Origin of the sequence: Streptomyces sp. APSN-46.1, from assembly GCF_022815725.1 — a bacterium.
Lineage (GTDB): Bacteria > Actinomycetota > Actinomycetes > Streptomycetales > Streptomycetaceae > Streptomyces.
This window is the reverse complement of record NZ_JALGRF010000008.1, coordinates 170,775-253,383: the sequence shown is the minus strand read 5'-3', so window position 1 is coordinate 253,383 and position 82,609 is coordinate 170,775. Positions and strand designations below refer to the sequence as shown.

Sequence of the window (82,609 nt, the reverse complement as noted above, 5' to 3'; positions counted from 1 at the left end):
TCCGGGCTTTCGTTCTGTTCTTGCGTTTCCGACTCTATCAGAGTCAGTCCCGCTCGCTTTCCAGGTTCTTCGCTTTCGCGCTTTCCCTTTCCGGCGATTCCAACCCTACCAGACCATTTCCGCGCCGTTTCCGGACTTGGATTTGAATTCGGTGGCCGTTGGAGGGCCTTTCCCTTTCGGGTGGATCAGACTTTATCAGGTCTCCCTGAGTGCTGATTCCCACCCTCCCCCGACTTCGTCCGGGCACACGTGTGTGCCGGGGTGCCGTGCGAGGTGGAGACGTAAACGTACTGGAGCGGAGCCCCCGGATGCAAATCCGGTTGCTCCGCTCCAGGAAGGTCGCTACGGCGAGGCTCAGACCTCGACGACGACCGGGAGGATCATCGGGCGGCGGCGGTAGCTGTCCGACACCCACTTGCCCATGGTCCGGCGGATGAGCTGCTGGATCTGGTGCGGCTCCGCGACGCCGTCGGCGGCGGCGCGGGCGATGGCTTCCTCGATCTTCGCGACCACCGGGCCGAAGGCCGAGTCCTCGATGCCGGAGCCGCGGGCCTGGATGTTCGGGCCGCTGACGACCTTGCCCGTGGTGCTGTCGACCACCACGTAGACCGAGATGATGCCCTCCTCACCGAGGATCCGGCGGTCCTTGAGGTGGACCTCCGTGACATCGCCGACCGAGAGGCCGTCCACGTACACGTAGCCTGCCTGGACCTTGCCGGAGATCCGGGCCTTGCCGTCGATCAGGTCGACGACCACGCCGTCCTCGGCGATGACGATGCGGTCCTTCGGGACGCCCGTCATGGCACCGAGCTCGGCGTTGGCGCGCAGGTGGCGCCATTCGCCGTGGACCGGCATGAGGTTCCGCGGCTTGCAGATGTTGTAAAAGTACAGCAGCTCGCCGGCGGAGGCGTGGCCGGAAACGTGCACCTTGGCGTTGCCCTTGTGCACGACGTTGGCGCCCCAGCGGGTCAGGCCGTTGATCACGCGGTAGACCGCGTTCTCGTTGCCCGGGATCAGGGACGACGCCAGGATCACGGTGTCGCCCGGGACGATCCGGATCTGGTGGTCGCGGTTGGCCATGCGGGACAGGGCTGCCATCGGCTCGCCCTGCGAACCCGTACACACCAGGACGACCTCGTGGGCCGGCAGGTCGTCGAGGGTCTTCACGTCCACGACGAGACCGGCGGGGACCCTCAGGTAGCCCAGATCACGGGCGATGCCCATGTTGCGGACCATCGAGCGGCCGACGAAGGCGACCCGGCGGCCGTATTCGTGGGCGGCGTCGAGGATCTGCTGGATGCGGTGCACGTGGCTGGCGAAGCTGGCCACGATGATCCGGCTGTGGGCGTTCGCGAAGACCGTGCGGAGCACGTTGGAGATCTCGCGCTCGGGCGGGACGAAGCCCGGGACCTCGGCGTTCGTCGAGTCGGAGAGAAGGAGGTCGATGCCCTCTTCGCTCAGACGCGCGAAGGCGTGCAGGTCGGTGAGGCGGTTGTCCAGCGGGAGCTGGTCCATCTTGAAGTCGCCGGTGGCCACGACCAGGCCGGCGGGGGTCCGGATGGCCACGGCCAGGGCATCCGGGATGGAGTGGTTGACGGCGATGAACTCGCAGTCGAAGGGACCGAGGTTCTCGCGCTCCCCCTCCTTCACCTCAAGGGTGTAGGGGCGGATGCGGTGCTCCTGGAGCTTCGCCTCGATGAGGGCCAGCGTCAGCTTGGAGCCGATCAGCGGGATGTCCGGCTTCTCCCGGAGGAGGAAGGGGACGGCGCCGATGTGGTCCTCGTGGCCGTGGGTGAGGACGATGCCCTCGATGTCGTCGAGCCGGTCCCTGATGGACGTGAAGTCCGGAAGGATCAGATCGATGCCCGGCTGCTCTTCCTCGGGGAAGAGAACGCCGCAGTCGACGATCAGCAGGCGACCGTCGAACTCGAAGACGGTCATGTTGCGGCCGATCTCGCCGAGGCCACCCAGGGGGGTGACGCGCAGGCCGCCCTTGGGCAGCTTCGGCGGCGGGCCGAGCTCAGGATGCGGATGGCTCAAAAGTGTCTCCTCACCACACGCGCCACGTACCCCTTAGGCACGTGGCGCGCATGTCATTCGTGCACTTGCTGTTATCTGTTTTGTTCTGTTTGTAACGCTTAGTGGTTGTGCTTATTCAGTTGTGAAGTCTGTTGTCAGAGCTGTACCCCGCCGGCGGCAAGATCGATCTTGAGCTGTGCCGCCTCTTCGGCGGTCAGCTCGACCAGCGGCAGCCGCAGCGGGCCGGCGGGCAGACCCTGCATGTTCAGCGCGCCCTTGGTGGTGATCACACCCTGGGTGCGGAACATTCCGGTGAAGACGGGGAGCAGCTTCTGGTGGATCTCGGTGGCCTTCTGGACGTCGCCGCCCAGGTGGGCCTCCAGCATGGCGCGCAGCTCGGGGCTGACCACGTGGCCGACCACGGACACGAAGCCGACCGCGCCGACCGAGAGGAGCGGCAGGTTCAACATGTCGTCGCCGGAGTACCAGGCCAGACCGCTCTGGGCGATGGCCCAGCTGGCGCGGCCGAGGTCGCCCTTGGCGTCCTTGTTGGCCACGATACGGGGGTGCTCGGCCAGGCGGACGAGGGTTTCGGTGTTGATCGGGACACCACTGCGGCCGGGGATGTCGTAGAGCATGACCGGCAGCTCGGTGGCGTCGGCGATCGCGGTGAAGTGCCGGTAGAGGCCTTCCTGCGGGGGCTTGCTGTAGTACGGGGTCACCGCGAGCAGGCCGTGGGCGCCGACGCGCTCGGCCTGGCGGGCGAGCTCGAGGGTGTGCCGGGTGTCGTTGGTGCCGATGCCGGCGACGACGTGGGCGCGGTCACCGACCGCTTCGAGTACGGCTCGTACGAGGTCGTTTTTCTCCGCGTCGGTGGTGGTCGGCGACTCACCGGTGGTGCCGTTGATGATCAGGCCGTCGTTGCCTGCGTCCACCAAGTGGACGGCGAGCCGCTGCGCGCCGTCGAGGTCGAGTGCGCCATCCGCCGCAAAGGGCGTGATCATGGCGGTGAGGACCCGCCCGAAGGGGGTCTGCGGAGTCGAGATCGGAGCCATGGGTAACACGCTACTCGCTGCCACGCTCGCGGTGCCCCCTCGGGGGACGTCAACAGGGCCACCTCACCAGCGGCGGCGAGGTGAGTGCGGGATCCCGGCACTGCCTGCTCGGGGGTTCAGGCAGTGCCGGGTCCGTTTGATCAGCCTAGATGAACTTTACGAAACGCCGCAATACGGACACTTGGGACTTGGCTCCGCACGTCTGTACGCCACGGGTGGAACAGCCCTTACGGGGCAACCCGCCCGTTGCCGTTGAAGGCGGCGTACGTGAGCGGCATGAGCCGTGCCCAGTGCTGCTCCATCTTCTCGCCGACCATCTCGATCTCCCGCTGCGGGAAGGACGGGACCGCCGCCAGCTCGTGCTGGGTGCGCAGACCGAGGAAGTGCATCAGCGAGCGCGCGTTGCAGGTGGCGTACATCGAGGAGAAAAGACCGACCGGCAGGACCGAACGGGCAACCTCGCGAGCCACGCCCGCCGCCAGCATCTCCTGGTAGGCCTCGTAAGCCTGGCGGTAGGAGTCCTCCATGACGCGGCCCGTCAGTTCCTGCTGCGCCTGGGTGCCCTCGACGAAGACGTACTTGCCCGGGCGGCCCTCCTGGACGAGCTTGCGCTCGGCGTCCGGGACGTAGAAGACCGGTTCGAGCTCCCTGTAGCGGCCGGACTCCTCGTTGTAGGACCAGCCGACACGGTGCCGCATGAACTCGCGGAACACGAAGATCGGGGCGCTGATGAAGAAGGTCATCGAGTTGTGCTCGAAGGGGCTGCCGTGGCGGTCCCGCATCAGGAAGTTGATGAGGCCCTTGGAGCGCTCCGGGTCCTTCTGGAGCTCCTCCAGGGACTGCTCACCCGCCGTGGAGACCCGGGCGGCCCACAGCACGTCCGAGTCGGCGGCGGAGTGCTTCACCAGCTCCACCGTCACATCACTGCGGAAGCTGGGTTTCAGGTCTGAAGCGGCGGTCTCGCTCACCGGGGGTCCTTCCGAACATGCGCGGGCTGGGCGCGCCCACTCTACGTCGCCTCGCGACGGCGCCCGCGCAAGCCCCGCTCGACGGCCCGTCACCCGGACAGCTGACACGCCGCCATGAATTTTGGTTGATGCCCGGAAACCCGGCACCGATTGGGCCCGCCGATCGTCCTACGTCATAGAACGCCAGCCATGCAGCCGTCGCCCCCCAGGGGCCCGATCGTGAGGAGAGTCGCTCCCATGCTCAGTCGGCGCGAACCCGTCCCGTTCGCCTTCGTCGCCGAGGCCGACCGATTCCGCAGCAACGTCACTCCGCCGCCGCGCGAGAGTCTGAGCAAGAGCCAGCTGGCCGCCCGTAGTCTGGTGGGGCTGACCGTGGTGGCCGGGCTCGTCGGCTCGTTGCTCTTCGGAATGCCCGCACTTCAGCCCGGCAGCGCGCCGCAGAAGTCCGAGGCCTCCCAGGGGCGGTAGCCTCACGGCACAGCCCAACCGAACGTGCATGTGAGTGAGGTCCAGCCGTGCCCCTGCCCTTCCTGACGGCCGACGGCGTATTCGAAGCGCATGAAGACGATGCCCTCGCCCACGTCGACCACAACCGCTGGCGCCGGCCCTACCGGCCCGGGCCCTGGCGGGTGGCCGCCGCGGCGCTGCTGCTCCTACTGGCCGCCTTCATGCTGATCTCCACGATGATCATCGCCTTCGCGGGCACCTGGACCTGGGCCGTCGTCTGCCTGATCGCCGCGCTGGCCGTGATCGGGTCGGCGCTGCGGATCCTGCTCGCGGGCATCTGGGTGAGCCCGGCGGGGCTGCGCCAGGTGGCGTTCCTCAGGACCCGCTCCCTCTCCTGGAGCGAGATCGACGGGATCCGTACGGTGCAGCAGCCGGTGCGCTGGCTCGGACTGCCCCGGACGGTGCAGGGGCAGGCCCTGACGGTGGCCGGGCGCGGCGGCGCGGAGCTGCCGGTGCTGCTGACCGACCACAACGCCGACTTCCTGTCGCGGACGGAGGCGTTCGACCGGGCCGCGTTCGCGGTCGAGGCCTGGGCCGACGAGTACCGGCCCGTGCCCGCGTAACCGAGCCGGGCGGGTGGGGCCCGTACAGGACCTGATCAGGCCTGTACGGGCCCTTCCGCTTCTTCCACGGGTGCGGCGGGGGCGGCGCCGTGCAGGGCGATCGCCCGCTGCATGGCCTTGCGCGCCCGCGGGGTGTCGCGGGCGTCGTGGTAGGCGACGGCGAGGCGGAACCAGGTACGCCAGTCCCCCGGCGCGTCCTCGGTCTCGGCCTTGCGGCGCGCGAAGACCTCGTCGGCGGAGTCCCGCAGGATCCGGCCGTACTGGTCCCGCTCCAGCTCGTCCACGGGGAGTCCGCCCTCGGCCTCCAGCTCGGTCGCGAGCTGGTTGGCCTTGGTGACGAACCGCGTGTTCTTCCAGAGGAACCACACGCCGATGGCCGGCAGGATCAGCACCGCCACCCCGAAGGTGACGGTGAGCCAGGTTCCCTGGCGGATCAGCATCAGGCCCCGGCTGCCGACCAGGACGAAGTAGACGGCCAGAACGGCTGCCGTGACGGTGTACGTGATCTTCGCGCGCATGGGTACTACTGCCTGCTCATCAGCCGAGGTCGAGGAAGTGTTCCAGGCCGAACGTGAGGCCCGGGGTCTGCGTCACGCGGCGCGCGCCGAGCAGGATGCCCGGCATGAAGCTGCTGTGGTGCAGGGAGTCGTGACGGATGGTGAGGGTCTCGCCCTCGCCGCCGAGCAGCACCTCCTGGTGGGCCAGCAGGCCGCGCAGGCGGATGGCGTGCACCGGGACGCCCTCGATGTTCGCGCCGCGGGCGCCGTCGAGGGCGGTGACGGTGGCGTCGGGCTGCGGGGCGCAGCCGGCCTCGGCGCGGGCGGCCGCGATGAGCTGCGCCGTGCGGGTGGCGGTGCCGGAGGGCGCGTCCACCTTGTTGGGGTGGTGGAGCTCGACGACCTCGACGGATTCGAAGTAGCGGGCGGCCTGAGCGGCGAACTTCATGGTGAGGACGGCGCCGATGGAGAAGTTCGGGGCGATGAGCACACCGGTCTCCGGGGAGCCGGCCAGCCAGCCGTTCAGCTGCGCGAGGCGGTCCTCGGTCCAGCCGGTGGTGCCGACCACTCCGTGGATGCCGTGGCGGATGAGGAAGTCCAGGTTCCCCATCACCGAGGCCGGTGTGGTCAGCTCGACCGCGACCTGGGCGCCGGCCTCGGCCAGCGTCTCCAGCTTGTCGCCGCGGCCGAGTGCGGCCACCAGCTCCATGTCGTCGGCGGCCTCGACGGCCTTGACCGCCTCGGCGCCGATCCGGCCCTTGGCCCCGAGGACCGCCACGCGCAGCTTGCTCATTCTGCTTCCTCACTTACGTACGGAACTAGGCGACCGCTTCGTCGAGACGGGCGGCCTGCTTTTCCTTCAACGGACCGATCACCGCGAGGGACGGCCGCTGGGCCAGGACGTCCCGGGCGACCGCGCGGACGTCGTCCGGGGTCACGGCGGCGATCTGGGCCAGCATGTCGTCGACCGACATCTGGTCGCCCCAGCACAGCTCACTCTTGCCGATGCGGTTCATGATCGCACCGGTGTCCTCCAGGCCCAGGACGGTGCCGCCGGAGAGCTGTCCGACGGCCCGCCTGATCTCCTCGTCGGTGAGCCCGTCGGAGGCGACCTTGTCGAGCTCTTCGCGGCAGATCCGCAGCACGTCGTGGACCTGGCTGGGCCGGCAGCCCGCGTAGACGCCGAAGAGGCCGGTGTCGGCGAAGCCGGAGGTGTACGAGTACACGCTGTAGGCCAGGCCGCGCTTCTCCCGGACCTCCTGGAAGAGCCGGGAGGACATACCCCCGCCGAGGGCGGTGTTCAGCACGCCCAGGGCCCAGCGGCGCTCGTCGGTGCGGGCCAGGCCCGGCATGCCGAGGACCACGTGGGCCTGCTCGGTCTTGCGGTTGACCAGTTCGACGCGGCCGGAGGTGCGGATGCGCTTGGCGCCGCCGCGCGGGCCGACCGGCTCGGCGTCGGCGCGGGTCAGCGCTCCGGCCCTGTCGAAGGCGGCGCGGACCTGGCGTACGACCTTGTTGTGATCGACGTTCCCGGCGGCGGCCACGACCAGGTGGGTGGGGTCGTAGTGCTTCTTGTAGAAGCGGCGGATCCGGTCGGCGGTGAGCGCGTTGATCGTGTCGACGGTGCCGAGCACGGGGCGGCCCAGCGGGGTGTCCCCGTACATGGTCTGCGCGAACAGGTCGTGGACCACGTCGCCCGGGTCGTCCTCGGTCATCGCGATCTCTTCGAGGATCACGCCGCGCTCGGCGTCGACGTCCTCCTCGCGGATCAGCGAGCCGGTGAGCATGTCGCAGACCACGTCGATGGCCAGCGGCAGATCGGTGTCGAGCACCCGCGCGTAGTAGCAGGTGTACTCCTTCGCCGTGAAGGCGTTCATCTCGCCGCCGACCGCGTCGATCGCGGAGGAGATGTCGAGGGCACTGCGCTTCTCGGTGCCCTTGAAGAGGAGGTGCTCCAGGTAGTGCGTGGCGCCGTTCAGCGTGGGCGTCTCGTCGCGGGAGCCCACGTGGGCCCAGATGCCGAACGTGGCGGAGCGGACGGAGGGCAGCGTCTCGGTGACGATGCGCAGTCCGCCGGGGAGGACCGTGCGCCGGACGGTGCCGATGCCGTTCTGCCCCTTGAGGAGTGTTTGGGTACGGGCGACGGCCCGCCCCTCCGAAGAGGGGCGGGCCGTCACACGGGAACTACGCGACGTCACTTGTCGGAGTCGTCCTTGTCAGTCTCAGCGTCGGCGGTCTCGCCCTCGATCACGGGGATCAGGGAGAGCTTGCCGCGGGAGTCGATCTCGGCGATCTCGACCTGCACCTTGGTGCCGACCGCGACGACGTCCTCGACGTTCTCCACACGCTTGCCGCCGGCGAGCTTGCGGATCTGCGAGATGTGCAGCAGACCGTCCTTGCCGGGCATGAGGGAGACGAAGGCACCGAAGGTGGTGGTCTTGACGACCGTACCCAGGTAGCGCTCGCCGACCTCCGGCATGGTCGGGTTGGCGATCGCGTTGATCGTGGCGCGGGCGGCCTCGGCGGCCGGGCCGTCGGAGGCACCGATGTAGATGGTGCCGTCGTCCTCGATCGTGATCTCGGCGCCGGTGTCCTCCTGGATCTGGTTGATCATCTTGCCCTTGGGGCCGATGACCTCACCGATCTTGTCCACCGGGATCTTGACGGTGATGATCCGCGGGGCGAACGGGGACATCGCGTCCGGCGTGTCGATCGCTTCCATCATCACGTCGAGGATGTGGAGGCGGGCGTCGCGGGCCTGCTTGAGGGCGGCGGCCAGAACCGAGGCCGGGATGCCGTCGAGCTTGGTGTCCAGCTGGAGCGCGGTGACGAACTCCTTGGTGCCGGCGACCTTGAAGTCCATGTCGCCGAAGGCGTCCTCCGCACCGAGGATGTCGGTGAGGGCGACGTAGTGCGTCTTGCCGTCGATCTCCTGCGAGATCAGACCCATGGCGATACCGGCGACGGGGGCCTTGAGGGGCACACCGGCGTTCAGCAGCGACATGGTGGAGGCGCAGACCGAGCCCATGGACGTCGAACCGTTGGAGCCGAGGGCCTCGGACACCTGGCGGATCGCGTACGGGAACTCCTCGCGGCTCGGGAGGACCGGCAGGATCGCGCGCTCGGCGAGCGCGCCGTGGCCGATCTCGCGGCGCTTGGGCGAGCCCACGCGGCCGGTCTCACCGACGGAGTACGGCGGGAAGTTGTAGTTGTGCATGTAGCGCTTGCGGGTCACCGGGGAGAGGGTGTCCAGCATCTGCTCCATGCGGAGCATGTTCAGGGTGGTGACGCCCAGGATCTGGGTCTCGCCACGCTCGAACAGCGCGGAGCCGTGCACGCGCGGGATGGCCTCGACCTCGGCGGCGAGGGTACGGATGTCCGTGATCCCGCGGCCGTCGATGCGGACCTTGTCCTTGATGACGCGCTCGCGCACCAGGGCCTTGGTCAGGCTGCGGTACGCGGCGGAGATCTCCTTCTCGCGGCCTTCGAAGGCCGGGAGGAGCTTCTCGGCGGCGATCTCCTTGACGCGGTCCAGCTCGCTCTCGCGGTCCTGCTTGCCCGCGATGGTCAGCGCCTGGGAGAGGTCGCCCTTGACGGCGGCCGCGAGGGCCTCGTACACGTCGTCCTGGTAGTCCAGGAAGACCGGGAACTCGCCCTCGGGCTTGGCGGCCTTGGCGGCCAGGTCGGCCTGGGCCTTGCAGAGGGCCTTGATGAACGGCTTGGCGGCCTCGAGGCCCGCGGCGACGATCTCCTCGGTCGGAGCCTCGGCGCCGTCCTTGACGAGGGCGATGGTCTTGTCGGTGGCCTCGGCCTCGACCATCATGATCGCGACGTCGCCGTCCTCCAGGACGCGGCCCGCGACGACCATGTCGAAGACGGCGTCCTCGAGCTCGGTGTGCGTCGGGAAGGCGACCCACTGGCCGCGGATCAGCGCGACGCGGACGCCGCCGATCGGGCCGGAGAAGGGCAGACCGGCCAGCTGGGTGGACGCGGACGCGGCGTTGATCGCGATGACGTCGTACAGGTGGTCGGGGTTGAGCGCCATGATCGTGGCGACGACCTGGATCTCGTTGCGCAGGCCCTTCTTGAAGGACGGGCGCAGCGGGCGGTCGATCAGGCGGCAGGTGAGGATCGCGTCCTCGGAGGGGCGGCCCTCGCGGCGGAAGAAGGAGCCGGGGATCTTGCCGGCCGCGTACTGGCGCTCCTCGACGTCCACCGTCAGGGGGAAGAAGTCGAGCTGGTCCTTGGGCTTCTTCGACGCGGTGGTGGCGGAAAGCACCATCGTGTCGTCGTCCAGGTAGGCAACGGCGGAGCCGGCGGCCTGGCGGGCCAGACGGCCCGTCTCGAAGCGGATGGTGCGGGTGCCGAAGGAACCGTTGTCAATGACGGCCTCGGCGTAGTGGGTCTCGTTCTCCACTAGCGTTTTCTCCATATTCGTCGTCTCCGTCCGCCACCCGTGTGGTGGAGGACGGTGTTGGAGAAGCGCTCCTGGCGTGCGTGGCCGGTCTTCGATCGAAGCACCCGGTTCGGGGCCCGCAGGGGAGCCTTCCGGATGCCACTACCGAGGACCGGCGGCGTAGGGAGGGCGCTCCTCCTCTTCGGTTGTGCGCTGTACTCAGACTACAAAGCGTCCGGTACGTCGCGCACGTACAGCAAAGGGAGCGGCCCCCTCAGAGTGGGGTCCGCTCCCTTCACAGCGTCTTTACTTGGCGCCGGCCGCACCGCGGCGGATGCCGAGGCGCTCGACCAGCGTACGGAAGCGCTGGATGTCCTTCTTGGCCAGGTACTGCAGCAGACGGCGACGCTGGCCGACCAGGATCAGCAGACCACGACGGGAGTGGTGGTCGTGCTTGTGGGTCTTGAGGTGCTCGGTCAGGTCCGAGATGCGCTTCGAGAGCATCGCGACCTGGACCTCGGGGGAGCCGGTGTCGCCCTCCTTGGCACCAAACTCTGCGATGATCTGCTTCTTCGTAGCGGCGTCGAGCGGCACGCGTACTCCTCGTTTAGGTCTTCGTAGCCACCGAGTGCCCCAGGTCGAATTCTCTGAGGATCTTCCGTAACTCGGGAGGCGGGGTCCGCTGGGCGCAGTCCACAGACTCTTGTCGAAGAATCCGGGGACGCGTACACAAACGGCCGTCGCACAGCGTACCAGGCCGCCGGGCCCCGACGTCTCAGCTGGTGAGAGAGCGGGCCCTGGAGTAGACGTCGAGCACGGCCAGGGCCAGCGGGACCAGGCTGAGCAGTACCGCCGCCTCGGTGAGGTCGAGCAGCCGTCCCCAGAAGGGTGACAGGCCCTTGCGGGGGATGACAAGCGCAATTCCGGTGAGGAGCGCCGCGCCGGCGGCGACGGCGGCCGACAGCCAGAGCGTACGGAGGTCCAGGCCGCCGCGGTCGTGGTAGCGGACGAGCTCGAGGACCAGGCCGGCCGGCGGGCGCAGGGCCAGGCCCAGGATCAGCAGCCCGGTGGCGGCGAGACCCGCGACCAGCGTGCACACGACCTGCGAGGTGTAGCGGAAGAGCCGGGCGCGCAGCAGCATGGCCAGGCCGGTGGCGAGGGCGAGCAGCCGGCCCCAGGTGTTGTCGGAGAACCCGAGGACGGCGGCGGAGCCGACGGCGACCGCGGCGCAGCCGCCGACCAGGCCGAGCAGCATCTCGTGGCCGCGGCGGGCCTGGGCGGCGATGGCCTCGGCGTCGAGGGAGGCGGCCGGGTCGCGCTGGTCGGAGCCGGCGGCGGCGTCACCGTACGGCTCGGTCTCGTAGCGGTCCGGGGTCTCGTAATCCTCCGCGGAGCTCTGCGGGGCCGCGTAGCCGATGGGCAGCCGGGCGAAGCGGGCCGAGAGGCCGGGGAGGAAGGCGACGAGTCCGATGGCGACGGGCGCGCAGACGGCGGCGGTGGCGGTCGCGGAGGCTCCGGCGGCGATGGCCGTGAAGGTGGCGAGGGTGCCGGTGGCGCCGAGGAAGGTGGTGGCGACGAAGGGGGCGTCGCCGCTGGGGGTGAGGGCGACCAGGGCGACGGAGGCCACGAGGACGCAGACGCACCCGAGCAGGAACTGGAGGCGGCCGGGTCCCTCGCCGGCGGCGGGGGCGACGATGCCGGATCCGGCGATCAGCAGCTGCGGGAGGGCGCCGAGGCCGAGGGCGACGGCGGAGCCCCGGTCGCGGTAGACGCGGGCCCGCACCCCGGCCGCGGCGGTGAGGAGGACGCCGACGGCTCCGGCGATGATGCCGGGCAGCCCGTGCATGTCGTGCCGGACGGGGTCCGCGTACCAGAGGACGAAGCCCAGCAGGACGAGCAGGACGGCGGCGCCGGCCAGGCCCGCGCCGCGCAGCATGTCGTCGCTCCAGCGGTGCCGGTCGCGGACGACGGCGGAGGCGACGGCGTCGGAGACGTCGTCGAAGACGGCGGGCGGCAGGGACTCGGCGAAGGGGCGCAGGCTGAGCACCTCGCCGTCGAGGACCTGCTGGGCGGCGAGGCTGCGGGCGCCGTCGAGGACGGTGCCCGAGCGGCGGACCAGGTGGAAGCCGGTGGGGGCGCCGACCGGCTGGGTCTGGCCGGTGAGGCGCAGCAGCTCGGGGTAGACGTCGGCGACGGCGATGTCCTCGGGGAGGGCGACGTCTATCCGGCTGTCGGGGGCCACGACGGTGACCCTGCAGAAGCCCGTCGTTACGGCCGTACTCACCTGTGTGACCCCCCTGGTTGGCTGTCGGCTGGCATGCCTGACGCGGAGTCGGCGGCGCCGGATTCGCGGATGCGCATGCTGCGCGCGCCACCCTACCGGGAGTATGCGTGACTGTCGGCAAGTAGGATCACCGGCGCGGGGAGGAGACCCCCTCCACGCCCGGGACTTGGGGGCGCCGGTTGCGACGTCCCGTCCGTTTTCGAGGGATTGATGCTCCGGTGAGCCAGATCGTCGTCAAACGCCCGCCGCGGTCCCTGCCGCCCGAAGTCCCTTCGGAGGAGTTGAGGCTGGAGGCACCGCCGGAACTGCCGCGGGGGCAGCAGGAGGGCATGCTGATGCAGCTCCTGCCGATGCTCGGCATGGGTTCGTCGGTCGTCTTCTTCTTCATGCCGGGTGCGGCGCCGTTCATGCGCGTCATGGGTGTGCTGATGCTGACGTCGACGGTGGCCATGGTCATCGCGCAGTTGGTGCGGTTCCGGCGCGGTACGCAGGGGCAAATGGCCGATGTGCGCCGGGACTACCTCAAATACCTCGCGCAGACGCGCCGTCAAGTACGTCGTACGGCGCGGGCGCAGCGTGACGCCCAGTTGTATCTGCACCCGGCGCCCGACCAGTTGTGGTCGGTGGTGGCCGAGGGCTCACGGCTGTGGGAACGGCGCGTCGGCGACGGCGACTTCGGGCAGGCCCGGCTGGGGCTGGGCGCGCAGCGGCTGGCGACTCCGCTGGTGGCGCCGGACACGGCTCCGGTCGATGAGCTGGAGCCGCTGACGGCGGGCGCGATGCAGCGCTTCCTGAAGGTGCACTCCTCGCTGGACGGGCTGCCGATGGCGGTGTCGATGCGGGCGTTCTACCACGTGACGGTGTCCGGGGAGCCGGACGCGGCGCGCGGGACGGCGCGGGCTCTGGTGGCACAGCTGGCGACCCTGCACTCCCCCGAGGACCTGATGGTGGCCGTGGTGGCGGCGCCGGGTGCGGTGGCCTCGTGGGACTGGACCAAGTGGCTGCCGCACACGCAGCTGCCCGGGCAGGTGGACGGGGCCGGTACGAAGCGGCTGTTCGGCGACGACCTGGCCGAGCTGGAGGGGCTGCTGGGCCCCCGGCTGGACGGGCGGCCGCGGTTCAGCCGGGACGTGTCCCCGGTGCTGGACCAGCCGCACCTGGTCGTCGTCCTGGACGGCGGGATGGTGCCGCCGGATTCGGTGTTCGCGGCGGCCGAGGGGCTGCAGGGCGTGACCATCGTCGAGGTGGTGGCGGGCGAGCTGGACGAGCCGCGGGGCGGGCTGTCGGTCGTGGTACGGCCGGGCCGGCTGCGGCTGGAATCGGGCGGGGGCGTCGCCTACGAGGGCGTCCCGGACACGCTGTCGCTGCCCGCGGCGGAGGCGCTGGCCCGGCAGCTGGCGCCGCTGCGCACGGGCGGCGGGGACGACGACGAGCCGCTGCTGGCGAATCTGGACTTCACGGACCTGCTGAACCTGGGCGACGCGGCCGCGGTGGACGTGGCCCGGACCTGGCGGCCGCGGTCGGCCGGTGAGCGGCTGCGCGTGCCGATCGGTGTCGGCGAGGAGGGCGCCCCGGTGATGCTGGACCTGAAGGAGGCCGCGCAGGAGGGCATGGGCCCGCACGGGCTGTGCGTGGGCGCGACCGGTTCGGGCAAGTCGGAGCTGCTGCGCACGCTGGTGCTGGGCCTGGCGGTGACGCACACCTCGGAGACGCTGAACTTCGTACTCGCCGACTTCAAGGGCGGTGCGACCTTCACCGGCATGGGGCAGATGCCGCATGTCGCGGCCGTCATCACGAACCTGGCGGACGACCTCACGCTCGTGGACCGCATGGGCGACTCGATCCGCGGTGAGCTCCAGCGCCGGCAGGAGCTGCTGCGCTCGGCGGGCAACTACGCGAACATCCACGACTACGAGAAGGCGCGCGCGGCGGGTGCCCCGCTGGAGCCGCTGGCCTCGCTGGTGCTGGTCATCGACGAGTTCTCCGAGCTGCTGACGGCGAAGCCGGACTTCATCGACATGTTCATCCAGATCGGCCGCATCGGACGGTCGCTGGGCGTGCATCTGCTGCTGGCCTCGCAGCGCCTGGAGGAGGGCAAGCTGCGCGGGCTGGACACGTACCTCTCGTACCGGATCGGTCTGCGGACCTTCTCGGCGGCGGAGTCGCGGACGGCGATCGGCGTGCCGGACGCGTATCACCTGCCGTCGGTGCCGGGTTCGGGCTATCTGAAGTTCGGCACGGACGAGATGACCCGCTTCAAGGCGGCGTACGTCTCGGGTACGTACCGTTCGGGCGGCCCGGATCTCTCGGTGGGCCTGTTCCCGGTGGAGCGGCGGCCCGCGCTGTTCACGGCGGCTCCGGTGCCGGTGGTGTACGCGGCCCCGGACCCGGCGTATCTGGCGGCGCAGGAGACGCGGGGGGACGACGCGCTGGCGGACACGGTGCTGGACGTGATCGTGGGCCGGCTGGAGGGGCAGGGGGTGCCGGCGCACCAGGTGTGGCTGCCGCCGCTCGACCAGGCGCCGCCGCTGGACCAGTTGCTGCCCGCGCTGCGGCCGAGCGCCGAGCGGGGTCTGCACGCGGACGGGTACACGCGGCCCGGCGGGCTCGTCGTACCGCTCGGCCTCATCGACAAGCCGTTCGAGCAGCGGCGCGAGGTGCTGTACCGGGACTTCTCGGGGGCCGCGGGCCACATGATGATCGTCGGCGGTCCGCAGTCGGGCAAGTCGACGCTGCTGCGGACGCTGGTCTCCTCGTTCGCGCTCACGCACACCCCGCGCGAGGTGCAGTTCTACGGGCTGGACTTCGGTGGCGGCAGCCTGTCGTCGATCGCGGAGCTGCCGCACGTGGGCGGGATCGCCTCGCGGCTGGACCCGGAGCGGGTGCGCCGCACGGTCGCGGAGGTGGGGGGCATCCTCAACCGGCGCGAGGAGTTCTTCCGCGCCCACAGCATCGACTCCATCGGCACCTACCGGCGCCGGCGGGCGGCCGGCGACCTGCCCGGCGAGGCGTGGGGCGATGTGTTCCTGCTGGTGGACGGCTGGGGCACCTTCCGGGGTGAGTACGACGGCCTGGAGTCGGTGGTCACGGACATCGCGTCGCGCGGTCTGGGCTACGGCATCCACGTGGTGATCACCGCGGCGCGGTACATGGAGGTGCGGGCCGCGCTCAAGGACCAGATGCTGAGCCGGCTGGAGCTGCGGCTCGGCGATGTCATGGACTCCGAGTTCGACCGCAAGGTCGCGGCGAACGTCCCGACGGGCATGCCGGGGCGCGGTCAGGTGCCGGAGAAGCTGCACTTCCTGAGCGCGCTGCCGCGCATCGACGGCTCGCACGACCCGGAGGACCTGTCCGAGGCCACGGCCGCGTTCGTGTCGGCGGTGAAGCAGCACTGGCCGGGTGCCGCGGCTCCCGGAGTACGGCTGCTGCCGCGCCTGCTGCACGCCGACCAGCTGCCCCAGGGCGGGGAGCACCCCGGGCTCGGGCTCGCGATCGGCATCGACGAGACCGCGCTGGAGCCGGTGTTCGTCGACTTCGACACGGATCCGTTCCTGCTGGTCTTCGGCGAGAGCGAGTCCGGCAAGACGAACCTGCTGCGGCTGATCGCCCAGCGGATCGCGGAACGCTACACGCCGGACCAGGCGAAGCTGGTCGTGGGCGACTACCGGCGCGGCCTGCTCGGGGCGCTGCCGGAGGAGCACCTGCTGGAGTACGCGCCGATGGCGGGCTCCCTGCAGATGCACATGGAGGCGCTGGCCGGGGTGTTCGCGCGCCGCCAGCCGCCGACCGACGTCACCCCGCAGCAGCTGCGCGACCGCAGCTGGTGGACGGGCCCGGACGTGTTCATCGTGATCGACGACTACGACCTGGTCGCGACGAGCCAGGGCAACCCGCTGAACCAGCTGGTGGAGTTCCTGCCGTTCGCCCGGGACACCGGTGTGCGCTTCATCATCGCCCGCAACTCGGCGGGCGCCTCGCGCTCGATGTACGAGCCGTTCATCCAGCGGATCAAGGAGCTGGGGGCGCAGGGCCTGGTGCTGTCCGGCGACCCGTCCGAGGGCGACCTCGTCGGCAACGTCCGGCCGCGCCCGATGCCGCCGGGCAGGGCGTATTTCGTCTCGCGCAAGCGGGGCACGTCGCTGGTGCAGCTGGGGCGGATGCCGGGCATGTGAGCGCTGCCCGCGGGCCCGGCGGTGGGGAAAGCCTCCCCCGGCGGGCCCGCAGCGCACATAATCGGCAGCGAAGACCTCAGCAGCACCGCACCACCGAGGGAAAGGCCGCACATGGGCACCCAGCAGGAGAAGGACGAGCTGTACGCGCTCGACATCAGCGGCGTGGAGTGGGAAGGGCCGCCCGGGACCAGCCCGAGCGAGGAGCGGGTTGAGATCGCGAAGTTGCCCGGGGGCGCGGTGGCCATGCGGTCCTCGCTGGACCCGGACACCGTGCTGCGGTACACGGCCGCCGAGTGGGAGGCGTTCGTACTCGGGGCCAGGGACGGCGAGTTCGACCTGACGTAGCGGTTTCGCGGTTCCGCTCTTTGGGCGGACGCGGACGGGGCGCGCCCGGTTCGGGCGCGCCCCGTCAGTGTGTTCCGGCTGCGCGGACCGGGCTCAGTAGGCCTCGGTGAACAGGCGCGAGGCCTTGACGTCGGTGGCGCGGTAGGTGCTGTTGCCGTGCTCGATGAGCTTGGCGACCTCTTCCAGCTTGTCGCGCATGTGCTCGGCCTTGGCCTTGTACTCCTTCTGGATGCCCACGTACGCCTGGTGGGCCTCACCGTCCCAGGTGTCGGTGACCACCGTCAGCGCCGCGTCCATCTCGGCGAGGTCCTTGACGATCTTCTGGGAGATCGCGCGGATCCGGTCCGCCATCTGCTGGACGGTTGAGTACCGTACCCGGGTGTGGCCGTCGTCGGTCATGTTCTTCTCCTTAGAACTGTGGTGGCGAGGAAGCGCCGGAGATCCGCCGTCGTGCCGGTCGACGCGGGGCGCGGGAACCTGGGCTCAGACGCCGTTGAGGCCGGACGTGTTGGCCGGCGGCTGGCCGCTGTCGGCCGCGATCCTGCTGAACGCCTGGCGGACCTCGTCGTCCTGGGCGTTGCTGAGGTTCTTGGTCCCCGACACGGCGTTGTGCACGACGCCGAGCAGGGTGCGGATCCGGTCGTGGTCGGTGTTGATCAGGATCTGCGCGCGCTTGAACCCGTCGGCGCCCACACCGGTCCAGCCGGCGGCCACCGTCTCGATGATGTCGGCCAGTTCACGGGACTGCTTGCTGACAGCGTCGGCCGTCTCGGAAACCCTGGTCTTGGCCTTGACGATGGGATCGTCTGCGAGACCGAAATTGTCGTTGATGCTCACCCGAAGCTCCTCACTTCTCAATTCGCCGGCGGTGCCGGCGGATCGCGCAGCGGAGCGGATGTTCCCGCGCGCGGCTTCACGCCGCACGTGGCTGCAATCCCCCTCCGCTTCACGCCGATCCCCCGATCACAGTCGTGAAGCCTGGCGCCACTCTAACCACTTCGGCCGAACCGCCCAACACCGGTCGCCTGGTTCTGTTTCCGAACCATGACTGTTCACTGCAAACGGCGTCTGCGGCTACGGGTGTCGCGGACCACCGTCGCCGTTCCGGCGATGACGGCGATGAGGACCGCCCCGATCCCGAGAGCGTAGGTCCCGAGCCGTTCCTCGCATTCCTGTGCGGTCTCCGTCAAGTGCAGCGGAGCCGCCTGCGGGGCGGCGGCCGGGGGCGGTCCCGGGTCCGGGACGGGCTTCTTCGGGGCCTCGCGGTCCTGGGTGACCGCGCGCACCGGGTCGACGACGCCCCAGCCGACGTAGTCGTCGCGGCCCTTGACCGTGCGCTCGGCGGTGCCCTGGATCTGCCAGATGATCTGTTCCGGGGTCCACTCCGGGTGCTGGGCGCGCAGCAGGGCGGCGACTCCGGCGACGTACGGGGCGGAGAAGCTGGTGCCGTTGTCGACGCACTGGCCGAAGCCCGGGACGGTGGAGACCATGTCGACGCCGGGCGCCGCGACCGCGATGAAGTCGCCCGGCTGGGAGAACGCGGCCCGCTCGTTGTTGCGGTCCGAGGCGGCCACGGCCAGCACGCCGGGGAAGGCGGCCGGGTAGGTCCTGCGCTTCTGGCCGCTGAGGCCGTCGTTGCCCGCCGAGGCCACCACGACGACCTTCGCCTCGACGGCCCGCCGGACGGCCTTGGCGAGCTCGGAGTCCTCGGTCAGCGGTACGTCGGTGTCCTGCGAGATGTTGATGACCTGGGCCCCCTTGGCGACCGCGTGGTCGATCGCCTCGCCCAGGGTCTTGGCGTTGCCCTGGCCCTGCCCGTCGTTCTGCCGGATGGGGATGATCGTGGCGTCCGGGGCCAGGCCGACGAAGCCGGTCCCCTCCTGGGGGCGGGCCGCGATCAGCCCGGCGACCTTGGTGCCGTGGCCGACCGTGTCGTTCGTGCCGTCGCCGCCCTTGGGATCGACGTAGTCCTTGCCGGCGCCGGTGTCGATGGCGCCGGCCAGCTGCGGGTTGGCGCGGTCCACGCCGGTGTCGATGACCGCGACGCGGACGCTGTTGCCCTTGCCGTCCTTGCCCTTGGTCTCGGCCCAGAGCGCGTCGACGAGGAGGCGTTGCAGGGCCCAGGGGCGGTCGGCGATCTGCTTCTTCATGGGGTACGTGCACTCGCCGGCGCCCGCGAGGCGCAGGGCGGGCGCGCCCGGCGCCGGGGCGGTCCCGGTCGCGGCGGCGGCCGTAGAGCCCGATGCGGCGGCGGCCGTGGTGCCGGATACGGCGGCGAGGGCGAGGGCTGCGGTCAGGAGCGCGCGGTGCGCGCGGTTCGGGAGCTTGGGCATCGGCGGCTTCCTCACGAACCCTGCGGCTGGCGTGCCGAGTTGGTGTCCAGGCGCGGTCCCTTGGAGAGGAACTCCGACCAGGCGATGGGCACCGTGGCCGGGACGACACCGTCGTAGCCGAGCCGGATCTGCGCCTGGCTGGCCTCGGGCCGGCCGTCCGCCGCGCCGTCCTGCGCCTGCTGGTCGGGGGCGCCGATCTTCGACTGCTCGGAGTCGCTGTCGCCGTTGGCCTGGACCGCGTACCGCAGCCCGGTGTCGGTGACGAGGAACAGGGAGCCGCCGGCGCTGGTCTGCTTGCCCTGGATCTGGGTGTAGAGCAGGCCCGAGCCCGGGGTGACGTACGCGCTCGTGCCGCTGGCGGCGATGTCGACGGGGAAGCCGGTTCCGGCCCAGGTGCTGAGGGTCTGGTTGCCCTGGGCGTCCACGGAGCGCAGGACGTTGCAGACGGTGTCGCGGTCGCGCGGGGCGGAACCGGAGCCGGAACCCGTACCCGAGCCGCTCGTGGCGCCGGCCGAGGAGACGCGGTTGACCTGGGCGGACTTCTTCAGCGGCCACCTGACGTCGGCCTTGAACGGGGTGGCCTCGGGGTTGAGAGACTGGAGGTCCACCTCGTGCGGTTTGCCGTTCATGTTGAGCACATCGGTCGCGGGCGAGGAGATCAGCAGCCAGGCCACGAAATCGGAGACCGGGGCGACCCGCCCGGGCAGGACCACGTAGTGCTGGGTGCCGGAGCCCGTCTGGGCCAGCAGCACCATGCCGACCTTGTTGTCGGCGGTCGTCAGACCCTGGACGCCCGCGTCCGGCCCGGCTGCGGCGGGCAGCTTCGGGAACTCCAGCGGGTCACCGGAGTTGAGGGTCGTCAGCCACTCCTCGGTGACCTGCTGCGGGACGGCGCCGGTCCCGACGAGGGCGTTGGTGATCTTCCCGGCGTCCGGGGTGCCCTCGGGGAACTTGTACTTCGCACCCGTCGCGTCGACGAGGTAGCGCTCCTTGGACCCGCCGGTGCTCTGGACGTACAGCACCTGGCTGTCGGTGAGCTTGCGGCCGTCGTCCATCCGGCCCGCCTCGCGGTCGGCGAGGACGAAGGCGGCGGTCTGCACGCCCTTGCCGTTGCCGCCGGGCTGCTGGCAGACGGCCCAGCGCTTGGCCTTGGCCGCGTCCGCCTTGGCGGGGAGCCGGTCGGGGGCGTACGGGATGCCGACGATGGGGCCGCGCGGCGGTTTGCCGGCGTCCAGCACCTTGTCCTCGACCTGGATGACCTTGAACTTCTTCGGGTCCAGGAGGAGTCGGGCGGAGGCCAGGTTGAGCACGGGGTGCAGCCGCGTCTGGCTCTTGCCGTTCACCTTGGTCGTGAGGACCACGTACCGGGTCGTCGACTGCTTGCCGACGATCACCGCGGTGCCGGGCTCGGCCCAGCCCTTGGGCGCCTGCGGTTTGAACATGCCCCAGGCGCCGAACCCGGCGAGCACGACCATCCCCACGATCAGCCCGGGCAGGACGGCGCGCAGCGGCCGGGGCGCGCCTTCCTCGGTTCCCGTGGCGGAGGGCTGGAGGAACGCCGCCACGGTGCGCCGCTTCGCAAAGGTGTACGCGTTGAGCTCATCGCGTCGTGATGCCATGACCGCCTGCTTCTCCCCGCACGGCCCGGTCGGTGAGTACGGTCCCCGGGCCTCGATTGTCGGACCGGGGACCTACTATGCCTCTTGACGGAGCGTGGACAGGGGCCGGGTAGGGTGCAGTTGCCGCTCAGCGCCTTCCGCACCGCCGCATTCAGGAACATCGGGGCATCAGGGCTTGTTGGGGTGGATTGGGGAGATTCCGGGGTCATGCGGCAGGTGTCGCGCCTCCCGGGGTCCGCCGGGGTCCGCCCCCGGAAAGGGGAGGTGCGCGAGTGATGGCCACCGCGACGGAGCCGCAGGCGGCCGCGGCCGCACCCGCACGCGGCGGGGTGACGCCGCATCCGAAGTCCAGCCCGGGGCGGTTCGGCCCGTTCCGATTGCAACAGCTCATACTTCTCCAGGTCGCCGCGGCGGGACTGCTGGTGGCCTGGGTGGTCGAACCGATGCTGCTGGTTCCCGCCGGCGTACTGGCCCTGGTCCTGGTGCTCCTGGCGGTCGTACGCAGGCACCAGCGCTCCCTGCCCGAGTGGATCGGGGGCGCGCTGGCGCTGCGGAACCGGCGTCGCCGGGCCGCTTCCGCCACCGTGCCGGCGGGTACCGAACCGGGGTTGGCCCCGCTGGTCGAGGCCGATCCGGCGCTGCGGACGCTGACGTTCAGCGACCGGGACCGGCGGCCGGTCGGGATGATCGGCGACGGGACCTTCCTGACCGCGCTCGTCCAGGTGGACATGGACGCCACCGCGCTGCGGCCCGACCGGGCGGCGCGGCCGCTGCCGCTGGCCCTCGTACGGGACGTCCTCGAAGTGGACGGGATCCGGCTGGAGTCGGCGCAGCTGGTGCAGCACACCCAGCCGGCGCCGGCGCCGCATCTGCCGGCCCAGTCGATGGCCACCCGCAACTACGCGCCGCTGCAGGCCCGGACGGGCAGTCCGGCGGTGCGGCTGACGTGGGTGGCGCTGAAGCTCGACCCCGAGCTGTGCCCGGAGGCCGTCACCGCGCGCGGCGGCGGGCTCGGGGGCGCGCAGCGCTGTGTGGTGCGGGCGGCGGACCAGTTGGCGAGCCGGCTGGCGGGGGCCGGGTTCAAGGCCACCGTGCTGACGGAGCAGGAGCTGACGGCCGCGCTGGCGACGTCCTCGTGCGCGAACCCGATGGCGATCACCCAGGCGGGACGCTCGGCGAGCACCGGCAGGCGTACGGAGGAGACCCCGCGGACGTGGCGGTGCGACGACCGGCGGCACACCACGTACTGGATAAGCCGCTGGCCGCAGTTGGGCGGCGCGGGGGCGGCGCTGCCGCAGTTCGTGGCGCTGCTGACCTCGCTGCCCGCGCTGGCGACGAACTTCAGCCTGACGATGGCACCGGCGGAGCGCGGCGGCGTCACGATGACCGGGTACGTGCGGGTCACCGGGCGCAGTGACGAGGAGCTGGTCGCGGCCCGCCGGGAACTGGAGCGGACGGCGCGGGGTGTGAAGACCGGGCTGGTGCGGCTCGACCGTGAACAGGTGCCGGGGCTGCTGGCCTCGCTGCCGCTGGGAGGTGCGCGATGAGGGTCGGTTACGGGCTGTTGGGGCCGCGGCGGGAGCGGCACGTGGTCCCCGCGGCGGACCTGGACGCGCTGGCGCTGCCCCTCGGCGACGACGGGGTCGTCATCGGCGTGGACGCGGAGGGCCGGCCCGCGGTGCTCGGCATCAACCGGCCGACGCCGTACGAGGTGACGCTCATCGGCGGTCTGTGGACGGCCCAGGTCCTGGCGCTGCGCGCGGCGGCCACGGGTGCGCGGGTCGCGGTGGAGACCGGGCGCGGGCAGGTGTGGTCCGGACTGGCGCAGGCGGCGGGTGGCGGGCAGCCGTGCGTGACGCTGCACGAGGTGGGCCGGGTGCCGCCGCAGGGCGCGTCCGCCGGCAGCCCGGTGCTGGTGGTCCGCGACTGCGGGATGCGGCCGCCGCGCGGCCGCGTGGTGGCGGGGCCCTGGCAGTCGGTGCTGACGCTGCTGCCGTATCTGAGCCCGACGGCGCCGCGGCTGCTGCAGAACTCGTCACTGGTGGGTGTGCAGCGGGTGTCCCCGGACGAGGCGGAGCAGATCGGGCGGCTGATGAACCTGCCCCGGCCGGCGGTGGATTCGCTACCGACGCTGGGCGACGGGGTGACGCTGTGGTGCACCCCGCGTGACCGGCAGTTCGTGATGACCCAGGGCACGGAAGCGGAAACGGGCCTGCTGGGCCCGTCCCGTCGCATCGACTGACACGCGCCCGCCGGGCCATTGCCTGGCCGTTGCCTGGCCGTCCCCTGCCGGTGCCTGCCGTTCCCTGCCGGGCGGGGCCGGGTGCGGGCCGGGCCGGGTGCGGGTGCGGGCCGGGCCGGGTGCGGGTGCGGGCCGGGCCGCGGGACAACTCCAGCCTCGCCGGGCCGGGTACGGGGGTGTTCGGTTGCCCGGGGGCCTGGGTGACCTGTAGGCAGGAGATTGGCCTCATGGGGGGCGGGCCGGCGCGGCCCCATGCGGTGGGGTCGGCCACCGGGGGCGAACTCCGGTGGCCGGGCACGATTAGGCTGAGCGTGGGCGCGGTGTCGAGGGGCGCCGGACCAGTGTTCGACAGACCAGGAGGACCAGTGAGCGGCGATCGGAACGAGAGGCGCGGCGGGACGTGGGACGTCCCGACGGACGATCAGTCCGACGCGGAGCCCGAGGTGACGGGCGAGTTCACCATCGACTACACCCCGCCGGCCTGGTACACGCAGCCCACGGGGGCTCCTGCCCCGACCACGCCGGTCCCGGGTCTTCCCGCGGGCAGCGGCTTCGAGCCGCACCGCCCGGCGGACCTGGCCTCGCCGCCCGCGCCGCGCAGCCCGGCCGACGCCGGGGGCGCACCGTCTGCCGCGTTCACGGCCCAGCCCGCGACGCCGTTCGATGGGGCGCCCGCAACTCCCACGGAGTCCCCAGCCCCGGCGCCCGCCCCCTTCGGCGCCCCCGCCCGGACGGAAACGCCGTTCACCGCGCCCGCCGCGGCCGACCGGCCGGCTGCTCCGTCGCCGTACGAGGCACCCGCCCCGGCCGCCCCCTTCGGCGGCCCCGCCCCGACGGACGAGACCCCGGCTCCGACGCCGTTCACGGCACCAACTCCGGCTGGCCCCTTCGGGGGACCCGCCCCGACCGACGAGACACCTGCCCCGGCGCCGTACTCGGCTCCCGCTCCGGCGGCCCCCTTCGGCGGCCCCGCCCCGGCCGACGAGGCTCCCACTCCAACGTCGTACTCGACACCCACCCCGGCCGCCCCCTTCGGGGGACCCGCCCCGACCGACGAGACACCTGCCCCGGCGCCGTTCACGGCACCGACTCCGGCGGCCCCGTTCGGGGGACCCGCCCCGACCGACGAGGCACCCGCTCCGGCGCCGTTCGTGGCGCCCGCTGGGCCCGACCAGCCGGCTGCCCCGGCGCCGTACGCGGCTCCCGCGTCAGCTGCCCCGGCCGACCAGTCGGCTGCTCCGGCTGGCCCCTTCGGGGGGCCGAGCTCCGCCGAAGCCCCGGTGAGCGATGCGCCGGCTCCCCTTGGAGGTCCCGCCCCGGCGGACGAGGCTCCGGTCGCGCCCGCCGCCGAGGCTCCCGTGGTGGAGAACCCGTACGGGGGACCCGCGTCCGTCGGGCCCTACGCCACCCCGGCGCCCGCGCCCGGTACGGAACTGCCCCCGCTGCCGCCGCAGTTCGCGTCGTCGGGGCCGCAGGACGGCTACGGGTTCCCGCCCCCCGCGCCGAACCAGCCACAGCCGCAGGCCCAGCCGCCGCACGGCTACGGATTCCCGGCCCCCGCCCCGGCACAGCAGCAGCCGCAGCAGCCGCAACCGCAACCGCAGTACGACTCCCGTGCCAACGCACAGTGGCCCGCCCAGCAGCCGCAGCCGCAGCCGCAGCCGCACCAGTACGACCCCCACTACCCGGCCGGCCAGGCCACCGGTGGGGCTCCCCTCGGCTACACGGCCGCCGTCGAACTGTCCTCCGACCGCCTGCTGCGCGGCAAGCAGAAGGCCAAGCCCCAGCGCTCCGGCTTCCGCTTCGGCGGCAAGGCCGCCGAGGCCGAGCGCCTGCGCAAGCTGGAGCAGATCCGTACCCCGGTCATGTCCTGCTACCGCATCGCCGTCATCAGCCTCAAGGGCGGCGTCGGCAAGACCACGACCACCACCGCCCTCGGCGCCACCCTCGCCTCCGAGCGCCAGGACAAGATCCTGGCCATCGACGCGAACCCCGACGCCGGAACCCTCGGCCGCCGCGTCCGCCGCGAGACCGGCGCGACGATCCGGGACCTCGTCCAGGCGATCCCGTACCTGAACTCGTACATGGACATCCGCCGGTTCACCTCCCAGGCGCCCTCCGGCCTGGAGATCATCGCGAACGACGTGGACCCGGCCGTCTCGACGACCTTCAACGACGAGGACTACCGCCGCGTCATCGAGACGCTCGGCCGCCAGTACCCGATCATCCTCACCGACTCGGGCACCGGCCTCCTCTACTCGGCCATGCGCGGCGTCCTGGACCTGGCCGATCAGCTGATCATCATCTCGACGCCCTCCGTGGACGGGGCGAGCAGCGCGAGCACCACGCTCGACTGGCTTTCGGCGCACGGGTATTCCGACCTCGTCTCCCGCTCCCTCACCGTCATCTCGGGGGTCCGCGAGACGAGCAAGATGATCAAGATCGAAGACATCGTGCAGCACTTCGAGACCCGCTGCCGAGGTGTGGTCGTCGTCCCGTTCGACGAGCACCTCGCGACCGGCGCCGAGGTCGATCTCGACCTGATGCGGCCCAAGACGCGCGAGGCGTACTTCAACCTCTCCGCCCTCGTGGCCGAGGACTTCCTCCGCGCGCAGCAGCAAGCTCCCCAGGGCCACTGGGGCGCGCCCCAGCAGCAACCCCAGCCTTCCCAGCCGCAGCCCCAGCCGCAGCAACACCAGCCTCCGTACGGCGCACCCCAGGGCCAACCCCCGTACCAGCAGCCCCCGCAGCAGCCCCAGCCGTACGCGCAGCCCTACCCGCAGCCCGGCCAGCCCTGGCCGTCGCAGGCACAACCGCCCCAGGCACAACCGCCGCAGACCGGCCAGCCGCCGCGCGACCCCCGCCTCGGCTGAGGCGGGGCCGCCGAAGACGGCAACGCGAAGGGCCCGTACCGCCCCTGGAACCCAAGAGGACGGTACGGGCCCTTACCCGTGACCCGTGTGTGACCTGTGTGCCTCAGCGGCGCTGCGCGTCGTACGCCTCCGTCAGCGCGCGCGCCCGCTTCACGTCGTCCGCGATCGCCTGCAGCAGCCCGTCCAGCGACTCGAACTTCGCCATCCCCCGCACGTACGCGAGGAAGTCGACGCTCACGTGCTTGCCGTACAGGTCCAGCCCGACCCGGTCGATCGCGTACGCCTCCACGGTCCGGTCCGTGGCGTCGAACTGCAGGTTCGTCCCCACCGAGATCGCCGCCGGCATCCGCTCGCCGTCCGCCGTCAGCCAGCCCGCGTACACCCCGTCCGCCGGGATCGCGGTGTGCGGCCGCGTCTCGACGTTCGCCGTCGGGAAGCCGAGCTCGCGCCCGCGCTGCGCACCGCGCACCACGACGCCCTCGACCCGGTGCGGCCGCCCGAGGATCTCGGCCGCGCCCTCCATGTCGCCCTCGGCGACCAGCTTGCGCGCCAGCGTCGAGGAGAACGGCACCCCGCCGCCCGCCTCGCCCCGCTCGACGAGGTCCACGACGTCCACCTCGTAGTCGTACGTGCCGCCCAGCTCGCGCAGGAAGTCGACGTTCCCGGCGGCGCGGTGGCCGAAGCGGAAGTTCGGTCCCTCGATGACCGCGCGCGCGTGCAGCTTGTCGACGAGGACCTTCACGATGAAGTCGGCCGGGGACAGCTGCGAGAACTCCGCCGTGAACGGCAGGATCAGCAGCGCGTCCACGCCCAGCCCGGCCATCAGCTCGGCCCGCCGGTCGTAGGAGGCCAGGATCGGCGGGTGGCTGCCGGGGCGCACGACCTCACTCGGGTGCGGGTCGAAGGTGACGACGACCGAGGGGACGCCGAGCTCACGGGCGCGTGCCACGGCGCGTCCGATGATCAGCTGATGTCCCCGGTGCACGCCGTCGTAGGAGCCGATGGTGACGACGCTGCGTCCCCAGTCCTGGGGGATGTCCTCCAAGCCACGCCAGCGCTGCACTGTGACCGCTCCTCGCCCGAACCCGTGTAGTCCCTGTACTGATTGCACGTCTAAGACTGCCATGCCGGTGCGCGGTGCCCCGCATCGGCGTCGGGCTGCGGACCGCTCCATGTCAGCTCCGGCCCAGGTCGGGCCCGGGTCACGGGGCAGCCTGCGGCCGCGCTGCGGCTCAGGTCACATCCCAGGCGGCCCTGCTGAGGGTCTCCACCGTCCGCCGGGCGCTCGGTCCGAGCAGCGCCGCCGCCTCCGCGCCCGCCTCCGCCAGCCAACGGGCGGCCAGCGCGCCGAAGGCCGGGTCGGCCCGGGCCAGCTCCACCGTCCGCCGCTCGAAGACCGCCGGACCGCCCGGGACCCGCAGCAGCTGCCGGCCGGTGCGGCGCAGCAGCTCGCGGGTACGGTCCTCCGGACGCCCGGCGGCCCCGGAGGCGACGGCCTCCAGGAACGCGCCCAGCACCTCCGGGTCGTTCTCCTCCCGCAGCAGTACCTCGGCCAGCTCGCCCCGCAGCGCCCGCGAGGACTCCCCGCCGGGCAGGGCCAGTACGGCGGCCAGCGCGGCCCGTACGGGCGCCGGGCCGGAGCGGAGCAGGTCCAGGACGAGCGGGCGCAGCACGGGTCCCGCCGCCAGGCCGTGTTCGAGGCGCCGGTCCACGAAGACGGCGGCGTGCGGGGCGTCCTCGGGACACCGCGCGAGGTGATCCCGTACGAGGTCACCCGCGCGGCGGGCGAGCCCGGGCGTGCTCAGCGCGGCCAGGGCGCGGAGCACCTCCCCGTCGGCCCGGGCCCGCAGGGCGCCGAACACCGCGTCCGGATCGGGCAGTACGGGCAGGGCCGCGACCAGCGCCGTCGCGGGCAGGCGGGCGCCGCGCTCGGGGTCTCGGAAGCAGGCGAGGGCGTCGGGAAGGTACCGGGCGCGGACCTGGGGATCGCGGAGCAGCATGCCGAGGGCGCTGCCGTGCAGGGTGGTGTCGGCGGGACGGGCGAGCAGCGCCCGGGCGGCGTGGCGGAGCAGCTCCCGGTCGGCGGGGGTGCGTACGTGCGGGGCGGTGGCCAGCCCGTACGCGGCGGCCGCGACCCGCCGCCCGGGCCGCTCGTCGTGGGCCCAGCGGTCCACGGCCCGGCACAGCGCGGAGGGCTCCTCCTCGGCGAGTACGGCGAGCAGTTCGTCGGCACGGGGGTGCGCGGCGCTGACGAGGGCCTCGGTGAGGTCGTCCACGGCGAGGTGGCGGTGGGTGTGCAGCAGGGCCTGGGCGGCGGTCGCGACGGTGGCCCCGGGGCGGCCGCTCAGCCGGCGCTCGTCGGTGAACCAGGCGCAGAGCAGGCGCTGCACGAACCGGGGGTCGCGGGCGAGGCGGCGGGCGGCGGCGTCGAGGTAGCGGTGGTCCGAGGGCAACAGGCGGCGCAGGAGGTCGAGGCGGTCCGGCTCGGGGAGCCGGAGGCGGTTCCAGAACCAGCCGCCGAAGGTGTCGTCCGCGTGGGCGGACCGGGCCACGTGTTCGGCGAGGGCGTGCAGGACGGGGAGGTGGGGCACGGCGTCGGCGGCGCGCAGCAGGGTCTCGCGGAGCAGCCGGGAGGCCCACCAGACCCGGTCGGGGTGGACGTTTCCCGCCTCGGCCTCGGCGGACGCCCCCGCGGGCGCCTCTGCGGAGGCCTCTGCGAAGGCGGTCAGGGCGCCGACCAGGCGCATCAGCTGGGTCCGGACCTCGGCCGGGGGCATCCGGCGCAGGGCCTCCAGGACGGGGCCGATGCGGTGCCGGGGGACGGGGAGGCCGGGTGCGGCGGGGCGGTGGACGAGATGTCCGAGGGCGGCGTGGACGTCGAGGTGGCCGGCCTGGAGCCAGTCGGACAGCTCCTCGTGGGCGAAGCGGTAGCCGGGCCCGGCGGGCACGAGCAGCCCCTCGGTGAGCACGGCGGAGGCCCAGCCGGTGCGCCAGGGGAACAGCTCCTCGAAGGAGGCCCGGTCGAGCTCCCCCTGGCCGGGGCCGAGGCAGCGTCGCGCGGCCTCGTGCACCCGCCCGGCGACCCGCGCCGCCAGCCGCCGCACGCCGGGGCCGTGCGCGGGCGCGGTGGCCGAGGCCGCGATACGGACGGCGACGCGGAGCGCGAGCAGGTCCAGGTGGGCGCCGAACACCTCGTCACGGCCGGGGCGGCCGGCGGTGACCTCGGCGGCACGGATACCGGCGAGCAGGCGCAGGGTGAGCGGGTGCCGGGCGTCGGCCTCCCGGACGGCGTCGGCGGGGATCCCGAGGCGGGCCCGGGCGAGCTCGGCCTCGGCCGGGGTCATGTCGCCGATGTGGAGCGCGGGGGGCATCCGCCGGGCGGGCCGGTCGGGGGTGTGCAGTGCCTCGGGCGGGTACAGGGCGCCGGCCCGCTCCCAGTGTTCGGGCCGGGCTCCGACGACGAGCCGGGCCCCGGTTCCGCGCAGCCACGCGGCGGTGGCCCCGGTCCACGGCGCGAGCCGGTGCGCGAGCTCCGGCGGCATCTCCTCCGGAGCGTCCAGCACCACCAGCAACGCCCGCCCGGCCCCAGCGGCAAGCCCCGCCACCCGCCCGACCAACCCCTCTCCACCACCTCCGTCCCCCTCCCCCAAAACCCCGCCGCCCCCTCCACCGACACCCGGGACGCCCGCCCCGGGCTCCGATCCCTCAGCCCAGCCGGCCGCAGCCTCTCGGGACGGCCCGGCGGCCCACCCGGCACCGGCGCCGGACTCCGGGCCCGCAGGCCACCCGGCGCGGGCACCGGAGGGGCCCGGCTCGCCCCCGGGCCGGGCGGTCCGGTCGCCCGACGGCCCGGGGGTGGCGGCGTGGCGTTGCGTGCCGGGTTCGGTGTCGGGCCCGGCGGGGGATTCCGGGTGCGGCGGCCCGGCCAGGGCAGCGGTGGGTGTTGCCACGATGCGCGCCGCCGACTCCAGGGCCCGGGCCGCCGCGTCGGCCAGCGACGCGTCCCCCGCCCGCAGGTCCGCCCCCCGCAGCCACAACGTGGGCGCCGGGGACGCCCCCCGCGCCCGCCCGGCGGCGAGGGCGGCCAGTGCCGTCGTGCGGCCGGTCCCGGGCTCCCCGACCAGGCCGAGAACGAGCCGGTCCCCGGCGGTGAAGGCGGCCAGCTCGGCGGCGATCGCCGGCCGCTCGACGGGTTCGGGCAGCTCCGGGGTCAGGGCCGCGCCCAGCGTGGTCCCGGTCAGTTCCAGCGCGCCCGCCAGGTTCAGTTCCTCCCCGTACCCGGGGACACTGGCGGCGTTCCGCTCCAGCAGCGCCGCGAGGGCGCCTGCGGGATCGGCTGCGGCGGCCGCGCGCAACGGTACGGCCAGGCCACCGGAGCGGCGCTCCGCGTGCAGAGCGGTGCCGCCCAGTACCGCGAGCACCGCTCCGGTCGCGGCGTCCAGCACCGGCCCGCCGCACGCCTCGCCGCCCAGCCGGAGCGCATCCCGCCCGTCGGTGCCGATCGCCAGCTCCACCACCGCCGGCAGCGCATGCGATCGCTCCGTCGCGGTGTACGTGGCCTCCGCCCGAGCCGACAGCACCCGCGCCTGTCGCCATCCCCGCGCGGGCAGTCGTACGTAGGTCCCCGGAGTGATCACCTCGCGCAGGGCCACCGGCAACGGCGGCACCCCGAGCCCGTCGCTCCGCACCAGCGCGAGCGCGAGTCCGGGCAGCGGGGTCACGTCCTCCGCCTCCGCCAGCCAGGTCCGCTCCCCCGGACCGTGCAGCACCACCCGGGTCAGTCCGTCGACGGCCTCATGGCTGGTGACCACCGTCCCGCGGTCGTCGGCGACGAATCCGCTGCCGCGCGGCCGCCCGGCAAGATCACAGATCCTCACGAGCTCCGCCATTGCCGCACCACTCCCCCGCCACGCCCCGTACTCATGACGGTAGGCAGAGGAAGATCAGCAAGTAAGCACGCGAGGCGAAAGCGCCCCCTTACGCTCCCTCCATTCACTCCGAGCGCCTGCTCGGACGGGTGAATATGAGGCTCCGGGTGGATAGAGACCTACCCGAGGGGGGTCGTGGAGCGGTGAGCAGCAGGCCATGTGCGCTCACCGCTCCACGTCGACAAGCACACGGAACGCTCAGACGAAGACCGCGAGGGACTTCGCCTTGCCGCCCTTGCTCTCCACGAGCCCGAGCAACTGCCCCTCCGGCCCGAAGGCCGCGACCGTCTTTCCGGCCTCGTACTCGTCCGGCATCTCGATCCGCACACCGTTGGCGAGCAGCGAGGCCCGCCGGGCGTCCAGGTCCCAGCGCGGGAACGCCGCGGCCGCCGCCTCGCCGATCGGCATGACGGTCAGCTCCTCCTGGAGCTGGTCCAGCGTCCGCGCCCGGTCGAGCTTGTACGGCCCGACCCGGGTGCGCCGCAGCGCCGTCAGGTGCCCGCCGACGCCGAGGTCGGCGCCGAGGTCACGCGCCAGGGCGCGGATGTACGTACCGCTGGAGCAGACGACGGAGACGACGAGGTCGATGACCTTGGTGCCGTCCTCGGCCTCCGCGTCCCGCATGTCGTACACGCGGAACGACGAGATGGTCACCGGCCGGGCCGGGATCTCGAAGTCCTCGCCGTCGCGGGCGCGCTTGTAGGAGCGCACGCCCTTGATCTTGATGGCGCTGACCTTGGACGGGACCTGCATGATCTCGCCGGACAGCGCCGCGATGCCCTTGTCCACGGCCTCGCGGGTGACCCCGGAGGCGTCCGCGGAAGAGGTGATCTCCCCCTCGGCGTCGTCGGTCAGGGTGTTCTGCCCGAGACGGATCGTCCCGAGGTACTCCTTCTCCGTCAGCGCCAGGTGGCCGAGGAGCTTGGTCGCCTTCTCGACGCCGAGCACCAGGACACCCGTGGCCATCGGGTCGAGCGTGCCGGCGTGGCCGACGCGGCGGGTCCTGGCGATCCCGCGCATCTTGGCGACCACGTCGTGCGAAGTGAAACCGGACGGCTTGTCGACGATGACAAGGCCGTCCGGCGTCTTCCCTGCGTTGCTGCTCATTCCGCCGCTGCGTCCTCGTCGTCGTCCTCGCCCGGCTTCTTGTACGGGTCGGCGTCGCCGGCGTACTTCGCGCCGGAGGAGACCTCCCGCACCTGGGCGTCGGAGGCGCGCGCCTTGTCGAGGAGGTCCTCGATGGTCTTCGCGTTCTCCGGGAGGGCGTCCGCGACGAAGGTCAGGGTGGGCGTGAACTTGGTTCCCGCCGCCCGGCCGACCGCGGAGCGCAGTACGCCCTTGGCGCTCTCCAGGCCCGCCGCCGCACTGGCGCGGTCCTCGTCGTCGCCGTAGACCGTGTAGAAGACCGTGGCCTCCCGCAGGTCGCCGGTGACCCGGGTGTCCGTGATCGTCACGTGCGTACCGAGCCGCGGGTCCTTGACACCACGCTGCAGCTTCTCGGCCACCACCTCCCGGATGAGGTCCGCCAGCTTCTTAGCCCGCGCATTGTCGGCCACTGGTCCGTCTCCTTCTTATGTCTTGCTATCAGTCTTCATCACCGTGCAGCCGCCGTCGTACCGACAGCAGCTCCACTTCCGGACGTGCCGCGACCAGCCGCTCGCAGCGGTCCAGTACGTCCGAGAGGAACCCCGTGTCCCCACTCACCAGGGCGACCCCTATACGGGCCCTGCGGTGCAGGTCCTGGTCGCCCACTTCAGCCGCGCTCACGGAGAACTTGCGCTGGAGCTCGGCCACGATGGGCCGGACGACGGAGCGTTTCTCCTTCAGCGAGTGGACGTCGCCGAGGAGCAGATCGAAGGACAGAGTCCCCACGTACATGCAGTTCCGGATATCCCGCCGGTGCGGGTTCGGTGGCCTGCCACGCCATCGCCTGGCAGGGTCACCAGAACCGTACACGCAACGGCCGGGGCCGATCGACGGATATTCCGCCGACCGGCCCCGGTACTACGAGTTACGACACGGTGCGAACCGCCTCGCGCTTACGCGCGGGGCTTCTCGCGCATCTCGTACGTCGCGATGACGTCGTCGACCTTGATGTCGTTGTAGCTGCCGAGGTTGATACCACCCTCGAAGCCTTCACGGATCTCGGTGACGTCGTCCTTGAAGCGGCGCAGACCGGAGATGGTGAGGTTCTCCGCGATGACCTTGCCATCGCGGATGAGCCGCGCCTTGGTGTTGCGCTTGACCTCGCCGGACCGGATGAGGACACCGGCGATGTTGCCCAGCTTGGACGAGCGGAAGACCTCGCGGACCTCCGCCGTACCGAGCTCGACCTCTTCGTACTCCGGCTTGAGGAGACCCTTCAGGGCCGCCTCGATCTCCTCGATGGCCTGGTAGATCACCGAGTAGTAGCGAACGTCGACGCCCTCGCGGTCCGCCATCTGCGCGGCACGGCCGGCCGCACGGACGTTGTAACCGATGACGATGGCGTCGGAGCCCATCGCCAGCGAGATGTCGGACTCGGTGACCGCACCCACACCACGGTGCAGGACGCGGATGTCGACCTCTTCACCGACGTCGAGCTGGAGCAGCGAGGACTCGAGAGCCTCGACCGCACCGGACGCGTCGCCCTTGATGATGAGGTTGAGTTCCTGGACCAGACCGGCCTTGAGGACCGAGTCGAGGTCTTCCAGGGACACCCGGCGGACACGCTTGGCGAAGTTGGCGTTGCGCTCACGCGCAGCACGCTTCTCGGCGATCTGACGGGCGGTGCGGTCCTCGTCGACGACGAGGAAGTTGTCGCCGGCGCCGGGGACGTTGGTGAGACCCAGGACCAGGACGGGGGTCGACGGACCCGCTTCCTCGACGTTGTTGCCCTTGTCGTCGAGCATGGCGCGCACGCGGCCGTAGGCATCGCCCACGACCATCGTGTCGCCGACGCGGAGGGTACCGCGCTGGACGAGGACGGTGGCAACGGCACCGCGGCCGCGGTCGAGGTGGGACTCGATCGCAATACCCTGAGCGTCCTGCTCCGGGTTGGCGCGGAGGTCGAGCGAGGCGTCGGCGGTGAGGACGACGGCCTCGAGCAGGGAGTCGATGTGCAGACCCTGCTTGGCGGAGATGTCGACGAACATCGTGTCGCCGCCGTACTCCTCGGCGACCAGACCGAACTCGGTGAGCTGACCGCGCACCTTGACCGGGTCGGCACCCTCGACGTCGATCTTGTTGACCGCGACGACGATCGGGACGCCGGCGGCCTTGGCGTGGTTGAGCGCCTCGATCGTCTGCGGCATGACGCCGTCGTTGGCCGCGACCACGAGGATCGCGATGTCGGTCGACTTGGCACCACGGGCACGCATGGCGGTGAACGCCTCGTGACCCGGGGTGTCGATGAAGGTGATGCGACGCTCTTCGGCGTTGACCTCGGTGGAGACCTGGTACGCACCGATGTGCTGCGTGATGCCACCGGCCTCGCCCGCGACGACGTTCGTCTTGCGGATGGCGTCGAGCAGTCGGGTCTTACCGTGGTCGACGTGACCCATGACGGTCACGACCGGCGGACGCGGCATGAGGTATTCCTCGCCGCCCTCGTCCTCGCCGAACTCGATGTCGAAGCCCTCGAGGAGCTCGCGGTCCTCTTCCTCCGGGCTGACGATCTGGACGACGTAGTTCATCTCGCCGGCCAGCATTTCGAGCGTCTCGTCGGAGACGGACTGCGTGGCAGTGACCATCTCGCCGAGGTTCATCATCACGGCGACGAGCGACGCCGGGTTGGCGTTGATCTTCTCCGCGAAGTCGGTGAGGGAGGCACCGCGCGACAGGCGAACGGTCTCGCCCTGGCCGCGAGGCAGCATCACGCCGCCGACGGACGGGGCCTGCATGGCCTCGTACTCCTGGCGCCTCTGACGCTTGGACTTGCGACCACGACGGGCCGGACCGCCGGGACGGCCGAAGGCACCCTGCGTGCCACCACGGGCACCGGGACCACCGGGACGCCCACCGAAGCCGGGACGACCGCCGCCACCGGCACCGGCCGGACCGCCGCCGAAGCCGCCGCCACCGGGACGCGGGCCGCCGAAGCCGCCACCGCCGCCGGGACGCGAGCCCGGACCGGCCGGACGACCGGCGAAGCCGCCGCCCGCGGGACGACCGGCACCGCCGGGACGACCTGCGCCGCCACCCGCACCGGGACCACGGCCACCGGGGCCGCCACCGGGACGGGGACCGGGACCACCGGCAGCGGGACGCTGCGGCATCATGCCCGGGTTCGGACGGTTACCACCGGGAGCACCACCCGGACGCGGGGCGCCGCCCTGCGGACGGGGCATGCCGCCCGGGGTCGGACGACCAGCACCGGCACCCTGAGGCCGCCCAGAGGCACCGGGGTGTGCGCCGCCGGGACCGCCCTGCGGGCGAGGGGCACCACCCTGGCCGCCGCCGGCGCCGGGGGCACCGGGACGGGGAGCGCCGGCCGGACGGGGCGCCTGCGGGCGCGCCATACCGGTGGAGCCACCAGAGGTGAACGGGTTGTTGCCCGGACGGGGACCGGCCGGACGGGCGCCCTGCGGACGCGGCGCCTGGGCGCCGGGGGCACCGGCGGGGCGCTGCCCCTGCGGGGCGGTGCCGGCCGGACGCGGGGCGCCGGGACGGGCACCGGCCTGGCCACCCTGGGCCGCCGGACGCTGCTGCGCCGGACGGGGACCGGGGGCCGCGGCGGGACGCTCGGTACGCGCCGGAGCGGCCGGGGCCGCCGGAGGCGCGGAGAACTCGGTCGCCACGGGAGCCGCCGGAGCGGGCTTCGGGGCGGCCGGAGCCTTGGGACCGGGACGCGGGCCGGAGGCGGCCGGGGTCACCGGGGCGCTGACGGCCGGAGCCTCGGCAGCGGCGGGCTTGGGGGCCACCGGTGCGCCGGGCTTCGGGGCAGCAGGACGGGCCGCGGCGGCCGGGGAGGGCGCCGCGGGCTTGGCGGGCGCGGCCTTGCGGGGCGCGCCGGGCTTAGCAGCGGACTTGCCGGCGGTGCCGGGCCCCTGCAGTGCGTCAGTCAACTTGCGTACAACCGGCGCCTCGATCGTCGAGGACGCCGAACGGACGAATTCACCGAGTTCTTGGAGCTTGGCCATGACGACCTTGCTCTCGACTCCGAACTCCTTGGCGAGTTCGTATACCCGGACCTTAGCCACTTCGCTCCTTTTAGGTCCGGGTTACGCCGGACCGTCGCTACTTCATGGGCGTACTCATCGCGTACTCATCGAGTGCTCATCGCAATCTCGACCTACTTCCAACTCGCGAGGTACCTGACCGCACGGGGGTATCCGTGCCGTACTACTTCTTACGGTGTCGCCCCGGCCTCACCGGCCAGGGCTTTGCGCAGTTCCGTCGTATCGAGCGCTCCGGCGGACCGAAGGGCCCGGGGGAACGCTCTGCGGCGGACCGCCTGGTCGAGGCAGACCACGGCAGGGTGCACGTAGGCACCCCGGCCGGGCAGCGTACCGCGTGGATCGGGGACGCATTCGCCCTCGATCGCCACGGTGCGCAGCAGATCGCTCTTGGCCGCTCGCTCCCGACACCCCACACAGGTGCGTTCGGGGCATGCGCGGGCTTGCGTCCGGCCAGACACGCCTAAGTCTACCTCCCCGTACCGACCTCACCCCTTCGGGCGAAAAATCGAACGGACGTTGTCGTGATCCTTGCGGGATCAGATGGAAGGGATCCCGACCTACGAGATCCCTGTCTACGGCCAATAGCGCCCGGCCGGTAGTGGTTTATTCCCGGCCCCGGTCCCGGTCCCGGCCCGCGTCCGCGTCGGGCGCCGTCTCGGTGTCCGGGCGGATGTCGATGCGCCAGCCGGTGAGCCGCGCGGCGAGGCGGGCGTTCTGGCCCTCCTTGCCGATGGCCAGCGACAGCTGGTAGTCGGGCACGGTCACCCGCGCGGAGCGGGTGTCCCAGTCGACGACCTCGACCTCGCTCACCCGGGCGGGTGACAGCGCGTTGGCGACCATCTCCGCCGGGTCGTCCGACCAGTCGACGATGTCGATCTTCTCGCCGTGCAGCTCGGCCATGACGTTGCGCACACGGGCGCCCATCGGTCCGATGCAGGCGCCCTTCGGGTTGAGGCCGGCGCGGTGGGACCGTACGGCGATCTTGGTGCGGTGACCGGCCTCACGGGCGATCGCGCAGATCTCGACGCTGCCGTCGGCGATCTCCGGGACCTCCAGGGCGAACAGCTTCTTCACCAGGTTGGGATGGGTCCGCGACAGGGTCACGGACGGGCCGCGGACACCCTTCGCCACCCGCACGACGTACGTCTTCAGACGCAGGCCGTGCGTGTAGTCCTCGCCGGGGACCTGCTCCTGCACCGGCAGGATGGCCTCCAGCTTGCCGATGTCGACGAGGACGTTCTTCGGGTCCTTGCCCTGCTGCACGACACCGGTGATGACGTCGCCCTCACGGCCGGCGAACTCGCCGAACGTCAGGTCGTCCTCGGCATCGCGCAGACGCTGCAGGATGACCTGCTTGGCCGTCGTCGCGGCGATCCGGCCGAAGTCCGACGGGGTGTCGTCGAACTCCTTGGGCTCCTGGCCCTCCTCGAGATCCTTCGGGTCTTCCGTCGCCCATACGACCACGTGACCGTTGGTGCGGTCGAGCACGACGCGGGCACGCCGGTAGCTGCCCTCGGTGCGGTGGTACGCGATGAGGAGGGCCGACTCGATCGCCTCGACGAGCAGGTCGAAGGAGATCTCCTTCTCCCGGACCAGACCCCGCAGGGCACTCATGTCGATGTCCACGGCTACGCCTCCTCTTCCTTCTTGTCCTTGCGGCTGAACTCGATCTCGACACGCGCCTTGGCGATGTCGGTGAAAGCGATACGGCGGGTGGTCGCCTTGCGGCCCTTCACACCCGGAACTTCGAGGTCCAGGCCCTCGTCGTCGACATCGAGGATGCGGGCGACCAGTTCCCCGGCACCCTTGTCACCCTCGGCTGTCAGCTGGAACTTCACGAGGCGGCCGAGGGCTCGGACGTAGTGGCGGTGCTCGGTCAGCGGGCGGTCGGCGCCCGGGGAGCTCACTTCGAGGACGTACTCGTCCTCACCCATCACGTCGGATTCATCGAGCTCGTCGGAGATCTCGCGACTCAGCTCGGCACACGTGTCCAGCTCCACGCCCTCGTCGGAATCCACGATGATGCGCAGCATCCGGCGCTTGCCGGCCTTCGACATCTCGATCTCTTCGAGGTCCAGGCCCTTGGCGGCAACGAGCGGCTCCAGCAGTCCGCGCAGCCTGTCGCTCTGGGTGGTGCTCATCCGGGTGACTCCTCGGCCGCGTGTGCTGTTGTGATTTCCGTCGTGTGTCAGGTCAAAGGGTATCCGGTCGCGGAGGGTGTTGCCGTCCGCGCTCCCCAGGGGCCCCCGGGTACCGTGATCACAGCCTGTCCCGCCATCAGCCCAGTCATCACCCGGAGGACGTCGCCGTGCCCTGGACCCTGCCCTTGAGGCCCTCGCGAAGGAGCCTGCTCGCCGGCGCCGCCGGTGTGGCCGGCGCCGCGCTGCTCAGCGGGTGTTCCGACGGGGGCGGCTCGTCGGACCCGCACACCGGGATTCCACTCGAACGGCGGATGCGCGAAACGGCTGTGCGTGACAGTGAGCGACTGCTGGAACGTTACGACGCCACCGCCGTCGCCCATCCGGACCTGGCGCGGCGGCTCGCTCCGCTGCGGGGCGCGGTGGCCGCGCACACGGCGGCCCTGGCCTTCACGGACCCGGCCGGGGGAAAGCCCTCGCGTTCGCCGTCCGTGTCCGCGTCTGCGGCCCCTTCCGGGTCCGCTACGGCGGCCGCCGCCCCCGCGGCGAGCGGCGAGCCGGTCCCGGCGAACCCCGCCGAGGCCCTGGCCGCCTTGGCCGATGCCGAGCGCACCCTGTCGGAGGCCCGGACCATCGCCCTGGCCGGGGCCCCCGCGGAGCTGGCCCGGATGCTGGCCTCGGTGGCCGCGTGCGGTGCCGTCCACGCGTACCTGCTGACCTCGACCCCGGGAGCCAAGCCGTGAAGCCCGAACCCTCTCCCGCGAGCATGCCCCTGGTGGCGGCGCAGTCCGCTCTCGCCGCCGAGCACGCGGCCGCGTACGGCTACGGCGTGATCGGCGCCCGGACCTCCGGGGCCCGCGCGAACGAGGCCCGGGAGGCGTACGGCGGCCACCTCGCGCGGCGTGACGCGCTGGTCCGGACGGTGCGCGAGCTGGGCGGCGCGCCCCGGCCGGCGGAGGCCGCGTACGCCCTGCCGTTCGAGGTGCGCGGCTCGGCGGACGCCGAGCGGCTGGCCGCCGAGATCGAGGACAGGGTGGCCGGCGCGTACTCCGATCTGGTGCGGGCGGCCGAGGGCCGGCTGCGCCGGGAGGCTGCCGACGCGCTGAGCGCCGCGGCCGTGCGCGCGGCGCGCTGGCGTGGTGTCGGCGTAGCCTTCCCTGGGCTCACGGAACGCTCCGAAGGAGCCCGCACCAGCTGAAAGGGACCACGCGCGCATGGCTTTCGAACCGCCGCAGCGGCTTGTACGGGCGCTCGGCGAGACGCCGGAATCGGCGCAGGACGCGGACTGGCTGGGGCAGTTGCCCGAGCTCACGGAGGCGGCGCTGGCCCGGCGTGGGGTGCGGGCCCAGCGCGTGCTGTCCCCGGGCGGCCGGAGCAGCCTGGTCGTCCTCGTCCAGTACGCCGACGGGACGCCGGCCGCGCTGAAGCTGGCTCCTCCCTCGGCGCGCCCGGACCGGGAGTTGGCGGCCCTGGCGCGCTGGGCCGGTTTCGGGGCCGTACGGATCCTGGACACCCGCCATCACGAGGAGGACGGGGCCCTGCTGCTGGAGCGGCTGCACCCGGAGGTGTCGCTGCGGTCGCTGCCGGAGGCGAAGGCGCTGCTGGAGGCGTGCGGAACGCTGCGCAGGCTGTGGGTGGCGCCGGGCGAGGGGCACAACTGGGAGACGGTGGCCGAGCGCACGGAGCTCCAGGCCGGGGCCCTGCGGTCGGCCCCGGCGGAGGTGCGGGCGCTGGCGGACGCGGCGCTGGCGGCCCGGGAGGAGCTGACGGCCGTCGCGGGTGAGGAGCTGCTGCTGCACGGGAACTTCCGGCAGGGCAAGGTACTGGCGGGCGAGCGGGCGCCGTGGCTGGCGGTGGGTCCGGAGCCGCTGGTCGGTGAGCGGGCGTACGACCTGGCGCGGCTGGTCCGGGACCGGCTGGAGGACCAGGTCGCCTCCTCGGCGGGCGCGGCGGGTGCGCGGCGGCGGGTGAACAAGCTGGCGGACGCCCTGGAGGTGGACCGGGACCGGCTGCGGGGCTGGACGCTGTTCCGGGCGGTGGAGTCCGGGAACCGGGCGCTGGCCGCGGGGCGGCGCCGGGACGCGGAGCTCCTGCTGGAGTTCGCGGCCTGGCTGTAGGGGCATACCGTAGGTAGGAAGCTCTCTCCGGCAGGGGGCCGTCATGGGCGAAGAACTGCTGACAGCGGCGATCGCCGCGGGTCTGGGCGTCCTGGTCTACATGGGCGCCGCCGCGCGCGTGGTGAAGCAGTACGAACGGGGCATTGTCTTGCGCCTCGGGCGCCTGAGGGAAGCCATCCGGCCGCCCGGGTTCACCATGATCGTTCCGGGCGTCGACCGGCTGCGGAAAGTGAACATGCAGATCGTGACGATGCCGGTGCCGGCGCAGGAGGGCATCACGCGGGACAACGTCACGGTGCGGGTGGACGCGGTCGTGTACTTCAAGGTCGTGGACCCCGCGAGCGCGATCATCGCGGTGGAGGACTACCGGTTCGCGGTGTCGCAGATGGCGCAGACCTCGCTGCGGTCGATCATCGGCAAGTCCGACCTGGACGATCTGCTGTCGAACCGGGAGATGCTGAACCAGGGGCTGGAGCTGATGATCGACAGCCCGGCCGTGGGGTGGGGCGTCCAGATCGACCGGGTCGAGATCAAGGACGTCTCGCTGCCCGAGACCATGAAGCGCTCCATGGCGCGGCAGGCGGAGGCGGACCGGGAGCGGCGGGCCCGTGTGATCAACGCGGACGCGGAGCTCCAGGCGTCGAAGAAGCTGGCCGAGGCGGCCGCGGTCATGTCGGACCAGCCGGCGGCGCTTCAACTGCGTCTGCTGCAGACGGTGGTGGCGGTGGCCGCGGAGAAGAACTCCACGCTGGTGCTGCCGTTCCCGGTGGAGCTGCTGCGCTTCCTCGAACGTGCCGCCCCGCCGCCCGCCGCGGAGATCGCGGGTCCGGGCGCCCCCTCCCCGGCGGCCTCCGCCGGCGCCGGCCTGGGCGACACCGCTCGCCCCCTCAGCGCCCCGGACGCGGAAGCGCCCGCGCCGCTTCCGACCGCCGACGCCCCGGGGCCGGCGGACGCCTCAGGACCGGCCCCGGCCCCGGCCCCGGCCCCGTCGCCGACGCCGACGCCGACGCCGACGGTGGACGGTTCGCCACCGGCGGACGAGCCGTGCGGGTGACCCGGCTTACGTGAGGCGGGACAGGGCTTCGGCCAGCGGAAGCTCCTCGCGCGTACCGGTCGCGCGGTTCTGCAACTCGACCACCGATTCGGCGGAACGGCGCCCCGCCACCAGGATCCACGGGACGCCGATCAGCTCCGCGTCCGTGAGCTTCACGCCCGGGGACAGGCCCGGGCGGTCGTCCAGCAGGACCCGCAGCCCGGCCCCCGCCAGGGCCTCGGCGGCCCGTGCGGCCAGCTCCAGCTGGACCGTCTTGCCCGCCGCCACCACGTGGACGTCCGCCGGGGCCACCTCCGCCGGCCAGCACAGGCCCCGCTCGTCCGCCGTCTGCTCGGCCAGCGCGGCCACCGCCCGCGAGACGCCGATCCCGTACGAGCCCATCGTGACCCGTACCGGCTTGCCCTCCCGGCCCAGGACGTCGAGCCCGAACGCGTCGGCGTACTTGCGGCCCAGCTGGAAGATGTGGCCGATCTCGATCGCCCGGTCCAGCCGCAGGCCGGAGCCGCAGCGCGGGCAGGGGTCCCCCGGCTCCACGACGACGACGTCCAGGTACTGGTCCACCGCGAAGTCGCGCCCGCACACCACGTTCCGGGCGTGCGTGTCCGCCTTGTTGGCCCCCGTCACCCACGAAGTGCCCGGCGCCACGCGGGGGTCGGCCAGGTAGCGCACCGTGTCCAGGCCCTGCGGGCCCACGTAGCCGCGTACCAGATCGGGACGGCCGACGAAGTCCTCCGCCGTCACCAACTCCACCACGGCCGGGGCGAGATGCTCGCCCAGCTTCCCGAGGTCCACCTCCCGGTCGCCCGGCACGCCCACGGCCACGATCTCGCCGTCCACCTTCACCAGGAGGTTCTTGAGCGTCGCCGAGGCCGGGACGTCCAACAGCGCGGCCAGCGATTCGATCGTCGGGGTGTCGGGGGTGGCCAGCTCCTCCAGCGGGGGGTGTTCCGCGGGCACGGAGACCGACATGAGCGCGAACGTCACCGCCTCCGTGTTCGCCGCGTACGCGCACGCGGGGCAGTCCACGAAGGTGTCCTCCCCCGCGGGCGCGGGCGCGAGGAACTCCTCCGACGCCGATCCGCCCATCGCCCCCGAGACCGCCGACACGATCCGGTGGTCCAGGCCGAGCCGGGTGAAGATCCGCTGGTACGCCGCCCGGTGCAGCGCGTACGACTGCGCGAGGCCCTCGTCCGACACGTCGAACGAGTACGAGTCCTTCATCTGGAACTCGCGGCCCCGCAGCACACCCGACCGCGGCCGCGCCTCGTCCCGGTACTTCGTCTGGATCTGGTAGAGCATGACGGGCAGGTCCTTGTAGGACGTGCACTGGTCCTTCACCACCAGGGTGAAGATCTCCTCGTGCGTCGGGCCGAGCAGATAGTCCGCGCCCTTGCGGTCCTTGAGGCGGAACAGCAGGTCCCCGTACTCCGACCAGCGCCCGCTGACCTCGTACGGTTCCCTCGGCAACAGCGCGGGCAGCAGCACCTCCTGCGCCCCGATCGCGTCCATCTCCTCGCGGACGACGCGCGCGACGTTGTCCAGGACCCGCTTGCCGAGCGGCAGCCAGGTCCACACCCCGGCCGAGCTGCGGCGGACGTAGCCGGCGCGGACCAGCAGCTTGTGGCTGAGGGTCTCGGCGTCCGCCGGGTCCTCGCGGAGGGTCTTGGCCATGAGGCGGGACATGCGCTGCACGTGTTGCGTTGACATATCGGGAGGTTACCGGGACCTCCGGCGGCCCCGGAAACGGAATTCAGGGCCTCGGCAGCGGCAGCTCGGCGCCCATCACGGCGTACGGAAGGCTCGCGCTCGGGAAGTGGACGCGGCGGGCGAGGTCCCGGTAGCCGAGCGCCCGGTAGAGCCCGCGCGCCGGGCTCTCGGTGTCGATGGCGGACAGGATCGAGCGCGGCTCGGCGGCGCTGTCGGTGATCCGGGTGAGGAGCGTGCGGCCGACGCCGTGGCCCTGGAAGCCGGGGTGGACGTGCAGTTCGGTGATCACGAAGGAGCCGTCGAGCCAGTCCTCGTGGCCGGCGGCCCGCAGGTAGGGCTCGACGATCGTGGACCACCAGTGCGTGCGGTCGTTCGGCATCCCGTAGACGAACCCGGCGAGCGCGCCGTCCTCGGTGAACGCGCCGAGCGCGCGGGCTCCGCGCAGGGTCATGTGGCGCTGCACGATGTAGCGCCGGATGCCGACCTCCTCCTCGCTCAGCCCGAAGGCCACGGCCTGCACGCGCAGGGCCTCGTCCACGCGTGCGGCGAGGTCGAGCGGGCCGATGCGGAGTCCGGCGGGCCGGTCGGGTTCGACCTCGGGCGTAGGCAGCATGCGGCGACCTTACTTCGCGACCCCGTCGGGCGGGTACGGCGGCGGGGTTCCGTACCGGGAGAACAAGCCGCCCGGTGCGGCCGTCAGAACAGCACGCTCATGAACTCGCCCACCTCGCGGAAGCCCACCCGGCGGTACGACGCCAGCGCGGCGGTGTTGTAGTCGTTGACGTAGAGGCTGACCACCGGCGCCACATCGCGCAGCGCGTACTCCACGACGGCGGCCATGCCGGTCTCCGAGTGGCCGCGGCCGCGGAACTCGGGGGCCACCCACACGCCCTGGATCTGGCAGGCGCGTGGGGTCGTGGCGCCGATCTCGGCCTTGAAGACGACCTTGCCGTCCTCGACCCGGGCGAAGGAGCGGCCGGTGCCGACGAGTTCGGCGACCCGGGCCTGATAGAGCAGCCCGCCGTCGCCGGCCAGCGGCGAGATGCCGACCTCCTCGGTGAACATGGCCACGCAGGCGGGCATGATCAGGTCCATCTCGTCCTTGCGGATCCGGCGGACCAGCGGATCGGCCCGCACGGTGGCGGACGGCTCCTCCATGACCATCAGCGGCTGGTGCGAGCGGATGTCGCGGGCGGGGCCCCAGCTGGGCTCCAGGAGCTGCCAGAGCAGCCGGGTGGCCGGGGAGGGGCCGACGATGGAGGAGCAGCGGCGGCCGGTGCGGCGGGCCCGGTCGGCGAAGGCGCGTACGGCGTCGGGGCCGGCGCACACGGGGACGAGGTTGGCGCCCGCGTAGCAGAGGGAGCGCAGCTCGCCGTCGGCGTACCAGCCCCACATCTCGCCGCCCAGGCGCCACGGGTCGAGCCCGGCGACCTGGACCCGGGAGGTGACGAAGGCGTTCTCGACCGGCTCGCGTCCGAGGATGTCGAGCGCGGCGTCGAGATCACTGGGCTCAAGGACCCGGGTGGTGGTCTGCGTCAACACTGGGGGCCTCACCGTGCAAGTCTGCTGATCTCCGCACTGTACCCGGCGCGGCTCGCGGATGCCGTGTCCCGCAGGTCACGAAAAAGCCCCGGCCCCGCCCGCGAGCTGCGGGAACGGGGCCGGGGCGGGGGACCTGGGCCGGCATGGCCGGGCGGCCCGGAAACTCAGACGCCGATGGCCACGGTGGGCTCGCCGGACATGACGCCGTCCTTCTCCATCTGCTCGGCGATCTTCATCGCCTCTTCGATGAGGGTCTCCACGATCTTGGACTCGGGGACGGTCTTGATGACCTCGCCCTTCACGAAGATCTGGCCCTTGCCGTTGCCGGAGGCGACGCCGAGGTCGGCCTCGCGGGCCTCGCCCGGGCCGTTGACGACGCAGCCCATGACCGCGACGCGCAGCGGGACCTCCATGCCCTCCAGGCCCGCCGTGACCTCCTCGGCCAGCTTGTACACGTCCACCTGGGCGCGGCCGCAGGACGGGCAGGAGACGATCTCCAGGCGGCGCGGCTTGAGGTTCAGGGACTCCAGGATCTGGATGCCGACCTTGATCTCCTCGACCGGCGGGGCGGAGAGGGAGACGCGGATGGTGTCGCCGATGCCCTCGGAGAGCAGCGCGCCGAAGGCGACGGCGGACTTGATGGTCCCCTGGAAGGCGGGGCCGGCCTCGGTGACGCCGAGGTGCAGCGGGTAGTCGCAGGCGGCGGCGAGCTGGCGGTAGGCGTTGACCATGACGACCGGGTCGTTGTGCTTGACCGAGATCTTGATGTCGCTGAAGCCGTGCTCCTCGAAGAGGGAGGCCTCCCACAGCGCGGACTCGACCAGCGCCTCGGGGGTGGCCTTGCCGTACTTCTTCAGCAGCCGGGCGTCGAGCGAGCCCGCGTTGACGCCGATCCGGATCGGGGTGCCCGCGTCCTTGGCGGCGCGCGCGATCTCCTTGACCTTGTCGTCGAACTGCTTGATGTTGCCCGGGTTCACGCGGACGGCGGCGCAGCCGGCGTCGATCGCGGCGAAGACGTACTTGGGCTGGAAGTGGATGTCGGCGATGACCGGGATCTGCGACTTCTTCGCGATGACGGCGAGGGCGTCGGCGTCGTCCTGGGTCGGGCAGGCCACGCGGACGATGTTGCAGCCGGAGGCGGTGAGCTCGGCGATCTGCTGGAGCGTGGCGCCGACGTCGGAGGTACGGGTGGTGGTCATCGACTGCACCGAGATGGGTGCGTCGCCGCCGACGGCCACGGAACCGACCTGGATCTTGCGGCTGACCCTGCGGTCGGCAAGCTTCGTCGGCACGGCCGGCATTCCGAGAGAGATGGCAGTCATCTGCTGTGCAACCCCAAGGTGTGGATCAAGGTCCCGAGATCGGCGGGCTCCAGGCTTCGAGATTACGCCAATCCCCGCGCGCTCCTCGCATCCGAGGGGGTGGGCCACCCGAACGTAGGGAGCCGGGCACGATGCGTGCCCGGCTCCCGTATCGGTGGCGTAAGCCCTAGGTGATCTTGATCGGGTTGACCACGTCCGCCACGAGCACCAGCAGCGTGAAGCAGACGAACACGCCGGCCACCACGTACGCGGCGGGCATCAGCTTCGCCACGTCGAACGGGCCCGGGTCGGCGCGCCGGAAGATCCGCGCCACGTTGCGCCGGAGGGACTCCCACAGGGCGCCGGCGATGTGCCCGCCGTCCAGCGGCAGCAGCGGCAGCATGTTGAACAGGAACAGGGAGAGGTTGAACATGCCCAGGACGTTCAGCATGATCGACATCCGCTCCTCGCCGGGGATGTCGAGGGTCGCGATCTCGCCGTTGATCCGGGCCGCGCCGACGATGCCCATCGGGGAGTCCGGCTCGCGCTCCGCGCCGTTGAAGGCCGCGTTCCACAGCGCGGGCACCTTGCTCGGGAGGTTGACGAGCCCCTGCACGCTGTCCTCGACGATCTGGCCCACGCGGTCCACGGACTGGCCGAAGGTGAGTGCGGCGATCTCGCCCTTCGGGGTGAAGCCGATCCAGCCCGCCGTGACGTACTGGCCCTTGACGTAGCCGCCGCGGCCGTCCGTCTTGGCGACCTCGTTGGGGATCAGGGTCACCGGCAGCGTCTTCTCGCTGCCGTCCCGGACGACGGTGAGGGTGGCGGGGCCGACGGTCTCGCGGATGCTCTTCTGGAGGGTGGACCAGTCGTCCACCTTGCGGCCGTTGAAGGCGATGATCCGGTCGTCCACCCGCAGGCCCGCTGCCTTGGCGGGGGCCACCGGGTCGCCGTCCTTGCAGGCGTCCCGCTTCTCCCCCTGCTTGATGACGCAGGGGACGACGGTTCCGACCGCGGTGGAGGTCTGGGAGACGCCGAAGGTCATCCAGACCCCGAAGAAGATCGCCATCGCCAGCACGAGGTTCATGAAGGGGCCGGCGAACATCACGATCACGCGCTTCCACGGCTTGCGCGTGTAGAAGAGCCGCGTCTCGTCGCCGGGCCGCAGTTCCTCGTACGCCGCCGAGCGCGCGTCCTCGATCATGGAGCGGAACGGCGAGGTCGAGCGGGCCGTGACCTTGCCGTCCTCGCCCGGCGGGAACATCCCGATCATGCGGATGTAGCCGCCCATCGGGATGGCCTTGATCCCGTACTCGGTCTCGCCCTTCTTCCGCGACCAGACGGTGCGGCCGAAGCCCACCATGTACTGGGGCACGCGGATGCCGAAGAGCTTGGCCGTCGAGAGGTGGCCCAGCTCGTGCCAGGCGATGGAGATCAGCAGGCCGACCATGAAGACCAGCACGCCGATCACATTCAGCACCAAGGTCATGCGCCCGCCTCCACAGCGGCCCGGGCCGCCATCTCCTGTGCCCGGGCCCTGGCCCAGGTCTCCGCTTCGAGGACGTCCGCGACAGTGAGGGAAGTTCCCGCGTCCGGCGTCCCGTGCTCATCGACCACGGCAGAGACCGTATCCATGATTGCTGTGAACGGCAGCCGACCGGCGAGGAACGCCTCCACGCACTCCTCGTTCGCCGCATTGAACACGGCGGGGACTGTACCGCCCAGGGTGCCCACGTGCCGGGCCAGGCCGACCGAGGGGAAGGCTTCGGTGTCCAGCGGGAAGAACTCCCAGGTCGACGCCTTGGTCCAGTCGAACGCGGGGGCCGCGTCCGGGATCCGCTCGGGCCAGCCGAGGCCGATCGCGATGGGGCCCCGCATGTCCGGCGGGGTGGCCTGGGCGAGCGTCGAGCCGTCCGTGAACTCCACCATCGAGTGCACGTAGGACTGCGGGTGGACGACGACCTCGATCTGCTCGAAGGGGATGTCGTAGAGCAGGTGCGCCTCGATGACCTCCAGGCCCTTGTTGACCAGGGTCGCCGAGTTGACGGTGATCACCGGGCCCATGGCCCAGGTCGGGTGCGCGAGCGCGTCCTTGACGGTGACGCCGGCCAGCTCGGCGCGGGTGCGGCCGCGGAAGGGCCCGCCGGAGGCGGTGACCACGAGCTTGCGCACGTCGGCCCGGGTGCCGGCGGCGAGCGCCTGGAAGAGGGCCGCGTGCTCCGAGTCGACCGGGATGATCTGGCCGGGCTTCGCGAGGGCCTTGACCAGCGGGCCTCCGACGATCAGCGACTCCTTGTTGGCCAGGGCCAGGGTCCGGCCGGCCCGCAGCGCGGCGAGGGTGGGCGCGAGGCCGATGGAACCGGTGATGCCGTTGAGGACGGTGTGGCACTCGGAGGCGGCGAGCTCCGTCGCCGCCTCGGGACCGGCCAGGATCTCGGGCAGCGGCTCGGAGGCGCCGTACTGGGCGTTCAGAGCCTCCTTCAGGGCCGGTACGACGTCCTCGCGGGCGACGGCCACCGTCTTCACGCGCAGCAGTCGGGCCTGCTCGGCCAGCAGCCCGACGCGCCCGCCGGCGGCGGACAGCGCGGTGACCCGGAACCGGTCCGGGTTGCGCAGGGCGAGGTCGATGGCCTGGGTCCCGATGGACCCGGTGGATCCGAGGATGACGATGTCCCGCCGGCCGGCCGCGGGGTCGAAGCGGAGGTGCGGATCGGCGAGGGGGGCTGGGCGGTCGCTCATGCCCCCCATTGTTGCCGGAAGTCAGGACGGGCTGGACACGGAGTCCCCATGAACGATGGCGGCGAGGAGTTCGGGGACGGTCCCCGCGAAGTCGGGGAGCGCGCGGGCGGTGCGCCACCAGGCGTCCGGGTCCGTGCCGAGAGCGGCGTCGAACAGCCGGTCCGCCTCGGCGCGGGCGGAGAGCACGGCCACGGGCCGGTCGTGCCGGTCGGGGTGGTCGATGTCGCCGAGCCAGTGGTCCTCGTCCAGCGCCCAGGCGGCGGGGGCCTTGTGCCGCAGGACGTCGGCGCCGGTGAGCAGGCCGCCGTCGAGGCAGGCCCGTACCCACCGGATGTCCTCGCGGAGGTCCCCCATGGCGTTGGGCACGGCCAGGCTCGCCAGGGCCAGTTCGCGGTGCACGCCGCCGCCGGTCCACGGGGAGCCGGGGGTGAGGGCCTCGACGGCCCGCGCGAGGCCCGGTACCGGGGCCGGGGCGGGGTCGGGGACCCGCGGCACGTTCCCGAGGGCCACCCGGGCGGCCAGCTCCGGCAGGGTCCCGGGGAACCCGGGGGCGTGCCGGAGGAGTTCGGCCCACAGCCGGGGGTCGTCGCCGAGCTCGGGGCGCAGCAGCCGGGTCAGGGCGGAGCGCATGCCGGCCCATTCGGCGAGGTTCCAGCCGAACGTCCCGGTGGCGTGCGCCTGTCCGAGCAGCAGGGTCCGGTGCGCCGGTGCGACGGCCGCCGCGAGTTCCTCGAACGTGAGGGTCCCGGTCCGCACCGCCCGGACCGCGGGGCGGTGCCAGTGGGGCCCGTACGAGTGCTGCGCGCGCGTGTCGAGCAGGGCGAGGCAGACCGATCGGTCCAGCCCGGCCACGAGCAGCAGGGCCTCGACCGAACCGGGCGGCAGCGGGGCGCGGGCGTGCTCGCGCAGCAGGATCTCCGGGTCCAGCTCGTGCGGGAGGGTGAGCACGTCGAGCGGGATCCGCGGCTGGCGGCTGCCGTGCCGGCGCAGCAGCGAGACGAGCTCCGCGGTGGTCATCGGCGGCCCGGCTCCCCTGGTCGGCGGCGTGCGGCCCAGCTCGGCGCGCAGGGTGCCCAGCAGCTCCGGCGAGGGGCCGGGGCGGGCGGCGTAGCGCGCGGGGCCGGGCAGGCCGGGCAGCGGGCGTCCGAGCACGTGAGGATTGCGCGCGATGTTGCGGCGGTCCTCGTCGGTGCCGTGGCGCAGCAGGAGGGTCACGACGGGCGCCGGCAGGTAGGTGTCGCGGCAGAGGTAGCGGCGGGCGGGAGCCGCCAGGCGTCCGATCACGTCGAGGACGACGGCGTCCGGTGCGTGGCGCAGCAGCTGTGCCACGCACCAGGCCATCCGTCGGTGCTGTCGGTCTTCCTCGGCCGCGGTGGTCATGTCCGTGCCCCGTTCACCTCGCGCATCGCCCCTTCGTCATTCTCGGACGCCTGTCCGGGGCGCGGCGATGATCGCAGGTCAGCGTAGTGGGCGGTGCACGTTTTTCTGCGTCGAGGGGCCAGGGGCGGCGTCCGCGATCCAGGGTCCGTCGCCCGAGGGGTCGAGGATGCCCTCCTCCAGCCAGGTGTAGGTCCCGCCGAGGACGCCCGCGACGACCTTGCCGTCCAGGTCGTCCGTGTTGGACCAGAGCCGGCCGAAGAGCTCCTCGACGCGGATCCGGGACTGCCGGCAGAAGGCGTCGGCCAGCTGGTACGCCTCGCGGCCGTGGTCCCCGGAGGCGCGCAGGTGCTCGGCGCGGACGCAGGCCGCGCTCATCGCGAAGAGCTCGGCGCCGATGTCGACGATCCGGCCGAGGAAGCCCTGCTTGGTCTCCATGCGGCCCTGCCAGCGGGACATCGCGTAGAAGGTGGACCGGGCGAGTTTGCGGGCGCTGCGCTCGACGTAGCGCAGGTGGGTGGCGAGGTCGGGGTGGCCGCCGGGGTGGAAGGCGCGGTACGTCCCGGGCACCTGGCCGGGGCCGGTGGCCAGTTTGGGCAGCCAGCGGGCGTAGAACCCGGCGGCGCGGGCGCCCGCCTTGGCCTTGTCGCCGAGGTCCTTGTCGGGGTCGATGAGGTCTCCGGCCACGGACAGGTGGGCGTCGACGGCCTCGCGGGCGATCAGCAGGTGCATGATCTCGGTCGAGCCCTCGAAGATCCGGTTGATGCGCAGGTCGCGGAGCATCTGTTCGGCGGGGACCGCGCGCTCGCCGCGGGCGGCGAGCGACTCGGCGGTCTCGAAGCCGCGTCCGCCGCGGATCTGGACCAGCTCGTCGGCCATCAGGCAGGCCATCTCGGATCCGTAGAGCTTGGCGAGGGCGGCCTCGATGCGGATGTCGTTGCGGTCCTCGTCGGCCATCTGGGAGGCGAGGTCCACGACCGCTTCGAGGGCGAAGGTGGTGGCGGCGATGAAGGAGATCTTGGCGCCGACGGCCTCGTGCCGGGCGACCGGGCGGCCCCACTGCTCGCGTACGGCGGACCACTCGCGGGCGATCTTCAGGCACCATTTCCCGGCGCCGACGCACATGGCGGGCAGCGACAGCCGGCCGGTGTTGAGGGTGGTCAGGGCGATCTTGAGCCCGGAGCCCTCGGCGCCGATGCGCTGGTTGGCGGGGACCCGTACCCGGTGGAAGCGGGTGACGCCGTTCTCCAGTCCGCGCAGGCCCATGAAGGCGTTGCGGTGTTCGACCGTGATGCCGGGGGAGTCGGCCTCGACGACGAAGGCGGTGATCCCGCCGCGGTGGTTCTCACTCTTGGGCACCCGGGCCATCACGACCAGCAGGTCGGCGACGACCCCGTTGGTGGTCCAGAGCTTCACGCCGTCGAGGAGGTACGCGTCCTCGCCGTCGGGGACGGCCGTGGTGGCCAGCCGAGCCGGGTCGGAGCCGACGTCGGGCTCGGTGAGGAGGAAGGCGCTGATGGCGGTGGTCGCGCAGCGCGGCAGGTAGGCGTCCTTCTGCTCCTGCGTGCCGAACATCTTCAGCGGCTGGGGGACGCCGATCGACTGGTGGGCGGAGAGCAGGGCGCCGATGGCGGGGCTGACCGAGCCGACGAGGGCGAGCGCCTTGTTGTAGTAGACCTGGGTGAGGCCGAGGCCCCCGTACTTGGGGTCGATCTTCATGCCGAGGGCGCCGAGCTCTTTCAGCCCGCGCACGGTCTCGTCGGGGATCTTCGCCTCGCGCTCGATGCGGGCGCCGTCGATCGAGGTCTCGCAGAACTCCCGGAGCCGGGCCAGGAAGGCCTCGCCGCGCCGGACGTCCTCGTCGGCGGGCATCGGGTGAGGGTGGATCAGGTCGAGCCGGAAGTGCCCGAGGAAGAGTTCCTTGGCGAAGCTGGGCTTGCGCCAGTCCTGTTCCCGGGCCGCTTCCGCGACCTGCCGTGCCTCGCGCTCGGTCACCTTGGGCTGTGTTGCGGACATGAGGGGACTCACCTCGCCGCCGAGTCGGTCGTACCGGACTACTACTGGTCGGTGCTACCTGTCAGTCGTACCCGCTTCACGGCGCGCGGAAAAGCGGGGTGGGCCGGGCGGGCGAAAAGGCCGGGTCGGGGGGCGGGAAAAAGGCCGGGTCGGGGGCGGGAAACAGGGGGACGGCCGAAGCGCCCTCGGCTTTCGATCCGAAGGCGGTTGGCTCGCTGGTCCCGGCGCTCAGGAATCGTGTGCTGAATCTGGCGTCGTCGACTTCGGACGGGTACCGGGTCAGTGCGGGATGCTGTCGATGACCTCGCGGGCGCCCTGCCGGAGCAGGGCGACGGCGACGGACGTGCCGAGGGTGGCAGGGTCGAGGCGGCCGGCCCACTCGTGGGCGTTCAGCACCACCTTGCCGTCGGGGGTGAACACCGAGGCCCGCAGGGAGAGGTCCCCGCCACGCTCCGCCCGGGCGTATCCAGCGATCGGGCTGTTGCAGTGCCCTTGGAGGACGTGAAGGAGCATGCGCTCGGCGAGGGTCTCGCGGTGGCTGTCCGGGTGGCCGAGGGCGCTGACGGTGTCGATGAGCTCGGTGTCATCCTCCCGGCACTGGAGCGCGAGGGTGCCGGCGCCGATGGGCGGCATGAGGGTGTCGGCGGAGATGATCTCGCTGATGGCGTCCGCGCGGCCGATGCGGTGGAGGCCTGCGACGGCCAGGAGAAGCGCGTCGGCGTCGCCCGCTTCCAGTTTGGCGAGGCGGCTGTTCGCGTTGCCGCGGATCGGGACGCACGTGAGGTGCGGGTACGCGGCGGCGAGCTGGGCGATCCGGCGTACGGAGGAGGTGCCGATGCGGGTACCGGGCGGTAGCTGATCGAGAGTGAGCCCCTCGGGGTGGACCAAGGCGTCGCGAATGTCGTCGCGCTCCAGGAAGGCGGCGAAGGTGGTCCCGGCCGGCAGCGGGCGGTCGGCCGGAACGTCCTTGACGCAGTGCACGGCGAGGTCGGCCTCACCAGCGAGGATCGCCGCGTCGACCTCCTTGGTAAAGGCGCCCTTCCCCTCGACCGCGCTGAGGTCTCCCATCCACTTGTCGCCGGTGGTCTTCACCGGCAGGACGGTGGTCTCGATCCCGGGGTGGAGCGCGGCGAGCTCGGCGCGGACGCGCTCTACCTGGGCGAGGGCCATCGGCGAATCGCGGGAGACGATGCGGATCAGATCAGCGGGCATGGGCGCACGATACGCCCTCAGAGGCGGGCCGCGACCACCAGCCCCGAAGCCCACCGCATGGGCGTGGCGCGGAAGTTGGCGACTTCGGGAAGCCGTTCGAGGAAGCCGTCCACCCGCGGCTGGTGGTCGTCCGACCATGTGACCCGCGGGAGCATGTCGTCCACGACGTAGAGGGCTCCGGGGCTGAGGAGCGCGAGGAGATCGTCCAGACGGAGATATTTCCCGGGGCGGCAGTCGACGTACGCGAAGTCGTACGGTCCGGCTGCCACGGTGAGCCAGGCGTCGGCGTCGGCGGTGACGAACTCGACCCGCGGGTCCGCCCCGAGGTGGTGGCGCGCGCGGTGGCCGGAACGGGGGTCGGTCACCATGAGGGCCTTGAAGGGTCCGTAGAGGCCCGTGTGGATCGCCAGGTTCGGGTTCACGCCGACGTCGCGGTGGCCGGCTTCGTCAAGGGCTGCACGGACGACGCGGATCAAGCCGTCGAGCATGGCAGTCGTTGAGACGACGTCAGCCCCGGCGTCCGCATGCTGGACCGCCATGGCGGCCATGAGGGCGTAGGCGGCGTCCAGGTCGATCGTGCATGGTGCGCGCCATCGAGCCAGGCGTGCTTCGCCGCGAGCGCGCTGATCTCTCCCCACCGCATCCCGGTCCCGTAGGCCGTGCGCACGAGCATCCGATCACTGGCTCGGGGCCGTGGGAACCAGCCAAGATCACGCCGTTATCGCAGGTCAGGGCCGGGAAAAGGGGGACGGCCGGAGCGCCCGCACAGTACGCTCCGGCCGTCGGCTCTGGGCCGTACGAGGATCAGATGTCGAGGCCGGTCAGGACCAGGACGCGCTCGTACGTGTAGTCGTCCATCGCGTAGCGGACGCCCTCGCGGCCCACGCCGGACTGCTTGGCGCCGCCGTACGGCATCTGGTCGGCGCGGTAGGACGGCGCGTCGCCGATGATCACACCGCCGACCTCCAGCTCGCGGTGGGCGCGGAACGCGGTCTGGACGTTCCGGGTGAAGACGCCGGCCTGGAGGCCGAACTTCGAGTCGTTGACGGCGGCGAAGGCCTCGTCGGTGTTCTCGACCTTCGTCAGCGTCAGGACCGGTCCGAAGACCTCCTCGGTGGCGAGCTTGACGCCGTCGGGGACCTCCGCGACGACGGTGGGCTCGTACGAGGCACCCTCGCGCTTGCCGCCGGTGAGCAGCTTGGCTCCGGCGGACACGGCCTCGTCCACCCAGGACTCGACACGCTGGGCGGCGGCCTCGGAGACGAGGGGGCCGACGTCGGTGGCGGAGTCGGACGGGTCACCGGTGACCTGGGCCTGGACCTTCGCGACGACCTTCTCGACGAGGCGGTCGTAGACGGAGGCGTCGGCGATCACGCGCTGCACGGAGATGCAGGACTGGCCGGCCTGGTAGTTCGAGAAGGTCGCGATACGGGTCGCGGCCCAGTCGAGGTCGGCCTCGGAGGACCAGTCGTCCAGGACCACGGCCGCGGCGTTGCCGCCGAGCTCCAGGGTGCAGTGCTTGTGGGGCACCGACTGCTGGATGGCGTAGCCGACGGTGTCGGAGCCGGTGAAGGAGATGACGGGCAGGCGCTCGTCCTTGACCAGGGCGGGCATCTTCTCGTTCGCGACCGGCAGGACCGACCAGGAACCGGCCGGGAGGTCGGTCTCGGCGAGCAGCTCGCCCAGGATCAGGCCGGCGAGCGGCGTGGCCGGGGCGGGCTTGAGGATGATCGGCGCGCCGACGGCGATGGCCGGGGCCACCTTGTGGGCGCACAGGTTCAGCGGGAAGTTGAACGGCGCGATGCCGAGGACGGGACCCTTGACGAAACGGCGCACCAGCGCGAGGCGGCCGACGCCGCCGGCGTCGGTGTCGAGGCGCTGGGCCTCTCCGCCGTTGAAGCGGCGGGCCTCTTCGGCGGCGAAGCGGAACACGGACACCGCACGGCCGACCTCACCGCGGGCCCACTTGATCGGCTTGCCGTTCTCGGCGGAGATCAGCTGGGCGATCTCCTCGGTGCGCTCGGTGAGCCGCTTGGACACGTGGTCCAGGGCTGCGGCCCGCACGTGGGCGGGGGTCGCGGAGAACTCCGCCGTCACGGCGTATGCCGCGGCCACGGCCTCTTCGACCTGGGCGTCGGTGGGCACGCTGACGGTGCCGACCAGCCGGCCGTCCCACGGGGAGTGGACGTCGAAGCTGTCCTCGCCGGTGGCCTGGCGGCCGGCGAGCCAGAAGGCGTGGGTGGAAGTCATGCGAATCCCGGCCCTTCGGAGTGTGTGCGGTGGGTGTGTCTCCACCACGGTAGGACTCCGGCGCGGATTCGTTGTTTGTCCGGCATGGAGTACGCGGAGTTTCGGCCGCGCCGCTTTGTCACTGTCCCGGCGCGGCGGCCCGTGCGGGCCCGGCGACTTCCGGTCTCCCTACGAGGGGGCCGAGGTCACCTTCAGGGCGAGCCAGAGCTCCATCCGCACGTCCGGGTCGTCCAGGGAGCGCCCCAGGATCTCCTCCACCCGCCGCATCCGGTAGCGCAGCGTGTGCCGGTGCACGCCGAGGTCGGCCGCGGCCGCGTCCCACTGCCCGTGGCGCGAGAGCCACGCCTGGAGGGAGGCGACCAGGTCGCCCCGCCCGGTCGCGTCGTGCTCGCGCAGCGAGCGCAGCGTGCCGTCCGCGAAGGCCCGTACCGCGTCGTCCGCCAGCAGCGGGAGCACCGAGCCGGACGCGAGGTCCTCGTGCTCGACGAGCGGCCGCCCCCGCCGCCGGGCCACGGCGAGCGCCTGGTCGGCCTGTTTGAAGGCCGCCGCCACGCTCGTCGGCCCCGCCGCCGCGGACAGGCCGACCACCAGCTCGTCGGGCTCCGGCCCGGTGGCCTCGCGCCCGCGCCGCGACTCCAGCGCCTCCGCGTGGTCCGCGCACGCCTGGACGGCGGATCCGCCGTCGGCGGCCAGTACGACGAGCCGCCCCGGCTCCGGCACCACCAGCAGCGCCTCGCCCGTACGGGCCGCCGCCGACTCCACCGCGTCGGCCAGCAGCGCGAGTCCCTCCGGCTGCGCGGTGCCCGGCAGCGCCGGCTCGGCCACGATGATCCGGAACGGCATCTCCAGCAGGGTCCCGTACAGGTCCCCGGCGACGGCCCGGGCGTGCTCCGCCTCCCCGGCCAGCAGCATCCGCAGTACGGCCGCCCCCAGCCGGGACTCGGCGTCGTGGAGGGAGCGCGACCGCTCGGTGCTCAGGGTCAGCAGCGCCACCGCGGAGTGCACCGCGTACCGCTCGGCGGTGCCCAGCGGGGCGCCCGTACCCACCGCCAGGGCCCCGCGCGCCCGGCGGCCGGTGCCCAGCGACTGCAGCTCGACCCGGTCCTCGGAGCCTCCGACCACCGCGCTCGCGGGCGCGGGCCGCTCCCGCAGCCGCTCCACGTCGGGCGTCAGCCGGGCGGCCCGGCGCGCCGCCCAGTCCGGGGCCGCCGCCACGACGGCGCCCGAGGTGTCGTACAGCGCGGCCCAGCCGTGGACGTGCGCGGCCAGTTTCGCCAGCAGTTCGGCGGGCCCGTCGGCGGACAGCGCGGCGCGCGTCAGCTCCCGCTGGGCCTCGAACCCCGCGGTGACCGCGCGGTACTGGTCCGCCGCGAGCGCCGCGGAGACGGCCTTGCTGATGGCGAGGAACGGGGTCCGCCGCGGCACCTCCAGCAGCGGCAGGTCCTCCGCCCGGGCGGCCTCGACCAGCGCCTCGGGGATCGCCTCGTAGTTGACGCCCACGGCGAAGCCGATCCCGACGACCCCGGCTGCGGCGAGACGGCGTACGTAGCGCCGCATCTCCTCGGGGTCCTCCGCGTCCAGCTTCATCGCGGTGATGAGCAGCAGCTCGCCGCCCTCCATGTACGGGACGGGGTCGGCGAGCTCGCTGACGTGGGCCCAGCGCACGGGGGTGTCGAGGCGGCTCTCCCCGGCGCGGACGCTGAGTTTGAGCGCCGAGTGCTGGACGAGGGAGGCGAGGGTGAGCGGCATCGGGTACCAGGGGCCCTAACAGGAGGAACGGGGAGGCGGAGGCGAAGCCAAGGGAAGCCGATCCGCCCACGGAGATTTTAGCCACGTCGTATGAACGGCTCCCCTCGATTCTGCCACCTCGGCAGGGTGGCCTCACCGTGGCCTCACCTTGATCCGGCCGTGGCCGGATCAGCGCGACAGGTCCACGAGCAGCGGGGCCGCCCGTTCGCCCCGGACCGTGGTCAGCGAGAGCACCGCGTGCCCCGGCGGCACCGCGTTCGCGAGGTCCGAGGCGGACCACCGCTCCCGCTCCACCTGCCGTACGGTCACCGCGTCCGTGGTCACGGCCTTGCCGGTGACCAGCTTGCGGAAGGCGTGGACGGCCCGGGTGAGCGGCTGGTCGGCGAAGACGGTCCGGCTGGTGACGTCCCGGGTCTCCACCCACTCGGTGCCCCAGGCCTCGGCGAACCGCCGGCCGTCCCAGGTGGTCACCCCGGAGAAGACCATCCGGCAGCCGACCGCCCCGAGCAGCGGTGTGCGCAGCGCTTCCGGTACGTCGTCCAGCGTGCGCAGCGTCAGCAGCACGCCGGCGTTCACCGAGCGCAGCCGCTGCACCCCGCGCACGGTCTCGGCGGTGAGGGTGTGGGAGGCGTCGTCGAAGGCCAGGAAGGCGAAGAGCGAGCGGTCCGCGCGGGCCGAGGCGGAGGCCGTGAACTGGGCCAGCAGCAGCCGGGCGAGCATCCGGGAGGCGTCGGCGTGCCCGCGCTCGGGCAGGTCGATCCGGACCCGCAGGGGGTGTTCCAGGGAGCGCAGCGAGAAGAGGCGCGACGGTGCGGTGGTGTCGAAGAAGCCGGCGAAGGCGGGCCGGTCCAGCAGCGCCACCCGGTCGGCCAGCACCGCCCCCGGGTCGCCGGGAGCCCCGTACTGGCGTTCGCGGGCGTCGAGTTCGCGCAGCATCGCCGGCTGCCCGGCGCCCTCCAGGGCGGTCCGCAGCCCGCCGAGGGCCGCCGGCACCCGCTCCAGCAGCTCCCGCAGCTCGGGCACGGCGGGGAAGCGCCCGCACGCCGCCCGGAACGGCCCGAGGAGCTGGGCCAGGGCGGTGGCGGCGCGGCGTACGTCGATACCGGGGACGTCCCCGACGAAGGCGTCGGCGAGCAGGGTGGCGGCCTCGTCGGGGTCGGTGGTGCCGCCGTAGAGGTCGAGGTCGTAGACGGAGGCGGGGTCGCCGACGCGGACGACGACGTCGTACGCGGCGTCCGCCCCGAGCTGCGCCCCGGCCGCCCCGACGGCGACGACGGCGGCCTGCCCGGCCAGCGCCTGCAGCGCGAGCGACTCGACGACGGGCCGGACGAGCCGGGCGGTCTTCCCGGCGCCCGAGGGGCCGACCGCGAGCAGCGAGGTCCCGAGCGAGTGGGGGTCGAGTGCGAGGCGTGTCCCGCGCCGCGGGTACGGGTTGCGCTCACTGTCGTCCACCGTGCCCAGCAGTACCTGCCGAGCGAGCAGGTCGTGCCGCGCCGACCGCACCGGCAGGTCCCTCGCCCCGGAAGGGTGCACGCAAGCTCCGGCGCCCTTGTCCCGCACGGCGTCAACGAAGGCCCGCATCCGCGAAGGATCCGCCTGCACGGTCTCCCACGCCCGCAGGATCCGGGCGTAGTCCACGTCGTTCATCTGCCCGGCGCGCACCTCGGTCCCCAGCCTCTCGGCCGCCTCAGCCATGCCGGCGGCCCGCACCTGCGGCCAGTCGGCGGGGTCGTCGGGCGCACCGGGCTCGATACGGGGTGGAGCCTGGGCCATCCGGTCTCCGGTCCCGGAGACAGCGGCGGACCGGTGCAGGCCGAGCCAGAGGAAGGCCAGGATGACGACCGCGTAAACGACGGTGTTGGAGTTGTCCACAAGGGACAGGGCACGCTCCCTCCCGGCGCCCTCCACCGGCATCAGGGAGTTGGCGAGGCGCCGCAGCGGCACCGCGTCGCGCGATACGAGCGCAAGGGCGGTCAAGGCCCCGATCGCTGCCACCGCCGCTTGGAGCACCCGGCCCCGGGCGATGACCAGGCGCCGCCAGGCGGCTCGCCAGTTGCCCAGCCTGCCGAATCCGTAGAGCAGACCGGCGACGACCAGCATTTCGTACGCCCACGTGGCGGTGTCACCAGCCGTGCCCAGCATCGGATCCCGGCCCAGGGGCGGCCACCAGTCGTTCGGGGTGACCAACCGGGGAGGGACCTGCCAGTACGGAATGTAGTTGTTGCTCAGGAGCGACCAGACGAGCACGCACGCGAGCAGTGAGATGACGGCGCCGCTGAGCAGGGCGCGCTCAGGGGCGTCCACCGGCGCTTCGGCGGCGCGCGGGACATGTCCGGGGCGCCATACGCCGGGCTCCGCCGCGGGCCGCGGCAGGCGCAGCCAGGTGGTGAGGTTCGGGTTCTGGCCAGGGGCGTGGCGGGGTTTCGGGGGGAGTCCGGGGGGGTCGGCCGGTCTCGGTACGCGGCCCTCGCGGGTCGCCGCTCCGTCGTACGTGCCGTCGGTATCCATGAAACCCCTGCCCCCTACCCGTGCCATGCCCTGCGGCGCTCAATGTAGTTGCCCGGCGCAGCCCACGGGCGCGTACCGGGGCACTGTCCACACGACACACGTCCGACCACTCCTATGGCCGCCACGGACAAGGACACGCGGGCACCACTCCCGAACGGAGCATGCAGTACTCCCTCCCCCGGGCCTAGCCTGCGGACAAAGACACAAGTGCGTCCGAAAACACCCCAGGAGCCCTCTATGACCGCTGTCCCGCAGGAGCGCCGCATCGTCACCGCGATCCCCGGCCCCAAGTCGCAGGAGCTGCAGGCCCGCCGTCTTGAGACGGTCGCCGGCGGCGTGGGCTCCGTCCTCCCCGTGTTCACGGCCCGCGCGGGCGGCGGCATCATCGAGGACGTCGACGGCAACCGCCTCATCGACTTCGGTTCCGGCATCGCCGTGACCTCCGTCGGCGCCTCCGCCGAGGCCGTCGTGCGCCGCGCCTCCGCCCAGCTCGCGGACTTCACCCACACCTGTTTCATGGTCACGCCCTACGAGGGGTACGTCGAGGTCTGCGAGGCCCTCGCCGAACTGACGCCGGGTAACCACGCCAAGAAGTCGGCGCTGTTCAACTCCGGTGCCGAGGCGGTCGAGAACGCCGTCAAGATCGCCCGTGCGTACACCAAGCGCCAGGCTGTCGTCGTCTTCGACCACGGCTACCACGGCCGTACGAACCTGACGATGGCTCTGACCTCGAAGAACATGCCGTACAAGAACGGCTTCGGTCCGTTCGCCCCCGAGGTCTACCGCGTCCCGGTCGCCTACGGCTACCGCTGGCCCACCGGCGCCGAGAACTGCGGCCCCGAGGCCGCCGCCCAGGCGATCGACCAGATCACCAAGCAGATCGGCGCCGACAACGTCGCCGCGATCATCATCGAGCCGGTCCTCGGTGAGGGCGGCTTCATCGAGCCGGCCAAGGGCTTCCTGCCGGCCCTCGTGAAGTTCGCCAACGACAACGGCATCGTCTTCGTCGCGGACGAGATCCAGTCCGGCTTCTGCCGCACCGGCCAGTGGTTCGCGTGCGAGGACGAGGGCATCGTCCCCGACCTGATCACCACCGCCAAGGGCATCGCGGGCGGTCTGCCCCTCGCCGCCGTGACCGGCCGCGCCGAGATCATGGACGCCGCGCACGCGGGCGGCCTGGGCGGCACCTACGGCGGCAACCCGGTGGCCTGCGCCGGTGCGCTCGGCTCCATCGAGACCATGAAGGAGCTCGACCTCAACGCCGCCGCGAAGAAGATCGAGTCGGTCATGAAGGCCCGCCTGACGGCCATGCAGGAGAAGTACGAGATCATCGGCGACATCCGCGGCCGCGGCGCCATGATCGCGATCGAGCTCGTCAAGGACCCCGTCTCCAAGACCCCGTTCCCGGAGGCGGCCGGCGCGCTCGCCAAGGCCTGCCACGCCGAGGGCCTGCTCGTCCTCACCTGCGGCACCTACGGCAACGTGCTCCGCTTCCTCCCGCCGATCGTCATCGGCGAGGACCTGCTGAACGAGGGCCTGGACCTCATCGAGGCCGCGTTCGCGGCCATCGGAACGGCCATCTGAGCGGCCGTCTGAGCGAACGCCCGAACACGGTGACCCATCCATACCGCCGGTAACGGTCGGGCACTGTGAAGAAGGTGTGGGGGGCCGATGGCGGGAGCGCGTTCCTGCTGCCGGTCCCCCTTCCGCTGGCGTACGGTTTCTGCAGATGAGTGAGACAGCCCGTCCCCGGGCAACCGGGGACGATCCCGATACCGGGCTTCCCCAGCGCCGTACCGGGCATGCGTTCGCGCACACTCCTCTCCGATCGGACGGCCGTCCACCCCAAACCCCCCGGGGCGTACGGCAACACGATCCGGGCGGCCGTCTCGGAACCATCCCCCCTGTTCCGGGACGGCCGGCCATTCTCCTCCCCCTCCTTCTCGTTCTCTCGCTGCTGGGACTCGCGCTGACGACCTGGCAGGTCCTGGTCTCGGGCCCGCTCCTCGTCCTGGACGAGCGCCTGAGCCGCGCCCTGGTCCGCTCGGTGCCCGACGCGGTCACCGAGCGGCTCGCCGATCTCGGCAACATCCCGGTCGCCGTCCCGGTCCTGGCCCTCGCGGCGGCGTACGCCGCCCGGCGCGGCAACCGCCTCGGCGCCCTGTCCGCGGCCCTGGCCATGGTCCTGGTCCCGGCCCTGATCATTCCGCTCAAGGAGTGGACCGCCCGCCCGGGCCCGCTGGAGCCCTGGGCCGCCGGCTACTACCCGTCCGGCCACACGGCCACCGCGGCGGTCGCGTACATCGGCGCGGCCCTGCTGATCCGCCCGTACACCCGCCGCGGCTGGCCACCGGCCGTCGCGCTGGTCCTCACGGGCGCCACGGCCGCCGGCCTGATCCTGCGCGGGTTCCACTGGCCCCTGGACGTCCTGGCCAGCTGCTTCCTGTGCGTACCCCTGCTACTGACCGTCCGCCGAGCCGCACGGACCGCCCTGATGGCGGGTCAGCCGCCGAAGTAGGCGTCGAAGTTCCGGCTGAACTCCCAGCCGCCGAAGCGGTCCCAGTTGACCGACCAGGTCATCAGGCCGCGCAGCGCGGGCCAGGTGCCGTGGGTCTGGTAGGTACCGCAGCTCGTCTTCTTCGTCAGGCAGTCCAGCGCCTTGTTGACCTCCGCCGGCGGGGTGTGGCCGTTGCCGGCGTTGGTCGTGGCCGGGAGGCCGATCGCCACCTGCTCCGGGCGCAGGGGCGGAAAGACGCGCGCCGTGTTGCCCGCGACAGGGAAGCCGGTGAGCAGCATGTCGGTCATGGCGATGTGGAAGTCCGCGCCGCCCATGGAGTGGTACTGGTTGTCCAGGCCCATGATCGAGCCCGAGTTGTAGTCCTGGACGTGGAGCAGGGTGAGATCGTCGCGCAGGGCGTGGATGACCGGCAGGTAGGCGCCGGCGCGCGGGTCCTGGCCGCCCCAGGGGCCGGAGCCGTAGTACTGGTATCCGAGCTGGACGAAGAAGGTCTCCGGGGCCATGGTCAGGACGAAGTCCGGCCCGTACTTGGCCTTCAGCGTCTTGACGGCGGAGATCAGGTTGACGATCACCGGGGTGGTGGGGGCGCGGAAGTCGGTGTCGCCCGTCGCGAGGGAGAGGGAGTGGCCCTCGAAGTCGATGTCGAGGCCGTCCAGCCCGTACTCGTCGATGATCTTGCTGACGGAGGAGACGAAGGTGTCGCGGGCGGCCGTCGTGGCGAGCTGCACCTGGCCGTTCTGGCCGCCGATCGAGATCAGCACCTTCTTGCCCGCCGCCTGCTTGGCCTTGACGGCCGCCTTGAACTCGGCCGGGGTTTCCACGTTCGGGCACTCACTCGCCGGGCAGAGCGAGAAGCGGATGTCGCCCGAGGTCACCGACGTCGGCTCGCCGAAGGCGAGGTTGATGACGTCCCAGGAGGCGGGGACGTCGGCCATGCGCACGTAGCCCGAGCCGTTGGCGAAGCTCGCGTGCAGGTAGCCGACCAGGGCGTGGGCCGGGAGACCGGGGTTGCCCGGATCGCCGCCGCCGCTCGTCGTGGTCGCGGACACGGCGGCGCTCTTGGGGGACTCGCCGGCCGCGTTCACCGCGCTGACCTGGAAGGCGTACGTCGCGGACGCGGCGAGGCCGGTGACCGTCGCCGAGGTGCCGGTGACGGTCAGGGGCGCGGCGCCGTCCCGGTGGACCCTGTACGAGGTGGCGCCCGCGGCGGCCGCCCAGGCGAGGTTGACGCTGCTCGCGGTGGCGCCGGACGCGGTCAGGCCGGTGGGGGCGGCCGGAGGCTGGGGCTGGGTCTGGCCGGGGTCCGGGCCGACGAGGGTGACGTCGTCCGTGAGGTGCGCCGGCTGCCCGTACCAGCCGTGCGTGTAGATCGTCACGGAGGTGGTGGACGCGCCCGTACGGAAGCTCGTGTTCAGTTGCTTCCAGGCGCCGGGAGTCTGCGTCCAGGTGGACACGTCGGTGGTGCCGGTCCCGCTCGCGCCCAGGTAGACGTACGCCCCCTGCACCCAGGCGCCGAGGGTGTACGTGGAGTCCGGCTTGACGGTGACGGTCTGGGCGCAGCGGGCGTTGTCCTGGCCCGCAGGGGTGGCCTTGAGGGCGGAACTCCCGCCGTGGACGGGGGTGGTGACGACGGCTCCGCTGCCGGCCGAGCAGCTCCAGCCGTCGAGTCCCGCTTCGAAGCCTCCATTGCGTGCGAGGTCCGCGTCGGCCGCCGCGGCCGGCGGGCCCGCGGCGAGGAAGGCGGCCACCGCGAGGGCGGCGGCCGTGAGGAGGGGCAGGGGTCTGCGCACAACTGCCTCCGGCGCGTGGGGGGGATGGAGTCAGGCCGCGCCGGAACGCGCGGCGGCGCCCAAGATGGTCCAGACCAATGCCCTTGTCAAGACTTCCCGCGGTCCTCGGCCGCCACCCGCGCCGCGGCCTCGTGCATCGCGAGCTCCAGCACGGCCGGGTCGGTGAGCGTCCCCCGGCCGTCCGGGACCACCAGCCAGCGCACCCCGCCCGTGGCCCGGCCGGGATACGGGACCACGATCCAGGTCCCGCGCCCGGCGCCCCGTACGCCCGTACCGAGCCAGCGGGACGCCGTGCCGGCGGGCACGAAGAAGCCCAGCCGGGTGGTACCGAAATCGGCGAGCACCGGGCCGGGCGGGTCGAGGAGCAGGGTCAGCACGTCGAGGGTGGTCTGCCCCAGCACCCCCGGCAGGATCAGCACGTCCCAGTGCCGCCCGGCGGGCAGGAGGGCGACCCCGAGGGGGTTGCGCTCCCACGCCCACCGGCAGGCTTCGGGATCCGGCGCCGCCGAAACCAGCCACTCCACCGCCGTTTTGGCCCCCGGGGTCGTCATCGCCCGGCCTCCGTTCCCTGTGACTCGGTGAGGTTCTCACCAGGGAAGAGCGGCGCCGGGCGCGGCTATGACGCGGGTTGCGCCACCCCGTGGTGGTAAACCGGGTCACGGCACGGGCGGCGGAGCGCGCCGGGGCGCGCAGCAGGCCGGAGGCTCAGCTGTCGAAGCCGAGGCCGAACCGGTCCAGCGCCCTCAGCCACAGGTTCCGGCGGCCGCCGCGGGCGTCGGCGCGGGCCAGCGACCATTTGGTCAGCGTGATCCCGGTCCAGGCGAACGGCTCGGGCGGGAACGGCATCGGCTTGGACCTGACCATCTCCAGCTCGGTGCGCTCGGTGCGCGCTCCGTCCAGCAGGTCCAGCATGACATCGGCCCCGAAGCGGGTGGCGCCGACGCCGAGCCCCGTGTAGCCGGCCGCGTAGGCCACCTTGCCGCCGTGCGCGGTGCCGAAGAACGCGGAGAAGCGCGAGCAGGTGTCGATGGCGCCGCCCCAGGCGTGGCTGAACTTGATGCCCTCCAGCTGCGGGAAGGCGGTCAGGAAGTGCTGGGCGAGCTTCAGATAGGTCTCGGGGCGGTGGTCGTACTCGGAGTCCAGCTTGCCGCGGTAGGGGTAGACGGCGTCGTAGCCGCCCCACAGGATGCGGTTCTCCGGGGTGATGCGGAAGTAGTGGAACTGGTTGGCGCTGTCGCCGAGGCCCTGGCGGTTGCGCCAGCCGATGGCCTTCAGCTGGCCGGCGGTCAGCGGCTCCGTCATCAGCGCGTAGTCGTACACCGGGACCGTGAACGGGCGGATCCGCTTGACCAGGGACGGGAAGATGTTCGTCCCCAGCGCCACCCGGCGGGCGAAGATCCGCCCGTACGGGGTGCGTACGGCCATCCCGGCGCCCGAGGCGGCGAGGGACAGCCCGCGGGTGTTCTCGTAGATCCGCACGCCCAGCGACAGGCACGCCCGCTTCAGGCCCCAGGCGAGCTTGGCGGGATTGAGCATGGCGACGCCGTCGGTGTCCCACAGGCCCGCGAGGAAGGTCGGAGAATCGACCTCGGCGCGCAGCTCGTCGCGGTCCAGCCACCGCGAGCCGCCCGCCAGGCCCAGCTTCTCGGCCTCCTCGTACAGTTCGCGGAGCTCCTCCACCTGGTGGGGCTCGGTGGCGACGTCGATCTCACCGGTCCGCTCGAAGTCGCAGTCGATTCCGTAGCGGGCGATGGCCGCCTCGATCTCGTCGAGGTTGCGGGCGCCCAGCTCCTCCAGCTTGGCGAGCTCGCCGGGCCAGCGGGCCACGCCGTTGGCGAGGCCGTGCGTGAGGGAGGCGGCGCAGAAGCCCCCGTTGCGGCCGGAGGCGGCCCAGCCCGCCTCCTTGCTCTCGATCAGTACGACGTCCCTCGCGGGATCGCGCTCCTTGGCGATCAGCGCGGTCCACAGCCCGCTGTACCCGCCGCCGATGACGAGCAGGTCGCAGGCCTCGTCAGAGGTCAGCGCCGGCTGCGCGGCGGGCTTGCCGGGGTCGTCCAGCCAGTACGACACCGGCAGTGCTTCGGAAAGGGATTGAGCAACGCTTCGCATGGCGACTGGGGCCATGGCTTCCAACTCCCTACAGAGTTACTTGTTACTTGTTACTTGCGTTGTGCGTTCTTGCGGCGGCTGCCGACCATCTGGCCGACGAGGACCACCAGCACCGCGATGACGAACATCGCCGTGCCGATGACGTTGATCTGCACGGGCGTACCGCGCTGGGCCGATCCCCACACGAACATGGGGAAGGTGACGGTGTTGCCCGAGTTGAAGTTGGTGATGATGAAGTCGTCGAACGAGAGCGCGAAGGAGAGCAGCGCACCCGCCGCGATACCGGGCGCCGCGATCGGCAGGGTGACCCGTACGAAGGTCTGCACGGGGCCCGCGTAGAGGTCGCGGGCGGCTTCCTCCAGCCGCGGGTCCATCGACAGGACGCGCGCCTTGACGGCGGCGACGACGAAGCTGAGGCAGAACATGATGTGGGCGATCAGGATCGTCCAGAAGCCCAGCTGGATGCCCATGTTGAGGAAGAGGGCGAGCAGCGAGGCCGCCATCACGATCTCGGGCATGGCCATGGGCAGGAAGATCAGCGAGTTGACAGCGCCGCGCGCCCGGAACCGGTAGCGGACGAGCGCGAAGGCGATCGCCGTGCCGAGGACGGTCGCGCCGATGGTGGCCCACAGGGCGATCTGGAGCGACAGGGACAGGGAGCCGCACAGGTCGGCGACCCCGCAGGGGTCCTTCCACGCGTCGAGCGAGAACTCCTGCCAGGCGTAGTTGAACCGCCCGGTGGGGTTGTTGAAGGAGAAGACGGTGACGACGACGTTCGGCAGGATCAGGTACGCGAGCGTGCCGAGGCCGAAGATGACGACGAGATTGTGCCGGAGCCAACGCATCAGACCAGGTCCTCCGTCCCCGCTCGGCGGATGTAGATGGTGACCATGATCAGCACGATGGCCATGAGGATGAACGACAACGCGGCCGCCGTCGGGTAGTCGAGGATCCGCAGGTACTGCGACTGGATGACGTTGCCGATCATCCGGGTGTCCGTGGAGCCGAGCAGCTCCGCGTTGACGTAGTCGCCGCTCGCGGGGATGAAGGTGAGCAGGGTCCCGGAGACGACACCCGGCATCGAGAGCGGGAAGGTCACCTTCCGGAAGGTCGTGACGGGGCGGGCGTACAGGTCCCCGGCCGCCTCGTGGAGGCGGGTGTCGATCCGCTCCAGGGAGGTGTAGAGGGGCAGGATCATGAAGGGCAGGAAGTTGTACGTCAGACCGCAGACGACCGCGAGCGGAGTGGCGAGCACCCGCTCCCCCTCGGTCATCCCGAGCCAGCTGGTGACGTCCAGGACGTACAGGGTGTTGAGGACGTCCACCACCGGGCCGCCGTCGGCCAGGATCGTCTTCCAGGCCAGGGTGCGGATGAGGAAGCTGGTGAAGAACGGCGCGATGACCAGCACCAGCAGGAGGTTGCGCCAGCGCCCCGCCTTGAAGGCGATCAGGTAGGCCAGCGGGTACCCGAGCAGCAGGCACAGCACGGTCGCCGTGCCCGCGTAGAGCAGGGAGCGCAGGAACTGCGGGTAGTACTCGGTGAAGGCGTCCCAGTACGTCTGGAAGTGCCAGGTGACGTCGAAGCCCTCTTCGAGGGAGCCGGTCTGCACCGAGGTGGAGGCCTGGTAGACCATCGGCAGGACGAAGAACACCAGCAGCCACAGGATGCCGGGGAGCAGCAGCCAGTACGGGATCAGCCGCTTGCGCACGGACGCCTTGTGGACCGGCGGTTCGGCGGTGGCGGGCGCCTGGGGCGGCGCGGCGGTGGCGGTCACGCGCTCTCCTCGACCGTCTCGATGCCCGCGTCGATGTCCTGAGCCGCGTCCAGGCCGAAGGTGTGCTCCGGGTTCCAGTGCAGGACCACCTCGGCGCCAGGGGCCAGGCGGGTGTCGCGCTCGATGTTCTGGACGTACACCTCCAGCCCGGGGCAGACCTGGCTGTCGATGACGTACTGGGTGGAGACGCCGATGAAGGAGGAGTCGGCTATGCGGCCCGTGACCTTGTTGCGGCCGGCCGCGACGGTGTGCTCCTCGTCCGCGGGGACCAGGGAGATCTTCTCCGGGCGCACCCCGACCAGCAGCTTTCCGCCGGCTCGGGGCGTGGTCGAACACCGCGACGCGGGCAGCCGGAGCTTCGTGCCCGCGCTCGTCACCATGACGTCCGCGGAGCCCGCCTCCAGCACCTCGGCCTCGATCAGGTTCGAGGTCCCGAGGAAGTTGGCGACGAAGGTGGTCCCGGGGTTCTCGTAGAGCTCGGCGGGGGCGCCCAGCTGCTCGACGCGGCCGCCGTTCATCACGGCGACCGTGTCGGCCATGGTCATGGCCTCCTCCTGGTCGTGCGTGACGTGCACGAAGGTGATGCCGACCTCGGTCTGGATGCGCTTGAGCTCCAGCTGCATCTGGCGGCGCAGCTTGAGGTCGAGGGCGCCGAGGGGCTCGTCGAGGAGCAGCACCCGCGGGTGGTTGATGAGCGCGCGGGCGACGGCCACGCGCTGCTGCTGGCCGCCGGAGAGCTGGTGCGGCTTGCGCTGGGCGAACTGGCCCAGCTCGACCAGCTCCAGCATGTCCTCGACCTGCTTCTTGACGGACTTGATGCCGCGGCGGCGCAGCCCGAAGGCGACGTTCTCGTAGATGTTCAGGTGCGGGAAGAGCGCATAGCTCTGGAAGACCGTGTTGACCGGGCGCTTGTACGGCGGCAGCTGGGTGACCTCGCGGTCGCCGAGGTGGACCGTGCCGGTGGAGGGCTCCTCCAGGCCGGCGATCATGCGCAGGGTGGTGGTCTTCCCGCAGCCGGAGGCGCCGAGCAGGGCGAAGAAGGAGCCCTGGGGGATGGTGAGATCCAGCGGGTGCACGGCGGTGAACGAGCCGTAGTGCTTGCTGATCCCGGCGAGGCGGACGTCGCCGCCCGCGGTCTTGTCAGTCATGGGTCGCGGCCTTCGGTGGTGGTGTCGTCGGAAGGGTGCGGGAGCACGCGGATGCCGGTCCGGAAGGCCGGTGGGAGCGTGCCCGTGCGGGGGCCGGTACGGGGGCCCGTCAGGCTCCGATGAGCTTGGCGAACTTCTCTTCGTACGCGGTCTCTTCCTCGCCCGTGAGGGAGCGGAAGGCGTGCGCCTTGGCGGCCATCGCCTTGTCCGGCACGATCAGGGGGTTGTCCGCGAGCGCGGGGTCGATCTTGGCCAGCTCGTCCTTGACGCCCTCGACCGGGCAGACGTAGCTGATGAAAGCGGCCAGTTCGGCGGCGACCGGAGGCTCGTAGTAGTAGTCGATGAGCTTCTCGGCGTTGGCCTTGTGCCGGGCGTGGGCGGGCACCAGCAGGTTGTCGCTGGAGGTGAGGTAACCGGGAGCCGGGATTGCGTACTGGATGTCCGGGTTGCCCGCCTGGAGCTGGATGACGTCGCCGGCCCAGGCCAGGCAGGCGGCGAGGTCGCCCTTGTCGAGGTCGGCGGTGTAGTCGTTGCCGGTGAAGCGGCGGATCTGCTTCTTGTCCACGCCCTTCTGGAGCCGGCCGATGGCCTCGTCGTAGTCGGCGGTGGTGAAGCTCGCCGGGTCCTTGCCCTGGTCGAGCAGGGTCATGCCGACGGTGTCGCGCATCTCGGTGAGGAAGCCGACGCGGCCCTTGAGGGAGGGGTCGTCGAGCATCTGGGTGACGGAGTCGACCTTCTTGCCGCCGGTGGCCTTGGTGTTGTAGGCGATGACGGTGTCGATGCCCGTCCACGGGTAGCTGTGGACACGGCCCGGGTCCCAGTCGGGGTTGCGGAACTGCGGGATCAGGTTGGCGTAGGCGTGCGGCAGGTGGGCGGGGTCCAGCCGCTGCGCCCAGCCGAGGCGGATGATGCGCGCCGCGAGCCAGTCGGTGACGACGATCAGGTCACGGCCGGTGTCCTGGCCCGCCGCGAGCTGCGGGCGTATCTTGCCGAAGAACTCGACGTTGTCGTTGATGTCCTCGGTGTACTTGACCTTGATCCCGGTCCGCTTGGTGAACTCCTCCAGCGTGGGACGGGTCTTCTCGTCGTCGCTGGTGTCCATGTACTCGGTCCAGTTGGAGAAGTTGATCTCCTTCTCCTGGGCCGAGTGGTCGTCGGAGGCGACCGCGGCGCCGTCCTGCCGCTTGGCGGGCGGGATGCCGCAGGCCGTCAGGGAGGACAGGCCGCCGAGGGTGAGCGCTCCGATTCCGGAGACGCGCAGCAGCGAGCGGCGGGTGAGTGCGCCCCGGCCGTTGGTGAGACTGCGCCGCATCGCGGCGAGTTGCGCCGCCGAGAGGCGGTCGGGCTCGAACTGCTCCATGCGCTGTGCCCTTTCGGGAGGGGTGAGCCGCTGGTCCGGCGGCAACTGCTATCGGTCCCCGAAGATCGTGCGGTGCCAGTCCTTCGCGGCGACCGCGGTGTTGTCGAACATTACGTGCTTGACCTGCGTGTACTCCTCGAAGGAGTAGGCACTCATGTCCTTGCCGAACCCGCTCGCCTTGTAGCCTCCGTGGGGCATCTCGCTGATGATCGGAATGTGGTCGTTGACCCACACGCAACCCGCCTTGATCTCGCGGGTGGCGCGGTTCGCCCGGTACACGTCGCGACTCCAGGCGGAGGCGGCGAGACCGTACGGGGTGTCGTTGGCCAGCGCGAAGCCCTCGTCGTCGGTGTCGAAGGGCAGCACGACGAGGACCGGCCCGAAGATCTCGGACTGCACGACCTCGCTGTCCTGGGCGGCGCCGGCGATCAGGGTCGGCCGGTAGTACGCGCCCTGGGCGAGCTCTCCCCGCGGGATCTCGCCGCCGGTGACGACGGTGGCGTACGCGCGGGCCCGTTCGACGAACCCGGCGACCCGGTCGCGGTGGGCGTGCGAGACGAGCGGGCCGAGGTCGGTGGTGGCGGCGAAGGGGTCGCCCACGCGCACGGTCTCCATCAGCTCGGCCACGCGCGCGACGAAGGCGTCGTGCAGGGGGCGCTGGACGTAGGCGCGGGTGGCGGCGGTGCAGTCCTGGCCGGTGTTGATCAGGGAGGCGGCGACCGCGCCGTGCGCGGCGGCCTCCAGGTCGGCGTCGTCGAAGACGAGGAACGGCGCCTTGCCGCCGAGCTCCAGGTGGAGGCGCTTGACGGTGGCGGTGGCGAGCTCCGCGACCCGCTTGCCGACGGTGGTGGAGCCGGTGAAGGAGGTCATGACCACGTCCGGGTGGCCGACCAGGCGCTCCCCCGCGTCCCGCCCGGCGCCGGCGACGATGTTGATCACGCCGTCGGGCAGACCCGCCTCCTTGGCCGCCTGGGCGAACATCAGCGAGGTCAGCGGGGTGAGTTCGGCGGGCTTGAGGACGACGGTGTTGCCCGCGGCGATGGCCGGGAGGATCTTCCAGGCGGCCATCTGGAGCGGATAGTTCCAGGGGGCGATGGAGCCGACGACCCCGATGGCCTCGCGACGGACGTAGGAGGTGTGGTCGCCGGAGTACTCGGCGGCCGCCTGCCCCTGGAGGTGGCGCGCGGCGCCCGCGAAGAAGGCGGTGTTGTCGATGGTCCCCGGTACGTCGAACTCCGTGGTCAGCTTGATCGGCTTGCCGCACTGGAGGGACTCGGCGTACGCGAAGTCCTCGGCCCGCTCGGCCAGTACGGCGGCCAGCCGGTGCAGCGCGTCCGAGCGCTCGCCGGGGGTGGCGCCGGACCAGCCCGGGAAGGCCCGCTTGGCGGCGGCGACCGCCTCGTCCACGTCCGCGGGGCTCGCGAGTTCGTAGGTGAGGACCTCGTCGCCGGTGGCGGGGTCGACGACCGTGTGCGACCGCCCCGAGGTACCGGACCTGAGGTGGCCGTCGATGTACTGCGCGCCGTCTGCGAAGCGGTCCTTGACCTGGAAGCGGTTACCCATCACGCCCTCACGCTCTCCGTAGCTACAGCCCGAATTGAGTGCCGATCCTGACAGAGGCGAGGCCTAGCGCCAAGTGATTCCGTTGTTGCGCTTTGGTTACGCGACGGAATCGGTCGACCATGTGTCGAGACGCAACCTAAATCCCGTACGAAGTGTCAGTGGCGACTGCCAGACTCGCGTGCATGGAGATGATCGACACACTGATCGAGCAGGTCAGCCGTGGTGAGCGGGTGAAGTTCCTGCCGTTCTGGGGGCACCGGCCGAGGCCCGACGGGACCCTCGGACCGAGCTGTTTGAGCCAGTGGTGGCCCTCCCCCTTCACTGTGGGTGAGGTCCGGTACGAAACGGCCGAACACTGGATGATGGCGGGCAAGGCCCGGCTGTTCGGGGACCCGGAGGCGGAGCGCGCCGCGCTGGAGGCGCGGACCCCGGCGGCCGCGAAGAAGGCCGGGCGGCTGGTGCGCGGGTTCGACGAGGCGATATGGGAGCGGGAGCGCTTCGCCCTGGTGGTGGAGGGCAGCGTCCACAAGTTCGGCTCCGACCCGGCGCTGCGGGGGTACCTGCTGGGTACGGGGAACCGGGTGCTGGTGGAGGCGAGCCCGATGGACCGGATCTGGGGCATCGGGCTGGCCGCGGACGACGAGCGCGCCCTGGACCCGGCCCGCTGGCGCGGCCTGAACCTGCTGGGTTTCGCCCTGATGGAGGCCCGGGACCGGTTGCGGTCGGGCACGGAGCCGGCGTGACGGGAGGCGGCGTGACCGGACGCGGCGTGACGGAGGACCGCATACCGGACCGGCGCCGGGTCGCCGCGGTGATCATCCGGGACGGCCGCGTCCTCATGGTGCGCGAACGCGGCCGCGGCCCGACCGGCCGCCATGACGGGCCGGAGTACTGGACCCTGCCCGGCGGCGGGTTGGAGGCCGGGGAGCGGCCCGAGGACGCCGTCCGGCGCGAAGTGGCCGAGGAAGTGGGCCTGCGCGCCCTGGACGTGCGGTACGCGTACGAGTCGCCGTACCCCTCGGGCTGGACCTCCTGCTTCCGCGTCGAGGTCGCGCCCGGTGAGCCCCGGCTGGGGGTGGACGAGGAGTTGCGGTGCGACTGTCCCCGGATGGTCGGGCTGGTCTGGGTCCCGGTGCCCCGCGCCGGCGACGGCGACGGCGACGACGGGGCGGTCATGGTGCCGACGCTGATGTCGGCGGTCACCCTCTGACCGGAGCGTAATTGCGTGGCGGCGGCCGGAGCCCGCCGCCTAACGTGTGACTCGTCCAGGTGCGAAGGCGAGACCTACTTCCACTCTTAATGGGGCGGTCGCGGGTTCGAGTCCCGTCGCCGGTTTCAGGCCGGCGTAGCTCAGTTGGCAGAGCACCACGTGGTTTCGCCGATTCGATCTCTGGACACCTACGTCACGTACGTCACGCACCTCCCGGTGCGCCCGGCAAGCGGCTACTTCTTCCAGAAATCACGCCGCGGCCAGACTTGATCTCGGGAGGCACGCGTCGGGCATCCCGCACGCTCACGCCTCCCCCCTTTCCACTGAATTCGGGGGGATTCTCATGGCCCGCTTCAACCGGCTCCGGTCCAAGGCCTCGCCCGCCGCGCCGACTTCGCCCACCTCGCCCACCTCTCCCGTACGGTCCACCGGCCGCCGCTCCGCCAACCACCACGGCAGCACCGGATTCGTCCGCGACCCGCGCTCCGAGCTGTTCCTGCTCGCCGTCGCCAACTTCGTGACGCAGCGGACCGCCTACGAGAGCGGCGAGGACCGCGACGACCGTTTCGCCGCGCTCGTGCGCAAGCTCGCCGTCGAGGACCCCGAGTGGACCGCCGGCCTGCTCGGCTGGCTCCGGGGCGACGGCAACATGCGTACCGCCTCGCTCGTCGGCGCCGCCGAGTACGTCAAGGCGCGGCTCGACGCCGGAGTCACCGACGGCCCGTCCAACCGGCGGGTCGTGGACTCCGTCCTGCGCCGCGCGGACGAGCCCGGCGAGCTGCTGGCCTATTGGACGACGACGTACGGGCGCAGCGTCCCCAAGCCCGTCAAGCGCGGTATCGCCGACGCGGTGCGCCGGCTCTACTCCGGCACCTCGCTGCTGAAGTACGACACCGCCTCCTCTCGACGGGGGTACCGCTTCGGCGACGTCCTCAACCTCGTACACGCCGCCCCCGACCCGGCCAAGGCCTGGCAGGGCGAGCTGTTCCGGTACGCCCTCGACCGCCGGCACCACCCCGACACCGCCGAGGTCCCGGCGGGCAACCGCACCCTGGCCGCCCACCGGGAGCTCATGGAGCTGCCCGTGGAGCGCCGCCGGGCCGTGGTCACCGCCCCGGACGGCGCCGAGCGGCTCGCCGCGGCGGGCATGACCTGGGAGGCGCTGGCCGGCTGGCTGCAGGGTCCGATGGACGCGGCAGCCTGGGAGGCGGTCATCCCGTCCATGGGCGCGATGGCGCTGCTGCGGAACCTGCGCAACTTCGACCAGGCCGGGGTCTCGGACGCGGTGGCCTCCCAGGTCGCGGCGAAGCTCTCGGACCCCGAGGTCGTCGCGCGGTCGCGGCAGTTCCCCTTCCGCTACCTCGCCGCCTACCAGCACGCGCCCTCGCTGCGCTGGGCGTACCCGCTGGAGCGGGCGCTCGGCCACTCGCTGGCGAACGTACCCGCCCTGCCCGGCCGGACGCTGATCCTGGTCGACCGGTCCGGGTCGATGTGGTCCCCGCTGTCGGACCGCTCGCGGCTCAACCGGGCGGACGCGGCGGCCGTCTTCGGCACGGCGCTGGCGCTGCGGGCGGAGCGGGCGGACCTCGTGCAGTTCGGCTCCACCAGCAAGGCGGTCGCGTACACGCGCGGCGAGTCCGTACTGAAGGTGCTGGACCGCTTCGAGAACCTCGGCGGCACCTACACCGCCGAGGCGGTGCGGCAGCACTACACGGGGCACGACCGGGTCCTGATCGTCACGGACGAGCAGGCCACGTACCACTACGGCGGCGACCCGAGCGCCCTGGTGCCGGGCGAGGTGCCGATGTACACCTGGAACCTGGCCGGTTACCGGGTGGGGCACGCGCCCGCCGGTTCGGGGAACCGGCACACCTTCGGCGGGCTGACCGACGCGGCCTTCCGGATGGTCTCCCTCATCGAGGGCGGGCAGCACGCCGACTGGCCGTGGGCGGCGGCAGCGGCAGCGGCGTAGGAGCGCGAAACGGACAGGGCCGGGCCCGGGCGACGACTGCCCGGGCGCGGCCCTGCCGCGTGGTCAGACCCGCTCGTGGACCTGCGAGTTCGAGTACGGGCTGTCGGTGTCCGTGTCGGAGTCGATGTCGCCCAGGTCGGCCAGCAGGCCGGACATGAGCAGCGTCAGTAGGAGGCCGCCCAGCACGATGCCCACCGCGCCCAGGATCAGACCGGCCAGCGCCATACCGCCGTTGGTGGCCTCGCCGCGGTTCGCCTTGCCCCGGCCCAGGGCACCGAAGACGACGGCGCCGACGCCGAGCCCGACCGCGAAGAAGCTCGTGACGCACCCGACGACCGAGAGGATGCCGAGGACGAGCGAGGTGACGCCGAAGCCGTTGCTGGGCTGCGCCCCGTAGGGCTGGTACCCGCCCGGGTAACCGGGATAGCCGGGATACCCGTACCCGCTCGTGGCCTGTGGCTGGCCCGGATATCCGTAACCGCTCTGGCCCGGCTGGGACGGATATCCGTATGCCGCAACCGGGGGGACCGGACCGGCCCCGGGTATCGGTGCCGGCGCGCCGGCCGGCGGAATCTCGGCCCCCGGCATCCCGATGACCGTCGGCTGGTCGTGCACGGACGGCGCGGACTGTCCGGACTGCCCGGGCTGTCCGGGCTGTCCGGTCGGCGCACCCGACACGCCCGGTGTGCCCTGCTGCTTCCCCAGTTCGACCGCGGGCCGCTCCGGCGGCGCCCACGGGTCGCGCGGCTCGGGGCTGTGGTCAGTCATACGGCGCCCCCCTCTCGTACGGCCATGCTAAGCGCTGCCGCCGACAGTCAGAGGGCTGCCTACGATGAAGGCCGCTCTGTCCGCACACGCGTCCTCCCGGAGGCCCCCTCATGCCCGACCTGCACCCCTTCATCGCGGGGCTGCCCAAGGCCGAACTGCACGTCCACCACGTCGGCTCCGCCTCCCCGCGCATCGTGGCCGAACTCGCCGCCCGGCACCCCGACTCGAAGGTCCCCACCGACCCCGAGGCGCTCGCGGACTACTTCACCTTCACCGACTTCGCCCACTTCATCGAGGTCTACCTGTCGGTCGTGGACCTGGTCCGCACCCCGGACGACGTGCGCACCCTCACCTTCGAAGTCGCCCGTGACATGGCCCGGCAGAACATCCGCTACGCCGAGCTGACCATCACCCCGTACTCCTCCACCCGCCGCGGCATCGACGAGAAGGCCTTCATGGAGGCCATCGAGGACGCCCGCAAGGCCGCCGAGGCCGAACTCGGCGTCATCCTGCGCTGGTGCTTCGACATCCCCGGCGAGGCCGGCCTGGCCGCCGCCGCCGAGACCGCGCGGCTCGCCGTGGACCTGCGCCCCGAGGGCCTGGTCTCCTTCGGCCTCGGCGGCCCCGAGGTCGGTGTCCCGCGCCCGCAGTTCAAGCCGTACTTCGACCAGGCCCGGGCCGCCGGCCTGCACAGCGTGCCGCACGCCGGCGAGACCACCGGCCCGGAGACCGTCTGGGACGCCATCCGCGAACTGGGCGCGGAGCGCATCGGCCACGGCACGAGCGCCACCCGGGACCCGGAGCTCCTCGCGTACCTCGCCGAGCACCGGATCGCCCTGGAGGTCTGCCCGACCTCGAACATCGCCACCCGCGCGGTGGCCGACCTCGACCAGCACCCGGTCAAGGAGATGGTCGCGGCGGGCGTGCTCGTCACCATCAACAGCGACGACCCGCCGATGTTCGGCTCCGACCTCAACAACGAGTACGCGGTGGCCGCCCGGCTCCTCGACCTCGACGAGCGGGGGCTCGCGCAACTCGCGAAGAACGCCGTCGAGGCCTCCTTCCTGGACCCGGCCGGCAAGGCGCGGATCAGCGCGGAGATCGACACGTACACGTCCGCGTGGCTGGCCCGCTGACGCCTGCGGAGAATGGGAGACATGCGCACCCTGACTGCCGTCGGCCACCGCGGCGATCCGTACCGTGCCCGTGAGAACACCCTGTCCTCGATCCGCTCCGCCTTCGCCCGCGGGGCGGACGCGGTCGAGATCGACGTACGGCTGACGCGCGACGGGGTGCCGGTCCTGCTCCACGACGAGACGCTCCAGCGGCTGTGGGGCCATGACGTGCGGCTCGACGCCGTCACGGCCCCGCAGCTCAAGGAGCTGACCGGGGGCGGGATTCCGACCCTGCGCGAGGCCCTGACGGCGGCGGGCCCCGGCCGGGTGATGATCGACCTGCCGGGCGCCTCGTACGAGGCCGTACGGACGGTTGTCGGCCAGGTGCGCGCGTGCGGGGCGCGCGACCGTACGTACTACTGCGCCGGCCCGAAGACCATGCTGGCGGTCCGCGCCGCCGATCCGGGCGCCGAGATCGCGCTGACCTGGACGACGCTGTGCCCGCCGCGCCGCGTCCTGATCGACGCGGTGGCGCCGCGCTGGCTCAACTACCGTTTCGGGCTGGTCGGCCGGGAGCTGGCGGACGCCCTGCACCGGGACGGCCTGCTGGTCTCGGCCTGGACGGCGGACACCAGGCCGACGATGCGCCGGCTCATCGCGGCCGGGGTGGACTCCGTCACCACGAACAGGCCGGACGCGCTGGCCGGCGTACGGGCCGAGTTCGGGCGGTGATACCAGCGTGGGGGGACTGGATCCGGCGCGCCGATCCGCGCCGGCGTGACCTGGGGCTGACGCTGCTGGTGCAGCTGGCGGTGACCATGCCGTTCGTGGTGCCCCGGTCGGCCGACCTGCCGCCGGTGACCTGGACCTCGTACGGGATGACCACACTCGGCGTGCTGCCACTGATCTGGCGGCGACGGGCGCCGGTCGCCGCGCTGGTCGCGATTGTGCTCATCGGCGGCGTGTACAAGATCGGGCTGGACGGTCCGGGCCAGCCGTTGCCGTACGCGGGACTCATCGTCTTCTACACGGTCGCCCTCCAGTGCACCGCCCGGGTCCGGGTGGCCACCGGCCTCGTTTCGGCGGCGGCGGTCGCCGTGTCGGTGGGCTGGGAGGCGGGGACGGCGCGCGAGCTGCTCTTCACCCTGATCGTCTCGGCGGCGGCCTACGCCCTGGGGCGGCTCCAGCACACGCGGCAGGCCTATACGGAGGCCGTCGAGGCCCGGGCCGCCCAGCTGGAGCGGGCGAACCGGATCGAGGCGGAGCAGGCGGCCGCGCGCGAACGGGCCCGGATAGCCCGGGAGATGCACGACATCCTCTCGCACGCGGTCAGCATCATGATCGTGCAGGCGGAGGCGGGACCGGTGGCCGTACGGCGGGCTCCCGAGCGGGCGGAGGCGGCCTTCGACGCGATCGCCGAGACGGGGCGGGACGCGATGGCGCAGCTGCGGACGATGCTGGGGGTGCTGCGGACGGACCGGGCGCACGAGGAGGCGGCTCCGCGCGCGCCGCAGCCCGGCATCGGGGCGCTGCCGGCCCTCCTGGAGCGGGTGCGGGGCAGCGGGCTGGCGGTGGCGTACGAGCGGACGGGCTCGGTGCGCGTGCTGCCGGCGGCGCTGGAGGCGACGGTGCACCGCGTGGTGCAGGAGGCGCTGACGAATGTGGTGAAGCATGCCGGGGCGTCGGAGGCGGTGGTACGGCTGGAGTACGGGCCGCAGGCGCTCACGGTGACGGTCACGGACAACGGCCGGGGGCTGGGGCGGGGGCCGCGCCGGGGGTGGGGCGCGGGTCGGAGGTCCGGGGACTCCTCGGGCGGTCACGGGCTGATCGGGATCCGCGAGCGCGCGGCGGCCCACGGCGGCACGGCGGAGGCCGGTCCGGCCCCCGGTGGCCTGGGGTTCTGCGTGCGGGTGGTGCTAGTAACCTCGCCGCTGGAGGTGGGGAATTGACGATCCGTGTGGTGGTGGCGGACGACCAGGAGCTGGTGCGCAGCGGGTTCGCGATGATCCTGGACGCGCAGGAGGGCATCGAGGTCGTCGCGGAGGCCGGGGACGGCGCGGCGGCGGTGGCCGCGGTGCGGGAGCTGGCGCCGGATGTGGCGCTGCTGGACATCCGGATGCCCGTGCTCGACGGGATCGAGGCGTGCCGGACGATCTCGGCGGAGAGTTCCTGCCGGACGGTGATGCTGACGACCTTCGACTCGGACGAGTACGTGTACGAGGCGCTGCACGCGGGGGCGAGCGGGTTCCTGCTGAAGGACGTGCGGCGGGACGATCTGGTGCACGCGGTACGGGTGGTGGCGGCGGGCGAGTCGCTGCTGGCGCCCTCGGTGGCGCGGCGGCTGATCGAGGAGTACACGGCGGCGACGGCGCGGCCGGCGGGCGGGCGGGCGCTGTCGGCCGAGCGGCTGGAGGTGCTGACGGCCCGGGAGCGGGAGACGCTGCTGCATCTGGGGTGGGGGCTGTCGAACGCGGAGATCGCGGCGGCGCTGACGGTGAGCGAGCACACGGTGAAGTCCCATGTGGGGAACGTGCTGGCGAAGCTGGGGCTGCGGGACCGGATCCAGGCGGTGATCTGCGCGTATGAGACGGGGCTGATCGAGGCGGGGGCGGTGCGGGAGTCCCCGCGTACTTTGGGGTGATCCCTCTGGGGAGTGAGGAGTGGGCGTGTCGGCTCCCTCGCGCCGGTGAGTTGTCGTACCGGTGAAGACCCCTCTCATGGGTGATCCGCGACTGCCCCTGTGACCAGCAGCATTGAGGTCATCGGGGCGGAGGTCGCCCCGATGGCCGCACAAGGGGGATCCCGTCATGAACGCTCGTACGCGCACACTGATCGCCGCCGCCCTGGTCCTGGGCATGGCGTCCGGCCCGGTCGTCGCCCACGCCGCCCCGGGGCCTGCCGCGGCCTCGGCCTCGGCAGCATCGGGCGGGGGCGCCGCACCGGCCGTTTCCTCGCCGCCCGACGCGGCGGCGCTGACGAAAGCAATCGCCGGTCTCGGCGCCGAGCACAAGGACGCGACGGCCGCGCTGGTCCGGGTGGGCGGTTCGAGCGGCAGCTGGCAGGGCAGTTCCGGTGTCGCGGACGTCCGCACCGGGCGCAGGGCTCTGGAGCAGGGCCGGTTCCGGGCGGGGTCGGTGACCAAGACCTTCACCGCGGCGGTGGTGCTCCAGCTGGCCGCCGAGGGCACGGTCGATCTGAACAGGCCGGTGCAGGAGTACCTGCCGGGCACCTTCCCCGATTCCTTCGCGCCCATCACGGTGCGGGAGCTGCTGAACCACACGAGCGGCATCCAGGCCGCCGACGGACCGGGAGACTTCGAGGCGCAGTGGGAGCACCGGTTCGATGTGACCGACCCCCGGGAGCAGTTGGCCAACGCCCTGGCGAAGGGCCCGGAGTTCGAGCCCGGTACAGCCCAGCACTACCTGAACATCAGCTACACCGTGCTGGGTGTACTCATAGAGAAGGTGACGGGAGCGAGTTACGAGGCCTCGGTGACCCGGCGGATCCTGGAGCCCCTGGGCCTGCGCGGGACGTCCTTCCCCGGGCGGACACGGACGCGGATCCCCGGCCCGTACAACCACGGCTACCAGGCGGTGCCGCGGCCGGACGGTTCGACGGAACTGCGCGACGCCTCGGTGTGGAACAGCTCCGACCGTTGGGCGGCCGGTGACATCATCTCGACCACGGCGGATCTGGAGCGTTTCACCGTGGCCCTGTTCAGCGGCCGGATCGTGCCGGAGGCGCAGCTGGAGGAGATGTTCACGGTCCCGGAGGTGAAGGACTTCGTCTCGGGGAAGGACGCCTCCCTGACTGCGGGCCTGTCCAGGATAGTCCTGCCGGACGGCACGGTGGCGTGGGGCAAGACGGGGAGCCGGCACGGCTACAACACGGTGATGGGCGCGACCCGCGATCTCTCCCGCACCCTCGTCTACTCGCTCAACTCGACGAACGCCAAGGGGCAGGAGATGAACCCGGTGGCCCTCGGGATCATCATGGCGGCCTTCGCCAAGTAGCCGGGCTACGGCCCGGCGGTGACCGGCTCGGGGGCCGGGTGGGCGGCCGGCGCCGGGGTCGGCGGCTCCGGCATCGCCTCCAGCCGCTTGATCATCCGGCGGAGCACCAGCAGGGGGATGACACCGAAGACACCGAACGACATGTCGATGACCGACCACCAGAAGGGGATGCCCCGGATGGGGCCGCAGATCAGGGCCAGCGGGATGATTCCGGCACAGGCGATCATGCCGGCTTCGGTGATCCAGATGTTCCGGACGGGGTCGCGGTGGACTCCGTAGAAGAAGACGGCGATGACCAGGTGGGCGAAGGCGAGCCAGTCGGTGCCGTAGAGGAGGAAGGGGTAGTCCGCATCGGCCCGGTCCAGACCGTCTCCCACGCGTCGCAGCCACTCATGGGACATCAGGGAGTTGAGCCAGTGGATCTCGCTGACCAGGGGGAAGGCGGTCAGCCCGCTGAGTACCAGGCAGATGGTGAACAGGGCCAACCAGGCACGGATTCGCCGCCGAAGGGCGCTTCGCTCGCTCATGGAAGGAAGCGTACGCCGCATTCTGAACACGTTCAACCAAATTGGTGAACGCGTTCAATTCAGTGGCGCCCCGGCTCAGAGGCCGACGATGGAGTTCCAGCGCTTGGCCAGGGTCCGACGCTCGGCCGAGGAGATGTCCCGTGCCACGACGAGCCGCTTGCGCATGTCCTCGTCGGGGAAGATCAGCGGGTTCTCCGCCAGTTCGGCGGTCTCCTTGCCCTCGGAGGCGGCCAGGACCTCGCGGGCGGCCGGCACCGGGCAGACGTAGTTGACGGAGGCGGCGAGCTCCGCGGCCACCTCGGGGTCGTAGTAGTGGTCGATCAGCGCCTCGGCATTGGCCTTGTGGCGGGCGAGGTTGGGGACGAGCAGGCTCTCCGCCCACAGCTCGGCGCCCTCCTCCGGGACCACGAACTCGATGTCCGGGTTGTCGGCCTGGAGCTGGATGGCGTCGCCGGAGTAGGCCTGGCAGGCCAGCACGTCGCCCTTGCTCAGATCGGAGGTGTAGTCGTTGCCGGTGAAGCGGCGGATGCGCTTCTTCTTCACCATGGTCTCGACCCTGTCGCACATCCGGTGGAAGTCGGACTCGGTCCACCGGGTGACGTCCACGCCGTCGCCCTGCATCAGAAGGGCGAAGGACTCGTCGAGTCCGGAGAACAGGGTGACCTTGCCGGCCAGGTCCGCGTGCCAGAGGTCCTTGACGGACTTGATCTCCCGGCCCAGCGCCTTGCGGTTGTAGGCGATGCCGGTGATCCCCGACTGCCACGGGACGGTGTGCAGCCGGCCGTCGTCGAAGGCGGGGAAACGCAGCTGCGGGTCCAGGTGGGCGGCCACGTTGGACTGCGCCGAGCGGTCCATCTTCTGGGCCCAGCCCAGGTGGACGAAGCGAGCGGCCATCCAGTCGCTGACCACCACGAGGTCATGGCCGGTCTCCTGGTGGTTCATGAGGGCCGGGCTGACCTTGCCGAAGAACTCGTCGTTGTCGTTGATCTCCTCGGTGTACCGGACCTTGACGCCGGTCCGCTCCGTGAAGGCGTCCAACGTGGGCCGCCGCGCCTCGTCGTCTTCGTCGGTG

Annotated in this window: 67 protein-coding genes (1 of these 67 running past the window's edge); 21 read left to right on the top strand and 46 right to left on the bottom strand. The window is 72.0% G+C overall.

Annotated features, from left to right (window positions below; genetic code table 11):
• Positions 1 to 354: 354 nt before the first annotated feature.
• The 3 genes from MTF65_RS22115 to thyX form a co-directional block, all read right to left on the bottom strand.
• The gene (locus MTF65_RS22115; protein WP_243630628.1) at positions 355 to 2,040 is read right to left on the bottom strand and encodes a ribonuclease J; all 1,686 of its coding nucleotides are present in this window, start codon (positions 2,038 to 2,040) and stop codon (positions 355 to 357) included.
• Between the two features lie 134 nt (positions 2,041 to 2,174).
• Positions 2,175 to 3,074 carry a 4-hydroxy-tetrahydrodipicolinate synthase gene (gene dapA / locus MTF65_RS22110; protein ID WP_243630627.1) on the bottom strand — a complete coding sequence of 300 codons (900 nt, stop codon included), beginning with the start codon at positions 3,072 to 3,074 and terminating at the stop codon, positions 2,175 to 2,177.
• 227 nt (positions 3,075 to 3,301) lie between these two features.
• Positions 3,302 to 4,042 (bottom strand): FAD-dependent thymidylate synthase, encoded by a 741-nt coding sequence (gene thyX / locus MTF65_RS22105; RefSeq protein WP_243630626.1) that lies wholly within the window; start codon positions 4,040 to 4,042, stop codon positions 3,302 to 3,304.
• 237 nt (positions 4,043 to 4,279) lie between these two features.
• Between thyX and MTF65_RS22100 the strand changes: the two genes are divergently transcribed.
• Positions 4,280 to 4,510, top strand: coding sequence for a hypothetical protein (locus MTF65_RS22100; RefSeq protein ID WP_243630625.1), 231 nt, complete (start codon positions 4,280 to 4,282; stop codon positions 4,508 to 4,510).
• A gap of 47 nt (positions 4,511 to 4,557) precedes the next feature.
• Positions 4,558 to 5,112: a PH domain-containing protein gene (locus MTF65_RS22095; protein ID WP_243630624.1), complete on the top strand. Its 555-nt coding sequence runs from the start codon at positions 4,558 to 4,560 to the stop codon at positions 5,110 to 5,112.
• A gap of 35 nt (positions 5,113 to 5,147) precedes the next feature.
• On the opposite strand, the gene MTF65_RS22090 is transcribed toward MTF65_RS22095, so the two are convergent.
• The 6 genes from MTF65_RS22090 to eccD form a co-directional block, all read right to left on the bottom strand.
• Entirely contained in the window at positions 5,148 to 5,630 is a 483-nt protein-coding gene (locus tag MTF65_RS22090; protein ID WP_243630623.1) for a hypothetical protein, read from the bottom strand.
• A 19-nt stretch (positions 5,631 to 5,649) separates the two neighbouring features.
• On the bottom strand, positions 5,650 to 6,402 hold the full coding sequence (gene dapB / locus MTF65_RS22085) for a 4-hydroxy-tetrahydrodipicolinate reductase (RefSeq protein ID WP_243630622.1): 753 nt from the start codon (positions 6,400 to 6,402) through the stop codon (positions 5,650 to 5,652).
• Positions 6,403 to 6,427: 25 nt separating this feature from the next.
• Positions 6,428 to 7,807 (bottom strand): pitrilysin family protein, encoded by a 1,380-nt coding sequence (locus tag MTF65_RS22080; protein WP_243630621.1) that lies wholly within the window; start codon positions 7,805 to 7,807, stop codon positions 6,428 to 6,430.
• Positions 7,804 to 10,026 (bottom strand): polyribonucleotide nucleotidyltransferase, encoded by a 2,223-nt coding sequence (locus MTF65_RS22075; protein WP_243630643.1) that lies wholly within the window; start codon positions 10,024 to 10,026, stop codon positions 7,804 to 7,806. The genes MTF65_RS22080 and MTF65_RS22075 overlap by 4 nt, the downstream gene beginning before the upstream one ends.
• 285 nt (positions 10,027 to 10,311) lie before the next feature.
• The gene (rpsO, locus tag MTF65_RS22070) at positions 10,312 to 10,599 is read right to left on the bottom strand and encodes a 30S ribosomal protein S15 (protein WP_136213493.1); all 288 of its coding nucleotides are present in this window, start codon (positions 10,597 to 10,599) and stop codon (positions 10,312 to 10,314) included.
• Between the two features lie 181 nt (positions 10,600 to 10,780).
• Complete coding sequence (gene eccD / locus MTF65_RS22065; protein ID WP_243630620.1) at positions 10,781 to 12,289, bottom strand: type VII secretion integral membrane protein EccD; 1,509 nt, start codon at positions 12,287 to 12,289, stop codon at positions 10,781 to 10,783.
• A 218-nt stretch (positions 12,290 to 12,507) separates the two neighbouring features.
• Between eccD and eccCa the strand changes: the two genes are divergently transcribed.
• Both eccCa and MTF65_RS22055 read left to right on the top strand, forming a co-directional pair.
• Complete coding sequence (gene eccCa / locus MTF65_RS22060) at positions 12,508 to 16,461, top strand: type VII secretion protein EccCa (protein WP_243630619.1); 3,954 nt, start codon at positions 12,508 to 12,510, stop codon at positions 16,459 to 16,461.
• A gap of 111 nt (positions 16,462 to 16,572) precedes the next feature.
• Positions 16,573 to 16,806 carry a DUF397 domain-containing protein gene (locus tag MTF65_RS22055; RefSeq protein WP_008737714.1) on the top strand — a complete coding sequence of 78 codons (234 nt, stop codon included), beginning with the start codon at positions 16,573 to 16,575 and terminating at the stop codon, positions 16,804 to 16,806.
• Positions 16,807 to 16,899: 93 nt separating this feature from the next.
• Here MTF65_RS22055 and MTF65_RS22050 read toward each other — a convergent pair whose 3' ends face one another.
• The 4 genes from MTF65_RS22050 to eccB all read right to left on the bottom strand — a co-directional run bounded on the left by MTF65_RS22050 (position 16,900) and on the right by eccB (position 20,758).
• Positions 16,900 to 17,205 carry a WXG100 family type VII secretion target gene (locus MTF65_RS22050; RefSeq protein ID WP_243630618.1) on the bottom strand — a complete coding sequence of 102 codons (306 nt, stop codon included), beginning with the start codon at positions 17,203 to 17,205 and terminating at the stop codon, positions 16,900 to 16,902.
• An 84-nt stretch (positions 17,206 to 17,289) separates the two neighbouring features.
• On the bottom strand, positions 17,290 to 17,643 hold the full coding sequence (locus tag MTF65_RS22045) for a hypothetical protein (RefSeq protein ID WP_243630617.1): 354 nt from the start codon (positions 17,641 to 17,643) through the stop codon (positions 17,290 to 17,292).
• A 215-nt stretch (positions 17,644 to 17,858) separates the two neighbouring features.
• Positions 17,859 to 19,139 (bottom strand): type VII secretion-associated serine protease mycosin, encoded by a 1,281-nt coding sequence (mycP, locus tag MTF65_RS22040; RefSeq protein ID WP_243630616.1) that lies wholly within the window; start codon positions 19,137 to 19,139, stop codon positions 17,859 to 17,861.
• A gap of 11 nt (positions 19,140 to 19,150) precedes the next feature.
• A complete protein-coding gene (gene eccB, locus MTF65_RS22035; RefSeq protein ID WP_243630615.1) occupies positions 19,151 to 20,758 on the bottom strand; it encodes a type VII secretion protein EccB in 1,608 nt (535 codons plus the stop codon).
• A gap of 275 nt (positions 20,759 to 21,033) precedes the next feature.
• Between eccB and eccE the strand changes: the two genes are divergently transcribed.
• From eccE to MTF65_RS22020, 3 genes are all read left to right on the top strand, one after another.
• Positions 21,034 to 22,305, top strand: a complete 1,272-nt coding sequence (gene eccE, locus MTF65_RS22030; protein WP_243630614.1) for a type VII secretion protein EccE — start codon at positions 21,034 to 21,036, stop codon at positions 22,303 to 22,305.
• Complete coding sequence (locus tag MTF65_RS22025; protein WP_243630613.1) at positions 22,302 to 23,000, top strand: hypothetical protein; 699 nt, start codon at positions 22,302 to 22,304, stop codon at positions 22,998 to 23,000. The genes eccE and MTF65_RS22025 overlap by 4 nt, the downstream gene beginning before the upstream one ends.
• Positions 23,001 to 23,365: 365 nt before the next feature.
• The gene (locus MTF65_RS22020; protein WP_243630612.1) at positions 23,366 to 25,873 is read left to right on the top strand and encodes an SCO5717 family growth-regulating ATPase; all 2,508 of its coding nucleotides are present in this window, start codon (positions 23,366 to 23,368) and stop codon (positions 25,871 to 25,873) included.
• Between the two features lie 103 nt (positions 25,874 to 25,976).
• On the opposite strand, the gene MTF65_RS22015 is transcribed toward MTF65_RS22020, so the two are convergent.
• The 9 genes from MTF65_RS22015 to rimP form a co-directional block, all read right to left on the bottom strand.
• The gene (locus MTF65_RS22015) at positions 25,977 to 26,936 is read right to left on the bottom strand and encodes a bifunctional riboflavin kinase/FAD synthetase (protein WP_243630611.1); all 960 of its coding nucleotides are present in this window, start codon (positions 26,934 to 26,936) and stop codon (positions 25,977 to 25,979) included.
• Positions 26,937 to 27,105: 169 nt separating this feature from the next.
• A complete protein-coding gene (locus MTF65_RS22010; RefSeq protein WP_243630610.1) occupies positions 27,106 to 30,762 on the bottom strand; it encodes a serine protease in 3,657 nt (1,218 codons plus the stop codon).
• 237 nt (positions 30,763 to 30,999) lie between these two features.
• Entirely contained in the window at positions 31,000 to 31,908 is a 909-nt protein-coding gene (gene truB / locus MTF65_RS22005; protein WP_243630609.1) for a tRNA pseudouridine(55) synthase TruB, read from the bottom strand.
• Entirely contained in the window at positions 31,905 to 32,357 is a 453-nt protein-coding gene (gene rbfA / locus MTF65_RS22000; RefSeq protein WP_243630608.1) for a 30S ribosome-binding factor RbfA, read from the bottom strand. The genes truB and rbfA overlap by 4 nt, the downstream gene beginning before the upstream one ends.
• A 28-nt stretch (positions 32,358 to 32,385) precedes the next feature.
• Entirely contained in the window at positions 32,386 to 32,679 is a 294-nt protein-coding gene (locus MTF65_RS21995) for a DUF503 domain-containing protein (protein ID WP_030161467.1), read from the bottom strand.
• A gap of 161 nt (positions 32,680 to 32,840) precedes the next feature.
• Entirely contained in the window at positions 32,841 to 35,981 is a 3,141-nt protein-coding gene (gene infB, locus MTF65_RS21990; protein ID WP_243630607.1) for a translation initiation factor IF-2, read from the bottom strand.
• Positions 35,982 to 36,130: 149 nt separating this feature from the next.
• The gene (locus tag MTF65_RS21985) at positions 36,131 to 36,418 is read right to left on the bottom strand and encodes a YlxR family protein (protein ID WP_243630606.1); all 288 of its coding nucleotides are present in this window, start codon (positions 36,416 to 36,418) and stop codon (positions 36,131 to 36,133) included.
• A gap of 145 nt (positions 36,419 to 36,563) precedes the next feature.
• A complete protein-coding gene (gene nusA / locus MTF65_RS21980) occupies positions 36,564 to 37,586 on the bottom strand; it encodes a transcription termination factor NusA (protein ID WP_243630605.1) in 1,023 nt (340 codons plus the stop codon).
• Between the two features lie 2 nt (positions 37,587 to 37,588).
• A complete protein-coding gene (rimP, locus tag MTF65_RS21975) occupies positions 37,589 to 38,101 on the bottom strand; it encodes a ribosome maturation factor RimP (RefSeq protein ID WP_243630604.1) in 513 nt (170 codons plus the stop codon).
• A gap of 167 nt (positions 38,102 to 38,268) precedes the next feature.
• On the opposite strand from rimP, the gene MTF65_RS21970 reads away from it, so the two are divergent.
• From MTF65_RS21970 to MTF65_RS21955, 4 genes are read left to right on the top strand one after another with little or no spacing between them, the layout of a single operon-like run.
• On the top strand, positions 38,269 to 38,841 hold the full coding sequence (locus MTF65_RS21970) for a hypothetical protein (RefSeq protein ID WP_243630603.1): 573 nt from the start codon (positions 38,269 to 38,271) through the stop codon (positions 38,839 to 38,841).
• A 23-nt stretch (positions 38,842 to 38,864) separates the two neighbouring features.
• A complete protein-coding gene (locus MTF65_RS21965; RefSeq protein ID WP_243630642.1) occupies positions 38,865 to 39,296 on the top strand; it encodes a ferritin-like domain-containing protein in 432 nt (143 codons plus the stop codon).
• A 16-nt stretch (positions 39,297 to 39,312) separates the two neighbouring features.
• Positions 39,313 to 40,215, top strand: coding sequence for an aminoglycoside phosphotransferase family protein (locus tag MTF65_RS21960; RefSeq protein WP_243630602.1), 903 nt, complete (start codon positions 39,313 to 39,315; stop codon positions 40,213 to 40,215).
• 43 nt (positions 40,216 to 40,258) lie between these two features.
• A complete protein-coding gene (locus MTF65_RS21955) occupies positions 40,259 to 41,269 on the top strand; it encodes a slipin family protein (RefSeq protein ID WP_243630601.1) in 1,011 nt (336 codons plus the stop codon).
• A 6-nt stretch (positions 41,270 to 41,275) separates the two neighbouring features.
• On the opposite strand, the gene MTF65_RS21950 is transcribed toward MTF65_RS21955, so the two are convergent.
• From MTF65_RS21950 to MTF65_RS21890, 13 genes are all read right to left on the bottom strand, one after another.
• On the bottom strand, positions 41,276 to 42,976 hold the full coding sequence (locus MTF65_RS21950) for a proline--tRNA ligase (protein WP_243630600.1): 1,701 nt from the start codon (positions 42,974 to 42,976) through the stop codon (positions 41,276 to 41,278).
• A 43-nt stretch (positions 42,977 to 43,019) separates the two neighbouring features.
• On the bottom strand, positions 43,020 to 43,589 hold the full coding sequence (locus tag MTF65_RS21945; RefSeq protein WP_243630599.1) for a GNAT family N-acetyltransferase: 570 nt from the start codon (positions 43,587 to 43,589) through the stop codon (positions 43,020 to 43,022).
• Positions 43,590 to 43,672: 83 nt separating this feature from the next.
• Complete coding sequence (locus MTF65_RS21940) at positions 43,673 to 44,518, bottom strand: GNAT family N-acetyltransferase (RefSeq protein ID WP_243630598.1); 846 nt, start codon at positions 44,516 to 44,518, stop codon at positions 43,673 to 43,675.
• Positions 44,519 to 44,682: 164 nt separating this feature from the next.
• A complete protein-coding gene (gene ispG / locus MTF65_RS21935) occupies positions 44,683 to 45,840 on the bottom strand; it encodes a flavodoxin-dependent (E)-4-hydroxy-3-methylbut-2-enyl-diphosphate synthase (RefSeq protein WP_243630597.1) in 1,158 nt (385 codons plus the stop codon).
• Between the two features lie 166 nt (positions 45,841 to 46,006).
• Entirely contained in the window at positions 46,007 to 47,308 is a 1,302-nt protein-coding gene (locus MTF65_RS21930) for an RIP metalloprotease (protein ID WP_243630596.1), read from the bottom strand.
• Positions 47,305 to 48,567, bottom strand: a complete 1,263-nt coding sequence (gene dxr, locus MTF65_RS21925) for a 1-deoxy-D-xylulose-5-phosphate reductoisomerase (RefSeq protein ID WP_243630595.1) — start codon at positions 48,565 to 48,567, stop codon at positions 47,305 to 47,307. The genes MTF65_RS21930 and dxr overlap by 4 nt, the downstream gene beginning before the upstream one ends.
• A gap of 12 nt (positions 48,568 to 48,579) precedes the next feature.
• The gene (locus tag MTF65_RS21920; RefSeq protein WP_243630594.1) at positions 48,580 to 49,938 is read right to left on the bottom strand and encodes a hypothetical protein; all 1,359 of its coding nucleotides are present in this window, start codon (positions 49,936 to 49,938) and stop codon (positions 48,580 to 48,582) included.
• A gap of 78 nt (positions 49,939 to 50,016) precedes the next feature.
• The gene (locus tag MTF65_RS21915) at positions 50,017 to 51,951 is read right to left on the bottom strand and encodes an acyl-CoA dehydrogenase family protein (RefSeq protein WP_243630593.1); all 1,935 of its coding nucleotides are present in this window, start codon (positions 51,949 to 51,951) and stop codon (positions 50,017 to 50,019) included.
• 279 nt (positions 51,952 to 52,230) lie between these two features.
• Positions 52,231 to 53,163, bottom strand: coding sequence for a hydroxymethylbilane synthase (gene hemC / locus MTF65_RS21910; protein WP_243630592.1), 933 nt, complete (start codon positions 53,161 to 53,163; stop codon positions 52,231 to 52,233).
• A gap of 17 nt (positions 53,164 to 53,180) precedes the next feature.
• Positions 53,181 to 53,801 (bottom strand): hypothetical protein, encoded by a 621-nt coding sequence (locus MTF65_RS21905; RefSeq protein WP_308407200.1) that lies wholly within the window; start codon positions 53,799 to 53,801, stop codon positions 53,181 to 53,183.
• A gap of 166 nt (positions 53,802 to 53,967) precedes the next feature.
• Positions 53,968 to 55,413: an aldehyde dehydrogenase family protein gene (locus MTF65_RS21900; RefSeq protein WP_243630590.1), complete on the bottom strand. Its 1,446-nt coding sequence runs from the start codon at positions 55,411 to 55,413 to the stop codon at positions 53,968 to 53,970.
• A gap of 168 nt (positions 55,414 to 55,581) precedes the next feature.
• Complete coding sequence (locus MTF65_RS21895; RefSeq protein ID WP_243630589.1) at positions 55,582 to 57,162, bottom strand: PucR family transcriptional regulator; 1,581 nt, start codon at positions 57,160 to 57,162, stop codon at positions 55,582 to 55,584.
• 168 nt (positions 57,163 to 57,330) lie between these two features.
• Positions 57,331 to 59,670: an ATP/GTP-binding protein gene (locus MTF65_RS21890; protein WP_243630588.1), complete on the bottom strand. Its 2,340-nt coding sequence runs from the start codon at positions 59,668 to 59,670 to the stop codon at positions 57,331 to 57,333.
• A gap of 237 nt (positions 59,671 to 59,907) precedes the next feature.
• On the opposite strand from MTF65_RS21890, the gene gabT reads away from it, so the two are divergent.
• Both gabT and MTF65_RS21880 read left to right on the top strand, forming a co-directional pair.
• Positions 59,908 to 61,254 carry a 4-aminobutyrate--2-oxoglutarate transaminase gene (gene gabT / locus MTF65_RS21885; protein WP_243630587.1) on the top strand — a complete coding sequence of 449 codons (1,347 nt, stop codon included), beginning with the start codon at positions 59,908 to 59,910 and terminating at the stop codon, positions 61,252 to 61,254.
• Between the two features lie 145 nt (positions 61,255 to 61,399).
• A complete protein-coding gene (locus MTF65_RS21880; RefSeq protein ID WP_243630586.1) occupies positions 61,400 to 62,188 on the top strand; it encodes a phosphatase PAP2 family protein in 789 nt (262 codons plus the stop codon).
• Here MTF65_RS21880 and MTF65_RS21875 read toward each other — a convergent pair.
• The 8 genes from MTF65_RS21875 to MTF65_RS21840 all read right to left on the bottom strand — a co-directional run bounded on the left by MTF65_RS21875 (position 62,173) and on the right by MTF65_RS21840 (position 71,932).
• Complete coding sequence (locus MTF65_RS21875) at positions 62,173 to 63,978, bottom strand: chitinase (RefSeq protein WP_243630585.1); 1,806 nt, start codon at positions 63,976 to 63,978, stop codon at positions 62,173 to 62,175. The genes MTF65_RS21880 and MTF65_RS21875 overlap by 16 nt on opposite strands.
• Before the next feature lie 86 nt (positions 63,979 to 64,064).
• The gene (locus MTF65_RS21870) at positions 64,065 to 64,529 is read right to left on the bottom strand and encodes a hypothetical protein (protein WP_243630584.1); all 465 of its coding nucleotides are present in this window, start codon (positions 64,527 to 64,529) and stop codon (positions 64,065 to 64,067) included.
• Positions 64,530 to 64,683: 154 nt separating this feature from the next.
• Positions 64,684 to 66,102, bottom strand: a complete 1,419-nt coding sequence (locus MTF65_RS21865) for an FAD-binding oxidoreductase (protein ID WP_243630583.1) — start codon at positions 66,100 to 66,102, stop codon at positions 64,684 to 64,686.
• Between the two features lie 35 nt (positions 66,103 to 66,137).
• Positions 66,138 to 66,932, bottom strand: a complete 795-nt coding sequence (locus MTF65_RS21860) for an ABC transporter permease (protein ID WP_243630582.1) — start codon at positions 66,930 to 66,932, stop codon at positions 66,138 to 66,140.
• Positions 66,932 to 67,861: an ABC transporter permease gene (locus MTF65_RS21855; protein ID WP_243630581.1), complete on the bottom strand. Its 930-nt coding sequence runs from the start codon at positions 67,859 to 67,861 to the stop codon at positions 66,932 to 66,934. Before MTF65_RS21855 ends, MTF65_RS21860 begins: the two co-directional genes overlap by 1 nt.
• Complete coding sequence (locus MTF65_RS21850; RefSeq protein ID WP_243630580.1) at positions 67,858 to 69,009, bottom strand: ABC transporter ATP-binding protein; 1,152 nt, start codon at positions 69,007 to 69,009, stop codon at positions 67,858 to 67,860. The genes MTF65_RS21855 and MTF65_RS21850 overlap by 4 nt, the downstream gene beginning before the upstream one ends.
• 109 nt (positions 69,010 to 69,118) lie before the next feature.
• Positions 69,119 to 70,369, bottom strand: coding sequence for a spermidine/putrescine ABC transporter substrate-binding protein (locus MTF65_RS21845; protein WP_243630579.1), 1,251 nt, complete (start codon positions 70,367 to 70,369; stop codon positions 69,119 to 69,121).
• A gap of 48 nt (positions 70,370 to 70,417) precedes the next feature.
• Positions 70,418 to 71,932, bottom strand: a complete 1,515-nt coding sequence (locus tag MTF65_RS21840; protein ID WP_243630641.1) for a gamma-aminobutyraldehyde dehydrogenase — start codon at positions 71,930 to 71,932, stop codon at positions 70,418 to 70,420.
• Positions 71,933 to 72,114: 182 nt separating this feature from the next.
• Between MTF65_RS21840 and MTF65_RS21835 the strand changes: the two genes are divergently transcribed.
• The 3 genes from MTF65_RS21835 (at position 72,115) to MTF65_RS21825 (ending at position 75,114) form a co-directional block, all read left to right on the top strand.
• Positions 72,115 to 72,675 carry an NADAR family protein gene (locus tag MTF65_RS21835; RefSeq protein WP_243630578.1) on the top strand — a complete coding sequence of 187 codons (561 nt, stop codon included), beginning with the start codon at positions 72,115 to 72,117 and terminating at the stop codon, positions 72,673 to 72,675.
• An 11-nt stretch (positions 72,676 to 72,686) separates the two neighbouring features.
• Positions 72,687 to 73,142 (top strand): NUDIX hydrolase, encoded by a 456-nt coding sequence (locus tag MTF65_RS21830; protein WP_243630577.1) that lies wholly within the window; start codon positions 72,687 to 72,689, stop codon positions 73,140 to 73,142.
• A gap of 343 nt (positions 73,143 to 73,485) precedes the next feature.
• The gene (locus MTF65_RS21825; RefSeq protein WP_243630576.1) at positions 73,486 to 75,114 is read left to right on the top strand and encodes a TROVE domain-containing protein; all 1,629 of its coding nucleotides are present in this window, start codon (positions 73,486 to 73,488) and stop codon (positions 75,112 to 75,114) included.
• A gap of 63 nt (positions 75,115 to 75,177) precedes the next feature.
• Here MTF65_RS21825 and MTF65_RS21820 read toward each other — a convergent pair whose 3' ends face one another.
• Positions 75,178 to 75,882 carry a DUF4190 domain-containing protein gene (locus tag MTF65_RS21820; protein WP_243630575.1) on the bottom strand — a complete coding sequence of 235 codons (705 nt, stop codon included), beginning with the start codon at positions 75,880 to 75,882 and terminating at the stop codon, positions 75,178 to 75,180.
• A gap of 110 nt (positions 75,883 to 75,992) precedes the next feature.
• On the opposite strand from MTF65_RS21820, the gene MTF65_RS21815 reads away from it, so the two are divergent.
• From MTF65_RS21815 to MTF65_RS21795, 5 genes are all read left to right on the top strand, one after another.
• Entirely contained in the window at positions 75,993 to 77,018 is a 1,026-nt protein-coding gene (locus MTF65_RS21815) for an adenosine deaminase (RefSeq protein ID WP_243630574.1), read from the top strand.
• A 12-nt stretch (positions 77,019 to 77,030) separates the two neighbouring features.
• Positions 77,031 to 77,729, top strand: a complete 699-nt coding sequence (locus tag MTF65_RS21810; RefSeq protein WP_243630573.1) for a glycerophosphodiester phosphodiesterase — start codon at positions 77,031 to 77,033, stop codon at positions 77,727 to 77,729.
• A complete protein-coding gene (locus MTF65_RS21805) occupies positions 77,729 to 78,946 on the top strand; it encodes a sensor histidine kinase (RefSeq protein WP_374207280.1) in 1,218 nt (405 codons plus the stop codon). Before MTF65_RS21810 ends, MTF65_RS21805 begins: the two co-directional genes overlap by 1 nt.
• Positions 78,943 to 79,638, top strand: coding sequence for a response regulator transcription factor (locus MTF65_RS21800; protein ID WP_243630572.1), 696 nt, complete (start codon positions 78,943 to 78,945; stop codon positions 79,636 to 79,638). The genes MTF65_RS21805 and MTF65_RS21800 overlap by 4 nt, the downstream gene beginning before the upstream one ends.
• A 166-nt stretch (positions 79,639 to 79,804) precedes the next feature.
• Positions 79,805 to 81,010, top strand: coding sequence for a serine hydrolase (locus tag MTF65_RS21795; RefSeq protein ID WP_243630571.1), 1,206 nt, complete (start codon positions 79,805 to 79,807; stop codon positions 81,008 to 81,010).
• 5 nt (positions 81,011 to 81,015) lie between these two features.
• Here the strand turns inward: MTF65_RS21795 and MTF65_RS21790 are convergent, their stop codons facing one another.
• Both MTF65_RS21790 and MTF65_RS21785 read right to left on the bottom strand, forming a co-directional pair.
• Entirely contained in the window at positions 81,016 to 81,537 is a 522-nt protein-coding gene (locus tag MTF65_RS21790; RefSeq protein WP_243630570.1) for a hypothetical protein, read from the bottom strand.
• Positions 81,538 to 81,612: 75 nt separating this feature from the next.
• Positions 81,613 to 82,609, bottom strand: partial view of a PotD/PotF family extracellular solute-binding protein gene (locus MTF65_RS21785; protein WP_243630569.1) — the 3' portion only. Its footprint extends 182 nt past the window's final position; the window shows 997 of its 1,179 coding nt (coding positions 183–1,179); its start codon lies off the right edge, out of view — the gene reads right to left on this strand; the stop codon is at positions 81,613 to 81,615.

What these genes read in the sequence shown, in the direction of transcription:
- dapA (WP_243630627.1), bottom strand. Translation starts at nt 3,074, where the DNA reads ATGGCTCCGATCTCGACTCCGCAGACCCCCTTCGGGCGGGTCCTCACC.
- MTF65_RS22100 (WP_243630625.1), top strand. Translation starts at nt 4,280, where the DNA reads ATGCTCAGTCGGCGCGAACCCGTCCCGTTCGCCTTCGTCGCCGAGGCC.
- MTF65_RS22090 (WP_243630623.1), bottom strand. Translation starts at nt 5,630, where the DNA reads ATGCGCGCGAAGATCACGTACACCGTCACGGCAGCCGTTCTGGCCGTC.
- dapB (WP_243630622.1), bottom strand. Translation starts at nt 6,402, where the DNA reads ATGAGCAAGCTGCGCGTGGCGGTCCTCGGGGCCAAGGGCCGGATCGGC.
- MTF65_RS22055 (WP_008737714.1), top strand. Translation starts at nt 16,573, where the DNA reads ATGGGCACCCAGCAGGAGAAGGACGAGCTGTACGCGCTCGACATCAGC.
- MTF65_RS22050 (WP_243630618.1), bottom strand. Translation starts at nt 17,205, where the DNA reads ATGACCGACGACGGCCACACCCGGGTACGGTACTCAACCGTCCAGCAG.
- mycP (WP_243630616.1), bottom strand. Translation starts at nt 19,139, where the DNA reads ATGCCCAAGCTCCCGAACCGCGCGCACCGCGCGCTCCTGACCGCAGCC.
- eccB (WP_243630615.1), bottom strand. Translation starts at nt 20,758, where the DNA reads ATGGCATCACGACGCGATGAGCTCAACGCGTACACCTTTGCGAAGCGG.
- eccE (WP_243630614.1), top strand. Translation starts at nt 21,034, where the DNA reads ATGGCCACCGCGACGGAGCCGCAGGCGGCCGCGGCCGCACCCGCACGC.
- MTF65_RS22025 (WP_243630613.1), top strand. Translation starts at nt 22,302, where the DNA reads ATGAGGGTCGGTTACGGGCTGTTGGGGCCGCGGCGGGAGCGGCACGTG.
- MTF65_RS22010 (WP_243630610.1), bottom strand. Translation starts at nt 30,762, where the DNA reads ATGGCGGAGCTCGTGAGGATCTGTGATCTTGCCGGGCGGCCGCGCGGC.
- truB (WP_243630609.1), bottom strand. Translation starts at nt 31,908, where the DNA reads ATGAGCAGCAACGCAGGGAAGACGCCGGACGGCCTTGTCATCGTCGAC.
- MTF65_RS21995 (WP_030161467.1), bottom strand. Translation starts at nt 32,679, where the DNA reads ATGTACGTGGGGACTCTGTCCTTCGATCTGCTCCTCGGCGACGTCCAC.
- rimP (WP_243630604.1), bottom strand. Translation starts at nt 38,101, where the DNA reads ATGAGCACCACCCAGAGCGACAGGCTGCGCGGACTGCTGGAGCCGCTC.
- MTF65_RS21965 (WP_243630642.1), top strand. Translation starts at nt 38,865, where the DNA reads ATGCCCCTGGTGGCGGCGCAGTCCGCTCTCGCCGCCGAGCACGCGGCC.
- MTF65_RS21960 (WP_243630602.1), top strand. Translation starts at nt 39,313, where the DNA reads ATGGCTTTCGAACCGCCGCAGCGGCTTGTACGGGCGCTCGGCGAGACG.
- MTF65_RS21955 (WP_243630601.1), top strand. Translation starts at nt 40,259, where the DNA reads ATGGGCGAAGAACTGCTGACAGCGGCGATCGCCGCGGGTCTGGGCGTC.
- MTF65_RS21950 (WP_243630600.1), bottom strand. Translation starts at nt 42,976, where the DNA reads ATGTCAACGCAACACGTGCAGCGCATGTCCCGCCTCATGGCCAAGACC.
- MTF65_RS21945 (WP_243630599.1), bottom strand. Translation starts at nt 43,589, where the DNA reads ATGCTGCCTACGCCCGAGGTCGAACCCGACCGGCCCGCCGGACTCCGC.
- ispG (WP_243630597.1), bottom strand. Translation starts at nt 45,840, where the DNA reads ATGACTGCCATCTCTCTCGGAATGCCGGCCGTGCCGACGAAGCTTGCC.
- MTF65_RS21930 (WP_243630596.1), bottom strand. Translation starts at nt 47,308, where the DNA reads ATGACCTTGGTGCTGAATGTGATCGGCGTGCTGGTCTTCATGGTCGGC.
- dxr (WP_243630595.1), bottom strand. Translation starts at nt 48,567, where the DNA reads ATGGGGGGCATGAGCGACCGCCCAGCCCCCCTCGCCGATCCGCACCTC.
- MTF65_RS21920 (WP_243630594.1), bottom strand. Translation starts at nt 49,938, where the DNA reads ATGACCACCGCGGCCGAGGAAGACCGACAGCACCGACGGATGGCCTGG.
- MTF65_RS21915 (WP_243630593.1), bottom strand. Translation starts at nt 51,951, where the DNA reads ATGTCCGCAACACAGCCCAAGGTGACCGAGCGCGAGGCACGGCAGGTC.
- hemC (WP_243630592.1), bottom strand. Translation starts at nt 53,163, where the DNA reads ATGCCCGCTGATCTGATCCGCATCGTCTCCCGCGATTCGCCGATGGCC.
- MTF65_RS21900 (WP_243630590.1), bottom strand. Translation starts at nt 55,413, where the DNA reads ATGACTTCCACCCACGCCTTCTGGCTCGCCGGCCGCCAGGCCACCGGC.
- MTF65_RS21895 (WP_243630589.1), bottom strand. Translation starts at nt 57,162, where the DNA reads ATGCCGCTCACCCTCGCCTCCCTCGTCCAGCACTCGGCGCTCAAACTC.
- MTF65_RS21890 (WP_243630588.1), bottom strand. Translation starts at nt 59,670, where the DNA reads ATGGATACCGACGGCACGTACGACGGAGCGGCGACCCGCGAGGGCCGC.
- gabT (WP_243630587.1), top strand. Translation starts at nt 59,908, where the DNA reads ATGACCGCTGTCCCGCAGGAGCGCCGCATCGTCACCGCGATCCCCGGC.
- MTF65_RS21880 (WP_243630586.1), top strand. Translation starts at nt 61,400, where the DNA reads ATGAGTGAGACAGCCCGTCCCCGGGCAACCGGGGACGATCCCGATACC.
- MTF65_RS21870 (WP_243630584.1), bottom strand. Translation starts at nt 64,529, where the DNA reads ATGACGACCCCGGGGGCCAAAACGGCGGTGGAGTGGCTGGTTTCGGCG.
- MTF65_RS21865 (WP_243630583.1), bottom strand. Translation starts at nt 66,102, where the DNA reads ATGGCCCCAGTCGCCATGCGAAGCGTTGCTCAATCCCTTTCCGAAGCA.
- MTF65_RS21860 (WP_243630582.1), bottom strand. Translation starts at nt 66,932, where the DNA reads ATGCGTTGGCTCCGGCACAATCTCGTCGTCATCTTCGGCCTCGGCACG.
- MTF65_RS21850 (WP_243630580.1), bottom strand. Translation starts at nt 69,009, where the DNA reads ATGACTGACAAGACCGCGGGCGGCGACGTCCGCCTCGCCGGGATCAGC.
- MTF65_RS21845 (WP_243630579.1), bottom strand. Translation starts at nt 70,369, where the DNA reads ATGGAGCAGTTCGAGCCCGACCGCCTCTCGGCGGCGCAACTCGCCGCG.
- MTF65_RS21840 (WP_243630641.1), bottom strand. Translation starts at nt 71,932, where the DNA reads ATGGGTAACCGCTTCCAGGTCAAGGACCGCTTCGCAGACGGCGCGCAG.
- MTF65_RS21835 (WP_243630578.1), top strand. Translation starts at nt 72,115, where the DNA reads ATGGAGATGATCGACACACTGATCGAGCAGGTCAGCCGTGGTGAGCGG.
- MTF65_RS21825 (WP_243630576.1), top strand. Translation starts at nt 73,486, where the DNA reads ATGGCCCGCTTCAACCGGCTCCGGTCCAAGGCCTCGCCCGCCGCGCCG.
- MTF65_RS21820 (WP_243630575.1), bottom strand. Translation starts at nt 75,882, where the DNA reads ATGACTGACCACAGCCCCGAGCCGCGCGACCCGTGGGCGCCGCCGGAG.
- MTF65_RS21815 (WP_243630574.1), top strand. Translation starts at nt 75,993, where the DNA reads ATGCCCGACCTGCACCCCTTCATCGCGGGGCTGCCCAAGGCCGAACTG.
- MTF65_RS21810 (WP_243630573.1), top strand. Translation starts at nt 77,031, where the DNA reads ATGGGAGACATGCGCACCCTGACTGCCGTCGGCCACCGCGGCGATCCG.
- MTF65_RS21795 (WP_243630571.1), top strand. Translation starts at nt 79,805, where the DNA reads ATGAACGCTCGTACGCGCACACTGATCGCCGCCGCCCTGGTCCTGGGC.
- MTF65_RS21790 (WP_243630570.1), bottom strand. Translation starts at nt 81,537, where the DNA reads ATGAGCGAGCGAAGCGCCCTTCGGCGGCGAATCCGTGCCTGGTTGGCC.